Genomic DNA, 82,763 nt, shown 5'->3' on the forward strand with positions numbered 1-82,763 from the left:
TGACGACTATAGCGGCCTGGCACCACCTGATCCCATCCCGAACTCAGAAGTGAAACAGGCCTGCGCCGATGGTAGTGTGGCATTTGCCCATGTGAGAGTAGGTCATCGTCAGACTCTTAATTAGAATTGCCTCGACAGCGTTGCTGTCGGGGCTTTTTTTTGTCTGAAAATCGACCCGCCGGGCAGCGGAACACTGCTCCTCTTACAATACTATGGAAGCCAGATTTCGAAAACACCACCACCTAGATGCCCACCATTGTGGAGCTTGATGTAGCCTGTCCGTTCTCCCTCGCTGTGAAGATCCGCCACCGCAGAAACAAAGAACAGGCCCAGACTTGTGCTGCCCGTGTTGAAGTCCAGGGATTTGAAATTCAGTGTTCCTGTATGCTGCATATTCTCAGGGTAGCCCTCACCGTCATCTTCTACCCCGATAACAAGGAAGCCATCACGTTCGTTGGCCGTTAGCCTGATCCTGGTTTTGGTATACCGGATTGCATTATTGATGGTGTTGTTCAGCGCCCCGGTCAGCAGGTCAGCATCAAAAAAGCCGTTTATCTCGTCAGCTTCAATGGAGCACTTGATATCCAGGCCTTCGAGAAGTGGTGTGTGTCGGGAAAGGTGTTCAGCCAGAAAGTCAGGAACAAAGTGCTCTTCCATGTGTGCAGAAAGGTTGTTTTCGCCAAGCCTGTAAATCCCCAGAAGCTGTACGAGGTCATTGTGTATTCGCTCAGCTTCATACTGGAGTGTGTTGAACCTTGAAGAGTCGTTGAGCTTATCCTCGTTCTCTGCCCTGAGCTCATCCAGGGAATTGAGCAGCATCCCAAGTGAATTTTTCATGTCATGTACGGCCAGAGCGAGAACCATAGAGAAGTCAATATTCCGGTTTTTCATAGGTTCAGTGCCTTCAGTTTGCGTTGTAAAGCAAGGTAACGTCGATATTGTCCGTGATGCTCTGGTAGCCCAGTCAAGTAACCCAAATGCTGCCGGCAGCGTTCAAGCAGATCCTTGTTGCTGGTGTTGTCCTCATACTCTTTCATCAGCACCTGAACCTGGTTGAGGTTCAGGGCAGGGTGGTCCGGTATCATCTCCAGTGCCTTTGTGAAGATGTTTGCGGCCTCCTTGAGGTCGCCCGACTCAAAGGCTTTTATTCCGTCCCGGTTCAGACGACGTGCCTTGACCTTCATGCGAAAGCCGACAGGCTCATCCAGCAAACTTTCAATCTTTCTCAGGGTTGGAGGATTTTCCCTGAACCGTTCAGCCAATTCTCCCAATAACGCCTTGGCCTCCTCGCCGTAGCCGAGGCGGAAGAGCGTTTTTGCATAGTCCAGGCCAGTTTCAACATCAGGAGAAGAGGCGTTTTTCAGTTCCGGGCGAATGCTCTCAAGTATTGCCTCGGCTTTTTGTACTTTCTGCTGGCCTGCGTAGATCCGGCATTGGACAATCTGACTACGAAGAGTGAGGCCATCATCGTCGGTAAATCGCTTCTCCATCTTGCCAAGAACTGAAAAGGCATCGTTTGCAAGTTCGGCCCCTTCTACTCCTGTGTCGCCTTCGCAGAGATCGCAGAGGGTGTGGCTGAGAGCGAGATAGTGCTGTGGGCTATCGTGAATCGAGTGTGTCCCCAGATCCACTGTGCGCTGCCACGCCTTGGCTGCCGTATCCATATCCTGGTTTGACTCGGCCAGCTCAGCCAAGTGCTTTTGCCGGAGCAGTGCATTCGGTGAATAATCAGTCGCACGCTCAAGAATCTTCTGTGCAAGGCCAGGTTTGTTCTGGCGCTCAAGGCCTTCAGCGAGAAGATCGTAGGCTTCCATATAGTCGGGGTGAACAGCAATCAGCTGCTGTAGGCTCTCGACCGCCTCATCGTGGCGATGACTAGCCAACAGCACTCTGCTGCGTCCGAATCGTGCCCAGGAGAGCTCGCGCTGGGAGAGTACATCGTCGTAAATTTTGATGGCGTGAGAAAGATCACCTAGCAGGAAGTAAAGCTCCCCGAGTGTTTTCATGAGCCAGGTTTTATAACGTGGCAATCGAGTGAGAGCCTGCAAGCAGAGAGAAATGGCTTGAGGATAGTTTTCCCGGTCGATTTCACGATTGATCGGAAATAGCGCATTTCGCTGGCTGATCAGGCTGCCCAGGCGTTTTTCCAGCATGGTGCGGTTGATTGGCTTTGTAAGGTAGGCGTCTGGCTGGTACTCACGAGCGCCCATAACCATTTCCTTCGACGTTTCCGAGGTCACCATGAGAAACAGTGATGAGCGCTTGAGAAGCTTCTTGTGCCGAAGTTCTTCCAGAATATGCTGGCCGTTCTTGCCCTCTCCGAGATTGTAGTCACACAGCACCACATCAACGTGATTATAAGTGCAGTACTGCACGGCGGGTCTGGCGTGTGCGACCAGCTCTATGTTGTCGGCGCCACAGCTGCGAAGCATATGACGCATGGAAAGCCGGAAGTTTTCAAAGTCGTCTATCACAAGATAGGCGAGCTTCCCAAATGCGCTTGTGGCAGGCGAGAACTTGTTATCAGGAGTGCTCATGAGCGTTTGTGTTTCAGCAGTTTGTTCACTAAAGCTCTCAGGGCGGCAGGTTTAACTGGCTTGTAGAGAATCTGGTAGCCTCGTTCGATTGCGTCGTCGCGAACGTCCGTCGCCATATATCCGGTGATCAGTATGCCCGGAATGTTATACCCAACTGCGCCGCGTATTGCGTCCATTGCATCCAGCCCATTCTTGTCATCGTCGAGCTGGTAGTCCGCAAGTATCATATCGGGTTGTTGACCGTGCAGCTGTTCCAGTGCGCTTTCGAGGCTTTGAGCCGCTGTTACATCGCATTTCCAGTTGCCGAGAAGAGCCACCATACCCTGCAAGATTGCAGGGTCGTTGTCGATGCAGAGCACACTCAAGCCGCCCAGGCTGGAGACTCGCCGGGAGCTGGTAGCAGTTGTCTCAGAGGTCTGATACGCCTGGTCCGCCGGCGCGAGTGGAACGGTTATCCCAAACACACTGCCTTTACCCTGAACTGACTCGACGCTTACGGGGTGATTCAGCATGCCGCTTATCCGGTCGACGATTGCCAGGCCCAGGCCAAGTCCTTTTTTGTCCCGACCGTGTTGGAAACGCCGGAATTCCTCAAAAATGAAGGCTAGTTGATCTTCGGGTATACCGGGGCCGGTATCCCACACTTCAATGCGCAGATATCCTTTTAGGCGGCGACAACCAAGCAGGATTTTTCCTTCCGGGGTATAGCGTATAGCGTTGGACAGGAAGTTCTGAACAACGCGGCGCAACAGTTTGGCGTCTGACTGAATCCACGCACTGCTGGGCACGACATGAAGCTTCAGACCCTGGTCCTCCGCGATGGCCGTAAAGTCGGTGGCCAGGTGGCGCATAATGTCGTTGATCGGAAACACGCCTATATCTGGCTCCAAGGCTCCTGCATCAAGCTTGGAAATGTCGAGCAGGGTGCTGATGATCTCTTCAGCTGCGCCGAGTGAGCTGTCGATATGATCCACGAGCTCCTTGTTCTCGGCATTGTTGGCCTTCCCGGCAAGCGCGGAGGTAAACAGTCGCGCTGCATTGAGTGGCTGCAGCAGATCGTGGCTTGCTGATGCAAGAAAGCGGGTTTTACTCTGGTTTGCCTGCTCGGCAACGGACTTGGCTTTGAGCATTTGCTCGTTAATAACCTGCAGCTCTTGCGTGCGTTCTTTAACCCGCTGCTCAAGATAGATATTGGTTTCTTTTAGCGCCTGTTCGGTGCGGCGCATCGCCGTAATGTCCTGGAATGTGGTTACATATCCCCCGCCGGGAATCGGGCTGCCATCTACCCGAACGACTGTCCCGTCTGGCCGTTGGCGCTCATAAGAAATGGGTTGCCCTTCGCGCATGCTGGCGTAGTGATTGGTAATGATCTCATCAATACGTCGAGCCGGCAGGTTGGCATTTGTGAGGTTGTAACGCATCAGGTCTTCCGCGGGGCGACCAACTCTTACAAACCCTTTGGGGTAGGTGAAGAGTTCGAGGTAGCGATGGTTCCAGACCACAAGCTGTTGCTGCTGATTGACCACGGAAACACCAAGGCTGATGTTCTCTATGGCTGACTGCAGCAGCTCTCGGCTGAATGTCATGGCCTGTGATGCTTCATCAACAATGCTGACTACATCTTCAATCTGCATGTCGCGACCCGTGAGGGTCGATTCGAGAACCACGCGGGCGGTAGAAGCGCCGATCACCGAAGCAAGCTGGCGCTCTATGTATTTCATCAGATGAGACGAAGCCGGGCGATGCGGGTGAAGTCTTATGGCATTACGCCGCCCGTAATTACGAAAAATGGCTTCGGAACGCTCCTCACCCATGAACCTGTCCGTAAGGGCTTGCAGGTCTGCGGTGAGTATTTCACCCTGCCAGCTCTGGTGCTGAACCGTATCGCCTTTTGGATTTGGGTCGTGAAAGAAAGAAGCTATCTGAATTTTTTCGCGTACCCGTTGGCGGGTAAGTAGCGAGAGCGTTATGTAAACCAGCGTATTGATGCCGAGGCTCCAGACAATGCCATGGCTGGTCTGGTCGAGTTCCAGTCCGAATAATGCGGTTGGCCTTGTCCAGCTCAAGCCCCAGACGCCCTCGTTAATCAGGGAATCGGTAAACCAGCCTGTTGAAGCCAGGGCAGGAAGCAGCAATGTGTAGCACCACATCATGAAACCCAGTCCGAGGCCCCAGGTTGCTCCCGTGGCATTCCCGCGACGCCAGAGGATGCCTCCTACAAGAGCCGGCCCGAATTGAGCGGCTGCGGCAAAGGACAGAAGCCCGAATGACGTCAGGCTGTAGTCCTCACCTGCCATTCGGTAAAAACCGTAGGCCGTAAGTAGAACGACAAAAATGGCGACTCTACGGATGCCCAGCAACAAGGAGCTCAGATCCGTCTGACGGTTCATTCTTGGCCGGAAAAACCTGAGCAGTGCCGGCATGATTATTTCGTTGCTCACCATCGTTGCAATTGCGACGGAGCAGACAATAACCATAGCCGCAGCGGCGGACCCACCACCAAGGAAGGCGAGGATGGCGAGCCATTCTTTCCCGGCCATGATGGGCAACTGCAGAATAAGAATATCCGGATTGCCAGCCATGGCCTCCGAAGCGAGTAGGCCAGCCGCTGCAATAGGTAATACGAAGGCACTGGCCACAATAAGATAGATCGGCATAGCCCAGCGAGCAACTTCGAAATCCCGGGGATCAGCATTCTCGACCACCATAACGTGAAATTGCCGTGGCAGACAGATGATGGCAAGCATGGCAACGAGTGTCTGGGTTATGAATGCCGGAGCCTCAATGGCATCTGTTGTCAGAATGCCAGTCAAGTCTGCTTGCCTTATATTTGTGAGTAGATCGCCAAAGCCATTGTAAAGCCCGTATCCGACAAACAGTCCAACAGCTACGAAAGCAATGAGTTTGATTAGTGACTCGAAGGCGACGGCCTGAATCATGCCACGATGATGTTCTGTGGATTCCAGATGACGGGTGCCGAAAAGCACAGTGAATACAGCCAGGGCCAGGGTTATGTACCATGCGGCATCGTTCCAGGCTGCGGTACCCAGTTGCCCCGCACCAGCAACCAAGCCAGTACCTGTTTCGGATAACACGCTGAATCCCATCGCGATAGCTTTAAGTTGCAGTGCGATGTAAGGCACGCTGCCAATCAGGGCGAAGGCTGCGATCATGGCTGCCAGCAGCTGGGATTTGCCATAGCGGGAGGCAATGAAGTCCGCTATGGACGTGCTGTTATTACGTTTGCTTATGTAAATAATCCGACGCAATAATGGCGCGCCGAAAACGAAAACCAGCAAGGGCCCAAGGTAGATTGGTAGAAATCCGAGGCCTTCCTGCGTAGCCCGGCCTACAGCACCGTAGAATGTCCAGGAGGTGAAGTAGACTGCCAGTGACAGAGAGTAAACCTGTGTTCGTGCCAGACGTTTGCGATAGAGCCCGGGGTGCTTATCACCGGCCCAGGCGATGATAAACAGAATCGAAATGTAGGTAATGGAAATTAAAACCAGCAGCCAGGCACTAATCATATCTATACATTTCCGTCAGGTGGGCGGTTTACCTGGCGCCGTTGCTGAAACATCAGCCGGGGCATACAGCTGAGAACAGTGGATCACTCAGGCTCAGAACCTTGAGGTTATCGACCCGGGGTGTCCCATCAGAGCCGATAGGGACGACCTCACGGGATGCGCAGTTAATGATGTGGACCCTGTGTGAAACTGTGTCGGTCAGCTTCTGTTCAAAACGGTAGAGCGTGAACCGAATGATGTCCGGGTTGCCGGTGTCCTGAGCAATGCTGTCCGTATCCACCGTGGAAAATGCGGTTACGTATGGGTAAACCAGTGACCAGGGGCGCCAGAATATACCTCGGCTTTCTGTACTTACGACCACAGCCTCATCTGGCAGGCGTGACTGCTTATGGTCAAACCAGATGTACTCGCCGTAGATGAGGTAGCCAAGCATACCTGCACCAGCAAATACCGGAATAATCCATTTAGGCGCCATATTGCGGGTAGCGGCCCGAATTGCCAGTGCGATACCGGCAGCGCCCAGTCCACAAAATACGGTGGCGACAAGAGTCCAGAACATAAATGCGTTTCCTTAAAAAAGAACGGGCTTCCTCACTGAGGAAGCCCGTCCAGTAACAACCTGTCAACTCAATGAGTGAATCAGGTCGGATTGTTGCTTAGTGATCTTGAGCTTGTCCGGCACCGCGTGGGTAACGAACGCTCTCAACCAGCTCCTGAATCTCAACGGGCGGCTCTTCAGTCGCATTGGATACAGCGAAGGCTACCGCAAAGTTCACCAAGGCACCAATGGCGCCGATAGACAGCGGAGAGATACCAAGTACCCAGTTCGCCGGAGTATCAGCGAGGTTGGCGGTGCCCGGGATGAAGAACCATCCCTTGTACACGAAGATGTACGTCAGGGTGAACGCCAAGCCGCATAGCATACCCGCGATAGCGCCGGTATTGTTAATGCGTTTGGAGAAGATACCCATCATCAGTGTCGGGAACAGCGAGGCGGCCGCGATACCGAAGGCCAGTGCCACAACCTGTGCCGCGAATCCCGGCGGATTGGCTCCGAGGTATGTCGCTACAACAATTGCAACGGCCATCGAAATTCGAGCTGCCATCAATTCGCCTTTCTCCGTGATGGAGGGATTAATGGAGCCTTTGATCAGGTCGTGACTGATTGCCGAAGATATCGCCAGTAGCAAACCTGCCGCTGTCGACAGTGCTGCGGCGAGACCACCAGCTGCTATCAACCCGATAACCCAGCCGGGCAGGTTGGCAATTTCCGGATTGGCAAGTACCAGAATGTCGCGGTTTACGTCCAGCTCGTTGCCTTCCCAGCCACGAGCGTCGGCTTCAGCCTGGAAGGAGGGTGTATCGTTGTATAGCTGAATGCGACCATCTTCGTTCTTGTCAACGAACTTGATCAGACCCGTCACTTCCCACTCTTTTACCCATTGTGGACGATTGTCATATTCAATCGGCTCAGCCGCGGTTCCATCGGGATAAATGGTTGTCATCAGGTTCAGTCGCGCCATGGACGCAACAGCCGGTGCTGTCAGGTACAGCAGCGCGATGAACACCAGAGCCCAGCCTGCGGACCAGCGCGCATCGGCAACCTTGGGAACGGTGAAGAAGCGAATGATAACGTGGGGAAGACCAGCGGTGCCGATCATCAGCGTCAGAGTGAACAACACCATGTTCAGGTGACTATCAACGTCTGCGGTGTACTCATTGAAGCCTACATCCGTGATGACCTGGTTCAGCTTATCGAGAATCGGCATTCCGGAATCGATATGGGTTGAGAACAGACCCAGCGCTGGAATCGGGTTGCCGGTCAGTTGCAGCGAAATAAACACCGCTGGAATGGTGTAGGCAATGATCAGCACAACGTACTGCGCAACCTGTGTGTAAGTGATGCCTTTCATGCCACCAAGTACTGAGTAGATGAAAACAACAATAGCAGCGATGATCAGGCCTGTGGTGGAATCAACTTCCAGGAAACGTGAGAAGGCGACACCCGCACCGGCCATTTGGCCGATAACGTAGGTGACCGACGCGACAATAAGGCAGATAACCGCAACCAGGCGGGCGTTCTTGCTGTAGAACCGGTCACCGATGAACTCCGGAACCGTGAACTTGCCAAATTTGCGCAGATACGGAGCCAGAAGCATGGCCAGGAGAACATAGCCGCCCGTCCAGCCCATAAGGTAGGCTGAGCTTGCGTATCCGCCGGCAGCAATAATACCTGCCATGGAGATAAAGGATGCCGCAGACATCCAGTCAGCACCAATCGCCATACCGTTGGTGATCGGGTGTACGCCGCCGCCGGCAACGTAGAAGTCCTTTGTGCTTCCGGCCTTGGCCCAGATAGCAATAAGTATGTAGATCAGGAAAGACCCGCCTACAAACATGATATTGATTCCAAATTGGCTCATACGCTTATTCCTCGTCCACGCCGAATTGTTTATCGAGCCTGTTCATGCGCCACGCGTAGTGGAAGATCAAGCCAATGAACGTAAGAATGGAGCCCTGCTGAGCGAACCAGAAGCCCAGGTCCGTGCCGCCGATGGGAATGCCGGCAAGCATGGGGCGCAAAATGATTGCAAAACCGTATGAAACCAGGGCCCAGACAATCAGGCTCCCGAATATAAGGCGAAGATTCGCCTTCCAGTACTTTTCAGCGTCGTAACTATGCCCTGACATAGGATTACTCCTGTCTTGTTGTTGTTGATCTATGGTGGTTTTTTGGTGAGCTGAGCGAGACAGAGAATTTATTATTCATATTAGTACTTCCCCTACTTGTTCTCTTCTACGACTTTACCTGTCAATCGATTTATAGATATTGGCAAAAAGTCTAATTTTGGGGGATTTGCTGTGACAGGCGTCTGTTTTTCAGTGGTTTCAGATACTTAGGTTACATGCGGTGTATGTCTTTCAATCGACGGTGGTACCGCAGTTTGTCGTGCAGTTCCCGGAGGGTTTTAAGGCCGTTTTTGTGGGCTTTGTTCAGGGCAATGAGGACCAGTTCAGCGGTAGCCAGTGCGTCTGAAGCTGCGTGGTGTCTGGCGCTGACTTCCAGGCCAAAATGGTCGGCCCAGTTGTCCAGGCCTTTGCCGTCAGTAAGGGCGTTCGGGAAAAATGCAGGTAAGAGTTCTGCTGCGTCCATCCAGGTATGGTTTTGGGTGTAGCCAAGCTCGGCCTTCAGGGTTTTCTCCAGGAACTTCTGGTCGAATGCCGAGTGGTAGGCAAGTACCGGGTCGCCATTCATCCACTCCAGAAGAAATAGCAGCGCATCCTCGGTTTCATGCCCCTGAGTAAGCGCTTCCGGTCCTATGCCGTGAATCAGTACGGTCTTGGTGATATCCAGCTCAGGGCGCCTCAGGATCAGGTCAAACTGATCGCTGAGGTCAATTGCGCCTCCATTGATTGCGACTGCACCAACGGCAATGACTTCATCCTTGTTTGGGTGTAATCCCGTAGTTTCCAGATCCAGAACAATCAGGCGGCATTCGGAAAGCAGCTGATCGCCCGGAGTTTTGGGGTTAGGCATATTCTCAGGCGCGGTGTTGCCGGTACGGCCAGTACGGCGACGTTCAATCCACTGTCTGATCTGTTCCAACATGGGGCGGCAGCCTGCATTCAGAGTTGGTAGGTAACTTCGAGTTTCTGTTGCAGGCGCTGAGCCTGGCGGAAAGACTCGCGGAGAATGCGCCTGTCCAGCTGGTTCAGGTCGTCCGGATTTATGTAGTTGGTGAGCTCTTCGCCCCGCTCGAGCATTTCCTGGTGTGACCGCATCCGAATGGCCTGAATCAAGCTGTAAGCATCTTTCCATGCAGCGGCGTCTTTTGCGTCAAAGACATTTTTTTGGACGAGTTCGTTCATTCTCTCAAGCGTGTTTGCGCTTTTAACACCGTTGGCCAGCGCGAAAACACGCACTGCCTCAACGAAAGGTGCGAGGCCCTGACGTTTCAGGTCGAGGCCGTGTTTTTTGCCTTCGGACACAAAGCGAAAGTTTCGGAACATTGTCAGCGCCGGTTTTCTCTGGAACGCGTTCCCGGCTAGCATCTTCTGAAACAGGGCGTTCTTGCGAACCCTTGTCGAAACCCTGTCTAGCAGTTCGTCCAAGTGCTCCTTTGGCCCGAACACGGCGCGCATATCCAGGAAAATGGAGGAATACACAAGATTTTGCGGTGTGGACGCGTCAATGAAGCGGATAAACCAGTCATCCCATTCCTGGTCGCTCAGGCACAGCTTGGGGTTGCTGGCCATAATGTTTCCCTTGCACAAGGTAAAACCGCACTCAGCCAGTTCGTCGTTGACTACACGGGCGAACGGCAGCAGCTTTTCCCGGACCTGGTCTTCGGTCATGCCCTCCGGTGTCTGGAACAGTATGCCGTTGTCCTGATCTGTCAGAAGAGTTTGCTCCTGCCGTCCTTCGCTGCCAAACGTCAGCCAGGTGAAGGGAATGCCCGGATCGTTTTTCTTGATGTTGAGCTCAAGTACTCGCCGCACCGTAACGTCATTGAGCGTCGTAATGATTTTCACAACCTGGCCAGAGTCGGCGCCGTGCGCCATCATGGCATCTACCAGCCTGGAGACGTCGGTGCGCAGGCTGACCAGAGTTCGTAAATGCGTTGCGGTACCGATAGTGCGGGCGAGATTAACCAGATCGACTCGCTGCAGGGAGAACAGATCCCGCTCCGACACCATTCCTATCAGCCGGTTGTCTTCATCGACCACGCAAAGGTGTGCGAAGTGATGCTCAGCCATCAGCATTGCTGCATCGAATGCATCCGCCTGCGCTGTCAGGCAGCAAGGATCTTTCGTCATTATCTGGCGAACCGGTGAGTCCAGAGTGCAGGTCTCTTCTGCAATCATGGTGCGCAGGTCGCGTAGCGTAAAAATACCTGTCGGGTGTCGGCTGTCATCGGTAATGACAATACTGCCAACATTGTTTTCATGCATGCGGGCAACGGCCTTACGTATCGGCAAATCCGGAGAACACACAATGGGGTTACGAAGGGCGTAGCGTTCGAGAGGCGTGCTCAGAGAAATACTGGAACCCATGGATGCCATGGCGCCGGTCTGTATGCGCTGGTTAACCTGGTCCAGCAAGCTGCTGACACCGCGTAAACAAAAATCCCGGAATGACTCGCTTTCGGAAATCAGGGTAACAAAGGTGTTCTGCTCTATACTCAGGCAGAAGGTGTCGCCGGCGGCACGGTGCAGTGTGCGGGTGGGGCGTTCACCTATAATGGCGGCTAACGGAAAACACTCTCCCTGGCTGATCTCAAACGTGGTTTCTGTTTTTTCAGCTTTCTCGTTATGCCGCTCGCCACGAATCCGTCCCTGTTTAACAACGTAAAATCTGTGAACGATACCGTCTTCGGCAGAGAGGACGACATCGCCATCTGCATAAAAGCGCAGTGTGGCGTGCTCAGCAAAGTGGGCGAGGTGATCGTCGCCCATGTTGGAAAAGGGCGCATGCGCCTGCAGGAAGCTCATAATAGAACGAGTGTTCTGGGGGCGAGTGGTGTCCTGGTTTGCTGCTGTCATAGCCGGTTCCACTGGATCGTTACTATTGCCAATTATTAGTGTAGTTCACAGTTATGGGTGTTCACTCTACGATTTTGGTCGCAACGTGACGATCATAACATCGCACGATCTTTCCGCTTTCTTTATGGGGAGCGCGCCGGGTGGTAAGGTTCTTTCATTCAAAAGGTTACTTGAAGCACGGCCATGACTACCAAAAATGATCGCCTCAGTTTTCTTGAGGAAATGAAGGATGTCCGGCGCATCCGGAAACCCAATCGCGCCGAGATAACCACCCCCCGTGAACTGACGCCTGGCCACCTGGAGCGTCAGCGTGCTGCCGTGGAAACGCCGCTTAGAGACGCTAACCCGCTCACCTCCGACATTGTCGACCCTTTAACAGCGCATGACATTCTGTGCTGGCAGCGCCCGGGTATTCAGAATGGGGTTTTCCGAAAATTCAGGCTGGGGCAATATCCCATTGAAGCAAGACTGGACCTGCATCGCATGACTGTCGAGCAGGCACGTCGGGACGTATACAGGTTTATTGGTGATTGTGTCCGGTATGGCTTGCGTTCAGTCATCATTCTTCACGGAAAGGGCGAGCGCAATCCGGATGGGGTGGCCCTGCTCAAGAGTTACCTCGCGAAATGGCTGCCAGAGCTTACCGATGTGCTCGCGATTCATTCGGCCCAAAAACACCATGGTGGAACCGGCGCCGTCTATGTCATGGTGCGCAAAGGCGAGCGGGAGAAGCAGCTGAACCGAGAGGCCCAAGAGGGAGGCTAGGGTTGTAGAAACTGCCCGAAACGAAAATGTCGAGTTGGAAATCGTTACGCACAGAGGAATTTTTCATGAAAAAAACAGTATTGATGGTATTTGCGGTTCTGGTTCTGGCTGGCTGTCAGGATCGGGTAATCTGGGATGATAAAGGCAAAGTGGAAGGCGCGACAGAGAACCGGGAAATCTGGGATTCCAATGGAAAAATGAAAACCGGTGAGCGCAAGATCTGGGAGAATAAAGACGGCGAGAAGGTTGTCAAGTAAGGCCTTGTCAGGAAGCTGGCGCATAGGTTCAACACCAGACAAAACAACGAGCCCGGTGAAAAGAGTCCGGATGAATGGCGGGAGAGAGCAGGAATGGCACTGAGCCTTACAGTTAACGGCGAGCATCGCTCGCTGGACATTGAGGGTGATACCCCCCTTTTGTGGGTATTACGTGATGAGCTGGGGCTTAAGGGCACCAAGTTTGGTTGTGGTGTTGGCCTTTGCGGGGCTTGCACTGTGCACCTGAATGGGCAGCCGGTGCGCTCCTGCTCAACATTGCTGGAATCTGCAGCCGGTGGTGAAGTGACCACAATAGAAGGTCTGGCAGAGGGTGGTCAGCTGCATGCGCTGCAAGAAGCCTGGATTGCTGAAGGTGTGCCGCAATGTGGCTATTGTCAGTCGGGCCAGATAATGAGTGCCGCTCACCTTTTGGCAACCAACCCGGCGCCTGCCCGGGACGATATTGTGGCGGCCATGACTGGCAATCTTTGCCGGTGTGGTACCTACTCGCGCATCATAGCTGCGGTTGAATCGGTGGCTGGAAGCTCTTCAATGGAAAACTCTCTGGCCTACGATGCGGCAGCTGCCAGGGAGCTAAGCTGATATGGCGATGAACAGACGCGACTTTCTCAAAGTAAGTGCTGGCACATCTGGCTCCCTGATGCTCTCCCTTTCTCTCCCTGGCTGTTCCGGAATGCAGACCGGGTACACGCAGGAAACCGGTGAATGGAAGCCAGACGCCTGGCTTGAGATCACGGATAACGACGAGATTCATTTCACTTTGGCCCGGGTCGAGATGGGGCAGGGCGTCTACACCGGGCTTACAACCCTCATTGCGGAAGAGCTGGAAGTTGATCCGGGGGCTATCACTCCCAGGTTTGCGCCTGTGGCGCCCGAATACCGCAACCCCTTTTACAAGCTGCAACTTACTGGCGGCAGTACCAGTATTGCGACGAGTTGGGAGCCACTGCGCACGGCAGGAGCGTCGGCGCGGCAAATGCTCATTTTGGCGGCAGCGAGAGTATGGCAGGTGGATGCAACCGAGTGCTCAGCGCGCCAGGGCCGCGTAATTCACCCCAATGGGCTGGACTCCATGCGCTACGGGCAGCTGGTGGAGTTGGCGTCGAAAGAAGTCATCCGCGGTGATATCGCACTGAAACCGGCCAGCAAGTGGAAGTACATAGGCAATCAGGCGGGTAAGCTTGATGCCCGCGCCAAGTCTACTGGCACAGCGGTTTACGGCATAGATGTTGAGCTTCCCGGCATGGTTTACGGTGTGGTAAGCCGCCCGCCCCGATACGGTGCGCGGGTCCAGGCCTTTAATGACAGTGAAGTCCGCGCCATGCCGGGTGTTCTTGATGTGTTTGAAATCGAGCGCGGTGTCGCGATTGTTGCCGACAAATACTGGCGAGCCAGAAAAGCTCAGGATGTGCTGAAAGCCGAATGGGATAATGCGGATGCGTTGTCGCTTTCCACCGACGAGGTATTTGCTTCCTACCGACGGGCAGCCGGTGAAGATCCCGGCGAGTCCGAGCGTAGCGAAGGTGATTATGATGCCGCTGCTGGCGCAGCCGGGAAAATTTTTGAAGCGGAATACAGTCAGCCCTATCTCGCGCACTCAACCCTGGAGCCCATGAATGCCACGGCGTGGTACCGCGATAATAGCATCGAAGTCTGGGCGCCGACTCAGGCTCCCGATCTCGGCCGTATTGCTGCCGCCCGGGTAACAGACCTTGCTCCAGGTGATGTCACGATTAACACCACCTTTCTCGGTGGCGGATTTGGCCGTCGCCTGACTCAGGATTACATCGAAGAAGCTGCGGCGGTCGCTTACCGGGTCAAGAAACCGGTTAAGATAATCTGGTCGCGGGAAGAGGATACGCAGCATGATCTGTATCGCCCGGCCATGCTGCACCGTATGCAGGCCGGCCTGGATGGCAATCAGCTGACAGGTTGGCATCATCAAATCGTCGGCCCGCAGCTGCTGGACTGGTATGTTCGAAACGCTGCGCCAGCACAGTATCCCTGGGCGCCCAAGTTCATGTACGACACCCTGGGTAAAGTTGGCTTGCTTGCCGAAGGTATTGCAACGCCCAAGGACATGTCCGCCATTGAAGGGGCCATAGAGTACCCCTACAACGTGGGCAATATAGATATCCGTCACACCCATACCGATCCCGGTGTACCGGTGACCTTTTGGCGGTCAGTGGGTTACTCGCACAATGGTTTTGCCGTTGAAACCTTTATGGACGAACTGGCTCACGAAACCGGAGAAGATCCCTATCAGTTCCGCCGCAAACTGCTGACGGGCCAACCCCGGCACCTGGAAGTGCTCGATAGAGCGGTGCGACTAGCGGGCTGGGATACGCCTGTTGTGGAAGGTCGCGGGCGAGGCATAGCCTTGTTCAAGAGCTTTGGAACCTTTGTCGCGCAGGTGGTAGAAGCCGGCGTGGAGAATGGAACCATCAAGGTTTATAAGGTGGCTTGTGCGGTGGATTGTGGCCAAGTGGTTAACCCGCGGATTGTGGAAGACCAGATCGAGGGTGGAATCATCTTCGGGCTGACAGCCGCGCTGTACGGCGAGATAACCTTCGAGAATGGCCAGGTGAAGCAGAGCAACTTCCACGATTATCCGCTGATGCGACAGTATGAACTGCCTGAAGTAACGGTGGATATCGTTCAGAGCACTGAAGCTCCAACAGGGGTCGGCGAGCCTGGTGTACCTCCAGTTATTCCAGCTTTGGGCAATGCGTTGTTCGCTCTGACAGGCAAGCGCCAGCGCAGTTTGCCGTTGAAAGCCGATGCTTGATACCTCAGCTGCACTGGTGGCCGGCGGCCATGAATCGGTAATTAGAGATGTTCTGTCATGGCTTGAACAGGGCAGGCGTGTGTGGTTATGCACGATTGTGGAAACCTGGGGCTCATCACCCCGCCCAGCAGGCTCCTGGCTGGCGGTGAGTGACTCGGGGCAATGGAGTGGCTCTGTATCTGGCGGCTGTCTGGAAGAAGATCTCCTGCGCCGCACCGCCCAAGATGGCGCTGCTTACCCGGTCGTCATCGATTACGGCATTACCGATAACGACCGTGATGATTTTCGGCTGCCCTGCGGCGGTCGTATCCGGTTGCTGGTAGAGCCGTTAGGCGACGCATCGACTCAAAACAGCGCAGCCATTGAACATGTGCGTCAGCTGGCGGAAGCTTTGATCCATCGTAAGCCAGTGTCGCGCCAGGTCAGCCTGCAAGGTGCTGTGGCACTGGAGGCGGCATCTGCTACTCGCCCGGGTGTTGTATTTGATGGAAACGAGCTGTTTCACACTTTGCAGCCGGAGTGCAGGTTGCTGCTGATCGGGGCCGGAGAGGTAGCGCGCTACGTGGCTGAATTTGCGACCGCCGCTGACTTTACCGTTACTCTCTGTGAACCCAGGGAAACATTCGCATCTGGCTGGGGGCACCAGTACCTGCCTCTCGACCGGCACTTGCCGGACGATCTTGTAGCAGAGTCTTTTAGCGATACCTGGTGCGGTGTGTTGGCATTGGCCCATGATCCGCGAATAGATGATATGGGCTTGCTGGCGGCATTGCAGTCGCCGGCGTTTTATGTGGGTGCCATGGGTTCAGTAAGAACATCTGAGGCCCGGCGTGAGCGCCTGGCATCGCTGGGGCTTGAAGAGGCGGCTTTACAGCGTTTACGGGCACCGATTGGCATAGATATTCCCAGCAAAACTCCCGCAGAAATTGCCATTTCCGTTGTTGCTGATCTGATTGCGGCGCGGCATCATTTGCGAACAACCCACGAGCCAGGCTCTTCACATTCTGGAAAGTAAAACCGTGTTTGATGTTAACCGATACGCCGTTATTGCCGAATCCATAGTGGATGCCGGGCGCTTCCTGTACAGACGCGGCTGGTCGCCGGCCACAAGCAGCAACTATTCCGCCCGTATAGATCACGAGCACGTTGCCATTACCGTATCTGGCCGCCACAAGGGTCAGTTGGGTGCAGGTGATGTCATGGTGGTCGATCTTGAGGGCAGGCCAGTGCAAAGTGATTGTCGTGCCTCTGCAGAGACCTTGCTGCATACGGCTTTGTATCAGGTGTTCCCGAACGTCGGGGCAGTCTTGCATACGCACTCTGTTAACGCGACCGTGTTGAGCCGGCTTGTGCCTGCGGGGGAACTTCTTACCTTTGAGGGCTACGAACTGCAAAAGGCCTTCGACGGCGTTGAAACCCATGAGTCAGCGGTGACAGTTCCGGTTTTTGAAAACACCCAGAATATCGAAACGTTGGCGGGAGAAACCCGGGAATGGTTTATGAAACACCCTGAGCAGCCCGGCTATCTGATTCGTGGGCACGGACTCTACACTTGGGGTAAAACCATGTCCGATTGCCTGCGGCATGTGGAGGCCTTTGAATTTCTGTTTGAATGTGAACTTGCAACCATGAGGGTTCGCCCATGACGACTTTGAGTGTTTTTGACGCACATAACCCGGACGCGGCTCCGACAGTAACCGATGACTCTGAAGAGATTGGCCGGTTGCTGCAAGGCAAAGGTATTCGCTTCGAGCGCTGGCCAACCCAGGATTTACCGGCGGAGGCAGCTCCTGAGCAGATTCTGGCAGCCTACAGCCGGGAGATTGCAAAGCTGAAGGCCGAGAGTGGTTTTCAAACCGCCGATGTGGTGACCCTGAATCCGGATAATCCGCAGAAAGAGGCTTTCCGGAAGAAGTTTCTGGATGAGCACACCCACAGTGAAGACGAGGTGCGTTTTTTCGTGCGCGGGCAGGGCATATTTTATCTGCACCTTGGCGATCAGGTGTTTGCGGTTTTGTGCCAGAAAAACGATCTGATCAGCGTGCCTGAAGGCACCCGGCACTGGTTTGATATGGGGCCGGAACCGGAGTTTACCTGTATTCGTCTGTTTACCAATCCTGAAGGCTGGGTCGCTGATTTTACCGGCGAAGATATTGCCGGGCGCCTGCCGCGCTTGGAGGAACTGGAAGGAGCAGCCCTATGATCCGGGTTATTCTTACGGATATTGAAGGCACAACCAGCTCGATCTCCTTTGTGCACGATGTGCTGTTCCCCTACGCCGCTGAGCACTTGCCGGGGTTTATCCGCGAACATCGGGATAAACCGGAAGTGTCGGAACAGCTGGATGCAGTGGCAGAAGAGTCCGGAGCAGAACGTGAGGATGCCGAGGCATTGATCGAAACGCTGCAGGGGTGGATTCGCGAAGACCGCAAGGCCACATCGCTCAAAGCGATTCAGGGCATGGTCTGGGAACAGGGGTATCAACAGGGTGAGCTTAAAGGTCATATCTACGAAGATGCTGCACAGTATCTGCAGCACTGGCACGATCGTGGTCTGCGTTTATACGTTTACTCGTCCGGTTCGGTAAAAGCCCAGAAGCTGATTTTTGGCTTTACCACGGCCGGCGATTTGACACCCTTTTTCTCCGGCTATTTCGATACCCGAATTGGCGGCAAGAAAGAACCGGAAGCCTATCGTAATATTCTCAGTGAACTTGGTGTAGAAGCCAGAACGGTTCTGTTCCTCTCGGATGTTGAAGCTGAACTCGAAGCCGCTGAGGCCGCTGGGATGAAAACCGCCTGGCTGATCCGGGATGGAGGATTACCGGAGACCAATCGCTTTGCTGCCCGGAATTTCGCCGAAGTGGACGCTGCTCTGCTGCAAAAGCGGTAGCCGTTCGCCAGCCAATGCGGCTGGTGCCAGGAGGTAAACATGTCAGCAATCCGATCTGCCAGACTGCTTGCCTCCGCTCTGGTCGTGTTGCTGCTGGCGGGTTGCAACCCCTTCTCAGATGCCCGCCCGATGATGGATGAATATGTTGAGCGGGTTGGCCGAGTGCTGGACGCTGAACCAGTGTTTTCTGAGATTCCCGCTGCACAGACAATGCCGAGGCGTCGTAACCGTGTGCTGCCAATGCCTGAGCTGGAATTGGGTATGCTGGATTTTCTGTCACTATACGGTTGCGAGCTGCAATACGTGGTGGGCGAGAAAAACTCCGTTATGGGCAAGGTGATGCAGCCCCTCAATCGCCTGCGCTATGAGGTTCGCTTTATTCGCACCGCCGGCGACTGTCTGGAAACGGTCGAGGATGAAGAGCTTCAGGGTGTTTTAAAGCAGGCCATTTCCAGTAAGCGCGAAACACTGCCAATTGCCATCTGGAACGCAACCTGGGGCGTCGAGGAAGCGGAAACACTGTTCACGTTCGCAAAGGGTGAGTACCCGGTTGAGGTTAACGACCTACTCTCGGATCTTGCCCGGGATGCGGGCCGGCTAAACAAAACAGTGGCGGCGCTTCTGGAGCAGAATCTTGATGTGGATCTGGGTTTCTGGGATGAGGTGCACCAACGCTGGCAGGCGGAATACCGGGCGGGCCAGTTGATCAACAGCGCCCGGTTGGTGGCTGTGCGCCTAGGGGATGCAACGCGTGTTATGCGCCAGCGACTGGATGACCGTCCCCTATGCCTTAACGGCAAGCCAAATAACCAATCTGATATCGTTCAGGGTATGTTTTTCAGCGTCTATATCGGGAAAGTTCAGCCTTACCTCGCCGACCTGCGGCGTGCCCGTACGGACCTGATAGAACCCTTATCCGAGTTGGCGTCCATGCAGGCTGATGTTATGCCTGAGCATTTTCAGGCATGGTATCAGTCCGCGCTAGCTCTGGAAGGCCGCGAAAGTGTGTGGGCGAACCTGAATGCTGCGGTGGAGAGTCATACCAAAGGCTGGCAGGCACTGCTGGAACAATGCGGGTTGAGGCCTGGGGCATAACCCAAAGTGGCTCTTTACAGTATTCTCTAAAGTACTCTTCAAAGCATTCTTCACAGCATTCTGCGATCAGCGCTGGCTTTCTGGTGTTACCCTGAGTATTTCCTCGACGGTGGTCAGGCCGCTAGCTACTTTTTGTGCGCCGCTCAGGCGCAGTGATTTCATGCCCTCCCGGTAGGCGTTCAGCCGCAGCTGTTCCAGTTCGCATTGATCGGTGATCTGGCTTGTTAGTGCGCCTGAAAGCGTCATGATTTCATACACCCCTGCACGGCCAAGATAACCCGTATTGCGGCATTCCAGGCAGCCAACCGGCTTGTGGAACTGTTTTGGCGCGGGTGCTTTCCAGGGCCTTGTCAGAGTTTGCCACGCCTGAATGTCGACCGGGGCCGGCGCTTTGCAGTGGGGGCACAGGGTTCGAACGAGGCGCTGAGCCATAACTCCCAGCACGGTTGCACGAATCAGATACGGCGGAATGCCCAGTTCCATCATTCGGGTCAAAGCGCTTGGTGCATCGTTTGTGTGCAGTGTGGAGAGCACAAGATGCCCGGTCAGTGCTGCCTGCACCGCCATTTCGGCGGTTTCAAGATCGCGGATTTCGCCAATCATGATTATGTCCGGATCCTGTCTCAGCAGAGCCCGCACACCGGTGGCAAAGGTCAGGTCGATATTCGTCTGGACCTGCATCTGGTTGAAAGCAGGCTCAACCATCTCGATGGGATCTTCAATGGTGCATACATTCAATTCGGCAGAGGCGATCTGTTTCAGCGTGGAATACAGGGTGGTGGTTTTGCCGGAACCCGTAGGGCCAGTTACCAACACAATCCCGTGGGGCTTTGAGGTTGCTTCCTGCCAACGCTCCCGGTCTTCGCGGCTGAACCCCAGTTGTTCGTAGGATTTCAGCAGCACATCCGGGTCAAATATCCGCATTACCATTTTTTCCCCGAACGCCGTCGGCATGGTGGCCAGGCGCAGCTCGACTTCTTTGTTGTCGGGCTTCCGGGTTTTCAGACGACCATCTTGTGGCCGGCGTTTTTCAGCGACGTTCAACCGCCCCAGAATCTTGAGCCGGCTGGTAATGGCCATGCCCACATGTTCGGGAAACTCGTAAACACTGTGCAGTACACCATCAATCCGGAAGCGGATGTGGGTCAGTGTGCGGCGTGGCTCAATGTGAATGTCGGATGCGCGCTGATCGAACGCATACTGCAGCAGCCAGTCGACAATGCGCACAACATGATGGTCGTTGGCGTCTGCGCTTTCCCCGGCGCCCAGTTCCAGTAATTGCTCCAGATTCTGGTGGCCTGCGTTGTTGCCCGGTGCCTGGCCGCCGCTGGCTTTGTTGACAGAATTCGCGAGCTGGTAGAACTCGATGGAGTAACGGCGGATGTCTTCAGGGTTCGCGACTACCCTGCGGATATCCTTGCGCAAGGCCTGGCGCAGGTTACCTTCCCAGTCACTTTTGAAGGGTTCAGCACTGGCTATCAGGATTTCTTCCTGCCCGATCTCTACAGCCAGAATGCCGTGGCGTTGGGCGAATGCGTACGACATGACCCGGGCAATCGCCGGCGTGTCTATTTTCAGTGGATCTATGTGGTAATAGGATTGACCGGCCCAGCCCGCCAGCCACTGTGTCAATCGTTCGAGGTCAAGAGTCCTGCCGCTGTTTTCACTGGTGAGAGCCGCAATTGCCACCAGCTCCAGAGGGTGACGTTTTGCTGCCTGGTTGCCGGCGGCGCCGAGGTTGGCAGAAAGCACTCGTTCTGCATTGTCCTGGCTGATTTCGCCATCGGTGACCAGTGCCGTGCAGATATCCCGCAGGGTCAGCGTGCTTCTTGGTGGCGCAGGAGACCGCGATGGATGCGCTGTTTTGTGGGGCTCGGGCATAAACTACCACTTTCCTGTGCTGGAGTATTTCAGCCTGTCACTGGCCGGTTCACTTTGAGATGAACCATTGCCATGGTAAACAACAGGAGCGTGAGTAACATCAGAACGACCGGGCCTGGTGCACCTTCGCTGAGCCAGGCAGAAACCACCGCCTGGGTGAAGTAAAAGATCACCACGAAAGATAGCCAGATATAGCCGCGATTATTGCCTCGAAACACAGGTATAACCAATGCAAGCAGCGGAATCAGCTTGACTGAAAGGATCAGCGTCAGCGAAACCCCTTCGACTGGTGCAGGATAAAAGGTTGTAATCAACAAGGTGGCCAGAACAGCCAGATAAAGAAACTGGGTTGCCCGAGCTGTGTGGCGGGCTTTGGGATTGTGGAGCATTGTCGGATTCCAGAAGAAAAAGTATAGAGAGCTTTACGTGGCGCGGCCGTGTTTGTGTCAGTCTGCCAGCTTGAACGCCAGATTTGCCAGACGTTCGCCAAAGAGCTGGCAGAGCGCCTTTTCATGTTTGCTCAGGGGCTGCTGTTCAGCGGTTCCGGCCCAGTGCGAAGGGCCGTATGGCGTGCCCCCAGTTGTTGTTTCGCTCAAATTCGTATCGGTGTAGGGCAGGCCGCACAACAGCATACCGTGGTGAAGCAGTGGCATCATCATGGTCAGGAGGGTGGTCTCCTGGCCTCCGTGCAGACTTCCGGTTGAGGTAAATGCACCTGCCGGTTTACCGACCAGTGCTCCCCCAAGCCAGAGATCACCGGTGGTGTCCAGAAAATGCTTCAGAGGCGCTGCCATATTGCCAAATCGGGTTGGACTGCCGATAGCCAGGCCGGCGCAATTAGCCAGGTCTGACTTGCTTGCGTAGGGCGCTCCCCCATCCGGAACCGAAGGCAACGAGGCTTCCGTATCGGGCGAGACCATGGGAACTGAGCGCAGCCTTGCTTCGATGCCATTCACTCTTGCGACCCCCCGGCCTATCTGGGTTGCCAATTCCGCAGTCTGCCCGTTGCGGCTGTAATAGAGAATCAGAACATAGGGCAGTTGCTCAGGCATTTTGGCGTCCTTCGGTTGACAGTCGTAAAATCAGATAATCGTGAGAATGTTTTCCGGTGGCCTGCCTACGGCGGCCTTGCCGTTGGCGAGTACAATTGGCCGTTCAATCAGTTTCGGGGTCGCTACCATAGCAGCAATCAGTTGTTCGCGGCTCAGATCCGGGTTGTCCAGGCCAAGTTCCTTGTATTCGGTCTCGCCGGTGCGCATCAGTTCACGGGGCTGCCGGCCGAGTGCGTCAAGAATATCTGAAAGCTCCCCCTCTGTTGGCGGCGTTTCCAGGTAGCGTATAATTTCCGGCTTAATGCCGCGCCCTGTCAGTAATTCAAGAGCCTGGCGGGATTTTGAACAGCGGGGGTTGTGGAAAATCCGGATGGGTTCTGTCATCTTCGTGCCTGTTTGTTGAAATGAATGCTGCAACTGTAAATAGTGTGGCTCGAAGTCTAACAGGAGGTTTTCCCTTGCAGAACCCTGTCATCCCTCGTTTACCCCGGGGGGCAGCCGTTGCAGGCGCATTGATTTTGATGGCTTTACTGGCAGGTTGCCAGAAAATTGAACTGGAGCGCTCTGAAGGCCCGAAACTCCCATGGGATGACCTGCGCGGTCAGTGGGTACTCGTCAACTACTGGGCTGAATGGTGCAAGCCCTGTCTGGAGGAAATCCCGGAGCTGAACGAATTGGACAACGCCCCGGATATTACCGTACTCGGGGTGAACTTTGACGACATCAAAGGTGACGCTCTGGTAGATCTCGGTAAGCGTATGGGTATTGAGTACACTATGCTCGTGCAGGATCCGGGCCCTGAGTTTGATTGGAAGTCCCCGGTTGCGCTGCCCGCTACGTTTGTTGTGAATCCTGAGGGAGAGCTTCTGGAAGCCCGCTTTGGCCCGCAGACTGAAGAAGATATACGGGCATTGATTGGCGGCTGAATGCTGCAGGCACTTTCACGCCATCTAACGAATATACATGCAGGAACAACCTGACGTTATGTCGCAGACTTTTGTACACCTTCGCGTGCACTCCGAACACTCCATGGTGGATGGCCTTGTACGCGTTAAACCGCTGGTCAAGCGCGTTGTGGAATTGGGCATGCCGGCCGTAGGCCTCACAGAGCAGTCCAACATGTGCTCGCTGGTTAGATTCTACAAGACGACAACTGGCGCTGGTGTGAAGCCCATTATTGGCGCTGACCTCTGGCTGGAGAACCCGGACGAGCCGGAAAACCCCTTCCGTCTGACGCTGCTGGCTCGGGATAACAAAGGCTATCTCAACCTCACAGAGATTATTTCCATCGGGTATACCGAAGGGCAACGCCACGGCAAGCCGATCATTCAGCGCAAATGGCTGGAGAGCAGGGCAGACGGCTTGATTGCTATATCTGGCGCCAAAATGGGCGATGTGTGCAAGGCTTTGCTGGCAGACAAGCCAGAGCTGGCAAAAGCCCGGGCTGAATACTGGATGAGCCTGTACCCGGGCTCTTACTATCTGGAGCTGCAGCGAACAGGCCGGCCCGGCGATGAAGACTGCCTGCACATGAGTGTTGAGCTCGCCGAAAACCTCGGGCTCCCCGTTGTTGCTACCAACGACGTGCACTTTCTGGAGGCCGACGATTTCGAGGCCCATGAAGCCCGGGTCTGTATTGGAGAAAGCCGGGCGCTGGATGATCCTCGTCGCGACCGCCGTTTCAGCGATCAGCAATATCTCCGCAGTGCGGAGGAAATGATCGAGCTGTTCAGCGACATTCCTGAAGCCGTTGAAAATACCCTGGAGATAGCGCGGCGCTGCTCGGTGACCGTGCGTATGGGCGAGTACTTCCTGCCCAATTACCCGGTGCCCGAAGGCATGACCATGGACGACTACTTCCGCCAGGTGTCGGAAGAGGGCCTGGAGGATCGTCTTGCCAAAACCCTGCCGAAAGATGATCCGGATTACGACAGCAAGCGCCAGGCCTATTACGATCGCCTGAATTTCGAGCTGGATATCATCATCCAGATGGGATTCCCCGGCTACTTCCTGATCGTGATGGACTTCATCAAATGGGCGAAGAACAACGGCGTACCGGTAGGCCCGGGTCGTGGTTCCGGTGCAGGCTCGCTGGTAGCTTATGCCCAGCTCATCACGGATCTGGATCCGCTGGAATACGATCTGCTGTTCGAGCGCTTCCTCAACCCTGAGCGGGTATCCATGCCCGACTTTGACGTCGACTTCTGTATGGAAGGGCGTGATCGCGTCATTGCTTATGTCGCTGAGAAGTACGGCCGGGAAGCGGTTTCACAGATCATTACCTTCGGAACCATGGCCGCCAAGGCGGTGGTTCGGGACGTTGCCCGCGTGCAGGGCAAGTCTTACGGTCTTGCAGATAAACTGTCCAAAATGATTCCGTTTGAAGTGGGAATGACATTGGACAAGGCCATCGAACAGGAGCCAACGCTGAAGGAGTTCCTGGAGCAGGATGAAGAAGCTCAGGAAATCTGGGAAATGGCCCTAAAACTTGAGGGTGTGTGCCGGAACGCCGGTAAACACGCTGGCGGGGTGGTGATTGCGCCCACCAAAATTACCGATTTCTCGCCGCTGTACTGCGATGATGAAGGCGGTAGCCTGGTGACTCAGTTCGACAAAAACGATGTTGAAGAAGCCGGGCTTGTGAAGTTCGACTTTCTCGGTCTGCGAACGCTGACCATTATCGACTGGGCGCTGAAGATGATTAACCCACGGCGCGCCGGCCGTGGCCTGCCGCCTCTGGATATCAATGAAATTCCACTGGCCGACCCTGCTTCGTTCGTGATGCTGAAAAAGGCCGAGACGACCGCCGTGTTCCAGCTGGAATCCCGCGGCATGAAAGACCTGATTCGTCGTCTGCAGCCGGACTCACTGGAAGACATGATCGCCCTGGTGGCACTGTTCCGCCCCGGGCCGCTGCAATCCGGCATGGTTGATGACTTTATCGATCGTAAGCACGGCAAGCAGCCCATGTCGTTCCCGCACCCGGATTATCAATACGAAGGCCTGAAACCGGTTCTGGAGCCGACCTATGGGGTTATCCTTTACCAGGAGCAGGTCATGCAGATTGCTCAGGTGATGGCGGGCTACACCCTCGGCAATGCCGACATGTTGCGCCGTGCCATGGGTAAGAAAAAACCTGAAGAAATGGCCAAGCAGAAGCAATTCTTCCTGGATGGCTGCGAAAACAACGGCATTAACAAAACCCTTGCGGAAAACATTTTCGATCTGGTGGAGAAATTCGCCGGCTATGGCTTCAACAAATCCCACTCTGCCGCCTACGCACTGGTGTCGTACCAAACCCTGTGGTTGAAAGCCCACTACACTGCCGAGTTCATGGCTGCGGTGTTGACCGCAGATATGCAGAACACGGACAAAGTGGTCACGTTGGTAGAGGAGTGTCGCAACCTCAAGCTGGACCTCGTACTGCCGGATGTGAGCCGCTCGGAATACACCTTTACCGTGAATGATGAAGGCCAGGTGGTGTATGGGCTTGGCGCGATCAAGGGGTTGGGCGAGGGTCCGATTCAGGCCATTGTGGAGGGCCGTGCCGGCGGCGAGCCCTATCAGGACCTGTTCGACTTCTGCCGCAAGGTTGACCTCAGGAAAATCAATAAACGGGCCATGGAAGCCCTTATTCGTTCCGGCGCCATGGACAAACTCGGTGCCAGCCGGGCTCAGCTGATGGCCAGTATTCCGAAAGCGGTCCAGCAGGCGGACCAGCAGTCGCGCAATGAATCCGTGGGTATGATGGATATGTTCGGCGAAATGCTGGAAGCCAGTGAAGACGGTGACCCATACGCCGACGTCGCCGGGGTGCGGGAATGGCCCGAGAAACAACGACTGAAAGGTGAAAAAGACACGCTGGGGCTGTATCTGACAGGCCATCCATTTGACGAGTACGAGCGGGAAGTTCGGCGCTTCGTGCGTTCCTCCATTTCCGATCTCAAGCCCAATAAATCACCACAGCGGGTTGCCGGGCTGGTGGTTGCTCAGCGCACCATGAAAACGCGCACGGGCTCCACCATGTGCTTTATAACGCTGGATGATCGGAGCGCGCGGATTGAAGCTACGCTGTTTTCTGAAGCTTTCTTTGAAAATCGGGAGCTGCTGCAATCAGATCAGGTGATTGTGGTTGAGGGGCAGGTGAGCCACGATGATTATTCCGGCCAGATGAAAATGCGCGTCAGCTCGGTCATGGACGTGCCCAGTGCCCGGAAACAATTCAGTAAAGGCCTGAAGCTGAACCTGCATGCTGACCAGCTGCAGAACGGCCTGCTGGACAGGATCGACAGCACGCTCAGGCCGTTTCGCTGTGATGGCAGCCCGGTCTGGATCGAGTACAGCAGTCAGGAAGCCAGCACCCGGATTGAACTGGGGGACGCCTGGAGGGTGCAGCCGGACGACAATCTGCTGCTGGAGCTGAGATACCTGGTGGGCGACCAGTGCGTAGAACTGGTCTATGATTGAGTGAACAAGGTGGGATGCTGCCCCAAGATTAAATATTTGTCAGATTGCGGACTCATACCAATGTCCGCTTTAGACGTGAACCGGGCGCTGCTATCTTTGTACCAAATTCCGTGTTGGCGGAGCTTTGCCCCGCCTGGCAAAAAATGATGGAACATCATGAACCCTAATTATCTCGATTTCGAACAGCCGATTGCCGACCTTGAAGCCAAGATCGAAGAGCTTCGCATGGTAGGCAATGACACCGATATCAACATTTCTGATGAAATTACCCGGTTGAAGAAGAAAAGCGTCAGTCTGACGGAGAATATATTTTCGGACCTGCACCCGTGGGATGTCGCCCGTCTTGCGCGGCATCCGCGCCGACCCTATACCCTGGATTATGTTGAAATGATCTTTGATGATTTCGATGAGCTCCACGGCGACAGGCGTTATGCAGATGATCAGGCCATTGTGGGCGGCACCGCGCGTTTGAACGACAAGCCCGTGATGGTGATCGGCCATCAGAAGGGCCGGGAAGTGCGGGATAAGGTCAAGCGTAATTTTGGCATGCCGCGCCCCGAAGGTTACCGCAAGGCTCTGCGCCTGATGGAAATGGCCGAGCGCTTCAGAATGCCCATTCTCACGTTTATTGACACCCCGGGCGCTTATCCCGGCATAGGTGCCGAGGAACGTGGCCAGAGTGAAGCCATCGCCTTCAATCTTGCGGTCATGTCACGGCTCAAAACGCCGATCATTTCTACGGTAATTGGTGAGGGTGGTTCCGGCGGTGCACTGGCTATCGGCGTATGCGATCAGTTAAATATGCTGCAGTATTCGACTTATGCCGTTATATCACCGGAAGGTTGCGCTTCCATCCTCTGGAAAAGTGCCGAGTATGCCTCCCTGGCGGCTGAGGCCATGGGCGTGACGGCGGATCGTCTGAAGGACCTCGGGTTGGCAGACAATGTCATCACGGAGCCCTTGGGTGGTGCGCATCGCAACCCTGAAAAAATGGCTGAAGCCCTGCGTGAAACGCTTGCCAAGGGTATGGCTGAGCTCAGCCGTTTGCCTCTGGATGAGTTGGTGTCCCGGCGGTATGAGCGGTTGACCCGCTATGACACAGGGCGTTAAGCCCGCTCCCGGGTTCGCCTTTTCGGAGGCTTTGATCGCGCCGGTAAAAGCTGTTTCTGGCTACCGGCGCCTTTGGGTTGCTCTCAGCGGCGGCCTGGATTCCACCCTTCTGCTGCATCTTGCCGCGCGTTGCCATTCGGGCGTGCGCGCCATACATATAAATCACCAGCTTCAGACCAATGCCGGTGAAACGGAAGCTTTTTGTCGCGACTTGTGCGCCGGGCTTGATGTTCACCTCGTTGTTCAGCCCGTATCGGTCAAGCAAGGCTCAAGCCTTGAGGAGGCTGCCCGCAAGGTTCGTTATGAGTCCTTTGAGACACTTCTCGAGCCTGGTGATATTCTTCTGATGGCTCACCACAGTGATGATCAGGCCGAAACCGTCCTTTTCCGCATGTTTCGCGGCAGTGGTGTGGCGGGACTTGCCGGCATGCCAGGAAGTCGGCGGTTGGGAGCAGGCCTTCTTGTCCGTCCATTGTTGGGTGTTGAACGATCGGAGCTTGAACGCAATGCCCGTCAGGCTGGTATTTCATGGATTGATGATCCTAGCAATACGGACCAGCGATTCGATCGCAACTTCCTGCGTCTCAGTATTCTTCCCCTGCTTAAAAAACGCTGGCCGGGCCTGAATCAGCGCCTTCGGCACAGTGCGGGCGCTTGTTCGGAAAGCGATTTCCTGAATCAGCGGCTGGCAAGTTTGCAGTGGCAGGCCCTGGGAGGTCACCCACGCCGCCTCCCCGTTGAAGGTTTGGTCGCGCTCTCTCTAGTAGAGCAGAAAAATCTTCTGCGCTGGTGGATCCGGCGCGCCGGATATCGTCCTCCTTCCATCGGCGACTGGTCACAGGTTTTGCATGACCTGTTGCATGCTGCTGAAGACCGGTCGCCCGAACTGCAGGCAGAGGGCTGTAGCCTGCGGCGTTTTCAGGGTGAGCTTTACCTTGTTTCCGAAATGGCGGATTTGCCGGAAGAGCCTTTAGCCCTGGAGCCGGGGCAGCCAGTACGTTGGGGCGAGTTGACGATTCGGTTGATGCCGGTGGCTACTGCGAAAACCGATGCCCCGCCAATACGGATATGTACGAGGCAGGGCGGGGAGCGCCTCCATTTTCGCGCGAGTGGTCCCTCAAAATCCCTGAAAAAATGGCTTCAGGAGCAGGCGATTCCACCTTGGAAAAGGCGCCGCCTGCCCTTGGTTTTCAGGGGCGTAAAGGGAGAGAGTGAGTTGATCGCTATTGGCGATCTATGGTGTTCTGAACAATACTGCGGAAGCGCGCCCGAAGCAGGCTGGCGGCTGATTGTGGAGCGGGATTGTGATTGAGTCGCTGAGGGCTTTCTGGTAGTCTGGCGTCCCATCTTGAGATGACAATCTCCCTCCTTCACAGAACCTGATAATCATGGAATCTGCATGACGCGTTATATTTTCGTCACCGGCGGTGTTGTGTCCTCACTGGGGAAAGGAATCGCATCGGCCTCTCTGGCTGCGATCCTTGAGGCACGCGGCCTGAAGGTTACTATCCTCAAGCTGGACCCGTACATAAACGTGGACCCTGGTACCATGAGTCCGTTCCAGCACGGTGAAGTCTATGTCACCGAAGACGGGGCTGAAACCGATCTTGATCTTGGCCATTACGAGCGCTTCATTCGCACGCCGATGAGTCGTCGTAATAATTTCACCGCCGGCCGGGTTTACGAAGAAGTTATACGCAAAGAACGCCGCGGTGATTATCTCGGCGGGACTGTGCAGGTTATTCCTCACATCACCGACGAGATCAAGCGCCGTGTTGTAGAAGGCGCAGCGGGCGCAGATGTGGCTCTGGTTGAAGTGGGCGGCACGGTTGGTGACATTGAATCCCTGCCGTTCCTTGAAGCCTGCCGTCAACTGAAGGTCGAGGTAGGTTCCTCTCGTGCGCTTTTCATGCACCTGACACTGGTTCCTTACATTGCCACGGCTGGCGAAATCAAAACCAAACCGACCCAGCATTCCGTTAAGGAAATGCGTTCCATCGGTTTGCAGCCGGATATTCTGCTGTGCCGCTCAGAGCATGAAGTGGATGCCAGCTCCCGCCGGAAGATTGCACTGTTCACCAACGTGGAAGAGCGTGCTGTCATTCCAATGCGAGACGCCAAATCCATTTACGCTATTCCTCGCATGTTGCACGAGCACGGTCTGGATCAGCTGGTTATTGAGCACTTCAGGCTTGAAGCACGCGAGGCGGATCTGAGTGATTGGGATAATGTCGTCGAATCACTGATGAACCCGGAGCAGGAAGTGACGATTGCCATGGTTGGCAAATACATGGAATTGCTGGAAGCTTACAAGTCGCTTATCGAATCCCTGCTGCACGCTGGCATCAAGACCCGTACCAAGGTAAAAATCAATTACATTGATTCTGAAGACATTGAGCGCGATGGTACCATGGTACTTGAGAGTGCCGATGCGATTCTGGTTCCCGGCGGTTTTGGCGAGCGTGGTGTGGAGGGCAAGATCCGCACGGTACAGTACGCTCGTGAGAATAAGGTTCCCTACCTGGGTATTTGCCTGGGTATGCAAGTGGCGGTTATTGAATACGCCCGTAACAAAGCCGGTCTGGTTGATGCCCACAGCACCGAATTCCGTGAGCACACACCATTGCCGGTTGTTGGCCTGATCACTGAGTGGCTTGATGCGACCGGTGAACGCGAAGAGCGTACCGACGAATCGGACCTTGGCGGCACCATGCGACTGGGTGCTCAGGATTGTGTACTGACTGAAGGCTCGAACATTGCCAACTGCTACGGCCGAAAAACCATTCGTGAGCGCCATCGTCACCGTTACGAGGTAAATAACCATTTCCTGCCGCAGTTGGAAGCATCAGGCCTGCTGGTTTCCGGGCGTTCCACCGATGGCAAGTTGGTGGAAGTAGTGGAAGTTGTCGATCACCCCTGGTTTGTTGCTTGTCAGTTCCATCCGGAATTTACCTCGACACCCCGCGATGGTCACCCGCTGTTCAAGGGCTTTGTGGAAGCAGCGTTGGCGAACCGTAAGGAGTCCTGATTATGGCCCAAAGCACCGTTACTGTTGCTGATATCGACATCGCCAACCACAAACCGTTTGTGCTGTTTGGTGGCATGAACGTTCTGGAATCCCGAGATCTGGCATTTGAGGTTGCAGAAAGCTATGTTGAGGTTTGCCGCAAGCTCGGCATTCCTTACGTATTCAAGGCTTCTTTCGATAAAGCGAACCGCTCTTCGGTTAACTCCTTCCGGGGCCCCGGTCTCGATAAAGGCTTGCAGATACTGGCCGATATCAAGAGCAAGTACGGTGTTCCGATTATCTCTGATGTTCATGAGGTGGTACAGGCAGCGCCTGCGGCTGAGGTTTGTGACATCATCCAGTTGCCTGCTTTTCTGAGCCGTCAAACTGATCTGGTTGTGGCTATGGCGGAGACCGGCGCGGCGATCAATATCAAGAAAGCTCAGTTTCTGGCTCCGCAGGAGATGGCGCACATCATCAACAAGTGTGCGGAGGCCGGCAACGACAGAATTATCTTGTGCGAGCGGGGCAGTAGCTTCGGGTACAACAACCTTGTAGTCGATATGCTCGGCTTTGGCATCATGAAATCCATGAACGTGCCGGTTATGTTTGATGTGACCCATTCACTGCAGATGCCAGGCGGTCGTGCAGATTCCGCCGGTGGTCGTCGTGCCCAGGTTACCGATCTGGCACTGGCTGGCATGTCTCAGGGGTTGGCGGGGTTGTTTCTTGAGGCTCACCCGAACCCTGATGAGGCCAAGTGCGATGGCCCTTGCGCCCTGCGTCTCAGCCAGTTGGAGCCGTTTTTGCAGCGTGTGAAGGCTGTTGATGACCTTGTGAAGAGTTTTAAACCTATCGACACCGCCTGATTGGCGGTTTTCGCGTTATTAGGTACAGGTTATGGGAGAGAGCGGGGCACGGCTTTACGAAAATGTGCGGAGCCATGGATGGCGGAGCCAAGCGCACATGGATGTGCTTGTAGCGTTTTTCGTAAAGCCGTGCCCCGCTCTCTCTTGCACCAGATTTTGTTTATAAACTTGGAGACCCTGAAGAATGACCAAGATTGCCAACATTAAAGCCCGTGAGGTTCTGGATTCCCGTGGTAACCCCACGGTAGAAGCGGACGTAATTCTGGAAGACGGTACTCTTGGCCGTGCCTGTGCACCGTCTGGCGCCTCTACAGGCTCCCGTGAGGCGCTGGAGCTGCGCGATGGTGATGCGTCCCGTTATCTGGGTAAGGGCGTATTGAAGGCAGTTGCGGCTATCAATGACAAGATCAACAATGCGCTGAAGGGTAAAGATGCTGCGGACCAGCGAGGGCTGGATAACATCATGCTGGAGCTGGATGGCACTGAGAACAAGGCCAATCTGGGTGCGAACGCTATCCTGGCGGTATCCCTGGCAGCGGCTAAAGCTGCTGCGGAGTCTTTGGGTAAGCCACTTTACGAGCACATCGCTGACATCAACGGCACCTCCGGCAAGTTCAGCATGCCTGTTCCGATGATGAACATTCTGAACGGCGGCGAGCACGCGGATAATAACGTAGATATTCAGGAATTCATGGTGCAGCCGGTTGCTGCCAAGAGCTTTTCGGAAGCTCTGCGCATTGGTGCCGAAATCTTCCACAGCCTGAAAAAAGTGCTGCAGACTCAGGGCCTGAATACAGCGGTTGGCGATGAAGGTGGCTTTGCGCCTAACCTGCCGTCGAACGAAGCGGCTCTGGCGATTATCAAGGAAGCGGTTGAAAAAGCCGGTTACAAGCTTGGTACAGACATCACTCTGGCTTTGGACTGCGCGGCCTCTGAATTCTACAAGGACCGCCAGTATGTATTGGCTGGCGAAGGCAAGAGCTTTGACTCTGCTGGTTTTGCTGATTACCTGGCAGGCTTGGCTGAGCGTTATCCGATTGTGTCCATCGAAGATGGCATGGACGAGAGCGACTGGGACGGATGGAAAGTGCTGACCGACAAGATCGGCGAAAAAGTACAGCTGGTGGGCGACGATCTGTTTGTCACCAACACCAAAATCCTCAAGCGCGGTATTGATACGGGTGTGGGCAATTCCATTCTGATCAAGTTCAACCAGATTGGCAGCCTGAGCGAAACCCTGGATGCTATCAAGATGGCGCAGGATGCTGGCTTTACGGCGGTTATTTCTCACCGGTCAGGTGAAACGGAAGACACGACCATTGCGGATCTTGCCGTTGCGACCTGTGCGGGTCAGATCAAAACCGGTTCGCTTTGCCGTTCTGATCGTGTTGCCAAGTACAATCAGTTGCTGCGTATTGAAGAGGCGCTGCAAGGCAAAGCGCCTTACCGTGGTCTGATCGAGATTAAAGGTCAGGGCTGAAATTAGCAGCTTCCATTTTAGCCTTTGAACCTCATGGGTTCAGGTAATAAAATGCCAGGGCCGTCGTGATTTGAATGAAAGTTCAGTCACGATGGCCTTTTTGCCCAATTAGTTAGAAGAATTTGTTGCTAATCTACTCTAAGGTCTATACTTAGCGTCCGGTGTTTGATTTTTGATCGTTTAACTCCTTTACGGAATCGGTATTAATGAAGTTGCTCTGGGCTTTCATGGTTGTTCTCATTCTCCTGCTACAGGTGCGCCTGTGGATTGGGGAGGGCAGCTTTGCGCAGGTTTGGACGCTGGAGAAATCGATTGCCGAGCAGCGAAAGGAGAATGCCGAGCTGGCTACCCGCAATGAGCGCCTGTATGCGGAGGTGCGTAACCTTCGCAATGAGCAAGGGGCTGTTGAAGAGCGGGCCCGGATGAATCTTGGGTTGATTCGTGACGATGAGACGTTTTTTCTTGTTGTTGAGCAGTAATTTTCGGGTTTGGAGTTCAGAGCGTCGGGTAGATCTTTTCCGGGAAACGCTACGAGCACATCCATGTGCGCTTGACGGTGACCATCCTTGGCCACCGACATTCCCGGAAAAGATCTACCCGACGCTCTCCAGGCCCTTTGCGACAGCTCTATGACTTCTCCTAAACTCTGGTTGATTGTTCCCGCCGCCGGCATTGGTCAGCGCATGCAGGCCGAGTGTCCCAAGCAATACCTCCGTATTAATAACCGCTTTATTCTGGATATCACCCTTTCACGATTGCTGGATTCCGGCCTCTTTTCTGGTTGTATGGTCCCGCTGAATTTAGCGGATCATTGGTGGCCAGAGTCTGACGCCAGCAACGATGACCGAATTCAGACCTGCAGCGGTGGTGCAGAGCGGGCAAATTCTGTGCTCTCAGCACTACACGCTCTGGAAGATCAGGTCGCAACGGATGACTGGGTTCTAGTTCACGATGCAGCTCGTCCCTGTGTTCATCCAGGCGATCTTTCGAATCTCGTTTCAACGCTGGCGGATCACCCAGTGGGTGGCCTGCTGGCAGCTCCGGTTGCGGATACGCTTAAAAATGCGGAACCAGGCCGTTTGCCTGAAGTTATCGCAACCGTGGATCGCAGCCAGTTGTGGCGTGCGCTTACGCCACAGATGTTCCGTTATTCCATGCTGGTTTCGGCATTGGAGACGGCTCTGCAGGAGAAACAGCCGGTTACCGATGAGTCCTCTGCCATGGAATTTTCCGGTAATATGCCTGTTCTGGTTGAAGGGCGGCCGGATAATATCAAGATTACCGTGCCCGCTGACCTGGATCTTGCCGGCTTTATTCTCAGCCGGTTCTGAATTTTCTGGATTTCCCCGGAGTTGATTATGCGAATTGGTCAGGGCTTTGATGTTCATGCCTTCGGCGCAGGCGATGCCGTTATTCTTGGCGGCGTTTCCATACCTTACAGCCAGGGGCTGAAAGCCCACTCCGATGGCGATGTATTGTTGCACGCTCTGGCGGACGCTCTTTTGGGTGCGATTGCCTTGGGGGATATCGGTCATCTCTTCCCCGATACCAGCGCCGAGTGGGCGGGTGCGGATAGCCGGGATTTGTTGCGTAGGGTAATGGCTCGGGTGGCGGAGGAGGGCTTCGGTGTTCTCAATGTCGACACGACGATCATCGCTCAGGCACCGAAAATGGCACCGCATATCGAGGCCATGCGCCTGAATATTGCGGAGGATCTGGGTATTCCGGCTAGCCATGTAAGCGTTAAAGCGACCACCAGTGAGAAGCTTGGGTTTACCGGCCGTGGTGAGGGAATTGCCTGCCAGGCGGTGTGTCTGCTCGAGCCGGTGTCGTCGTGAGCGACGCAGAAATTGGTGCAGGGAACTGGCGATTGGATTGGCCGGTATCAAGTGGTACTCGGGTAGCCAGTGCTTATTTGAAAACTGCTCCTGAGGACTTTCGGGTTAGTGAGGTGATGGGGGAGTTCCCGGAACATGCGGATTCACCAGGTTTACTCAGCGTTACGGGTGAGGGTGAGCATCTGTGTCTGTATCTTGAAAAAACCGGGGATAATACGGAATTTGTGGCGGGAGCGCTTGCTACCCTCACGGGCTGTCGATCTTTTGATGTGGGTTTTTGCGGGCTAAAAGATCGTCACGCGGTCACCCGTCAATGGTTCAGTCTTTATCGTCCCGGTATGATGGACGAGGATACAGCGCTTATTGGGCAAATTTCGGAGCGCTGGCCTGTAAAATCGGCCCATCGTAGCGTGCGAAAATTACGACGTGGTGACCATCAGGGAAATCATTTCGTTATTACGCTCCGACATTTAATCGCCGGGCGCGAGATGGTTGAAAGCGCGCTTGAACGTTTAAAAGTGTACGGAGCACCCAATTATTTTGGCCCTCAGCGCTTCGGTTTTGGTGGTGCGAACCTCGATCGTGCGGTTCATATTGATCCTGCGGCGCTGAATCGTCGCGGTGGGCACGGTAAGCGCAGAGGTCGGGGTAAGCCAGGCGGTGGCAGAGATGACCGGAAAAACGTATTGTACTTTTCGGCTGCCCGCTCCTGGTTGTTCAATGAAGTACTGGCGTCACGGGTGGCAGATGGCAGTTGGCGGGCGCCGCTATCGGGTGAGCCTGATGAGATTGCAACCGGCCCTTTATGGGGTGATGGCGGCACAAGTGCGAACGGTGAGGTTGGGCAGCGTGAGCGTGACACCGTCGCGCAGACTCCGGAGCTGGCTGCTTTGTTTATGACGACTCGAATGAAGCCCGAACGTCGTCCCCTGGTTGTTATGCCTGAGGGGTTGAATTGGTTGTGGCGGGATGACGGTGGCTTGGAACTGAGTTTTTTTCTCGCGCCGGGTCAGTACGCCACCACGGTTTTGGGTGATATTTTTGAGCTTGAGGACATGAGTCTCAGCCAGCATAAAAAACAACACGACTAACGGGCTTGGCCCGACGATTTATTGGAGTGCACTGTGCGTATTCTGTTGTCAAATGATGACGGTGTTCATTCACCGGGATTGGTCGCTCTGTATGAAGGTCTCAAGGGCCTTGGTGACCTGGAAGTAGTAGCGCCAGACAGGGATCACAGCGGAGCAAGTAATGCTCTGACGCTCAACCGACCTCTGACAGTTGAGCAGCATCCCGGTGGTTTCCGGTCTGTTGACGGCACGCCTACAGATTGTGTGCATCTTGCGGTTAACGGGCTGTTTCGGGAGCCGTTTGACCGAGTGGTTTCCGGCATTAATACCCACGCCAATCTGGGTGATGACATTATCTATTCTGGCACCGTGGCGGCGGCAACGGAAGGTCGTCATCTTGGTTTGCCTGCCATTGCTGTGTCTTTGGTAAGCGAAGGACGTAATCATTTTGACACGGCCGCCAGAGTCGTTCGCATGCTGCTGGAAAGTGCACGGCCTTTTGTTTTAGGGCCTCGCTCCATTCTGAATGTGAACGTGCCGGATCTGCCCTGGGAAGACCTTGCAGGATTCCGTGTTACCCGGCTGGGCGACCGGGAGCGCGCCGAAGGTGCTGTTCCAATGACTTGCCCCAGGGGTAAGGAACGCTACTGGATTGGGGCTGCCGGAAAGGGCGGCGACGCCGGCCCGGGAACCGACTTTCATGCCGTTTCTCAAGGGTATGTCTCACTGACTCCTGTGCACATAGATATGACGCGCCATGAGGCGCTGGTCTCTCTCAGGTCTTGGGTGGACACCCTCCAGGCCTCCATGGGGGATGGTGCGTGAGTGGAGAGCTTCAGGGTATCGGGATGACATCCAGGCGCACTCGTATGCGCCTTGTACAGCGCCTCAAAGAATCGGGTATCGAGTCGGATCGCGTGCTGGAGGTTATGGGGCAGGTTCCTCGCCACATTTTTCTGGATGAAGCACTTTCGCATCGGGCATACGAAGACACCTCGCTTCCCATTGGCTACGGCCAGACGCTGTCTCAGCCCTATATCGTCGCCAGAATGACGGAGCTGCTGCTCAGGCATGAGCCTGCCAGGGTGCTGGAACTGGGTACCGGGTCAGGCTATCAGACGGCGGTTTTGTCACAACTCTTCGACGACATTTATAGCGTTGAACGCATCAAGCCGCTGCAAGATCGTGCCCGGGACAGGCTGCGGCAGCTCAACATCCGCAACGTCATGCTCAAGCATGCAGATGGTGGGATGGGGTGGCCAGAGAGAGGGCCGTTTGACGGTATTATTGTTACTGCCGCGCCGATGGAGGTGCCAACCGAGCTACTGGAGCAGCTTGCCGATGGCGGCGTTCTGGTGGCACCCGTTGGTGAGGAGCATCAGGTGCTTGTTGAAGTTATTCGCAACGGTGACCGGTTTGAACGGCGTGATCTGGAGCCAGTTCGGTTTGTGCCTCTTTTGGGTGGAGTTGTCCGTTGAGAGCTCAATCCCAGGAAGTCCACACTCAAAGCAGCGCCCGCACACACCATCCCGCATCCGTATTCTTGAGGGGCATGGCGATGGGTGCAGCGGATATCGTCCCCGGTGTTTCTGGCGGCACCATCGCGTTTATAACCGGTATTTACTTCCGGCTTCTGGAAGCAATTAACGCAACCCCGGGGGCCGTTTTCAAATATCTGTTCCGGGGGAATGTGAGGGCATTTTGGCAGGCCTGTGATGGCACCTTCCTCAGCGCTTTACTGGTGGGTATTCTCGTCAGCATTGTGACCCTGGCATCCGGGATCAGTTTCCTGCTGGCTGAATACCCGGTTCTGATCTGGAGCTTTTTCTTTGGTCTGATTCTCGCGTCAGTTTGGCACGTCGGCCGTCAGGCACAACATTATCGCGCGGTGCTGCTCATTCCTCTTTCGGTTGGTATTGTCGCGGCCTGGTGGATTACAACTCTTTCTGTAGGCCAGCTAAACCCTTCTGCTTTGACCTTTTTCTGCGCAGGCGCTGTCGCGATATGCGCGATGATCCTGCCCGGCATCTCAGGCAGTTTCATTCTGGTTATTGTTGGCATGTATGCGCCGGTTCTCGCGGCGATAAAATCTTTTGATATCGCCATGTTGCTGCTGTTTATGGCGGGATGCGTATTGGGCCTGCTGTCGGTTGCAAGACTGATTACATGGGCGTTCAAAGCCTACCACGACCCTGTGTTGGCTTTGCTTACCGGCTTCATGATCGGCGCACTGAACAAGGTCTGGCCTTGGAAGGAAACCCTAACCTGGAGAACAAACAGTTCGGGCGAACAGGTGCCGCTGAGCGAAGTCAGTATCAGCCCTGGTGTGTTTGCCGATCTCACAGGCCTTGATCCTCAGGTTGCGTCAGCCGTGGCAATGGTTATCGCGGGCATTGCTCTAGTGCTGCTGATCGAGTGGCTGGGTGGGCGTTATCAGAATGCAGAGTAACTGCATCCCATAGCATCGGGTGGCCCTGTGTTACCTTTACAGGCAGATGGTTGTTCCCGCCCGTAACAAAGATGGTAACGGGTAACGGGGTGGCCAGTGAGTAACTTGGATTTGATTTCAAAATGTGCAATAAATTAGCGAGTTACTTTTGAAACTTCAGGATCTTCTTTGATTGGATTCTGAGCCAACGCAGATTACTCATAACCAGGCCGGTGTTATTCCTGTGAGATTATTACGTGGGTCAGCTCAAGCCGCTTTGTCGGCCTCCCCGCGGTTCCTCTTTGGTGCCCACCCGGCCGCCTGTGCTTCTGAAGCGTGCAAGCGCTGGTTCTTTCTGATTGCGTTTCTTTTCCTTTCCGGCGCAATGAGCGGTTGCAACACTCAAGCACTTCATCAGGATGATATTTACAATCCGCCGGTTTACTGGGGGCGCCACGTTGTGCGCCAAGGTGAGACGCTGTACGGCATTGCCTGGACTTACGGCCGCGATTACCGGGAGCTGGGCAGCGCCAATGGAATCGGTCCGCCCTGGACTATCCGGGCCGGCCAGGTGCTTCGGCTGGACCTTCGCGGCAATGCCCAGTCAGGTACTAGTGGTCGTGCAACAGCGCAGGCGTCGAGGCCAGCTGCGAATACCTCCGCCCGAGCGCCACGTGCCAAACCTCCTGCACCAACTCCTGCTAACACCCGGAAACCAGCCGTCACCCGAAAGCCCGACAAATCAGCGCCCTTGGCGTCACGCACGCAAACGGTAGCCAGCATCCCATGGCGTTGGCCCCACTCTGGCACCGTAATTGCAGGCTACTCAGCATCCGGAAAAGTCAACAAAGGCGTTGATATTGCCGGAAAAGCCGGGGATGCTGTGAGAGCCGCCGCAGATGGAAGTGTCGTCTACGCTGGCAATGGGTTGCTGGGTTATGGCAATTTGATTATTGTAAATCACAATGAGCACTATCTGAGTGCATACGCTCATAACCGGAAAATTCTGGTTAGCGAAGGGGAGGGAGTAAAAGCCGGGCAAGTCATAGCAGAACTCGGCGGCAACGGTTCAGAGCGTCCCATGTTACATTTTGAGATCCGAAAAAATGGTAACCCGGTCGATCCAACCCATTATTTGCCACCACGCTAATGACTAGATGCGGTGTTTAAAACAAGAAAAAATGATGGCAACAGCGCATAAGCTGGCCATTGATGAAGTCCTGAAGAGAAAAGAAATAAACAATGCCCGCAACAAAAAAAAGTATCGGGCGAAAATCCAGGATTGTTGAAAGGCGGGGCAAGAGATATGTCAGCAGAACAAGAAGATATGATTGTTGATCGTATATCAGACGTTGATGGCTCTACAAACGTTGACGACTCCAGAAACGTTGATGACTCTGAAGATCAGTTACTCGCGGAAGAAAAAACCGGTAAGAGTGCTTCAGCGGCGGCTGAAACCGATGGAGGATTTCCTACCCAGGGGCGCTACTACGCCAGCTCCAAACAGCTCGATGCCACTCAGCTTTATCTCAATGAAATTGGTTTCTCACCGCTTCTGACTCCGGAAGAGGAAGTCTATTTTGCACGCCTTGCTCGCAAGGGTGAGGAGTCCGGCCGTAAACGCATGATTGAGAGTAATTTGCGGCTGGTTGTGAAAATTGCGCGCCGTTATGTGAACCGTGGGCTGACACTGCTTGACCTGATCGAAGAGGGAAACCTCGGCTTGATCCGAGCGGTTGAAAAGTTTGACCCGGAACGGGGTTTCCGTTTCTCCACCTACGCAACATGGTGGATCCGCCAGACGATAGAGCGGGCCATCATGAACCAGACCCGCACCATCCGTTTGCCCATTCACGTGGTCAAGGAACTGAATCTTTATCTGCGGGCTGCTCGCGAACTGACGCAGAAGCTTGATCACGAGCCATCGGCGGAAGAAATCGCAAGGAAAGTGGATAAGCCGGTTAATGATGTGAAACGTATGCTAGGCCTCAATGAGCGCGTAGCTTCCATGGATACGCCTATTGGTGCCGGTGGTGAGAAGTCCCTTTTGGATACCGTCGCCGATGAAGGCGCCTCGGATCCTGCAGACGTGCTGCAAGACAGCAACATGTGTGCCTGCCTTGGGAAATGGATAGACCAGCTCAGCGACAAGCAGCAGGAAGTTCTGTCCCGGCGGTTTGGGCTCAGGGGCTACCCTGTCAGCACCCTTGAAGAAGTCGGGCAGGAAATCGGCCTCACCCGGGAACGGGTTCGACAGATTCAGGTAGAAGCGCTACGGCGCTTACGTGAAATTCTTGAAAAAGAAGGTTTGACTGGAAACCTGCTGTTCAAATAGCTTTTCTGACGCAACATCCAAAACGCCGGCCATGTTTCATGGCCGGCGTTTTGTGTTTTAGTCGTTCTGCAAAAGTATCTCCGAAAAGTAACCGTGCAAATGAGAACCAGGTTGCGACTCGCCCCTTTTGGTCATTGTTAGAATAGCAACACCGGGGGCTGCGGACTTTTACCTGGTGACGAATGAACTCTCATAATAATGACTGAAAAGGAAAGGACGATGAAAAAGGCGTTTTTGACCGGTTTTGCATCCTTGATGCTCGCCGCCACACTATCAGCTCCTGCTTTGGCGTTGACCGTTGAAGGTGTTGATGTCCCTGAGACCTACAAGGCAGACAGCACCGAGCTTGCCTTGAACGGTGCAGGCACTCGCTCCAAATTTTTCATGGATCTCTATATTGGCAGTCTCTATGTGCCTCAGGCACAGCAAGATGGCAATGCCGTGATTGAGGCCGATGAGCCTCAGGCAATTACCCTGCATATTATTTCCGGCATGATCACCAGCGACCGCATGACAGAGGCAACCCTGGAAGGCTTTGAGGCTTCTACGGGTGGTGATATGGCTTCTGTTCAGGCGGAAATTGATCAGTTCATGTCGGTATTCAAAGAGGAAATCAAGGAAGGTGACGTGTTTGACCTGGTCTACGTGCCAGGCGAGGGCGTCAAGGTGCTGAAAAACGGTGAGCAAAAGGACACTGTCGGAGGCCTTGAGTTCAAGAAAGCCTTATTCGGTATTTGGCTTTCTGATGAGCCGGCTCAGAAGAGTTTGAAGAAGAAAATGCTGGGTCAGAGCTGACAGAGATCTGTTGTTTATGTCAGAAAAGCCGGCAATCGCCGGCTTTTTCGTGTCTGGAGCGAGCCTCTTATTGATAGTCGCTTTTCTGTTTGAACTCGCAAAGATCCTCAATAATGCAGGCGCCGCATCGGGGTTTTCGCGCTACGCAGGTGTAACGCCCGTGCAGGATAAGCCAGTGGTGAGCATCCTGAAGAAACTCTTTCGGAACCAGCCGCATCAGGCGGTTTTCCACTTCGACAACGTTCTTGCCCGGAGCAATACCGGTGCGGTTGGATACCCGAAAAATATGAGTGTCCACCGCCATGGCGATCTGTCCGAACGCTGTGTTCAGAACCACATTAGCCGTTTTTCGGCCGACTCCCGGAAGGGCTTCAAGGTCCTCACGGTTGTCAGGCACAATGCTGTTGTGTTTTTCAATCAGTAATCGGCAGGTCTTGATGACGTTCTCTGCCTTGCTGTTGAATAACCCGATGGTCTTGATGTAGTTCTTCAAGCCGTCCACACCCAGTGCAAGTATGGCCTCGGGCGTGTTTGCTACCGGGTAGAGCTTGTCTGTTGCCTTGTTGACGCCCACATCCGTAGCCTGCGCAGAGAGAATAACCGCAATGAGCAGTTCAAACGGGTTGCTGTAGTTCAGCTCTGTTTCCGGGTTGGGGTTAGCTTCCCGAAAACGGGAGAAAATTTCGATGCGTTTGGCTTTATTCATGGTGTTTTGTTACGGCTCCGGCCGCAGATCATGAAACGTTTCCGGTGACACGCACGCGTTTGCTGCCGGGCGCTGCTGTTGGCTGAACTGCCTTTTGTCGTTCCTTCAAGTGGTTGTCGATGCCGTTTTTCAGAGCGATCAGCAGCCCGAGACCTACGAACGCGCCGGGCGGTAGTACCATGAACAGCATGTCCGGATAGTTGGCAAACGGCTCAATGACCCAGTCGGCAGCCATGGGGCCGAGCAGCAGGTGCATATCAACAAACAGGGTGCCCTGACCGATCAGTTCGCGCATGCCGCCGAGAATAAGCAGCACGATCAGGAAGCCTGCACCCATCATTGCACCATCCAGTAGCGCGGGCCCGGGTGAGTTGCGTGAGGCAAACGCGTCGGCACGGCCCAGAATGGCGCAATTGGTAACGATCAGTGGGATGAAGATACCGAGAATCTGGTAAAGCTCGTAAGTGTACGCCTGCATCAATAGTTCGGCACAGGTCACGAAAGAGGCAATGATCATCACGAACGCCGGCAAACGCACGGATTCGCTGACATAGTTGCGGATCAAAGAAACAGCCAGGTTAGAGCCCATCAACACCATCAGGGTTGCAAGACCGAGACCGATTGCGTTGACTATCGTGCTGGTGACCGCAAGAAGAGGGCACAACCCCAGCACCTGAACCAGTGCAGGATTGTTATCCCAGAGGCCGTCGCGGATGATTTCACCGGAGGTTTTAGTCGCCATGATCAGGATTGCTCCGCATTCAGGGATTCGTCGGTCAGGTCCCCGGGGGTAACTTCAGGGCCTTGCCCCGACGGGGTTTTGTTCAGCTGAGCCCGGATTTCCCGCTGGTTCTGCCGGAAATAAATCAGCGATTTCTGTACCGCTTTTACCACAGCCCGAGGGGTGATGGTGGCGCCGGTAAACTGGTCAAATACGCCGCCGTTCTTTTTTACATTCCATTCCCGTGGCGGCGGACTGCCCAAAGAGCGTCCTTCGAAGCCTTTAACCCAGTCGGACTTCCGGGTTTCAATCCGGTCGCCCAGCCCCGGTGTTTCCTTGTGGCCAATAACTCTTACACCGAGAACAGTACCTTCAAGGTCAATGCCCACAAGCAACTTTATATTGCCTGAATATCCGTCAGGCGCAATGGCTGGCATGATCATGCCGACCGGTCGTCCGTCTTGCCGTGCGACCCATACCGTCACTGGCCCACCGGTTGCCAGTCGATCGCTCGCAGGCAGAATTAATGTGTCTCTGAGCATGTCGTTGTTGTGCGCGCTTTCGGGGATGATCTCAAACAGAGCTTTGGCCTCGGCTCTGGCAGCCTGTTCTGCGATGCGTTCGTCGGTCAGTGCCTGGGTAACTGCAATGGTGCCGCCGGTAATAACAGCAAACAGTCCAAGCCCTATGGCACTGCGGCGGATGGATTGAGTCATGGTCGCCATGGTTAACTCCTGCCCCGGCCGGGCTGTCCTCGGCGAGCTTTGTGATGGCCGTAGGTTCTTGGTGGCGTGTAGTGATCGATAAAGGGTACGGCAAAGTTCATAAGCAAAACGCTGAATGCCACGGCATCCGGATAGTTACCCCAGCTCCGGATCAGATAGATGAGCACGCCAATACCCGCGCCGTAAATCAGTTTGCCCTGATGGCTGGTGGCGGCAGATACCGGATCGGTTGCGATAAAAAACGCGCCGAGCATGGTGCCACCTGCCAGAAGGTGTAACGACAGCGGTGCGTATTGATCCGCGTTGCTGCCAAACGCCAGACTCATGGCAATCAGTGCACCCAGAAAAGCGGCTGGAATATGCCAGGTGATGATCTTCAGGCCGATCAGTACAAGCCCGCCGATCAGAAACGCCGCGTTGACCCACTCCCAGCCTTTGGCAACGCCCTCACCAAACGTCGGGTGGGCAAGAACTTCGACCGCGGTATGGCTCGCAATTTTGTGTTTGTATTCGTCCAGCGGTGTCGCCATGGTCCAGCCATCAATGGCTGTTTGCTGCCCTGACGCAACGGCTACCAGAGTGTCTCCAAACCCCGGGGCGCTGTTCCAGAGCAGCGCAGGCTCTGCCCAGTTGGTGGTCATGGCGACCGGGAATGAGATCAACACCAGCGCGTAACCCACCATAGCAGGGTTGAAGGGGTTGGAGCCAAGCCCACCGTAGAGCTGCTTGGCAATCACAATCGCTGAAATGACCGCCACTGCCGAAACCCACCAGGGAGCAAACTGCGGTAAGGAAAGTCCGAGCAATAGCCCGGTTACCGCCGCGGTATTATCCCTGAGAACAAATGCGACCGGTCTGCTACGCAATTTGAGAATGGCTGCTTCCGAAGCCAGGGCAATGGCGATACACCAGGCAACGTTTATGAGATTGCCCCAACCAAAGAACAGGGTTTGTGCCAGCAAGCCGGGCAACGCTGCGAGTATGACCCAAAGCATCACCTTGGACGTCGGGCGCGCATTGTGAGCGTGGGGCGAGGACTGTTGAACAAACGCCATGAAGGTCGGGCCTGATTCTGGTTATTCGATGGACTGGGATTCGGTCTGGGACGCCAGCGATTTGCGAGACTCCGCCAGGGCTTCTTCTGCCCGTTTTACCCTGTCATGATTCTTGGTGACTGCACGTTCCAGTTTTTCTACGTTGTCTGCTTGCTGTGCTCTCGCGTCTTCCAACATGGTCTGCATGGTTTCCAGTTTGGATTGGGCTTGTGCCAGTTGTTTTTCCAGTGCGTCAATATCAGGCTTTTCCGGCTCGGATTCCACCGGTGTTGCGGCCCGTGATTGTGCGGCTTCGCTGCTGGCTTTTTTACGTGCCAGAGCCTGCTCTACCAGGGCGGAACTTGCAGCTCGCTTATCCACCGCCTCTCCGCATGCGGCGGCTTTTTCGGCTTCCACTTTCTGTTTGGCCTGGGCTTCAGCAGCGGCTTTTGCCCGCTCCTTGCGACGCAGTTCCTTGTCCTGTTGTTCGCGCTCAAGCCTGTGCTGGCGAGCCTCAAATCGCTCCCGTGCACGATCTGCCTTGAGTTGCTCTGCTCGCTGTACGCGGATCTCACCTTTGGCATAGCGATAGTACTGCACCAGCGGAATCGAGCTCGGACACACGTACGAACAGGCACCGCATTCGATACAGTCAAACAGGTTCAGATGCTCGGCTTTTTCAAATTCTGCTGCCTTTGCGTGCCAGAACAGTTGCTGCGGTAGCAACTCCATAGGGCAAACTTCCGCGCACTGCCCGCAGCGTATGCAGGCCTGCTCCGGAGGTGGTGCCGGCAGTTCACTGGCGGTCGCCGCAATAATGCAGTTGCTGGTTTTGATAACCGGCACTGCCGTGGTGGTCAGCGTATAACCCATCATGGGCCCGCCGAGAATCAGGCGGCTGACGAGCTCGGGCTGGAGGCCTGCCCGTTCCAGAACGTAGTCCACGGGGGTGCCCAGCAAAACATCAAAATTGCCGGGCTTTTCCAATGCTTCCCCGGTAAGAGTCACAACGCGACTGACCAGCGGCGTGTCTTCAAAGACAGCCCGGGCAACCGCGACGGCGGTTCCGACGTTCTGGCACATGACCCCTATATCGGCCGGAATACCGCCACTGGGCACCTCCATGCCGGTGAGAATCTGGATCAGCTGCTTTTCACCGCCGGAGGGGTATTTGGTCGGGATAACAGCGATCTCAATTTGCGTGCCCTGTACAGCTTTACGCAGCGCTGTTGCAGCTTCTGGTTTGTTGTCTTCAATGCCGATCACGCAGCGCTCAGGGCGCAGAATCCAGGCCATTACTTTTAGCCCGGAAACAACCTCGTCGGCCCGCTCACGCATGGTCATGTCGTCAGCGGTAATGTAGGGCTCGCATTCGGCGCCGTTAAGAATCAGTGTGTCGACCTTGCGATCACGGCTTGGTTTCAGTTTGATGTGTGTCGGAAAACCAGCGCCACCCATGCCGGAGATCCCGGCCGAGTGAATGATGTCCAGAATCTGGTCCCTATCGAGCTTGCGATAGTCGCTGATCGGGTAACGCTTGCACCACTCATCCTTGCCGTCAGGCTTCAAGATGATGCACTTGTCTGCCATGCCGGAAGGGTGGGGTACCGGGAAGTCACCGATGCTTTCAATTACGCCCGATGTCGGGGCGTGAACCGGAACGCCCATACCACCGCTGACGTCGGCTATTTTCTGGCCTTTCAGCACCTGGTCGCCAATCGCCACTACCGGCTCTGCAGGCTCACCAATATGCTGTTGCAGTGGCAGCACCAGTTGCCCGGGAATGCCTGCCGCTTGAATCGATCGGCGGGTTGAAAGCTGCTTGTGCTCTGCGGGGTGAACGCCGCCGCTGAAATCCCAAAGTCGAGTCATCAGGAGCTGACCTCCTGTCGGTCCGTTGCGATAATCGTGGCCGCAGGCGGTGTCCAGGTCCAGGCCCGTATGTCAGGTTCAATGGTGATCATGTCAATACAGTCAACAGGGCAAGGTTCCACGCACAGGTCGCAGCCTGTGCACTCACTTTCGATAACGGTGTGCATGTGTTTTGCGGCACCCAGAATGGCGTCCACCGGGCAGGCCTGGATGCATTTGGTGCAACCTATGCACTCATCTTCGCGTATCACGGCAACGCGCTTTGCTTGTTCCACGCCATGCTCGGCATCCAGCGGCTGGGGCTCTACATCAAGCAGATCTGCCAGTGCCTTGATCGTGGACTCGCCGCCGGGTGGGCATTTATTGATTGCACCACCCTCTGCAATAGATTCCGCATAGGGGCGACAGCCCGGAAATCCGCACTGGCCACACTGAGTCTGTGGTAGCACCGCATCAATCTGTTCCACCAACGGGTTACCTTCAACCCGGAACCGTTCGGAGGCGAAGCCCAGCAAGCCCCCGAACACCAGAGCGAGGCCAAGCAGAACCAGAACGGCGATAAGAATGCCTGTCCACATAAAAACGTGTCTCCGTTAAACACTAACCAGGCCGGTAAAGCCCAGAAACGCCAGTGACATCAACCCTGCGGTGACCATGCCAATGGCCGCACCCCGGAAGGACAGGGGAACATCTGCCACGGCAATGCGTTCGCGCATCGCGGCGAAGAGCACCAGCACCAGCGAGAAGCCGGCGGCAGCGCCAAAGCCGTAGAGTACTGACTCAACGAAGTTGTTATTTTTGTTCAGATTAAGAAGCGCTACGCCAAGTACGGCGCAGTTGGTGGTAATAAGGGGCAGGAAGATGCCTAGCACCCGGTAGAGCAAGGGGCTGGTTTTACGCACCACCATTTCTGTGAATTGAACCACTACCGCAATCACAAGAATGAAAGTGATGGTTTTCAGAAAGGCTAGATCCAGAGGCGCCAGCAGGTAGGTGTAGGCAAGATAACTGCACACCGATGACAGGGTCAGCACAAAGGTTGTAGCCAGGGACATGCCCATGGCCGTCTCCAGCTTGCCTGAAACCCCCATGAAAGGGCACAGGCCAAGAAACTGGACCAACACGAAGTTGTTCACCAGAATTGTGCTGACCAATATCAGTAAATATTCTGTCATTGCTGCATCATCATTGCGCGACCTCGGCGCACGGCCTCGATGTTTGTTTACATTACCCGCATGCCAGGGGTCGCACCGGAATCCGGAGACAGGATAAAGATATCCTTACCACCCGGGCCCGCCGCCAGAACCATGCCTTCAGACATGCCAAACTTCATTTTTCTTGGTTTGAGGTTGGCGACCATTACGGTAAGCCGACCTTCAAGATCCTCAGGGTTGTAGGCAGACTTGATACCAGCAAACACGTTGCGCTCGCCATGCCCCAGATCAAGCGTCAGACGAAGAAGCTTGTCTGCACCTTCAACGTGCTCGGCTTTGACTATTTTAACGACCCGAAGATCCACCTTGGCAAAATCATCAAATTCTATTTCACTCGCAATGGCTTCGCTCTTTTCGGATTGGGCGGGCTCGGCCGGTTTGCCGATTGCAGCTGGCATTTCCTCTTTGGAGGCATCCAGCATTTTTTCGATCTGCGCCATATCCACCCGGCTCATCAAAGGCGAGAACTTGTTGATGCTGTGGTTCTCCAGCCGCTCACTGCGGTTATTCCAATCCAGCTTCGCGTTCAGGAAGTCTTCGGACGCCTTGGCCGTTTCCGGCAATACCGGAGCGAGGTACGTCATTAACAAGTGGAACATGTTGAGGGCGTTGGTACAGATGGCCTGGAGCTTTTCGTCCTGACCTTCCTGCTTGGCAATCACCCAGGGCTGTTCATCATTTACGTATTGGTTGGCGATGTCGGCAAGCTCCATGATACGGCGCATTGCACGACCGAATTCCCGGGTTTCGTAGTAGGTTTCAAGCTCCTTGCCGGCCGCCATGAACTCTTTCAGCTTGTCGTGCTCGGTTACCTGGCCAAGCTTTCCATCAAAGCGCTTGGTGATGAAACCGGCACTGCGGCTGGCAATGTTGACCACCTTGCCCACCAGATCCGAATTCACCCTGGCGGCAAAGTCTTCCAGGTTGAGGTCCATGTCGTCCACGCCGCCGGTCAGCTTGGCGGCGAAGTAATAGCGCAGGTATTCCGGGTTCAGATGGTCCAGGTATGTGCGGGCCATAATGAAGGTGCCCCGGGATTTGGACATCTTCTTACCGTTGACGGTCACAAATCCGTGCGCCCAGACCGCCGTTGGCGTGCGGAAGCCAGCGTCGTGCAGCATAGCTGGCCAGAACAGGGCGTGGAAGTTGATGATGTCCTTGCCGATAAAGTGATAAACCTCGGCGCTGGAATCTGCTTTCCAGAAATGCTCGAAATCGATATCTTCCCGATTGCACAGGTTTTTGAAGCTTGCGAGGTAGCCTATGGGCGCATCCAGCCACACATAGAAAAACTTGCCAGGCGCATCGGGAATTTCAAAGCCGAAATAGGGCGCATCACGGCTGATATCCCATTCCTGAAGGCCGGCATCGAGCCACTCAGCCAGCTTGTTGGCCACTTGTGGCTGCAATGCACCACTGCGTGTCCACTTGGTCAGGAAGTCGGTAAACTCCGGCAGTTTGAAGAAGTAGTGCTCCGATTCCTTCTCAATGGGCGTGGCGCCAGATACAGCAGAGCGCGGGTTGATCAGCTCTGCCGGTGTGTAGGTTGCACCGCAAGCCTCACAGTTGTCGCCATACTGGTCGTCGGTTTTGCATTTCGGACAGGTGCCTTTGATGAATCGATCCGCGAGAAACATGTTCTTCTCAGGATCAAACGACTGGGTGATCATGCGGGTCGCGATTTTGCCGTTGTTTTGCAACTGACGGTAGATGTATTCCGAAAAATAGCGATTCTCTTCCGAATGGGTGGTGTAGTAGTTATCAAAGCGGATGTGAAAGCCGCTGAAATCCTGCTGGTGCTCCTCACGGATCCGGTCGATCAGCTGCTCCGGCGTTATACCTTCGCGCTCGGCCCGAAGCATGATGGCCGTGCCGTGGGCGTCATCCGCGCAAACGTAGTAGCAAGTGTGGCCCCGCATGTTCTGATAGCGCACCCAGATATCGGTCTGAATGTATTCCAGCAGATGGCCCAGGTGAATGGGGCCATTGGCGTAGGGCAGGGCGCTGGTAACCAGAATATCGCGCTGTTGCTTTGAACTCGCTTGCGTCATGGTGTTGTCCGAACCTTTCATCAGATAAGGGTTGTATGGTCAGAAACGGGCCCAGATGATACCTTTTGAGCAGATAATTTTCACCCGAAACACCTGTTTTCATGCTGAAAAACCGCATGATCTTATTACGGAGAGCCAGATGACACAGATTTCAGAGCAGGCCTTGCAGGCGGCGGTTCGTGAATACCGAGACCCGTACCTGGAAAAGGACCTATACGACCTGGGTGCCGTAAAGTCACTGGTGGCTGACGAAGCGGGCAAAGTGACGCTGATGGTAGAGCTGCCATACCCGTCAAAAGGCATCGCGGGCGGCCTGAAACAACTGGTTGCCAACGCGATTGAAAACGTTGATGGAGTCGAAACCGCCGATGTTCACGTGGCTCAGAAAATCCATTCCTACAAAGTCCAGAAAGACCTGCCGTCGGTTCCCGGCGTCAAAAACATCATAGCCGTTGCTTCGGGCAAAGGCGGCGTAGGTAAATCCACCACCGCCGTCAACCTTGCCCTCGCGCTGCAGGCAGAAGGTGCCCGTGTCGGCGTGCTCGACGCCGACATATATGGTCCCAGCATCGGCATGATGCTCGGCGTTCCTGAAGACAAGCGCCCGGGCGTGAGAGAGGAAAAATACTTCCTGCCCATGGAAGCCCACGGCCTCCAGGCCATGTCCATGGCTTTCGTAACCACCGACAAAACCCCCATGGTCTGGCGCGGGCCTATGGTTAGCGGCGCCGTCATGCAGCTTCTGCAGCAAACCCTGTGGGACGAACTCGACTATCTCATTGTCGACATGCCGCCAGGCACCGGCGATATCCAGCTCACCCTGGCCCAGAAAGTCCCGGTTACCGGTGCCGTTATCGTCACCACCCCTCAGGACATTGCCCTGCTTGACGGCAAACGTGGCATAGAAATGTTCCGAAAGGTCGAAATCCCGGTGCTCGGCGTTGTGGAAAACATGAGCGTGCACATCTGCAGCAATTGCGGCTACGAAGAGCACCTGTTCGGTGAGGGCGGCGGTGAACGCATTGCCGATGAATACGAAACAACCCTGCTGGGCCAGTTACCCTTGCACATGACCATCCGTGAACAGACCGACAGCGGCCAACCCACCGTGGTGGCAGAACCGGATTCCGAAGTGGCCCGCCGTTACCGGGATATCGCACGCAGGGTTGGTGCAGAGCTTTCAACAAGAGAGCGTAACCTGAGCGGCTCAATCTCAAGCGTGTCCGTAAAGTCGCATTAAGCGTTCACATAGCTCCCACGGCGGATTGCATTCAGCCCCGCTCGCAGGCGCAGGAAAGGCGGTTCAAAAATGTCGGAGGCCAGGGACGGCCGGAGACAAGCCCACAGGGATGTGCTTGAAGCGGTTTTTGAACCGCCTTTCCTGCGACTGCAGCCACAAAATGCCAACAATCAAGAGCTTCGACAGAACCCAGCCGAACAGGTAAACTACGCCCCAATTTTCCCAGTGGATACGAGACTTCGCCATGAGCATCAAAGCCGATAAGTGGATTCGCCGGATGTCCGAAAAACACCGCATGATCGAACCCTTCGAAAGCGGACAAGTTCGTGAAACTGAAAAAGGCCGGATCATCTCCTACGGCACTTCCAGTTACGGCTACGACGTACGTTGCAGCAACGAATTCAAAATCTTCACCAACGTACACTCCGTCACCGTTGACCCCAAAAACTTCGACGAAAAAAGCTTCGTGGATTTCACCGGCGACGTCTGCATCATCCCGCCGAACTCCTTTGCCCTTGCGCGCACCGTAGAATACTTTCGCATCCCACGCAGCGTACTTACCGTATGCCTGGGCAAATCGACCTACGCACGCTGTGGCATCATCGTAAACGTCACCCCGCTGGAACCGGAGTGGGAAGGCCACGTAACCCTGGAGTTTTCCAACACCACCAACCTCCCGGCGAAAATCTACGCGAACGAAGGTATCGCCCAGATGCTCTTCTTCGAGTCTGATGAAATCTGTGAAACCAGCTACAAAGACCGGGGTGGTAAATATTTCGGCCAGACCGGCGTGACCCTCCCAAAAACATGAACGCCAACCAGTTTCTCAAAGCTGTTTCGCAGCTGCAGGGATGGCGTGAATGCGCCTTCCTGCTGGCCCTTGCCGAGCGGTCGTTTCCAAATTATGCCCTGTTCGCCGAAGCAGTTGGCCTGAAAACTGGCGGCAAAATGCACCAGATTCTGGATCTTGCCTGGGGCACGCTCCAGGAAGACGTAACAGAAACTGCTATTCCGCAACTACTGGCAAAACTCGAAGCTTTGTCCCCGGACGTGGAAGCCTATGACGCCTATGGTGTATATCCCGCTTTCGATTTCTGCCAGCTATTGGAGCAGGCGCTGCTTAATCGCCTGAACCCCTCAAAACACCGGGCCACGGACGCCTCGCAACTGGCTACCGGCACTGTTATGAGTTTTATCGAACTGTCCGAAGGCGAAGGTCTGGAAGAAGACGAGCTGGTGCGTTTGCTGGACTCTCACCCCCTGATGAAAGAAGACAAAACCTTCCAGCGTGATCTGGTACTGGCCCTCAAGCGCCAGCGCACGCCGCTGGAAAAATTCATCACGGACCTTCGGGAAGACGCAGCAAACGAAGGTGTCAGCAACCTTGGCATCTCGCTGGGAGATTGAAGCTTCATTGATCAGATGGATATAACCCCATGAAACTTTCTACTTTCGGTCGTAAGTTTACCGCTGACGCCGGCATAACCTCGCTAATGGATGACCTGGGAAATGCCATGGCATCTGGCGACGACATGATTATGATGGGCGGGGGCAATCCGGGGCACATCCCTGAGATACAGAAGCGGGTACAGGAAATTCTCGGAGACATGAGCCGGAGTGAAAGCGACGTCCGCCGGCTGGTAGGTGTTTACGATCCGCCGCAAGGCGAAAAACAATTTATTGCCTCGCTTGCTGACCTGCTTAGCCGTGAATACGGGTGGGATCTGAAGCCTGAAAATATCGCGCTCACCAATGGCAGTCAGGCTGCGTTCTTCATGTTGTTCAACATGTTCGGCGGCGATTACGGTGAAGGCCAGCGCAAGCACATATTGCTGCCCCTGGCACCTGAATATATCGGTTATGCGGATGCCGGCATTGAGCCGGGTATGTTTCACGCCGTGCAGCCGGACATTTCATTTACCGACGCCCACGAATTCAAATACCGTGTGGATTTTGATGCGGTAGAGGTAACCGGGGAGACGGGTGCGATCTGCGTATCCCGGCCAACCAACCCGACCGGGAACGTGGTTACTGACGCAGAGATGGCTCGGCTTGAAGAGATGGCGCGCCAGCATGACGTGCCGCTGATCGTCGATGGAGCCTACGGTACGCCTTTCCCGAGCTTGCTGTTTGTGGATGCCAAGCCCACCTGGAACGAACAGATCATTCTGTGTCTGAGCCTGTCCAAGCTTGGCTTGCCGGCAGCCCGGACAGGCATTGTTATTGCTGCCAAGCCGGTGATCAAGGCATTGTCTGGCATTAATGCCATCATGAACCTGGCGACAGGAAGTTTCGGCGCCATGCTCGCCGAGCCGTTAGTGCGCTCAGGAGAGATCCTGTCCCTGAGTCGGGATGTGGTCTGCCCGTTCTACAAGAGAAAGATGGAGCGCGCCGTGGCGGCGTTCCGCGAGGCGATGGGTGAGGACAGTTATCGCTGGTACGTGCACAAGCCAGAAGGTGCAATGTTCCTCTGGTTGTGGTTCCCGGATTTGCCCATTACAAGCCTCGAGCTCTACCAGCGACTAAAAGCCCGCGGTGTACTTGTGGTATCTGGCCATTATTTCTTCCCGGGATTGCCGGAAGATGACTGGAAACATCGCCATGAGTGCCTGCGGGTGACCTATTCCCAGGATGACGAGCGTGTAGCGCAAGGGCTGCGAATTCTCGCGGATGAGGTAAAAGCAGTGTGGGCCGAGGCGGGCCGGGAAGCTTAGTTTCCCAAGTCCACTTTCTTCAGGGATAGCTGGTAGCGGCTGCCGTCAGGCTCAATCTGAAGCAGGTGCGCCAGCACAAAATTGTTGTCCGGATCAAACCACATCAAGGTTTGGCGCTTGGAGCTTTCGCGGATCTTCTCGGCTTTGAGATAAGAAGACTGACTGGCATCGGCCGAGTCGCTGTCTGAGATGCCCGCATCATCATTTACTACGGCAAAGCGTTCGCTATCAATTTTGCCGCGATCCAGAACCTGATATTCCATCTCCCGCATGCCATTTCGGATGTCCTGGTGCAGCTGAATCTGGAAGCCGAGTGGGTCCAGCGTGCCTTCTTCCAGTTCTACCTCAAATGCCTTTCCACGGTATTTCCCGGTCGCAACACCTGCCTTCCAGTCGAAATCAATCGATTGTTCTCTGTCCTTGATCATAAATCCCGACAGACGATAGCGATATCGAATCGGTATCACTCGGCCATCTTCCCATTTCAGGATCAGGGACTCATCGATATCGGCGATGAACGAATTGACGTCGGTGCGATACAGCCAGACGCCATTTCCCTGGGATGTGAGAATGCGTTTGGCGCTGCCGTTAAGTGACAGTCCCTTTTCCATGGATGCGTCGTAACTCACCTCAAAGGGGAGCAGGCCGGGGCTGTCCTCAGACCTTGCAGAGGTGCTCAGGAGAAGTGCGACTATCGCCAGAAATGGCAGCAGGATCATCTGGCGTTTTGCTGGAACCGATATGATCCGTCGGGCTGCATACATCTGATCGACCTCCAATCTTTCACAAGTGCTGAAAGTCTAGCGGGTCAGCGGGCTTCGCGGGGTGACAGTCTGTTAAGGTGCGTCCTGGCTGTCCGGTAAACACATGGGAGCGTTCAGGGGCTCCCCATCGAATAACACTTGCTCGTGTCTCAGCTGGATGCGGCCTTCGCAGAACCATCGCACCACAATCGGGTAGAGTAGGTGCTCTTTTTTCTGAACTTTTTCCGCGAGGGTCTGGGCCGTGTCTTCCGCAGTCACCGCAACCTCCGCCTGTGCTATCACCGGGCCGCCGTCAAGTTCTTCGGTCACGAAGTGAATGGATACACCGTGGGTTTGATCCCCTGCATCCAGTGCTCTTTGATGGGTGTTCAAACCCGTGTACAGCGGCAGCATCGACGGATGGATGTTTACCAGTTTGCCCCGAAACGCACGAACGAAATCGGTTGTCAGGATTCGCATGAAGCCGGCAAGCACAATGAGGTCCGGGTTATGGCGGAGGATATGGGCCATAAGTGCAGCATCGAACTCGTCCCGGGAGCCGAAATCCTTATGATTCACCACAAAGGTCTCAACGTTGGCCTGCGCGGCTCGCTCCAATGCAAAAGCTTTGGGCTGATTGCAGCCCAAAGCAATGATCTGGCCAGGAAAATCCCGCTCCCGGCTGGCGTCGATCAAGGCCTGAAAATTGGTTCCACTACCGGAGGCCAGTACCAGAATTCTGGGCAGAGTTGGTTGATCCGCTTTCATTCTGCAAGAAGTCCCGGGGCATAGCGCACCAGTGCATCTTTTTCGGTATCTTCAGCACGCTCCACCTGGCCTACCTGCCAGGCCTTCTCGCCCAGAGCCTTGAGAGTATCCAGGGCCAGGTCTTTCTGGTTTTCCGGAACGCAGACAATCATGCCGATGCCGCAGTTAAACGTACGGTACATTTCTTCGCTGGCCACACCGCCGGCGTCTTTGAGCCACTGAAACACCGGAGGCAGTTCCCAGCTTGTGGTGTCGATGGCCGCAATCATGCCTTTCGGCAGAACCCTGGGAATATTTTCCGGTAAACCGCCGCCGGTAATGTGAGAGAGAGCGCGCACATCCACTTCACGAATCAGTTTTAGCAGATTTTTGACGTAAATCCGTGTCGGCTCCATGAGGGCGTTCGCCAAAGTGGTATCACCAACCTGCTGATTGAGGTCGGCGTTACTGACCTCAAGAATTTTACGAATCAGTGAGTACCCATTGGAGTGCGGTCCGGATGATTCAAGCGCCAGTAGAACATCACCCGTTTGCACATTGCTGCCATCGATGATTTCGCTGCGTTCAGCCACGCCCACGCAAAAACCCGCGAGATCATAATCGTCGCCTTCGTACATGCCGGGCATTTCTGCGGTTTCTCCGCCTACCAGTGCACATCCGGCCTGCTCGCAACCCTGGCCAATGCCTGAGACAACGTTTGCTGCTATATCGACGTTGAGTTTGCCAGTGGCGTAATAATCGAGGAAAAACAGGGGCTCGGCACCGCCTACGATCAGATCGTTGACACACATGGCCACGAGGTCAATGCCGATGCTGTCATGTTTGCCAAGCTGCATCGCCAGCCTCAGTTTGGTTCCAACGCCATCGGTGCCTGAAATCAGAATGGGTTCTTTGTACCCGGCTGGAATCGCTACCATGGCACCGAACCCGCCAAGCCCTCCCAGAACCTCGGGGCGCCGGGTGCGTGCGGCGGTGTCCTTGATGCGGCTGACAAGTTCATTGCCGGCGTCAATGTCTACGCCCGCATCGCGGTAAGTCAGGGAAGGCTTTTTTTCGCTCATGGTGTTCTTAACCGTTGGCCAGTGGGTCAGGCGGCGGATTTTAGCAGGTGCGGTGTAGCGCTCCAAGTGCAATTGCCGCGAGCACTCCCGGATTCCAGCGTCGAGGTGTCTCCGGGCGGTCAAGATTGCATTTCGGAAACCCGGGTCGGCTACTCAGGTCAAGGGGCATGGTGTATCCTATGCGCCATTCATGCAGATTGCAGGGTGTTTCATGCCAGTACCAGACCAGACCTCGGTTTTCAGGCCTTTGCCAGCTTTATGGCTTGCCGTTTTTTTTGCGCTCATGCTGGCCATGGTGCCCGCTCCGGCGGCTGCCGTTACGGTATCCGGGCTTTATTCCGTTGAGGTGCCAGTGGCCGGTTCCGGACAGAACGATCTGTCCAAGGGATACGCAGACGGTCTGGCTCGCGTGTTCGTGCGAATTTCCGGCACCCGGGACGTGCTCTCGCTCGATGGGGTGCAGGCGCTGCTCGCAAACGCGGAATCTTTGTTGCTGTCTTACCAGGTACTCCGCGGGGCGAACGGTGACAGTCGGCTGAGCATGGCATTCGGCGCGGTGGGTGTGAACCGGGCTTTGGCCTCGGTTGATGCGCCTGTCTGGGGTGCGAACCGCCCTCTGACTCTGGCGTGGGTAGCGGTAGAAGACCGCGGTGTTCGCGCGCTGGTTACAGGTAATAGTAGCGGTCAGGCGGATGCAGGTGAGAATGGGGCCTGGTCGTCAGCCTTTGCCCGCGCCGCCCGAGAACGGGGGCTTCCGGTCGCACTGCCGCCCGCAGAGTTCAGTGGAAACAGAGAGTTGCTATCGGATATCTGGGGACAATTTACGGGGCGTGTGCGTAACGCGTCTGAAGGCGTGGAGCACGACGTGCTTGCTCTGGTTCGAGTGAACCGTTCTGGCGGCCAGTGGCGCGCAGGCTGGGTGTTTGAGGGAGCACAACTCAACAGCAGTGAAGAATCGGTCAGCGCCGATACCCGTGAAGCTTTGGCGGAAGCACTGGTAAACCGCTGGGCGGAACTGTACGCAAATCGTTATGCGGTTGCGGCTGGTGAAGTTGGAGATTTGCCGCGGGTAGATATTGTCCTGCGTGGTGTAACCTCGGTTGCGGATTATGGGAAAGCCAGCCAGGTACTTGAAGGCCTGACTCCGGTTGTAAGTGTGGGAGCATCCCGGGTTAAAGGTGAGCAGTTAACGTTGAGAGTGGCGTTTTCCGGCGAGCTGGATCAGCTCAAACAGTACATTGCGTTGGATTCCCGATTTGTGCCCGTTGAGGGGGAGCCGGAAAATGCGCGGCCAGAAGCCCGCGCGAAACCACCTGCTGCGCCGGCGGAACCAGAACAAGCGCAGGCGCCTGGAACCCAGTCAGAAACCACTTCCGAAGGCGGGGCAAATGCCGGTTCGTCCGATCAGTCTACGTTTACCTACCAGCCATCCCCGGTGGATGAAGACGAGGCGGAGCAGGCGTTTGAATCCCTTTACCAGCTTCTCTATTACCGCTGGCAGCCCACGCCGGTTATCGTTAAAGATGGCGGGCAGTAAGCTGCGATCCTGGGCAGGTCTGTGAATTCGCACGCCTGGCGCTGGATTCCCAACGCCTTGACGTGCGTTCGCATATTGTTGATTGCGCCCTTCGCCTGGGTTTTGATGGTGCAGGAATATCGCTTCGCACTGATGATTTTCGCTATTGCGTCACTTACCGACGGGCTTGATGGTTTCCTTGCACGCCGCTTTAACTGGCGTTCGCGGTTTGGTGCCGTGGCAGACCCGCTGGCAGATAAAGCGCTGCTGATTACAGCGTATCTGGTGCTTACGTACACCTCAGTGTTTCCGTTATGGCTTTTTGCCTTGGTGCTTGGGAGAGACCTTCTTATTGTTGGGGGTGCTCTTGCTTACCACTACTGTATCGGTCGTTTTGATATGGAACCCAGCATGCCAGGCAAGTTAAATACTCTGGTTCAGGTTTGTGTGGTTCTGGGTACTGTTATTATCCTGGCAGGGTTGCCGGTGCAGCCGATGTGGCTGAGCGTGGGAATTTGGCTGGTTGCGGTATCCGCTGTTTTCAGCGGTGTCCACTATATTGTGATCTGGAGTGCGCGGGCATGGAGGTCCAGACGATCGTGAGCGCTTCTCAACTGGTTCTTGGTGTCAGGCTTCGGGACGATGCACGTTTCGATAATTTTCATGGTGATCGCAACCGGGAAGCGGCATTGCGCCTGTTGTCGGTATTCAGACAGCCGGCCGGACTGCCGGTGGTGGTAGTCTGTGGTGATTCCGATACGGGTAAGAGCCACCTGCTCCAGGCCGCTTGTCACCATGCGGAGGCGGAGGGGAAAACGGCCGTGTGTTTGAGTATTGCCGAGCTGGAGCCCTTCGGACCGGACGCGCTGTCAGGGCTGGACGCCATGGACGTGGTTGCGCTTGACGATCTGGACCGGATTACCGGAAGAGCGGACTGGGAAGAGGCGGTTTTCCACTTGTATAACCGGTTGCACGATGCCGGCCATATGTTGGTGGTAAGTCTCTCGGAGGTCCCGGGCTCCCTGCCTTTTTATTTGCCGGATCTGGTTTCCCGATTGCATCACGGATTTACGGTTCAGCTTGGCATCTACCGTGACGATGACCGCTTGAAAATCCTTATGGCTCGGGCTGAACAGCGTGGGCTGACAATGACGGATGATGTCGCAGGCTTTATCATGCGTCGTGCACCAAGGCGCCTTGGTGAGTTGTTGGCTATTCTCGATACCCTTGATGAAAATTCATTGCAGGCTCAGCGCCGCCTCACCATTCCGTTTGTAAAAACGGTGATGCAGTGGTAACCGCCACAAAACACAGATACAGCATTCAAACGATAAGGCGCTGAATAAAGTGCCGGATGGAGAGACAACATGAGACGGGTAGTATTCAACCAGAAAGGTGGAGTAGGAAAATCCAGTATTACCTGCAATCTGGCCGCGATCAGTGCAGCCCGGGGCAAGCGCACGCTTGTGGTTGATCTGGATCCCCAAGGCAACTCGACGCATTATCTCCTGGGCAAGCCGGCCAGTGAGCTCAAGGACACCGTTGCAGATATGCTGGAGCAGACGGTTGCGTTCAAGGTGTTCAACCGGCGCCCCGAAGAGTTCGTGCACGCAACGCCGTTCAAGAATCTTTTCGTTATGCCTTCCAGTCCGGAACTGGATTTCCTTGAGCGCAAGCTCGAAGCCAAACACAAAATTTACAAGCTACGGGAAGCGCTGAAAAAGTTGGGCGAATCCTTCGATGCCATTTACATTGATACGGCCCCCGCGCTTAACTTTTATACCCGCTCGGCGCTTATAGCAGCCCAGCGCTGCCTGATCCCGTTTGACTGCGACGATTTTTCCCGTCAGGCGCTTTACAATATACTTAACGAAATCCGTGACCTGCAGGAAGATCATAACGATGAGCTTGTTGTGGAAGGCATTGTTGCCAACCAGTTTCAACCACGGGCTACCCTGCCCAGGCAACTGGTCAAAGAGCTGATAGAGGAAGGCCTGCCAGTTCTACCGGTGCGTCTTTCCAGTTCGGTCAAAATGAAAGAATCTCACCAGTGCCGACAACCGCTTATTCACATGGCACCAAAGCACCCGCTTACCCGTCAGTTTGAAGACCTTTACCGCGTATTGCATGGCGAAGCGGTAGAGCTCGAGCCTCTGGCAGATTGAGGCAGGTTTTTATGACAGGTTCCGGTGACATTACAGGGCGGGTCGCTGATTGTCTTCTTGGTATCGAGATGGCGTTGCGTCAACTCGGAATGTGGGAGACGGAGCGCCCGCCTGAAGATGCGTTCAACAGCTCAGAGCCGTTCTGCCTCGATACGTTAACGTTTACCCAGTGGATCCAGTTCGTGTTTCTGGAGCGCATGAAGCTGATTATTGAAAATGCCCAGCCCTTGCCAGCGGTTTCAGGCATAGCGCCCATGGCGGAAGAGTATTTTCGTGGGCGTCCCGAGTCAGGGCAAAGCCTGATTCGGGAGTTGGATACTTTTGATAAGCTGCTGTCAGCCGGCTGAATCAGTCCAGGCGCATGGAGAGGTCTACGGCTCTGACGTCCTTGGTCAGCGCGCCAATTGAAATATAGTCAACACCGGTTTCTGCAATGGGGACCAACGTGTTGGCGTTGATGCCTCCGGATGCTTCCAGCTTTGCTCGCCCCTCGTTCATTGCGACCGCACAGAGCATGTCTTCCATGGAGAACTCGTCCAGCATAATGATGTCGGCTCCTGCGCTGAGTGCCTGCGCCAATTCCGCCAGGTTTTCGGTTTCGACTTCTACAGGTCTGCCCGGCGCGATTCTGCGAGCTTCGCGGATTGCATCGGCAATCGATCCGCAGGCAGAAATATGGTTTTCCTTGATGAGGAACGCATCCCACAGGCCGATTCGATGGTTGTGGCAGCCGCCACAGGTCACCGCGTATTTCTGGGCGAGCCGCAATCCCGGCAGGGTTTTCCGGGTGTCCAGAAGACGCACGCCCGTATGAGCAACGCGCGTTGCATAATCGGCGCAGTTCGTTGCAACTCCGGAAAGGGTTTGCAGCCAGTTCAAAGCAGCTCTTTCGGCGGTTAGCAGGCTTCTGGCGGTACCTTCCATGCGAAACAGAATCTGGTCCGGTGTAACGGCCTGGCCATCCTCTACCAACCACTCCAGAGCCACTGAGCTGTCCACCTGACGGAACACTTCGTTTACCCATTCGCGCCCCGCTATGGTCGCCTGCTCACGTGTAATGACACGCCCGGTGGCCTGTTTTTGCGCCGGGATAAGCCGGGCTGTTATATCGCCATCTCCAATATCTTCGCGCAGGCTCAGTGCGACGGCTTCGATACGTGACTGGCGTAGGCGTTCAGTGAAGTTCATGGTCATGCATCCATGTGTGTCGGGGCTAAAGGGTTTAGAAATACTCCGAGGGCACAATTCTATAGTCCGCCAGTGGTTTCGCCAAATTCGACGGAAATTGTGATCTGAGTCCGGTCTACACAAAAGGTGACAAATTCTGACACAAGGTGACGCGGGTAACTCGTATGATGTGTGATCAGGGTAGTTCCAAATTTATGGCCAGCCGTGTCATGTGTTCTGGTCCGGAGTTGTTCAATGAAGCAAGATAACAAGGTTGTCAGTTTTTCTGGTCAGAAGCCGTTTTCACGGTTTGATCTGCCGCCGGCCCTTGTTCGCCTGCGTGATACCTCAGGACAGTCGCTAAAGGGCGTTCTCGGGCGCTTCTTCGAGCGCGCTGACGATGCCTTGTTTGAGCTTGCCGACCGTGCAGGCTCTAACAAGGATCAGGCAGTCTACTTCGATGCCATGCGCGAGCTCAGGTTGCGGCGTAAAGCTATGGCTGTCTCCGTACTGCAATACGTTAGCCAGGCGTTTAACGATATCGGCAAGTTCCGGCCCCGGCAATCCGGGGGTGCTCTGGATGAGGTCGATCAGGATTCGTTGAGCCTTGTTGAACATTCCGACCTTGAGCAGCAGGTTGCTATTGATAATCTGATCAACAAGCTCCGCAATCGTTATCAGGGCGTAATCCAGTTGTTGTCGTTGCGGGTTAATCACCTGGTGCCTGGAGTTGAGCTGGCGGATAACCAGATGCCGCTGAGTCCGGAAGTTATCTGCGGAGGCCTCGCTGAAGCCTGTGCGGATCTCGATATAGATATTCGGGCAAAACTTGTTGTGTTGAAACTGTTTGATCGCTTGCTGGCAGATACGCTTGGTGATTTTTATCAGGAAGCGAACCGCACTCTGATTTCGGAAGGCATTCTGCCAGATGTCAAGCGAGCACCGTCCCGTTCTGCAGCGAATGCGGCCAGCACCCGATCGGCGACTTCAGTGCCCGTACCCTCGAGTTCTGCCCAGCAAGGCTCCGTCGAAGGGGCGGGCGAACTGAGCAGACGCCAAAATGATGGTTATGACCAGATACAGGGCGGCGCTTCCCATGCAACCTTTTCTGAATTGAGCGAACTTCTGCACCAGAGGAGCAGTTTTCAGGCTGCGGCCGAGCCAGGTGCCGCGGGAGAGGCGTATCTCGATACTGACAGGCTGATGGCCCGCCTCAGCGAAGCGCAGACAGCCTGTGGCCAGTGGGAAGGTGTTGAAGTTCCTACCCTCGATCAGCAGCTGCAGTCTGTTCTCCAGGCCGCCAATGGCCAGACAGCCAGTATCGGCCAAGTGGACAACGATGTTATCAACCTCGTGTCCATGCTGTTCGATTTTATTCTGGAAGACCGGCAGCTGCACCCGGTGATGAAGGCGCTCATCGGGCGGTTGCAGATACCGGTGTTAAAAGTTGCATTGAGCGACAAGAATTTTTTTAATCGCGGCGGCCACCCTGTTCGCAAGTTACTGAATGAATTGGCGCTTTCTGCTATCGGCTGGAGTGAGAAGCGCCCTGGTCAGCGTGATCCTCTGCTTGAGAAAATCGAGTCGGTCGTGGATCGCGTGCTGAGCGAGTTCACGAACAATGTGTCGCTGTTCGATGAGCTTCTGAAAGACTTCAGCCATTTCACGGATCTTGATCGCCGTCGGCGAGAGCTGGTAGAGCAGCGACTTCGGGATGCAGAGGAAGGACGGGCGCGCCAGGAGCGTGCGTGTCAGGTGGCTGGCTCACTGGTTCGGGGTCTTACGTCCGACAGGGACATTCCTGAGCCCGTTCTTGAGATGCTGAACGAAGCCTGGACAAAATACCTTCAGTGGGTCCTGTTGCGGGAAGGTGAAGACGGCGAACGCTGGGCTGATGCCCGTGAATTGACTGGCCATATCGTGTGGAGTGTCGATCCGCAGCCCGTTGATGACTCAACTCGAAGCGCACTTCTCCGAGCGATTCCGGCAATTGTTGACGACTTTCGCGTGGCGCTTCAGGAAATTTCCTGGGACCCGTTTGCAACCGATACAGCGGTTCGTGATCTGGAACTGGCGCACGTTGATGTTTTTCAGCGTCTGGCGACGGCACCGTCCCGGCCAGCGCCGCCGGAGGCCGCAGATAAGGCCGCACTGGAAGCTGTGGCAGAGCCTGAAGTCAAGCGGGAGCCAGAGGTTCCAGAGCCAGTTACCGGAGGCTTGCAGGCGGCAGTGGCCGGGCCCGGCGAAGTTGAGATTGAGCCACCGGTGCTTTCGGAGCCCGGCGAGCTCGCCTCTGCTTTGGAAAATGAAGAAGCGATTTCCCGGCAATGGCTGGATCAGGCAGACAGCCTGCGTGTTGGTGCCTGGGTTGAGCTCACCCGCGACGGTACCAAGGTCCGTTGCAAGTTGGCGGCATTTATACGAGCCACGGGCAAGTACATCTTCGTCAATCGCAGCGGCGCCAAGGTTGCTGAGTACCGCCGTCAGGAGCTGGCTGCCGCTATGGCGAGCGGTGCCGTCAGCATGCTCGATGACGGGCTTATTTTTGACAGGGCACTTGAGTCCATCATCGATAACCTGCGCAGCAGCCGCAAGGATTGATCCGTGGTAACGAGCGTTACTTTGTGATTCAATCCAGTCACGGTGTAATGCTCTGATAATTGTGGACTCATATTGCTTCATTCAGCCTCCGATCACTCCCTCGCAACCGTTTATGGAGAAAACATTGAAACTCTCCGCAAAACGGGGCGCCTTTCGTCTGCCCGCTGGTGTCCGTCGCCGAACTACGGTTCCCGCCCCGAAGATGCGACTATAAGTCTGCTGGTGGTGCATAACATCAGCCTTCCCCCCGGTCAGTTTGGTGGGCGCTACATTGAAGACTTTTTTACGAACTGTCTGAATCCAGCTGAACACCCATACTTCTCAACCATTGCCGAGATGCGTGTTTCCGCTCATGCTCTGATCAGGCGGGATGGCGCCGTCGTGCAGTTTGTCAGCCTTCTGGAGCGGGCCTGGCACGCAGGTCGCTCCTGTTTCGAGGGGGTTGAGGAGTGTAATGATTTCTCCATTGGTATTGAGCTTGAGGGCGCGGATGACGTGCCCTATACGGCGGAGCAGTATCACTCGCTGGCAGTGCTCACCAAGGTGATCAGCTCGGCTTGGCCGGCCATTACAAACGATCGGATTACCGGGCACTGTGACATTGCGCCGGGTCGCAAGACTGATCCCGGACCAGCGTTTGACTGGCACAGTTTCCGTGCTTCATTGCAAGCAGCGCAGTCTGGCGGGCATTGTGAAAAACTGGCCCACAGGGGGCCCTCTGAATGATTCTCGTGGTGTTTCTGATTGCCTACCTCGTGCGCAGGCGCCTTGACGGCTACAATGCGGTTTCCAGTGATGTGCTATGGCGCCACTGGTTTCGTAAGGGCCGCGTCGCTAAAGCCGGGCGTGAACCAGGCGTTATGGCTGGCTTTGTTCTGGTAGCCTTGCCTGCAGTGCTGGCGGCCGTTTGTGTATATATCCTGTCGCTCTACGGCTGGCGAGTAGCTGGTTATCCTCTCGAAATTCTTGTTCTCGTTCTACTGATGGGGGCGCCTGGCTGGCGTAAGTCTGTTGAGGCCTATAGCGATGCTTGGCACAAGGGTGATATGCAGGCGGCCTGGCACCATATTCAGGACCGTCTGCCGGCGGCAGAGCGCGGTGCGGCAGCGTCGCCGGAGGTAATGCACCTCTCGCTATCCCGGGCACTGATGCTGACGGTCTTTCAACGTTTTTTCCTTATTGCATTCTGGTATGTCGTAGGTGGCGTTGGCCTTGCGATATTCGCGCGTGGACTATTGGCTCTGGCTGAGCAATGGCCCCAAGCCGCGGCAAGGCCGAGGTACCTCAAAGCCTGCGAGTGGATTAGCTGGATACCGGTAAGGCTGCTGTCGATTACTTTTGGGATTGCGGGTGACCTGTCGGGTTGGCTGGGAGAGGCCAAGGCAGCGATTCTCGGAATCAGTAAAAAAACTTCAGAAGTGCTCATGATCTCTGCCAATGGGTCGTTAACCGGGTATGCGCTTGACCCGGCCCGCTTTTCCCGCGTACACCCGGACGAATGGGCCAGTTTTGGCGGACGTAGCCTGAGTGCCGTGAGGGACTTGCTGAACCGGAGTATGCTGGTGTGGATTTGCGTACTGGCGCTGCTGGTGATTGCAGGGGTTGTATGAAGGTGCAGACAGCGAAAGATAGCGCTCAAGTTTTAAGGTGTTCAGTCGATAACAAAAAAAGAACGTAAGTTCATTGTTTGTGCTTTAAAAGGGGATCAATGTGAAGCAGCTCATTAATCCAGCAGTCGCATTGATGAATCGACTGCCAATGCTGTACAAGTTCAGTCTTATCAGCATTCTGTTCCTCTTGCCGATTGGTGGGTTGTCCTGGCTTGTGATGACTGAGCTCAACCGCTCGGTTGAGACAATGACCCGTGGTGTTGAAGGGTTGGAACAATTACGGCAGATAGATCGCCTGGTAGATGCTTCGATGGACTATCGGGATTACCGTGCACCTGCGGTGACCAAAAATGAGAGCGCCCTCATGGCTCGCTCCGATAAAGCAGCTGAAAATATTGACTCCATTCTAGAGAGCCTGGTGGCAGAGCCCCGCTCATTTGATGCGTCTGGCTCCTGGACAGACCAGGTCGAGGCGCTTCAGGCTGACTGGCAGGCCCTACGTGCAGATGACAACTACCAGACCAACTTTGATCCCCAGTTCAAGTACTATCAGGAGTTTGTCCAAAAGGTACTGGCGCTTCTCCCCGCCACAATAGAAACATCCGGTCTGGGCCAGGGGGCATCGAGAGAGAACCAGCTTGTTCTCGGGCTGATACGCGAAACCATGCCGGATGCCCGCAGCGTTATCGGACAGGCTCGCTCTTACGGACTTTACGCGTTGGTTGAAGGACAGGTTGGCTATGCGCTAAGTGAAACCTTCAATGAAATCTATGATCGCCTTACAAATCGCAGTTCGTTGCTTTCGCCAGCACTGACGATTGCTGCAAACGCATCTCCGGCCCTGTCGTCCAACGCAGATGATGCCTTTCAGCAGGTTGATGAGAGTCTGCTGAATGTTCGCCAACTTCTCGATGTGAATATTATTACGCCCATGCGCCTGGAGCTGTCCTGGCAGGAATATGACTCACTTGTTTCCGCGCAGCTGGCGGGTTACGGAGTGCTGAAAGCTGCAGCGTTGGATGTGGTTGAGGCCAACCTGAATGCCCGCCTGCAGCAGGAAGTGAGCCAGCGTCGCCTGATCGTGGTGGCACTGATCGTGGTTCTGCTAATCGTGGTGTACCTCTATGTTGGTTTCTTTATGTCGGTGCGCACAGCGATCAACCGGTTCAGTGAAGCTGCACGCAAGGTAGCAGCAGGGGATATGACCACTCGTATTTCACTTGATAACCGCGATGAACTCGGCGAGCTGACCGGTGAATTCAACAACATGACGGATCGAATGGCCGACCTGATACGCTCTGTAGGGCAGACAACTTCTGAGGTTGACCAGCAGGCTGCGCGAGTCAAGGATACGGCTGCCGCCAACAGCGAAGCGGTGGCGCGCCAGATGGCGGAGAGTGGCCAGATCAATGAGGCTATGAGCCAGATGGTTGAAGCTGTGAACGAAGTTACAGAGAGTGCTCATCGGGTTGCAGACAGCGCTACAGCCGCTGAACAGGATACGGAAACCGGGCGCGGTGTTGTTGCGGATACCGTGGATACGATCAACCGGCTGGCGACTGAGATTTCCAGTGCGGTAGATGTTATCAACCGGGTGAGTGCAGACAGCGACAACATCAGCCAGGTTCTGGTGGAAATAAAGGCAATAGCCGGTCAAACCAATCTTCTGGCGTTGAACGCAGCTATCGAAGCGGCCCGTGCGGGCGAGCACGGACGCGGTTTCGCAGTTGTTGCCGACGAAGTGCGTTCTTTGTCCCAGCGCACTCACAAGTCCACCGAAGAAATCGAAGGCATGATTTCACGTCTTCAGAGCGGCGTGAAAGATGCGGTAGCGGCCATGACTAACAGCCGTGATGTGACACAGGCAACCGTTCAGAAATCCGGAGAAGTAACGGAAGCGCTGAGTCGCATCGCCAATGGCATATCGGTGATCGTTGACATGAGCCACCAGATAGCCCAGGCAGCGGAAGAGCAGTCTGCAGTATCCAAAGATGTAAATGTCAGCGTTGCTCACATTGGCGAGTTGGGTACATCGACGGCCTCTAACGCTGAAGAAACACTGGCTTCATCGCGGCAGATGTCCGAGCTGACGGCTTCTCTGCAGAGGCTTGTGGAAGCGTTTAAGGTCTGAAGTCGGGCTACATGCCCGACTTCTTCTGATCCCACAAAATTTCTTCAGCGCCTTCCCGACGCGCCAATACCCTTGATGCCACAAACAACAGGTCTGACAAACGGTTCAGGTACTGGCGCGCCAGCAGGTTGATAGAGTCTTCATGGCTAAGGGCAACCACTACACGCTCGGTGCGGCGGCAAACAGCGCGGGCCAGGTGGCATTGTGCTGCCGCAGGGCTTCCGCCGGGGAGGATGAAATTCTTCAGGGGCGGTAACGGCTCGTTCATCTCGTCCAGCAGGTTCTCCAGCCAACTGATGTGCTCATCGCTGATCGCCTTGCTACCCGGAATCGCAAACTCACCTCCCAGATCGAACAAGTGATGCTGAATGCGGCGTAACGATTCCAGCATCTCATCATCAGTGTCCAGAGTTTCAACTAGCAGACCAATATGGCAGTTCAGCTCATCGGCCATGCCCATCGCCTCAACACGCTGAGCGTTTTTGGCGATGCGATTACCATCGGCGAGGCCCGTAGTGCCGTCGTCACCAGTGCGCGTGTAAATCTTGGAAAGGCGGTTACCCATGAGGGTGCTCCTGATAGTTAAAAGCTGGTTTACAAAAAGTGTTACAGATCTTGTACTTGATCGGTCAACATTTGGTTTACCGGCGTGGCAATGCCATGACGCTTTCCACATTGCACAAGATAGCCATTGATAAAATCAATCTCGGTTTTACGCCCTGCCATAACATCCGCGCACATGGACGAAGTATTGCTGGCGGTATTCCTCGCCACCGTTTCAATTTGCTCCCGAAGAACCTCCGGTGCAATAGCCTCCAAGGTTTCCGCATGAAGCAAAAGAGATATCTCCGCGCAAAGCCCGTCAATACTTTGCTGATAAAGAGTTGAGCTCAGAATGCCACCGTTAGGGCAGTCGAGCAGAGCCGTAAACGGATTGATCCCCGCATTGATCACCAGCTTCTGCCAAAGCCGCTGCAGAATGTTCTCCTCAGCATGAACCCTCAAGCCGCTTTCAGCCAACTGTTGAACAATACTCGCTGTGTGATCAGAGGCAGAAGCGGTAAGCGCGCCCACCCAGGTGTCACCGGCCCCGGCGTGAACCAATACATCCGGGGACGGTCTGTTTGCACCTTCGGTGGTGCTCGCGGCCAAAATCGACCGTTCCGGCCAGCGCTCGGCCACTGCTTGTTGGGTGCCCAGACCGTTCTGAAACAAAACAACGGGAGTGCCGTCCGGAATGTGAGGTAACCAGCTGTCCAAAGCCGAAAGTGTGTCTCCAGCTTTTGTCGTTACTAGCAACAATTCAATGTTGTCACCAGGTTGTAGCCACGGAAGCGAAACATTGGAACGGGCCTGCACAGAGTCCGGCGAAGCCGTCAGGAACCCCTTCCCGAAACCTTGCGGAGCCAGGGATGGCGGAGCAGAGCGTACAAGGACGTATTCACAGCGTGTTTTGGGAAGGGGTTCCTGACGGCTGACGCTTCGCCTAAGCCGATTACTCTCAGGCTTCTCGCAATGCAGGCGAGGCAAAAACCCACAATGCTCAGAAGGCAAAAGAGCAGCCCAAAGCCGCCCCAAAGAACCCGCTCCAAGAATGGCAATCAACCCGCCACCCCCGGAACGCTCACCCGCAGCCGCCATAACTACATGGCCTCAATGTCTGCGCGCTGCTGCTGCAGTCGGCTCAGATTACCCTGAACCTCCGCCAGCTTCTCCTGCTCCTTGGCAACAACCTCAGCCGGCGCCTTGGCAGTAAACTTCTCATTACCCAGCTTGCCCTCCAGGCGCCCGATCTCCTTCTGCAAACGCTCAAGCTCCTTATCCAGACGCTTCAGCTCCGCATCCTTATCAATCAACCCGGCCATAGGCACCAACACTTCCATATCGCCAACCAGCTGAGTGGCACACATGGGGGCATTGTCACCTTCAAACCACTCAAGACTTTCCAGCTTGGCCAGCGAACTCAGGAACTGACGGTTTTCATTCATCCGGCGCTGACCTTCCGCGCTGTTGCCACGGAACAGGACCGGAATCTTCTTAGCCGGGGAAATGTTCATCTCGCCGCGAATGTTGCGCACGGCCACAATCACACCCTTCAGCCATTCGATGTCTTCGACGGCTTTAGCGTCGTGCTTGCTGGCATCCACTTGTGGGAACGGCTGCAACATGATGCTGTCCCCGGATTTCCCGGCCAGCGGTGCAATGCGCTGCCAGATTTCTTCCGTGATAAACGGCATGATCGGGTGCGCCAGGCGCAAAACAGTTTCCAGCACGCGCACCAGAGTGCGACGAGTACCGCGTTTGGCTTCGGCACTGGCGTTGTCGTCGCCCAGGGAAGGCTTGGAAAGCTCAAGATACCAGTCACAGTATTCGTTCCAGATGAACTCATACAAAGCGTGGGCCGCCAGGTCGAAACGATACTGATCCAGATGGCGGGTTACATCCTGCTCGCACTGCTGCAAGGCGCTGATGATCCAGCGATCAGCCAGTGACAACTCCACCGCTTCGCCATTTGAGCCGCAGTCTTCACCTTCGGTGTTCATCAGCACGTAACGGGCAGCGTTCCAGAGTTTGTTGCAGAAGTTGCGGTAGCCTTCCAGGCGCTTCATATCCCAGTTGATATCGCGACCAGTGGTGGCCATGGCCGCCAGGGTGAAGCGCAGGGCGTCGGTGCCGTGGGCAGAAATGCCTTCAGGAAATTCCTTTTCAGTCTGCTTGGCAATTTTCTTCGCCAGCTTGGGCTGCATCATGTTGCCGGTGCGTTTCTCCAGCAGCGGGGCCAGGTCGATACCATCAATCATATCCAGCGGGTCAATCACGTTACCCTTGGATTTGGACATTTTATCGCCGTGTTCGTCGCGTATCAGGCCAGTTACATACACCGTCTTGAACGGAACCTGGGGCGTGCCGTCTTCATTCTTCATGAAGTGCATGGTCATCATGATCATCCGGGCAACCCAGAAGAAAATAATGTCAAAACCAGTGACCAGAACATCCGTCGGATGGAAGGTTTTCAGGCGCTCGGTGATTTCCGGCCAGCCCAGAGTGCCGAAGGTCCACAGGGCAGAGCTGAACCAGGTGTCCAGAACATCGTCGTCCTGCTTCAGCGCGAAGTCTGCTGCCAGATTGTGCTTCTGGCGAACTTCGCCTTCGCTGCGACCCACATAGATATTGCCTTCGGTGTCGTACCAGGCAGGAATGCGGTGGCCCCACCACAGCTGGCGGGAAATGCACCAATCCTGAATGTCACGCATCCAGGAGAAGTACATGTTCTCGTACTGTTTGGGCACAAACTGGATACGGCCGTCTTCAACGGCTTCAATAGCTGGCTTGGCCAGAGTTTTGGCATCGGCAAACCATTGGTCAGTCAGCATCGGCTCAATGATAAGGCCGGAACGGTCGCCACGGGGTACGTTCAGTACGTGATCTTCTACTTGCTGCACCAGCCCTGCGACTTCCATGTCAGCAACGAGCTGCTTGCGGGCGTCTTCCCGGGTCAGGCCGGCGTAAGCTGAGGGCAGGGTACCATCCAGTTCGGTGTTTTCAGTGCCGTCGCTGTTGAACACTTCTGCCTGCTCGCGGATGTTCGCATCCTGAGTCAGCACGTTCATCATCGGCAGGTTATTGCGCTTGCCCACGGCGTAGTCATTAAAGTCGTGAGCCGGGGTGATCTTGACGCAGCCGGAGCCTTTTTCAGGATCGGCATGGTGGTCGGCGATCACCGGGATGCGGCGGTTCACCAGCGGCAGCATGACAAACTTGCCGATCAGGTGCTGGTAGCGCTCGTCGTCCGGGTGCACGGCTACGGCGGTATCGCCAAGCATGGTTTCCGGGCGGGTGGTGGCAACGACCAGATAGTCTTTGCCGTCTTGCGTCGTGGCGCCATCGGCCAGCGGATAACGCAGGTGCCAGAAAAAGCCTTTTTCTTCCTTGTTCTCAACTTCCAGATCCGAAATGGCGGTGTGCAGCTTCGGATCCCAGTTCACCAGGCGCTTGCCACGGTATACCAGGCCATCTTCGTACAGGCGCACAAACACTTCCTGCACGGCTTTGTAGAAGCCGTCGTCCATGGTGAAGCGTTCGGTATCCCAGTCCACCGAGTTGCCCAGCCGGCGCATCTGGCCAGTAATGGTGCCGCCAGACTCTTCCTTCCAGTCCCAGATACGCTTGATGAACTCATCGCGGCCCAGGTCATGGCGGGTTTTGCCTTCTTCCGCCGCCAGTTTTCGCTCAACAACCATCTGGGTGGCGATGCCGGCGTGGTCACTGCCCACCTGCCACAGGGTGTTGTGGCCCTGCATGCGCTTGTAGCGGGTGAGGGTGTCCATGATGGTGTGCTGGAAGGCATGGCCCATGTGCAGGCTGCCGGTCACATTGGGTGGTGGGATGGCGATGCTGTAGGACTCGCCCTCTCCGCTGGGGCGGAAGTACCCTTTGGATTCCCAGTTTTCGTACCACTGGCGCTCAATGTTTTCTGGCTGGTAGGTTTTTTCCATGGGTTTTTGCTGATGACCGTTTGGTTGATTCACAGGGGGAAATTGAAACGCTCGATTATACATGGTCGGCCGGATTGCGGCGAACCCATGCAGTTGGTTCTTTTTCAGGACTGGAAGTTGAGAGCTCTGTGAGCACGGAAGGGCTGTGCCAAAACACGCTACTAGCACATCCGTGTGCGCTTGTTTCGGGCCGTCCTTGGCCCTCTACAGTTTTGGCACAGCCCTTCCGTGCTCACATCCAGTCAATTTGCTGGCCGCTATAAGGCAAGAGGTTCAAGCTAACGCTTTCTTTGATCGTGAACCCTGGGCTCTATCCCCAATGCTCTGAGTTGCTTGAAATGTGCACGGGCCTGGTTGAGAACGGCGGAATCATTGTGGGCTACCAGAGCGAGACGTTTGAATTTGTCTGCGTTTGCCGGAAGCGTCGCCGAGAGGATGATGACGGTGTCCCAGTCTTCTGCCACAGGCGGGCAGAGCAGGATGCCGACGGGGTCGGTGCAGATTGTGGCGGAGTCGGGCACGATGCTGTGGGGGATGAACGCGTCAGGGCTGAGGTTCCAGAGCAGGTTGTCCAGTTCTTCGGCCTGTTGGGTTGTATCACATACGATGCACACCCGGTCACCTTGCTGCCAGGCTTTATTTACAAGCTTGCTGGCGTGCAGGTTGCGGGCGGCAGGGGTGTCCTGGAGGAGAATGTGGAACCAGTAGCGCTGGTTCCTCTCTTCCTGCCCGGCTCCCCTATCAGCCACTTGACTGGAATCACCGGCAGCATTGCTGCCGGCTTGCGCTGCCGGATTATTTTCCGGCATGGGACATCAGGTAATCGACCAGCAGAGGAACCGGACGGCCAGAGGATCCTTTGGCTTTGCCTGAATGCCATGCAGTGCCGGCGATGTCGAGGTGGGCCCAGCGGTATTCTTTGGTGAAGCGCGACAGGAAGCAGGCAGCGGTAATGGTACCTGCCGAGCGGCCGCCGATGTTGGCCATGTCGGCAAAGTTGCTGTCCAGCAAACTCTGGTACTCATCCCAAAGTGGCAGGCGCCATGCCTTATCGCTGGCGCGATCGCCAGCAGCCAGCAGTTCGTTGGCCAGCTCATCGTTGTTTGCCAGTAGGCCTGTAGCTTCATGGCCCAGGGCAATGATGCAGGCACCGGTGAGGGTGGCCAGATCAATCACAACCTCCGGGTCGAATTTCTTCACGTAGGTGAGGGCGTCGCACAGTACCAGGCGGCCCTCGGCGTCTGTGTTGAGAATTTCAACGGTCTGGCCTGACATGGTGGTCACAATGTCGCCTGGGCGGGCGGCGTTGCCATCCGGCATGTTTTCAGCGGCAGCGATAACGGCAACCACGTTGATTTCCGGTTGGATCTCCGCCAGCACCTGCATCGCACCGAATACGGCTGCAGATCCGCCCATGTCGTATTTCATTTCATCCATACCAGCGCCCGGCTTGAGGCTGATGCCGCCGGTGTCGAAGGTGATGCCTTTACCCACAAGAACATGGGGCTTGTCTTTTGCCTTGCCCCCGCGGTATTCCATGACAATCAGGCGGGGTGGCTGAGTGCTACCTTGGCCGACCGCCAGAAGGGAGTTCATGCCCAGCTTTTTCATCTGCTTCTCATCAAGAATTTCGGTCTTGATGCAGTCGTAGTCGGTCGCCATTTTAACGGCTTGTTCGGCCAGCCATACGGGGTGACAGATGTTCGGTGGCGTGTTGCCCAAATCGCGGGTGTAATTCATGCCGCGGCCTGTCGCCAGGCCCAGATTGAACGCTTCTTTCTGGGCTTTGCCAGTTCCTGAAGCGGCCACCATGATTTTGCTGAGTTTACGCGCGGCAGGTTTTTCACTCTTGAAATCGTTGAATGCGTAGAGTTGGTCTTCCAGTGTGCGGCCAATCAGGCTGAGCTTCGCGAGCTCGGCGCTTACATCTTCACTGCCGTTCAGTGTGGTGTCGGCAAGAGCGATCAGTGCACTCTTGGATGGGCCGTCTTTGAGGGCTCCTGTCATTGCGATAAGCGCTTTGCGGAAGCTGGCCGGACTGCGGTCTGCGTCTTTACCTGTGCCAACCACTAACAGTCTGTTCCAGGTTTGGTCGCTCAAGGGAATAAGGTTCGTCTCTGCACTCTTGCCGCTGATGTCACCGGCTTTCTGGAGTTTACTGATCAGCCCGCCCAGTGCGCCGTCGGCCTCGTTAGTGGAGGCTGGCCAGTCACCTTTTTCGGGCAGGGCGACGACCAGACAGTCGGCTTTGGTATTCGCAATGGCTTTACTGTTGAGACTGAAGTTCATGAAAACTCCTGTTGGCTGTTCGGAAAAGCCGCCACGGTTGGCGGCGGGACTGATTTGTTCCTATTCTGGCAAATATTGGGGTTTGCGAACGTATTATCAAGATGGAGGAGCAGCTTACTTCGCTTTCTCAGCGAGTTATCTGTCGTGGCCTTAACGTCGCCGTACTGTCATTCAGCCCCAAGGTTACATAGAATACGCGCAGTTTTCCTATTCCTCCATGTTTCGGTCTACACGGGCAGAGAAACCGTTTTGAGCATTATTTTCCGCTATCTCACACGTCAGGTTATGGTCAGCATGGTTGCCGTTTCGGGCATCCTTCTGCTGGTGTTTATGAGCGGGCGTTTCCTCAAGTACCTGGCCGGAGCCGCAGAGGGCAAGATCGCGCCGGGTGTGCTGTTCGAGATCATGGCTTACCGGTTTCCCGGGTTTCTGGAGCTGATTCTGCCGCTGGGGCTGTTTATCGGCATATTGCTCGCTTATGGCCGGATGTACCTGGAAAGCGAGATGACGGTTTTATATGCCTGCGGCGTAAGTGATCGCCAGCTGCTTTCGAAAACCCTGATGGGCAGCCTTGTTGTGATGCTGATCGTCGGAAGCATGAGCCTGGCGGTCTCGCCTTGGGGTATGACACAGGTTGAGAAAATTTTCGCCGAGCAAGCAAAAGCGACAGAATTTGAAATGCTCGCGCCGGGCCGTTTTCAGAAATTGTCATCGGGCGGCCGTGTGACCTACACAGAGAGTCTCAGTGATGACAAGCGACGCCTGGAAGGCGTGTTCATCGCCGAGTACGGTCGTGACGGCACGGGGGTGAGTATTATTGCCGCAGATTCCGGGTCACAGTTGATTGACGAGGAAACGGGCAGTCGTTTTCTGGTACTGGAAAATGGTGCCCGCTTTGATGGGGTGCCTGGCAAGCTTGACTACCAGATTACCGGTTTCGAGGCCTATGGTCTGAAGATCCGCAGTGGCAGCAGCGGTGATGTCGAACTGGAAGAAGGCGTTTCAACCGGCCAGCTGATGCGTTCGGATGACCCCCGCGACCGCGCACTTCTACACTGGCGCTTTTCACTGCCGCTAATCGTTCCGATTGTGACGTTGCTGGCGGTTCGGCTCAGCCGTGTGAATCCTCGGCAGGGTCGTTTTTTTCATCTTTTGCCTGCAATGCTGGTCTATGTTGCCTACCTTGGGCTGTTGATCGTAGCCCGTGACGCGATGGCCGAAGGTAAGGTGCCCGAATGGCTGGGTATGCTCTGGGTGCACGCCATCTTCCTGGCGCTTGGTCTCTGGCTTCAGTTTGGCCCGGCCTGGCTTCATAAAAAAAGGGTGAAGCGGGAAGGAGTGGCCAATGCGTAAAATTGACCACTATGTAATGCGCAATGTGGGTGGCGCCATGCTCCTGGTGATGGTGGTAGTGCTGTCGCTGGATTTCATTTTTGCGTTCGTCGCGGAGCTTGAAGACACGCGCAACAATTACCAGATTCTGGACGCGCTCTGGTATGTGGTCCTGACTTTGCCTCGCAGGATTTATGACTACCTCCCGCTGGGAGCTTTCATGGGGTGTCTGGTCGGTCTGGGTGCGATGGCCAGCTCCTCCGAGCTCACAGTTATCCGCGCTGCCGGGGTTTCTCTGAAGCGCGTAGTCTGGTCGGCGATGAAGCCTGCGTTGGTGGTGGTGCTCGCAGGTGTTCTTATTGGTGAGTATGTGGCTCCTCCGGCGGAGCGAACCGCGCAGAGTTACAAGGCCGTTGCGCTTGGAGCGGGCCAGAATGTCGCCGCGGCGCACGGGGTGTGGCATCGCGAAGGAAATATCTTCATGCACCTCAATGCTGTGCAGCCTAATGGCGTCTTGCACGGTATTACCATGTTCCGCTTCAACGATCAGCGGCAACTGATGGCGTCGAGCTTTGCCGAGCGGGCGATCTATCAGGGTGATCATTGGCGGCTGGAAAATTCTACAACTACGCGTCTTGAGGGTGACACAACAAGCCGCGAGGATCATCCGTCGTTGCGCTGGGAAACAGGCCTGACGCCTGATGTTCTGAGTGTATTGATCGTCAAGCCGGAGAACCTTTCGATGCTTGGCCTGTTCACCTACGCCAGCTACCTCGGCGATCAGGAGTTGAACGGCTCTCCCTACTGGTTGGCGTTCTGGAAGAAGGCGCTGATGCCACTGGGTACCGGGGTAATGGTGATGGTCGCGATTTCGTTTATCTTCGGGCCGTTGCGCTCGGTTACCATGGGTTTTCGTGTATTTACGGGGTTGCTTGTTGGTCTCATTTTCAAATACATGCAGGACCTTTTGGGGCCTATGAGCCTGGTTTACGGATTTAACCCGATACTTGCGGTGCTTGTGCCGATTGCAGTGAATGCGGTGGTTGGTGCCGTATTGATGCGCCGGGCAGGATAGCGTAGCCGCCCGGCATTCGTCTTCAGCTAGTCTTGGCTTTATGGGGAAGGGCAACGACCACGCTGTCTGAAAGCCTGTCCGTTATGGAAAGTCCGTTGATGGGGTAAAACAGCGCAATCATCGCTGGAGCGGTGAGGAAAAGTGTTGCAGAACCGAGGTAATAGCCGGCCAGTAGAGCCACGAAAAATACGGCAGCTGCGGTCAGGTAGCGGCGAAGTGCCTGGCTCCAGCTCACGGAAGAGCCGTCGAGGTTTTCTATCCGTACGCGCCACACCTGCATGCCCAGTGTCTGACCAATGCGTGTCCAGAAGTAGGCAAAGAACAGGTACATCACCAGAAACAGTACAAACGTCAGGCCAGGATCGCCGGATAACTGGCCCGCTTCCGCTTTTTGTTCGAGTTGATCCCAGCCCGTAATCCAGCCGGTTATCATTGTGTATATCCAGGTGGCGACCAGAAGTACGGCAATACTGATCAGGCCGTCGTAAATAACGGCCAGTGATCGTTTGAGAAACGTCGCTGGGGGAAGCAGTTCGTCAGCGGCGTGGAAGCGGCGGGGCATGGGCTCTCCTGTGATTTTTCACGTTTTTCCTGTACTCGGCGTGTGCTAGAGTAGCCGATTTGCACACGCGTGTAAGTATTCGTATTCAATCGCGGATCCTGCCGTTTTACGGTGGGATTTCTGGAAAGGTATCAAAGGGCTATGAAAACCGCAGAGTTGCGACAGGCATTTCTCGATTATTTCAAACAGCAAGGTCATTCCATTGTTTCAAGCAGTTCGCTGGTGCCGGCGGATGATCCGACACTGCTGTTTACCAATGCGGGAATGAACCAGTTCAAGGACGTATTTCTTGGCCGTGAGGAACGCGACTACAATCGCGCAACCAGCTCCCAGAAATGCGTTCGTGCTGGCGGTAAGCATAACGACCTTGAAAACGTGGGTTACACGGCGCGTCACCACACATTTTTCGAAATGCTGGGCAACTTCAGCTTTGGTGACTACTTCAAGCGTGAAGCCATCAACTATGCGTGGACATTTCTTACCGGCGAGCAATGGCTGAACCTACCCTCGGAAAAGCTATGGGTGACCGTCTACGCCGACGACGACGAAGCTTACGATATCTGGAACAAAGAAGTGGGCGTGCCGGCGGACCGTATTGTCCGTATCGGAGACAACGGCGGTGCTCCCTATGCATCGGATAACTTCTGGCAGATGGGCGATACCGGCCCTTGCGGTCCCTGCACCGAAATATTCTACGACCATGGCCCGGATGTGGCCGGAGGCCCTCCGGGGAGTCCGGAAGAAGACGGCGACCGCTACATCGAGATCTGGAACGTGGTCTTCATGCAGTATAACCGCACCGCTGATGGCGAGATGCTCAACCTGCCGAAGCCCTCCGTTGATACGGGCATGGGGCTGGAGCGGGTTACGGCTGTTCTGCAGGGCGTTCACAGCAATTACGAAATCGACCTCTTCGACGACCTGCTGAAGGCCGCCTCCACCATACTCGGCGGTGCAGCAACAACCGAAGCCAGCCTGCGAGTGGTTGCCGACCATATCCGCTCCTGTGCGTTCCTGATCTCTGATGGCGTAATGCCCTCCAATGAAGGCCGTGGTTTTGTACTGCGACGCATCATTCGTCGAGCTGCCCGTCACGGCAACAAACTGGGCGCCACTGGCCCGTTCTTCTACAAGCTGACCGGCGCCCTGGTTGAATTGATGGGTGAAGCTTTCCCGCAGCTGGTCAGCAGCCGGAAGCAGATCGAAAAAGTGCTGTTGCAGGAAGAAGAGCAGTTTGTAAAAACTCTGGATAAAGGCCTGCGCCTGCTTGAGCAGGACATTGCCGAGCTGAAAGGCGACGTGATTCCCGGGGAAACCATTTTTACGTTGTATGACACCTACGGCTTTCCGGTGGATCTCACCAACGACATAGCCCGTGAGCGCGGTTTGTCACTGGATTACGAGGGCTACGAGAAGGCCATGGAAAGTCAGCGTGAGCGCGCGCGGGCGGCCAGCAAATTCGGCATGGATTACAATGCCGCTGGCTTGGGCATTGAGGGTAAAACCGAATTTACCGGGCACGATCACATCGATGGTCACGAGCGCATTCGCGCTGTGATTGTCAACGGCGAAAAGAAAACGGCAGAAGCCGGTGACGAAGCGGTTGTGGTGCTGGAGCGCACGCCATTCTATGCGGAATCTGGTGGCCAGGTGGGTGATACCGGTTTGCTGACCTGGAGTGGTGGCCGCTTCAAGGTAACGGATACCCGCAAAGACGGCGATAACCACCTGCATGTGGGCACCCTTATAGAGGGCGAGCTGTTCGAGGGCCTGGAAGTGGACGCCCGAATTGATCACGCACGCCGCGATCGGACCCGTCGCAACCACTCTGCCACGCATTTGTTGCACGCTGCATTGCGTAAGGTTTTGGGTGAACATGTTGGGCAGAAGGGCTCACTGGTCGATCCGGACAAGCTGCGTTTCGACTTTTCGCACTTCGAGGCCGTAACGCCCGAACAACTGAAAGAAATCGAACGCCAGGTGAATGAGCAGATTCTTGAGAATACACCAGTGCAGACCGACATTACGGATATGGAACAGGCGCAGGCAAAAGGCGCCATGGCTTTGTTCGGTGAAAAGTACGGCGACGTTGTCCGCGTTCTTAGTATGGGCACCGACAGCTACTCTGTAGAGCTGTGCGGCGGCACTCACGTGGCGCGCACCGGTGACATCGGGCTGTTCCGGATTACATCGGAGAGCGGCATTTCTTCCGGTGTTCGCCGCATCGAGGCGGTTACCGGCTTTGGTGCGCTTGAGTGGGTGGATGAAACCGAGCGCACTCTGCGTGAAACGGCTCGCTTGGTTAAAGGTAGCCGGGAAACGGTTGTCGACAAGGTGCAGCAAACCGTTGAGCGAAACCGACAGCTTGAGAAGGATATTGACGCCCTGAAAGCCAAGTTGGCCAGCTCTGCAGGCAGTGACCTTGCCGGCTCGGCGGTTGAAGTGGCCGGCTTGAAAGTGGTCGCGTGCGAACTTGAAGGTGCAGATCGCAAGGCCCTTATGGAAACCGCAGATCAGCTTAAAAACAAGCTGGGTGAGGGTGTCGTTGTACTTGCGAGCGTTGATGACGGCAAGGTGACACTTGTTGCTGGTGTTACAAAATCCGCGACAAGCAGAATCAAGGCCGGCGATCTTATGAAACACCTGTCCAGTTTGGTTGATGGCAAAGGCGGTGGCCGGCCAGACATGGCTCAAGGCGGCGGTAATGATCCCTCAAAGCTTGCTGAAGCGCTTGCCGGTGTGCCGGAGTGGGTTGAAAAAAATATCGCTTAAGCAACTGTTTTTCTTAAGCGGTCGAGGTTTATAATTCTGGCCGCTTGTTTTTTGACGGGTAGAGCTTCTCGCTCTGCCATAGGTCCCTGATTCAGATATTGGAACGACAATGGCGCTGTTGGTTCAGAAGTTTGGTGGCACCTCGGTAGGCACAACCGAGCGCATAGAAGCTGTTGCGGAGAAGGTATGCGGTTTCCGCAAAGATGGCCATGATATTGTAGTTGTAGTTTCTGCCATGAGTGGCGAAACCAACCGGCTTATCGCGCTGGCCAACAATATAATGGAGGAGCCCACGCCCCGCGAGATGGACGTTCTGGTCTCAACAGGTGAGCAAGTAACCATTGCCCTTCTTTGTATGGCGCTGCAGAAAATTGGGTGTGAAGCGCGCTCCTACACAGGATCCCAGGTTCGCATACTGACAGACAGCATGCACACCAAGGCCCGTATAAAACAGATTGATGAGCAGCGCATGCGCGAAGACCTGGATGCCGGCCGCGTGGTGGTTGTCGCCGGGTTTCAGGGCGTTGATGAGAATGGAAACATCACAACGCTGGGCCGAGGTGGCTCTGATACCACAGCTGTTGCCCTTGCAGCGGCGCTCAAGGCCGATGAGTGTCAGATCTATACCGACGTAGACGGCGTATACACGACAGACCCCAGAGTAGTGGACAGTGCCCGTCGTCTGGCGCGGATTACCTTTGAAGAGATGATGGAGATGGCGAGCCTGGGCTCAAAAGTACTCCAGATTCGCGCCGTAGAATTTGCGGGCAAATACAACGTTCCGTTAAGGGTTCTCTCCAGCTTTGAGGAAGGTGAGGGCACTCTGATTACACTTGAGGAAAACACTGCCATGGAACAACCGGTCGTCTCCGGCATCGCTTTTAACCGTGATGAAGCCAAAGTTACGATTTCGGGTGTACCCGACACCCCGGGTAGCGCACTGCGCATCCTGAAGCCAATAAGTGATGCCAACATTGATGTGGATATGATCGTCCAGAACGTGGGCGAGGATAACCGCACTGCATTCACGTTTACCGTGCATCGCAATGATTTCAAGCGCGCGAAAGACGTACTTCAGCGTGTTTCTGACGAGTTGGGTGCTCGTGAAGTCAGCGGTGACACGAAGATCGCAAAGGTCAGTATTGTCGGCGTTGGAATGCGCTCTCATGCGGGAGTGGCGACCAAAATGTTTGAGGCGCTGTCCGTTGAGGGTATCAATATTCAGATGATCTCCACATCGGAAATCAAGATTTCTGTGGTGATTGATGAAAAATATCTTGAGCTTGCGGTGCGTGCCCTTCACAGTGCATTTGAGCTCGACAAGCCCGGGGTAGAGGAAACCTTATAAAAGGGACTCATTTTCTGACCTTGTGGTCGTGTGTAACAGTATAAGGGAGTGTGTGTCTTGGTTGGGCAGTGTTCTCACTATAAACGTCGAACCAATTAAAATATTACTTGTCGGAACAGGTAGCTCTGGATAGGGAGTAAAGGATATGTTGATTTTAACACGCCGCGTTGGCGAAACTCTGATGGTCGGTGATGACGTAACGGTTACCGTGCTTGGGGTGAAAGGAAATCAGGTGCGGATTGGGGTGAATGCACCGAAGGAAGTTGCTGTGCACCGGGAAGAGATTTATCAACGCATCCAGTCTGAAAAAGGTGTGGATGAGCCTGAGCCTGGCAACAGCTGAGCATTGAAAAACACCTTTCACGTAAGACTTGGGCGTTTTTTTCGTTTTCAGTAAAAACCAAGGCTAAAAAAATCGTGTCAAGCCTATGAAAACAGAAAAATTATGGTAGTATACGCCCCGTTCTCAAGGAGAGGTGGGTGAGTGGCTGAAACCAGTTCCCTGCTAAGGAACCGTACGCGAAAGCGTACCGAGGGTTCGAATCCCTCCCTCTCCGCCATTTTCTTTTTATAAGGAAATCGGAACAGGTTGAAGTTGCATTCAACCACAGCAATAGTGATCAATGCGCGGCTGTAGCTCAGCTGGATAGAGTACTCGGCTACGAACCGAGCGGTCGGAGGTTCGAATCCTCCCAGCCGCGCCACTTAATAGAATATCGATGAGTGAACCCGACTTTAGAGTCAGGCTCATAAGTCAGACAGGATTTGAACCGAAAGAGGTTCGACCGAAGCACACGCAGTGTGCTGAGGAACGCCAGAGCGAAGCGACGGCGGCCCCGAAGGGGTGAGGGCCAAAGGCCCGAATAATCCTCCCATCAGGCAAAGTGCCAAATGTGAGGATAAAAAGTTATTGGCGGCTGTAGCTCAGCTGGATAGAGTACTCGGCTACGAACCGAGCGGTCGGAGGTTCGAATCCTCCCAGCCGCGCCATATTCAAGTCAAAACGCCTCAGCTTGTGCACCTCACAGCCTGAGGCGTTTTGCATTCTACAGCTGGGAGAATTTGAACCGAAAGAGGTTCGACCGAAACCTG

Annotated in this window: 74 protein-coding genes, 3 tRNA genes and 1 rRNA gene; 48 read left to right on the forward strand and 30 right to left on the reverse strand. The window is 55.1% G+C overall.

The genetic code is table 11. From position 1 onward, the window contains the following. A 5S ribosomal RNA gene (gene rrf / locus FFI90_RS19095) occupies positions 1-114 on the forward strand; the annotation flags it as partial. A 96-nt stretch (positions 115-210) separates the two neighbouring features. Here rrf and FFI90_RS19100 read toward each other — a convergent pair. From FFI90_RS19100 to FFI90_RS19135, 8 genes are all read right to left on the reverse strand, one after another. After that, positions 211-891 carry a sensor histidine kinase gene (locus FFI90_RS19100; protein WP_144780357.1) on the reverse strand — a complete coding sequence of 227 codons (681 nt, stop codon included), beginning with the start codon at positions 889-891 and terminating at the stop codon, positions 211-213. Further along, a complete protein-coding gene (locus tag FFI90_RS19105) occupies positions 888-2,537 on the reverse strand; it encodes a tetratricopeptide repeat-containing response regulator (protein WP_144780358.1) in 1,650 nt (549 codons plus the stop codon). The genes FFI90_RS19100 and FFI90_RS19105 overlap by 4 nt, the downstream gene beginning before the upstream one ends. Then, a complete protein-coding gene (locus FFI90_RS19110) occupies positions 2,534-6,064 on the reverse strand; it encodes a hybrid sensor histidine kinase/response regulator (RefSeq protein WP_144780359.1) in 3,531 nt (1,176 codons plus the stop codon). The genes FFI90_RS19105 and FFI90_RS19110 overlap by 4 nt, the downstream gene beginning before the upstream one ends. A 52-nt stretch (positions 6,065-6,116) precedes the next feature. After that, the gene (locus tag FFI90_RS19115) at positions 6,117-6,623 is read right to left on the reverse strand and encodes a hypothetical protein (RefSeq protein ID WP_144780360.1); all 507 of its coding nucleotides are present in this window, start codon (positions 6,621-6,623) and stop codon (positions 6,117-6,119) included. Between the two features lie 97 nt (positions 6,624-6,720). Next, complete coding sequence (locus FFI90_RS19120; protein ID WP_144780361.1) at positions 6,721-8,487, reverse strand: sodium:solute symporter family protein; 1,767 nt, start codon at positions 8,485-8,487, stop codon at positions 6,721-6,723. A 4-nt stretch (positions 8,488-8,491) separates the two neighbouring features. Next, positions 8,492-8,755, reverse strand: a complete 264-nt coding sequence (locus tag FFI90_RS19125; RefSeq protein ID WP_144780362.1) for a DUF4212 domain-containing protein — start codon at positions 8,753-8,755, stop codon at positions 8,492-8,494. Positions 8,756-8,966: 211 nt separating this feature from the next. Further along, on the reverse strand, positions 8,967-9,674 hold the full coding sequence (locus FFI90_RS19130) for a 3'-5' exonuclease (RefSeq protein ID WP_144780363.1): 708 nt from the start codon (positions 9,672-9,674) through the stop codon (positions 8,967-8,969). Positions 9,675-9,691: 17 nt separating this feature from the next. After that, the gene (locus tag FFI90_RS19135) at positions 9,692-11,608 is read right to left on the reverse strand and encodes a putative nucleotidyltransferase substrate binding domain-containing protein (RefSeq protein ID WP_144780364.1); all 1,917 of its coding nucleotides are present in this window, start codon (positions 11,606-11,608) and stop codon (positions 9,692-9,694) included. 183 nt (positions 11,609-11,791) lie between these two features. Between FFI90_RS19135 and smrA the strand changes: the two genes are divergently transcribed. The 9 genes from smrA to FFI90_RS19180 all read left to right on the forward strand — a co-directional run bounded on the left by smrA (position 11,792) and on the right by FFI90_RS19180 (position 19,426). Then, positions 11,792-12,373, forward strand: coding sequence for a DNA endonuclease SmrA (gene smrA / locus FFI90_RS19140; RefSeq protein WP_144780365.1), 582 nt, complete (start codon positions 11,792-11,794; stop codon positions 12,371-12,373). 65 nt (positions 12,374-12,438) lie between these two features. Then, positions 12,439-12,630 carry a membrane lipoprotein lipid attachment site-containing protein gene (locus tag FFI90_RS19145; protein ID WP_144780366.1) on the forward strand — a complete coding sequence of 64 codons (192 nt, stop codon included), beginning with the start codon at positions 12,439-12,441 and terminating at the stop codon, positions 12,628-12,630. Positions 12,631-12,723: 93 nt separating this feature from the next. Then, on the forward strand, positions 12,724-13,233 hold the full coding sequence (locus FFI90_RS19150; protein ID WP_144780367.1) for a (2Fe-2S)-binding protein: 510 nt from the start codon (positions 12,724-12,726) through the stop codon (positions 13,231-13,233). A 1-nt stretch (position 13,234) separates the two neighbouring features. After that, positions 13,235-15,439 carry a xanthine dehydrogenase family protein molybdopterin-binding subunit gene (locus tag FFI90_RS19155; RefSeq protein ID WP_144780368.1) on the forward strand — a complete coding sequence of 735 codons (2,205 nt, stop codon included), beginning with the start codon at positions 13,235-13,237 and terminating at the stop codon, positions 15,437-15,439. Beyond that, on the forward strand, positions 15,432-16,454 hold the full coding sequence (locus FFI90_RS19160; protein WP_144780369.1) for an XdhC family protein: 1,023 nt from the start codon (positions 15,432-15,434) through the stop codon (positions 16,452-16,454). Before FFI90_RS19155 ends, FFI90_RS19160 begins: the two co-directional genes overlap by 8 nt. A 4-nt stretch (positions 16,455-16,458) precedes the next feature. Continuing rightward, a complete protein-coding gene (locus tag FFI90_RS19165) occupies positions 16,459-17,085 on the forward strand; it encodes a methylthioribulose 1-phosphate dehydratase (RefSeq protein WP_144780370.1) in 627 nt (208 codons plus the stop codon). Beyond that, positions 17,082-17,642 carry a 1,2-dihydroxy-3-keto-5-methylthiopentene dioxygenase gene (locus FFI90_RS19170; RefSeq protein ID WP_144780371.1) on the forward strand — a complete coding sequence of 187 codons (561 nt, stop codon included), beginning with the start codon at positions 17,082-17,084 and terminating at the stop codon, positions 17,640-17,642. The genes FFI90_RS19165 and FFI90_RS19170 overlap by 4 nt, the downstream gene beginning before the upstream one ends. Beyond that, positions 17,639-18,331 (forward strand): acireductone synthase, encoded by a 693-nt coding sequence (mtnC, locus tag FFI90_RS19175; RefSeq protein WP_144780372.1) that lies wholly within the window; start codon positions 17,639-17,641, stop codon positions 18,329-18,331. The genes FFI90_RS19170 and mtnC overlap by 4 nt, the downstream gene beginning before the upstream one ends. Before the next feature lie 39 nt (positions 18,332-18,370). Then, positions 18,371-19,426, forward strand: coding sequence for a DUF3080 domain-containing protein (locus tag FFI90_RS19180; RefSeq protein ID WP_144780373.1), 1,056 nt, complete (start codon positions 18,371-18,373; stop codon positions 19,424-19,426). Between the two features lie 66 nt (positions 19,427-19,492). Here the strand turns inward: FFI90_RS19180 and tfpB are convergent, their stop codons facing one another. Genes tfpB through arsC form a run of 4 tightly spaced genes read right to left on the reverse strand, consistent with a single transcriptional unit; the run spans position 19,493 to position 22,743 of the window. Next, entirely contained in the window at positions 19,493-21,307 is a 1,815-nt protein-coding gene (tfpB, locus tag FFI90_RS19185) for a type IV pilus assembly ATPase TfpB (protein ID WP_144780374.1), read from the reverse strand. 29 nt (positions 21,308-21,336) lie between these two features. Next, positions 21,337-21,696: a DUF2069 domain-containing protein gene (locus FFI90_RS19190; protein WP_144780375.1), complete on the reverse strand. Its 360-nt coding sequence runs from the start codon at positions 21,694-21,696 to the stop codon at positions 21,337-21,339. 57 nt (positions 21,697-21,753) lie between these two features. Further along, on the reverse strand, positions 21,754-22,359 hold the full coding sequence (gene wrbA / locus FFI90_RS19195; protein WP_144780376.1) for an NAD(P)H:quinone oxidoreductase: 606 nt from the start codon (positions 22,357-22,359) through the stop codon (positions 21,754-21,756). Positions 22,360-22,389: 30 nt separating this feature from the next. Then, on the reverse strand, positions 22,390-22,743 hold the full coding sequence (gene arsC / locus FFI90_RS19200; protein ID WP_144780377.1) for an arsenate reductase (glutaredoxin): 354 nt from the start codon (positions 22,741-22,743) through the stop codon (positions 22,390-22,392). 137 nt (positions 22,744-22,880) lie between these two features. Here arsC and FFI90_RS19205 point away from each other — a divergent pair, with 137 nt between their 5' ends. The 17 genes from FFI90_RS19205 (at position 22,881) to FFI90_RS19285 (ending at position 41,758) form a co-directional block, all read left to right on the forward strand. Further along, positions 22,881-23,285: a redoxin domain-containing protein gene (locus FFI90_RS19205; RefSeq protein WP_144780425.1), complete on the forward strand. Its 405-nt coding sequence runs from the start codon at positions 22,881-22,883 to the stop codon at positions 23,283-23,285. 58 nt (positions 23,286-23,343) lie between these two features. Further along, positions 23,344-26,826 (forward strand): DNA polymerase III subunit alpha, encoded by a 3,483-nt coding sequence (gene dnaE, locus FFI90_RS19210; protein ID WP_144780378.1) that lies wholly within the window; start codon positions 23,344-23,346, stop codon positions 26,824-26,826. A gap of 156 nt (positions 26,827-26,982) precedes the next feature. Further along, entirely contained in the window at positions 26,983-27,936 is a 954-nt protein-coding gene (accA, locus tag FFI90_RS19215) for an acetyl-CoA carboxylase carboxyl transferase subunit alpha (RefSeq protein ID WP_144780379.1), read from the forward strand. Then, a complete protein-coding gene (gene tilS, locus FFI90_RS19220) occupies positions 27,920-29,248 on the forward strand; it encodes a tRNA lysidine(34) synthetase TilS (protein ID WP_144780380.1) in 1,329 nt (442 codons plus the stop codon). Before accA ends, tilS begins: the two co-directional genes overlap by 17 nt. An 87-nt stretch (positions 29,249-29,335) precedes the next feature. Next, positions 29,336-30,964, forward strand: a complete 1,629-nt coding sequence (locus FFI90_RS19225) for a CTP synthase (protein WP_144780381.1) — start codon at positions 29,336-29,338, stop codon at positions 30,962-30,964. A 2-nt stretch (positions 30,965-30,966) separates the two neighbouring features. After that, a complete protein-coding gene (kdsA, locus tag FFI90_RS19230) occupies positions 30,967-31,812 on the forward strand; it encodes a 3-deoxy-8-phosphooctulonate synthase (protein ID WP_144780382.1) in 846 nt (281 codons plus the stop codon). 184 nt (positions 31,813-31,996) lie between these two features. After that, on the forward strand, positions 31,997-33,292 hold the full coding sequence (gene eno, locus FFI90_RS19235) for a phosphopyruvate hydratase (protein WP_144780383.1): 1,296 nt from the start codon (positions 31,997-31,999) through the stop codon (positions 33,290-33,292). 206 nt (positions 33,293-33,498) lie between these two features. After that, a complete protein-coding gene (locus tag FFI90_RS19240; protein ID WP_144780384.1) occupies positions 33,499-33,771 on the forward strand; it encodes a septum formation initiator family protein in 273 nt (90 codons plus the stop codon). Positions 33,772-33,921: 150 nt separating this feature from the next. Further along, positions 33,922-34,623, forward strand: a complete 702-nt coding sequence (gene ispD, locus FFI90_RS19245; protein WP_144780385.1) for a 2-C-methyl-D-erythritol 4-phosphate cytidylyltransferase — start codon at positions 33,922-33,924, stop codon at positions 34,621-34,623. Positions 34,624-34,650: 27 nt separating this feature from the next. Further along, positions 34,651-35,130, forward strand: a complete 480-nt coding sequence (gene ispF / locus FFI90_RS19250; protein WP_144780386.1) for a 2-C-methyl-D-erythritol 2,4-cyclodiphosphate synthase — start codon at positions 34,651-34,653, stop codon at positions 35,128-35,130. After that, positions 35,127-36,221 carry a tRNA pseudouridine(13) synthase TruD gene (truD, locus tag FFI90_RS19255; RefSeq protein WP_144780387.1) on the forward strand — a complete coding sequence of 365 codons (1,095 nt, stop codon included), beginning with the start codon at positions 35,127-35,129 and terminating at the stop codon, positions 36,219-36,221. The genes ispF and truD overlap by 4 nt, the downstream gene beginning before the upstream one ends. Before the next feature lie 33 nt (positions 36,222-36,254). Continuing rightward, on the forward strand, positions 36,255-37,025 hold the full coding sequence (surE, locus tag FFI90_RS19260) for a 5'/3'-nucleotidase SurE (protein ID WP_144780388.1): 771 nt from the start codon (positions 36,255-36,257) through the stop codon (positions 37,023-37,025). 23 nt (positions 37,026-37,048) lie between these two features. Beyond that, positions 37,049-37,678: a protein-L-isoaspartate(D-aspartate) O-methyltransferase gene (locus tag FFI90_RS19265; RefSeq protein WP_425463116.1), complete on the forward strand. Its 630-nt coding sequence runs from the start codon at positions 37,049-37,051 to the stop codon at positions 37,676-37,678. A 74-nt stretch (positions 37,679-37,752) separates the two neighbouring features. Next, on the forward strand, positions 37,753-38,649 hold the full coding sequence (locus FFI90_RS19270; protein WP_342779395.1) for a DUF368 domain-containing protein: 897 nt from the start codon (positions 37,753-37,755) through the stop codon (positions 38,647-38,649). A gap of 364 nt (positions 38,650-39,013) precedes the next feature. Beyond that, on the forward strand, positions 39,014-39,778 hold the full coding sequence (locus tag FFI90_RS19275; protein WP_144780427.1) for a peptidoglycan DD-metalloendopeptidase family protein: 765 nt from the start codon (positions 39,014-39,016) through the stop codon (positions 39,776-39,778). 156 nt (positions 39,779-39,934) lie between these two features. Next, positions 39,935-40,963 (forward strand): RNA polymerase sigma factor RpoS, encoded by a 1,029-nt coding sequence (rpoS, locus tag FFI90_RS19280; protein WP_144780390.1) that lies wholly within the window; start codon positions 39,935-39,937, stop codon positions 40,961-40,963. 219 nt (positions 40,964-41,182) lie between these two features. After that, on the forward strand, positions 41,183-41,758 hold the full coding sequence (locus tag FFI90_RS19285; RefSeq protein WP_144780391.1) for a chalcone isomerase family protein: 576 nt from the start codon (positions 41,183-41,185) through the stop codon (positions 41,756-41,758). 67 nt (positions 41,759-41,825) lie between these two features. On the opposite strand, the gene nth is transcribed toward FFI90_RS19285, so the two are convergent. Genes nth through metG form a run of 8 tightly spaced genes read right to left on the reverse strand, consistent with a single transcriptional unit; the run spans position 41,826 to position 50,081 of the window. Then, positions 41,826-42,464 carry an endonuclease III gene (gene nth, locus FFI90_RS19290; RefSeq protein WP_144780392.1) on the reverse strand — a complete coding sequence of 213 codons (639 nt, stop codon included), beginning with the start codon at positions 42,462-42,464 and terminating at the stop codon, positions 41,826-41,828. Between the two features lie 28 nt (positions 42,465-42,492). Continuing rightward, positions 42,493-43,206, reverse strand: a complete 714-nt coding sequence (locus FFI90_RS19295) for an electron transport complex subunit E (RefSeq protein ID WP_144780393.1) — start codon at positions 43,204-43,206, stop codon at positions 42,493-42,495. Positions 43,207-43,208: 2 nt separating this feature from the next. Further along, positions 43,209-43,910 (reverse strand): electron transport complex subunit RsxG, encoded by a 702-nt coding sequence (rsxG, locus tag FFI90_RS19300; protein WP_144780394.1) that lies wholly within the window; start codon positions 43,908-43,910, stop codon positions 43,209-43,211. Between the two features lie 2 nt (positions 43,911-43,912). After that, the gene (gene rsxD / locus FFI90_RS19305; protein WP_144780395.1) at positions 43,913-44,965 is read right to left on the reverse strand and encodes an electron transport complex subunit RsxD; all 1,053 of its coding nucleotides are present in this window, start codon (positions 44,963-44,965) and stop codon (positions 43,913-43,915) included. Positions 44,966-44,986: 21 nt separating this feature from the next. After that, positions 44,987-46,816, reverse strand: coding sequence for an electron transport complex subunit RsxC (gene rsxC, locus FFI90_RS19310; protein ID WP_144780396.1), 1,830 nt, complete (start codon positions 46,814-46,816; stop codon positions 44,987-44,989). Beyond that, positions 46,816-47,394, reverse strand: a complete 579-nt coding sequence (rsxB, locus tag FFI90_RS19315) for an electron transport complex subunit RsxB (protein ID WP_144780397.1) — start codon at positions 47,392-47,394, stop codon at positions 46,816-46,818. Before rsxB ends, rsxC begins: the two co-directional genes overlap by 1 nt. Positions 47,395-47,409: 15 nt before the next feature. Next, positions 47,410-47,991: an electron transport complex subunit RsxA gene (rsxA, locus tag FFI90_RS19320; protein WP_144780398.1), complete on the reverse strand. Its 582-nt coding sequence runs from the start codon at positions 47,989-47,991 to the stop codon at positions 47,410-47,412. A 47-nt stretch (positions 47,992-48,038) separates the two neighbouring features. Then, entirely contained in the window at positions 48,039-50,081 is a 2,043-nt protein-coding gene (gene metG, locus FFI90_RS19325) for a methionine--tRNA ligase (protein WP_144780399.1), read from the reverse strand. Between the two features lie 139 nt (positions 50,082-50,220). Here metG and apbC point away from each other — a divergent pair, with 139 nt between their 5' ends. The 4 genes from apbC (at position 50,221) to FFI90_RS19345 (ending at position 54,035) form a co-directional block, all read left to right on the forward strand. Beyond that, on the forward strand, positions 50,221-51,321 hold the full coding sequence (apbC, locus tag FFI90_RS19330; protein ID WP_144780400.1) for an iron-sulfur cluster carrier protein ApbC: 1,101 nt from the start codon (positions 50,221-50,223) through the stop codon (positions 51,319-51,321). A gap of 244 nt (positions 51,322-51,565) precedes the next feature. Further along, positions 51,566-52,132, forward strand: a complete 567-nt coding sequence (dcd, locus tag FFI90_RS19335; RefSeq protein WP_144780401.1) for a dCTP deaminase — start codon at positions 51,566-51,568, stop codon at positions 52,130-52,132. Then, complete coding sequence (locus FFI90_RS19340; protein WP_144780402.1) at positions 52,129-52,728, forward strand: YjaG family protein; 600 nt, start codon at positions 52,129-52,131, stop codon at positions 52,726-52,728. The genes dcd and FFI90_RS19340 overlap by 4 nt, the downstream gene beginning before the upstream one ends. A 29-nt stretch (positions 52,729-52,757) precedes the next feature. Next, positions 52,758-54,035, forward strand: coding sequence for a valine--pyruvate transaminase (locus tag FFI90_RS19345; RefSeq protein ID WP_144780403.1), 1,278 nt, complete (start codon positions 52,758-52,760; stop codon positions 54,033-54,035). On the opposite strand, the gene FFI90_RS19350 is transcribed toward FFI90_RS19345, so the two are convergent. The 3 genes from FFI90_RS19350 to purM all read right to left on the reverse strand — a co-directional run bounded on the left by FFI90_RS19350 (position 54,032) and on the right by purM (position 56,607). After that, positions 54,032-54,799, reverse strand: a complete 768-nt coding sequence (locus FFI90_RS19350; protein ID WP_246123683.1) for a DUF3108 domain-containing protein — start codon at positions 54,797-54,799, stop codon at positions 54,032-54,034. The genes FFI90_RS19345 and FFI90_RS19350 overlap by 4 nt on opposite strands. Before the next feature lie 72 nt (positions 54,800-54,871). Further along, positions 54,872-55,546: a phosphoribosylglycinamide formyltransferase gene (purN, locus tag FFI90_RS19355; RefSeq protein ID WP_144780404.1), complete on the reverse strand. Its 675-nt coding sequence runs from the start codon at positions 55,544-55,546 to the stop codon at positions 54,872-54,874. Then, positions 55,543-56,607, reverse strand: coding sequence for a phosphoribosylformylglycinamidine cyclo-ligase (purM, locus tag FFI90_RS19360; protein WP_144780405.1), 1,065 nt, complete (start codon positions 56,605-56,607; stop codon positions 55,543-55,545). The genes purN and purM overlap by 4 nt, the downstream gene beginning before the upstream one ends. A gap of 211 nt (positions 56,608-56,818) precedes the next feature. Between purM and FFI90_RS19365 the strand changes: the two genes are divergently transcribed. The 5 genes from FFI90_RS19365 (at position 56,819) to FFI90_RS19385 (ending at position 60,635) form a co-directional block, all read left to right on the forward strand. Then, the gene (locus FFI90_RS19365; RefSeq protein ID WP_246123684.1) at positions 56,819-58,144 is read left to right on the forward strand and encodes a DUF2066 domain-containing protein; all 1,326 of its coding nucleotides are present in this window, start codon (positions 56,819-56,821) and stop codon (positions 58,142-58,144) included. Between the two features lie 21 nt (positions 58,145-58,165). After that, positions 58,166-58,726 carry a CDP-alcohol phosphatidyltransferase family protein gene (locus FFI90_RS19370; RefSeq protein WP_144780406.1) on the forward strand — a complete coding sequence of 187 codons (561 nt, stop codon included), beginning with the start codon at positions 58,166-58,168 and terminating at the stop codon, positions 58,724-58,726. Next, positions 58,705-59,421 (forward strand): DnaA regulatory inactivator Hda, encoded by a 717-nt coding sequence (gene hda, locus FFI90_RS19375; protein WP_144780407.1) that lies wholly within the window; start codon positions 58,705-58,707, stop codon positions 59,419-59,421. Before FFI90_RS19370 ends, hda begins: the two co-directional genes overlap by 22 nt. Before the next feature lie 69 nt (positions 59,422-59,490). Next, positions 59,491-60,288, forward strand: coding sequence for a ParA family protein (locus tag FFI90_RS19380; RefSeq protein ID WP_144780408.1), 798 nt, complete (start codon positions 59,491-59,493; stop codon positions 60,286-60,288). 11 nt (positions 60,289-60,299) lie between these two features. Beyond that, the gene (locus FFI90_RS19385; protein ID WP_144780409.1) at positions 60,300-60,635 is read left to right on the forward strand and encodes a YqcC family protein; all 336 of its coding nucleotides are present in this window, start codon (positions 60,300-60,302) and stop codon (positions 60,633-60,635) included. Between the two features lies 1 nt (position 60,636). Here the strand turns inward: FFI90_RS19385 and nadC are convergent, their stop codons facing one another. Further along, positions 60,637-61,476, reverse strand: coding sequence for a carboxylating nicotinate-nucleotide diphosphorylase (gene nadC, locus FFI90_RS19390; protein ID WP_144780410.1), 840 nt, complete (start codon positions 61,474-61,476; stop codon positions 60,637-60,639). Positions 61,477-61,710: 234 nt separating this feature from the next. Between nadC and FFI90_RS19395 the strand changes: the two genes are divergently transcribed. From FFI90_RS19395 to FFI90_RS19410, 4 genes are all read left to right on the forward strand, one after another. After that, entirely contained in the window at positions 61,711-64,056 is a 2,346-nt protein-coding gene (locus FFI90_RS19395; protein WP_144780411.1) for a DUF1631 domain-containing protein, read from the forward strand. A gap of 123 nt (positions 64,057-64,179) precedes the next feature. Further along, entirely contained in the window at positions 64,180-64,782 is a 603-nt protein-coding gene (gene ampD / locus FFI90_RS19400; protein WP_186318024.1) for a 1,6-anhydro-N-acetylmuramyl-L-alanine amidase AmpD, read from the forward strand. Continuing rightward, a complete protein-coding gene (gene ampE / locus FFI90_RS19405) occupies positions 64,779-65,666 on the forward strand; it encodes a regulatory signaling modulator protein AmpE (protein ID WP_144780413.1) in 888 nt (295 codons plus the stop codon). Before ampD ends, ampE begins: the two co-directional genes overlap by 4 nt. A 100-nt stretch (positions 65,667-65,766) precedes the next feature. Then, positions 65,767-67,797: a methyl-accepting chemotaxis protein gene (locus FFI90_RS19410; RefSeq protein WP_144780414.1), complete on the forward strand. Its 2,031-nt coding sequence runs from the start codon at positions 65,767-65,769 to the stop codon at positions 67,795-67,797. A gap of 7 nt (positions 67,798-67,804) precedes the next feature. Here FFI90_RS19410 and FFI90_RS19415 read toward each other — a convergent pair whose 3' ends face one another. The 5 genes from FFI90_RS19415 to FFI90_RS19435 all read right to left on the reverse strand — a co-directional run bounded on the left by FFI90_RS19415 (position 67,805) and on the right by FFI90_RS19435 (position 74,582). Beyond that, on the reverse strand, positions 67,805-68,362 hold the full coding sequence (locus FFI90_RS19415) for a cob(I)yrinic acid a,c-diamide adenosyltransferase (protein WP_144780415.1): 558 nt from the start codon (positions 68,360-68,362) through the stop codon (positions 67,805-67,807). A 41-nt stretch (positions 68,363-68,403) separates the two neighbouring features. Then, entirely contained in the window at positions 68,404-69,438 is a 1,035-nt protein-coding gene (locus FFI90_RS19420; protein WP_186318023.1) for a ketopantoate reductase family protein, read from the reverse strand. A gap of 2 nt (positions 69,439-69,440) precedes the next feature. Next, a complete protein-coding gene (locus FFI90_RS19425; protein WP_144780416.1) occupies positions 69,441-72,293 on the reverse strand; it encodes a valine--tRNA ligase in 2,853 nt (950 codons plus the stop codon). Between the two features lie 278 nt (positions 72,294-72,571). After that, on the reverse strand, positions 72,572-73,102 hold the full coding sequence (locus FFI90_RS19430) for a DNA polymerase III subunit chi (protein ID WP_144780417.1): 531 nt from the start codon (positions 73,100-73,102) through the stop codon (positions 72,572-72,574). Continuing rightward, positions 73,089-74,582, reverse strand: coding sequence for a leucyl aminopeptidase (locus tag FFI90_RS19435; RefSeq protein WP_144780418.1), 1,494 nt, complete (start codon positions 74,580-74,582; stop codon positions 73,089-73,091). Before FFI90_RS19435 ends, FFI90_RS19430 begins: the two co-directional genes overlap by 14 nt. A 249-nt stretch (positions 74,583-74,831) precedes the next feature. Between FFI90_RS19435 and lptF the strand changes: the two genes are divergently transcribed. Next, positions 74,832-75,935, forward strand: coding sequence for an LPS export ABC transporter permease LptF (lptF, locus tag FFI90_RS19440; protein ID WP_144780419.1), 1,104 nt, complete (start codon positions 74,832-74,834; stop codon positions 75,933-75,935). Beyond that, on the forward strand, positions 75,928-76,989 hold the full coding sequence (lptG, locus tag FFI90_RS19445; protein ID WP_144780420.1) for an LPS export ABC transporter permease LptG: 1,062 nt from the start codon (positions 75,928-75,930) through the stop codon (positions 76,987-76,989). The genes lptF and lptG overlap by 8 nt, the downstream gene beginning before the upstream one ends. 22 nt (positions 76,990-77,011) lie before the next feature. Here lptG and FFI90_RS19450 read toward each other — a convergent pair whose 3' ends face one another. Beyond that, positions 77,012-77,551, reverse strand: a complete 540-nt coding sequence (locus FFI90_RS19450; protein WP_144780421.1) for an RDD family protein — start codon at positions 77,549-77,551, stop codon at positions 77,012-77,014. 141 nt (positions 77,552-77,692) lie between these two features. On the opposite strand from FFI90_RS19450, the gene alaS reads away from it, so the two are divergent. The 6 genes from alaS to FFI90_RS19480 all read left to right on the forward strand — a co-directional run bounded on the left by alaS (position 77,693) and on the right by FFI90_RS19480 (position 82,661). After that, positions 77,693-80,323, forward strand: a complete 2,631-nt coding sequence (gene alaS / locus FFI90_RS19455; protein ID WP_144780422.1) for an alanine--tRNA ligase — start codon at positions 77,693-77,695, stop codon at positions 80,321-80,323. Between the two features lie 109 nt (positions 80,324-80,432). Beyond that, on the forward strand, positions 80,433-81,671 hold the full coding sequence (locus FFI90_RS19460; RefSeq protein WP_144780423.1) for an aspartate kinase: 1,239 nt from the start codon (positions 80,433-80,435) through the stop codon (positions 81,669-81,671). A 145-nt stretch (positions 81,672-81,816) separates the two neighbouring features. Then, positions 81,817-82,014, forward strand: a complete 198-nt coding sequence (gene csrA / locus FFI90_RS19465; protein WP_144780424.1) for a carbon storage regulator CsrA — start codon at positions 81,817-81,819, stop codon at positions 82,012-82,014. Positions 82,015-82,141: 127 nt separating this feature from the next. Beyond that, positions 82,142-82,231, forward strand: a tRNA-Ser gene (locus tag FFI90_RS19470). Positions 82,232-82,298: 67 nt separating this feature from the next. Beyond that, positions 82,299-82,375: transfer RNA gene (locus FFI90_RS19475), tRNA-Arg, on the forward strand. Between the two features lie 209 nt (positions 82,376-82,584). Continuing rightward, positions 82,585-82,661: transfer RNA gene (locus FFI90_RS19480), tRNA-Arg, on the forward strand. Positions 82,662-82,763 lie beyond the last annotated feature (102 nt).

The sequence above is a fragment of the Marinobacter maritimus genome (genome assembly GCF_007671675.1).
Taxonomy (GTDB): Bacteria; Pseudomonadota; Gammaproteobacteria; order Pseudomonadales; family Oleiphilaceae; genus Marinobacter; species Marinobacter maritimus.

Coding starts and splice junctions, on each gene's coding strand:
- FFI90_RS19205 (WP_144780425.1), top strand. CDS start 22,881: ATGGCTTTACTGGCAGGTTGCCAGAAAATTGAACTGGAGCGCTCTGAA.
- metG (WP_144780399.1), bottom strand. CDS start 50,081: ATGACGCAAGCGAGTTCAAAGCAACAGCGCGATATTCTGGTTACCAGC.
- wrbA (WP_144780376.1), bottom strand. CDS start 22,359: ATGCCTGAGCAACTGCCCTATGTTCTGATTCTCTATTACAGCCGCAAC.
- FFI90_RS19275 (WP_144780427.1), top strand. CDS start 39,014: ATGAGCGGTTGCAACACTCAAGCACTTCATCAGGATGATATTTACAAT.
- rsxD (WP_144780395.1), bottom strand. CDS start 44,965: ATGGCGTTTGTTCAACAGTCCTCGCCCCACGCTCACAATGCGCGCCCG.
- dcd (WP_144780401.1), top strand. CDS start 51,566: ATGAGCATCAAAGCCGATAAGTGGATTCGCCGGATGTCCGAAAAACAC.
- FFI90_RS19435 (WP_144780418.1), bottom strand. CDS start 74,582: ATGAACTTCAGTCTCAACAGTAAAGCCATTGCGAATACCAAAGCCGAC.
- rsxB (WP_144780397.1), bottom strand. CDS start 47,394: ATGTGGACAGGCATTCTTATCGCCGTTCTGGTTCTGCTTGGCCTCGCT.
- FFI90_RS19450 (WP_144780421.1), bottom strand. CDS start 77,551: ATGCCCCGCCGCTTCCACGCCGCTGACGAACTGCTTCCCCCAGCGACG.
- rsxA (WP_144780398.1), bottom strand. CDS start 47,991: ATGACAGAATATTTACTGATATTGGTCAGCACAATTCTGGTGAACAAC.
- ispD (WP_144780385.1), top strand. CDS start 33,922: ATGACTTCTCCTAAACTCTGGTTGATTGTTCCCGCCGCCGGCATTGGT.
- FFI90_RS19100 (WP_144780357.1), bottom strand. CDS start 891: ATGAAAAACCGGAATATTGACTTCTCTATGGTTCTCGCTCTGGCCGTA.
- FFI90_RS19365 (WP_246123684.1), top strand. CDS start 56,819: ATGCCAGTACCAGACCAGACCTCGGTTTTCAGGCCTTTGCCAGCTTTA.
- lptG (WP_144780420.1), top strand. CDS start 75,928: ATGCGTAAAATTGACCACTATGTAATGCGCAATGTGGGTGGCGCCATG.
- smrA (WP_144780365.1), top strand. CDS start 11,792: ATGACTACCAAAAATGATCGCCTCAGTTTTCTTGAGGAAATGAAGGAT.
- FFI90_RS19120 (WP_144780361.1), bottom strand. CDS start 8,487: ATGAGCCAATTTGGAATCAATATCATGTTTGTAGGCGGGTCTTTCCTG.
- purN (WP_144780404.1), bottom strand. CDS start 55,546: ATGAAAGCGGATCAACCAACTCTGCCCAGAATTCTGGTACTGGCCTCC.
- FFI90_RS19340 (WP_144780402.1), top strand. CDS start 52,129: ATGAACGCCAACCAGTTTCTCAAAGCTGTTTCGCAGCTGCAGGGATGG.
- kdsA (WP_144780382.1), top strand. CDS start 30,967: ATGGCCCAAAGCACCGTTACTGTTGCTGATATCGACATCGCCAACCAC.
- FFI90_RS19295 (WP_144780393.1), bottom strand. CDS start 43,206: ATGGCGACTAAAACCTCCGGTGAAATCATCCGCGACGGCCTCTGGGAT.
- FFI90_RS19285 (WP_144780391.1), top strand. CDS start 41,183: ATGAAAAAGGCGTTTTTGACCGGTTTTGCATCCTTGATGCTCGCCGCC.
- hda (WP_144780407.1), top strand. CDS start 58,705: ATGGAGGTCCAGACGATCGTGAGCGCTTCTCAACTGGTTCTTGGTGTC.
- tfpB (WP_144780374.1), bottom strand. CDS start 21,307: ATGCCCGAGCCCCACAAAACAGCGCATCCATCGCGGTCTCCTGCGCCA.
- FFI90_RS19420 (WP_186318023.1), bottom strand. CDS start 69,438: ATGGCGGCTGCGGGTGAGCGTTCCGGGGGTGGCGGGTTGATTGCCATT.
- FFI90_RS19150 (WP_144780367.1), top strand. CDS start 12,724: ATGGCACTGAGCCTTACAGTTAACGGCGAGCATCGCTCGCTGGACATT.
- apbC (WP_144780400.1), top strand. CDS start 50,221: ATGACACAGATTTCAGAGCAGGCCTTGCAGGCGGCGGTTCGTGAATAC.
- FFI90_RS19110 (WP_144780359.1), bottom strand. CDS start 6,064: ATGATTAGTGCCTGGCTGCTGGTTTTAATTTCCATTACCTACATTTCG.
- mtnC (WP_144780372.1), top strand. CDS start 17,639: ATGATCCGGGTTATTCTTACGGATATTGAAGGCACAACCAGCTCGATC.
- FFI90_RS19460 (WP_144780423.1), top strand. CDS start 80,433: ATGGCGCTGTTGGTTCAGAAGTTTGGTGGCACCTCGGTAGGCACAACC.
- FFI90_RS19160 (WP_144780369.1), top strand. CDS start 15,432: ATGCTTGATACCTCAGCTGCACTGGTGGCCGGCGGCCATGAATCGGTA.
- FFI90_RS19190 (WP_144780375.1), bottom strand. CDS start 21,696: ATGCTCCACAATCCCAAAGCCCGCCACACAGCTCGGGCAACCCAGTTT.
- arsC (WP_144780377.1), bottom strand. CDS start 22,743: ATGACAGAACCCATCCGGATTTTCCACAACCCCCGCTGTTCAAAATCC.
- FFI90_RS19380 (WP_144780408.1), top strand. CDS start 59,491: ATGAGACGGGTAGTATTCAACCAGAAAGGTGGAGTAGGAAAATCCAGT.
- FFI90_RS19225 (WP_144780381.1), top strand. CDS start 29,336: ATGACGCGTTATATTTTCGTCACCGGCGGTGTTGTGTCCTCACTGGGG.
- ispF (WP_144780386.1), top strand. CDS start 34,651: ATGCGAATTGGTCAGGGCTTTGATGTTCATGCCTTCGGCGCAGGCGAT.
- rsxG (WP_144780394.1), bottom strand. CDS start 43,910: ATGGCGACCATGACTCAATCCATCCGCCGCAGTGCCATAGGGCTTGGA.
- FFI90_RS19170 (WP_144780371.1), top strand. CDS start 17,082: ATGACGACTTTGAGTGTTTTTGACGCACATAACCCGGACGCGGCTCCG.
- FFI90_RS19125 (WP_144780362.1), bottom strand. CDS start 8,755: ATGTCAGGGCATAGTTACGACGCTGAAAAGTACTGGAAGGCGAATCTT.
- dnaE (WP_144780378.1), top strand. CDS start 23,344: ATGTCGCAGACTTTTGTACACCTTCGCGTGCACTCCGAACACTCCATG.
- FFI90_RS19425 (WP_144780416.1), bottom strand. CDS start 72,293: ATGGAAAAAACCTACCAGCCAGAAAACATTGAGCGCCAGTGGTACGAA.
- tilS (WP_144780380.1), top strand. CDS start 27,920: ATGACACAGGGCGTTAAGCCCGCTCCCGGGTTCGCCTTTTCGGAGGCT.
- FFI90_RS19240 (WP_144780384.1), top strand. CDS start 33,499: ATGAAGTTGCTCTGGGCTTTCATGGTTGTTCTCATTCTCCTGCTACAG.
- FFI90_RS19145 (WP_144780366.1), top strand. CDS start 12,439: ATGAAAAAAACAGTATTGATGGTATTTGCGGTTCTGGTTCTGGCTGGC.
- FFI90_RS19270 (WP_342779395.1), top strand. CDS start 37,753: ATGGCGATGGGTGCAGCGGATATCGTCCCCGGTGTTTCTGGCGGCACC.
- FFI90_RS19430 (WP_144780417.1), bottom strand. CDS start 73,102: ATGCCGGAAAATAATCCGGCAGCGCAAGCCGGCAGCAATGCTGCCGGT.
- nth (WP_144780392.1), bottom strand. CDS start 42,464: ATGAATAAAGCCAAACGCATCGAAATTTTCTCCCGTTTTCGGGAAGCT.
- FFI90_RS19350 (WP_246123683.1), bottom strand. CDS start 54,799: ATGTATGCAGCCCGACGGATCATATCGGTTCCAGCAAAACGCCAGATG.
- rsxC (WP_144780396.1), bottom strand. CDS start 46,816: ATGACTCGACTTTGGGATTTCAGCGGCGGCGTTCACCCCGCAGAGCAC.
- alaS (WP_144780422.1), top strand. CDS start 77,693: ATGAAAACCGCAGAGTTGCGACAGGCATTTCTCGATTATTTCAAACAG.
- accA (WP_144780379.1), top strand. CDS start 26,983: ATGAACCCTAATTATCTCGATTTCGAACAGCCGATTGCCGACCTTGAA.
- FFI90_RS19105 (WP_144780358.1), bottom strand. CDS start 2,537: ATGAGCACTCCTGATAACAAGTTCTCGCCTGCCACAAGCGCATTTGGG.
- ampE (WP_144780413.1), top strand. CDS start 64,779: ATGATTCTCGTGGTGTTTCTGATTGCCTACCTCGTGCGCAGGCGCCTT.
- FFI90_RS19265 (WP_425463116.1), top strand. CDS start 37,049: ATGACATCCAGGCGCACTCGTATGCGCCTTGTACAGCGCCTCAAAGAA.
- csrA (WP_144780424.1), top strand. CDS start 81,817: ATGTTGATTTTAACACGCCGCGTTGGCGAAACTCTGATGGTCGGTGAT.
- eno (WP_144780383.1), top strand. CDS start 31,997: ATGACCAAGATTGCCAACATTAAAGCCCGTGAGGTTCTGGATTCCCGT.
- FFI90_RS19135 (WP_144780364.1), bottom strand. CDS start 11,608: ATGACAGCAGCAAACCAGGACACCACTCGCCCCCAGAACACTCGTTCT.
- FFI90_RS19155 (WP_144780368.1), top strand. CDS start 13,235: ATGGCGATGAACAGACGCGACTTTCTCAAAGTAAGTGCTGGCACATCT.
- purM (WP_144780405.1), bottom strand. CDS start 56,607: ATGAGCGAAAAAAAGCCTTCCCTGACTTACCGCGATGCGGGCGTAGAC.
- FFI90_RS19385 (WP_144780409.1), top strand. CDS start 60,300: ATGACAGGTTCCGGTGACATTACAGGGCGGGTCGCTGATTGTCTTCTT.
- FFI90_RS19415 (WP_144780415.1), bottom strand. CDS start 68,362: ATGGGTAACCGCCTTTCCAAGATTTACACGCGCACTGGTGACGACGGC.
- FFI90_RS19180 (WP_144780373.1), top strand. CDS start 18,371: ATGTCAGCAATCCGATCTGCCAGACTGCTTGCCTCCGCTCTGGTCGTG.
- FFI90_RS19115 (WP_144780360.1), bottom strand. CDS start 6,623: ATGTTCTGGACTCTTGTCGCCACCGTATTTTGTGGACTGGGCGCTGCC.
- rpoS (WP_144780390.1), top strand. CDS start 39,935: ATGTCAGCAGAACAAGAAGATATGATTGTTGATCGTATATCAGACGTT.
- nadC (WP_144780410.1), bottom strand. CDS start 61,476: ATGAACTTCACTGAACGCCTACGCCAGTCACGTATCGAAGCCGTCGCA.
- FFI90_RS19395 (WP_144780411.1), top strand. CDS start 61,711: ATGAAGCAAGATAACAAGGTTGTCAGTTTTTCTGGTCAGAAGCCGTTT.
- FFI90_RS19345 (WP_144780403.1), top strand. CDS start 52,758: ATGAAACTTTCTACTTTCGGTCGTAAGTTTACCGCTGACGCCGGCATA.
- FFI90_RS19130 (WP_144780363.1), bottom strand. CDS start 9,674: ATGTTGGAACAGATCAGACAGTGGATTGAACGTCGCCGTACTGGCCGT.